This is a genomic window from Methylobacterium sp. 001424705, from assembly GCF_059816145.1.
Genome location: NZ_JCBANU010000011.1, coordinates 1 through 111,759 on the forward strand (window position 1 = coordinate 1; position 111,759 = coordinate 111,759).

A 111,759-nucleotide genomic window follows, 5' to 3' on the forward strand; every position below is an offset into this window, starting at 1 on the left:
AGCGCCCGGGGATCGACGATGGAGGCGATCCACGTCTCGACCGGAATGCCGGCGCGGCGGGCGCGGCGGGCGTACCGTCCAGTTCGCGCTGGCGCTGGCGAATCTCCGTGACCGCGTCGCGGATCTCGGTCACGACCGGGCGGCCGCGGCGGCCGAGGGGACGGGGCGCAGCCAGTTGCGCGCCGATCTCCGTCATCCGGCGCTCGATCTCCGCGAGCCGCTGGGCCATCTCGGAGGGCGGCGGGCTGGCCGGCTCGACCTTCGGGGCGGTGGGCGCCGGCGGCACGGGCGCCTCGGCGCCGATGCGCTGGTCGATGCCGTCCAGGCGACGCATCATCTCGGTGAGGGCCGCGTTCTTGCCGGTCGACCCGGTGGGCGCGGCGCTCGAAGGCCGGACCTCGACCGGCGCCGGTGCGGCGGCGACGGGGGTCGGCTCGGCCGGTGCGACCGGGGCCGGCTGCGGGTGCGCGCTCCGTGATTCGGGTTCAGCCTTGTCCGCGAGCGCCCGGGGATCGACGATGGAGGCGATCCACGTCTCGACCGGAATGCCGGCGCGGCGGGCGACATCCCGTGCCGCTTCGAGAACGTCCGGATCGAAGCCTTCGAGGTCGAGCGTCGCGTTGCGTGTCATCGTCCAACCTGACCCGGCGAAGTCCATGGTTCGATCCGCGAGCGCCCCCCGCCACACGAAAAGCGAGGGAGGGGTTAACGGCAGATCCGTCCGCCCCGACATTTGGTAGTCTTGGTAAACAGGCGGTTAAGACCTGACCGATTGGTGGCGGATGACCGATTCCCGTTGGCACCCCGCGCGCCCCCCTTTCGTCCGCCGCGGATTAGTTTATATGTGAACCATCAGGTGCGCCGGCGGCCGGAAGTCCGACCAGGAACGCAACCGTTTCCGGGAGATGATGCGCGATGCCCAGCTACAAGGCACCGGTCGAGGACGTCCTGTTCCTGCTGAACGACGTGCTCGGGTTCCACCGCTGCGACAACCTGCGCGGCTTCTCGGACGCCTCTCCCGACGTGATGGAGGCGGTGCTCAACGAGGGCGCCAAGCTCGCCGAGACCGTCCTGGCCCCCCTGAACGCCGTCGGCGATCGGGAAGGCTGCACCCGGCATCCGGACGGGAGCGTCACGACCCCGCAGGGCTTCAAGGCCGCCTACGACGCCTATGCGGGCGGCGGCTGGATGGGCCTGTCGATGCCCGAGGCCTATGGCGGGCAGGCCCTGCCGCACACCCTGAACACCGCGATCCAGGAATTCGCCTCCGGGGCCAACCTCGCCCTCGGCATGTATCCCGGCCTGACCCAGGGCGCGATGGCGGCCCTCCTGGTGCACGGGTCGGAAGAGCAGAAGGCGCTCTACCTGCCGAAGATGGTGGAAGGGGCCTGGACCGGCACCATGAACCTGACCGAGCCCCATTGCGGCACGGATCTCGGCCTCCTCAAGACCAAGGCGGTGCCCAACGGCGACGGCTCCTACAGCCTGACCGGCACCAAGATCTTCATCTCGGCCGGCGAGCACGACCTCTCCGAGAACATCATCCACCTCGTCATCGCCCGCATCGAGGGCGCGCCGGCCGGCACCAAGGGCATCTCGCTCTTCGTGGTGCCGAAGGTCCTGGTGAACGCCGACGGCTCGCTGGGCGCACGCAATCCCGTCTCCTGCGGCTCCCTCGAGCACAAGATGGGCATCCACGGCAATTCCACCTGCGTGATGAACTACGACGGGGCGAAGGGCTGGCTCGTCGGGCAGGAGAATCGCGGCCTGAACGCGATGTTCGTGATGATGAACGAGGCCCGCCTCGCGGTGGGCGTCCAGGGTCTCGGACAATCCGAGGTCGCCTACCAGAACGCCGTCGCCTACGCGAAGGACCGGCTCCAGGGCCGCGCCCTCACCGGCGCCAAGGCGCCCGAGAAGGCCGCCGACCCGATCATCGTCCATCCCGACGTGCGCCGGACCCTGATGGGCATCCGCGCCTTCAACGAGGCCGCCCGCGCCCTCGTGCTCTGGACCGCCCTCCAGGCGGATATCGGCCACCGGTCCGACGACGCGACCGAACGGCAGGCGGCCGAGGACCACATGGGCCTGATGACCCCGGTGGTGAAGGGCGTGCTGACCGACCGGGGCTTCGCCAACGCGGTCGAGGCCCAGCAGATGTTCGGCGGCCACGGCTACATCGAGGAATGGGGCATGTCGCAATTCGTGCGCGATGCCCGCATCGCGATGATCTACGAGGGCGCCAATGGCATCCAGGCCATGGACCTCATCGGGCGCAAGCTGCCCAAGGACGGCGGCCGGGCCATGATGAGCTTCCTCGGCGAGGTGCAGACCTTCCTCAAGGACCACGGCGAGGACGAGGGCATGACGCCCTACGTCGTCCCCCTCCAGGCCGGGCTCAACGACCTGCAGGGCGCCACCATGTGGTTCATGCAGAACGCCTTCACGAAACCCGACAATGCGGGGGCCGGCGCCACCGACTACATGCACCTCCTCGGCCTCGTAGCCATGGGCTACATGTGGGCGCGCATCGCCAACGCCGCCCTGGCCCGCCAGGCCGAAGCCGCCTCGGACGCCATGGCCGCCAAGCTGGTGGTGGGCCGCTTCTACATGGAGCGGATGCTGCCCGAGACCGCGACCCGGCTGGTGCGGATCAAGGCCGGCGCCGAGACGACGATGGCGCTCGGCGCCGAGGCGTTTTAGACCGGGACGACCGCGATCCGAAGACGCCGCGTCGGTCCGGGGCGCCCATAGGGCGAACCCGGAATCCGGAACCGCCGGCGCGGGCGACCTCGCCACGACCTGCGGTTCTGGCTTCCGGGCTCCGCGTCGCGGCCCCGGACTGACGGATCCGGACCGGATTTTTGAACGCCGTCGCCCCGAACGGGCGGACAACAGGGAAACGCGCATGCCCGAGGCCTTCATCTACGACCACGTCCGCACCCCGCGGGGCCGCGGCAAGCCCGATGGGTCGCTGCACGAGGTGACGGCCCTGCGCCTCGCCGAGGTGGCGCTCCGCGCCCTCAAGGAGCGCAACGACCTCGACACGCGCCGCGTCGACGACGTAGTGCTCGGCTGCGTCGATCCGGTGGGCGAGGCCGGCGGCGACATCGCCCGGGCCGCCGCCCTGGTGGCCGATTACGGCACGCACGTGCCGGGCGTGCAGATCAACCGCTTCTGCGCCTCGGGCCTCGACGCGGTGAACTTCGCCGCCGCGCAGGTGATGGCCGGGCAGCACGACTTGACGGTGGGCGGCGGCGTCGAATCCATGAGCCGCGTCGGCCTCGGCGCCTCCGGCGGCGCCTGGCCCGTGGATCCCGCCATCGCGATCAAGTCGTACTTCATGCCCCAGGGCGTGTCGGCCGACCTCATCGCCTCGAAATACGGCTTCAGCCGCGACGATTGCGACGCCTACGCGGTCGAATCGCAGAAGCGCTCGGCCGCCGCCTGGGCCGAGGGCCGCTTCGCCGACGCGGTCGTGCCGGTGCGCGACATCAACGGCATCACGCTCCTGGCTAACGACGAGCACATGCGGCCCGCCACCGACATGCAGTCGCTTGGCCAGCTCAAGGCCTCCTTCGTCCAGATGGGCCAGATGGGCGGCTTCGACGCCGTGGCGATCGACGCCCATCCGGACGTCGAGACCGTCAACCACGTCCACCACGCCGGCAACTCGTCGGGCATCGTCGATGGGGCCGCCGCCGTGCTGATCGGATCGCGCGAGGCCGGCAGCGCCGCGGGCCTGAAGCCCCGCGCCCGCATCCGCGCCTTCGCCAATATCGGCTCGGACCCGGCCCTCATGCTCACCGGCCCGGTGGACGTGACGCGGAAGGTCCTGGCGCGGGCCGGCATGAGCCTGTCCGACATCGACCTGTTCGAGGTCAACGAGGCCTTCGCCGCGGTGGTGCTGCGCTTCCAGCAGGCCTTCGACGTGGACCCGGCCCGGATCAACGTCTGCGGCGGCGCCATCGCCATGGGCCATCCGCTGGGCGCCACCGGCGCGATGATCCTCGGCACCGTGCTCGACGAATTGGAGCGCACCGGCAAGGAGCGCGCCCTGGTGACCCTGTGCATCGGCGCCGGTATGGGCACCGCCACCATCATCGAACGGGTGTGAGCCTGCGCCGCCTCCCAAACGCGGGCCAAGTGGGGTAGAGGGCGGCGCCCGCCGCCACCCGGCGCCGGGCTCACGACAAGAATCTCTGAGGACACGCCACGATGACGCGCCTGCTCGCCACCCTCTGCCTGACCACGGCCCTCTGCCTGCCGATGGCCGCCCGCGCCGACGATGCCGCCGAGCGCATCGCCGTCGCCAAGGACCTGGTGCAGAAGACCACGATCAAGAACCTGGAGGTCGGCTTCACGGGCGCCCTCGAGAAGACCGTGGCGCCGATGAAGGAGGACAAGGCCGAGGCCGTGCGCAAGGAGATCCGCGCCGAGTTCGACAAGCAGCGCGAGACGATGCTCGACGGCCTGTCGAAGGCCTATGCCGAGAAGTTCAGCCTCGACGAACTGAAGCACCTCACCGAAATCTACGGCGACAAGACCTACCAGAAGTTCCAGGCGGTCAATGCCGATCCAGCCTCCACCGTGACCACGATCTCGCAGGCCTCGGTGACCAAGCTCCTGAACATGCTGGCGATCGCCTCGGCCGGCGATTCCGCGGCCAACGGTGCGGCGGGTGCCCCCGGTGCGCCGATGCCGATGCCGGCGCGCTGAGGCGGACCGGCGGGGATCCCGATGGCCGGCTCACGCCACATGCGCGCGGGGGAACCCGCCCGCCGGAGAGCCGGCCACCGGGAAGCCGCGGACCGGGGGCAGCGCCTCCAGGTGGGGCTTGGCGAAGTGGTAGCCCTGGAACAGGTTCGCACCGAGGTCGCGCAGGGTGTCCAGCTCGGACGCCGTCTCGACGCCCTCGGCGATCACCGCGATGTCCAGGGAGCGGGCGATGCCGATGATGCCCGCCACGATGATCTGACGACGCTGGTCGGTGTCGATGCCGCGCAGCAGATCCATGTCGATCTTGATGAGGTCGGGCTGGAAGTTCGCCAGCAGGCTGAGGCCGGCGAAGCCCGCGCCGAAATCGTCCAGGGCGGTCAGGAAGCCCTGGCGGCGATACTCGGCGACGATGCGCGAGACGTGGGCGGTGTCGCGGAACTTCTCGTTCTCGGTGAACTCGAACATGATCCGGTCGTGAGCGAACCCCGCCTTGCGGGCCGCCTCCAGGGACGAGCGGATGCAGGCCGCCGGTTCGTAGACGGCGTTCGGCATGAAGTTGATCGACAGACGGGTCGCGTCGTCGGTGGGAAACAGCCGGCCGGCGAGCTCGATCGCCTTGACCCGCGCCGCCTGGTCGAACCGGTAGACGGTCTCGGGCGTCACGCGGCCGAGGATCGAGGCGGCGGATTCACCCCCCGGGCCACGCACGAGGGCCTCGTACCCCCAGACGCGCTGGGCGGCGAGGTCGAGAATCGGCTGGAACGCCATCGTGAACGTGAAGTCGAGTTCGGCTCCCTCGCGGCAGCCCTGGCAGCCGATCCGAGCAGTCATGGTCTTGTCCTGTCGCAGCAACATGCCCCCCGGCAATTCGAGATGCCACTGCAAGTTTTGACAAGAGCTTAAGCACGCCCACCGAAGCCGCTCACCCGCCGCACATTCGAGGATCAGCGATGAATCTCACCAACTTCCGACTGGAAACCGACGCCGACGGGATCGCATTGGCGACCTGGGACATGCCCGGCCGCTCCATGAACGTCTTCACCGACGCGGTGATGGACGAGCTGAGCCAGGTGGTGGACGCCGTCGTGGCGGATCCCGCCATCAAAGGCTGCGTCATCGTCTCGGGTAAGGACAACTTCTCGGGCGGCGCCGACCTGACGATGCTCCAGGGCCTCGGCCGCGCCTACGAGGCCCTGAAGGCCGAGCGCGGCGAGGAAGAGGCGATGCGCCACTTCTTCGCGGAGTCGCGCAAGCTCAGCCTCGTCTTCCGCAAGCTCGAGACCTGCGGCAAGCCCTTCGCGGCGGCGGTGAACGGCATCTGCCTCGGCGGGGCCTTCGAGCTCGCCCTCGCCTGCCACTACCGGGTGCTGTCCGACGATCCGAAGACCCGCGTCGGCCTGCCCGAGATCAAGGTCGGCCTGTTCCCGGGCGGCGGCGGCACCCAGCGCGTCGCGCGCCTGATGCAGACCGGCGACGCCCTGCAGATGCTGTTCAAGGGCGAGCAGATCCGTCCGCTGATGGCCCGCAATATGGGCCTCGCCCAGGAGGTCGCGGCCAAGGACGAGATCGTCGCCAAGGCCAAGGCCTGGATCGCCGCCGGCGGCTCGGCCGTCGCGCCCTGGGACCAGCCGAAGTTCAAGGCGCCCTCCGGCAAGGTCTACTCGCCTGCCGGGATGATGATCTGGCCGCCGGCCAACGCCATCTACCGGCGCGAGACGCACGACAACTACCCTGCCGCCAAGGCGATCCTGGCCTCCGTCTACGAGGGTCTGCAGCTGCCGATGGACCAGGCCCTGCGCGTCGAGAGCCGGTACTTCGCCCACATCCTGCGGACCAAGGAGGCGGCCGCGATGATCCGGACGCTGTTCCTCTCCATGGGCGAGTTGAACAAGGGCGCGCGCCGCCCGAAGGGCGTGCCGGCCACCCAGGTCGGCCGCGTCGGCGTCGTCGGCGCGGGCTTCATGGGCGCGGGCGTCGCCTACGTCACCGCCCAGGCGGGGATGGAGGTCGTCCTCGTCGACCAGTCGGTGGAGGCGGCCGAGAAGGGCAAGGCCTACGCCCACAAGCTCGTCACCGACCAGATCAACAAGGGCCGGGCCAAGACCGCCGACCGCGATGCCCTCCTCGCCCGCATCCGCACCAGCGCCGACTACGCCGACCTCGCCGCCTGCGACCTCGTGATCGAGGCGGTGTTCGAGGACCCGGCGGTGAAGGCCGAGGTCATCGCCAAGGTCGAGGCCGTGATCCGGCCGGAGACGATCTTCGCCTCCAACACCTCCACGCTGCCGATCACCGGGCTCGCCAAGACCTCGGCCCGGCCGGAACAGTTCGTCGGCATCCACTTCTTCTCGCCGGTGGAGAAGATGATGCTGGTCGAGATCATCAGGGGCGACCAGACCGGCGACGCGGCGCTGGCCACCGCCCTGGACTACGTCCGTGCGATCAAGAAGACCCCGATCGTCGTCAACGATGCGCGCGGGTTCTTCGCCAACCGCTGCGTCGGCGCCTACCTGCTCGAGGGCCACAAGATGCTCAACGAGGGCATCCCGGCGGCGATGATCGAGAATGCCGGCCGCCAGGCGGGTATGCCGGTCGGCCCGCTCTCCCTGACCGACGAGGTCGCGGTCGACCTCGCCCTGAAGATCGTCAAGGCGACGGAGGAGCAGCTCGGGGCCGACGGCATCGACCCGGCGCAGAAGGCGCTGCTCACCACCCTCGTCGAGGGCGAGGGTCGGCTCGGCCGCAAGAACCGGAAGGGGTTCTACGATTACCCCGAGGGCGCGCCCAAGCGCCTGTGGCCGGGCCTCGCCGCCCTGCAGGCGACCCGAATCGATCCGGACGCGGTCGACTTCTCGGAACTGAAGCAGCGCCTTCTCGTGGTGCAGGCCCTGGAAGCCGCCCGCACCGTCGGCGAGGGCGTGGTCACCGATCCGCGCGAGGCGGATGTGGGCTCGATCCTGGGCTTCGGGTTCGCCCCCTTCACGGGCGGCGCCCTGTCCTACATCGACTTCATGGGCGCCCAGGCCTTCGTGACGCTGGCGCAGGGGCTGGAAGCCAAGCACGGGCCGCGCTTCGCCGTGCCGCAGAACCTCCTCGACATGGCTGCCCGCGGCGGCACGTTCTACGGCGACGCGGCGGCGAAGAAGGCGGCGTAAGGCGGGGTCGCCGCCCGGCGCGACTCCGGGCGGACCTCACGACGGGTGCGGCGGCGACCGCCTCACCCCACCGACGCAGCCGTCATCCGGACCCGCAGCACCGCGACGTCGTCGTGGTTGCTTGAGAGCAGGTCGGTGATGTCGCCGGCGAGCAGCGCCTTCACGTGGCGGCACCGTGTGCCGTAGCGGCCCGCCATGCAGGTGCAGCGCAGGTGAGGCCCGCCGGTGCGATCCTCCAGGGTCACGGCGTAGCGGTTGCCGCTGCTACCCCGCACCGCGAAGTGCAGGCCCGGCGCCGAGGCCGGACGGGCGCCCGCGGCGAGGCGGGCCCGCTCGGTCAGGGAGCCAGGCCGGCCGCGCGGAGGCAGGGCGAGATCGGGACCCGCCGGGACCGTGGTGATCGGCAGGCGCAGCGCCTGCGACAGCCCGGGCACGTCCGGCGCGCCGGTCTCCCGCACGGCTGCCAGGGCGATCTCCGCGCAGGCATAGGCGTCCTCGCCCGCATCGTGGTGCGCGAAGCGGATGCCGAGGCGCGCCGCCACCTTGCCGAGGCCGCAGCCCTCCTCCGCCGGAAACACCCGCCGGGCGATCTGCAGGGTGCAGAGATAGGCGAAGGCCGGGGGCCGGTGCCCATGCGCGGCCAGGGAGGCCCGCAGCACCCCGAGGTCGAAGCCGGCATTGTGCGCGAGGATCAGCCCGGAGGCGAGGTCGGGCAGGAACTCCGCCATCACGGTGGGGAAGTCCGGCTGGCCGCGCACGTCCGCCGGCAGAATTCCGTGGACCCGGATGTTGCCCGGCGAGAAGCGCAGCTCCGGCGGGCGGATCAGCCGGGATTCGCGTCGGACCACCCGGCCGCCGGCGATCCAGGCGAGCCCGACGGCACAGGCGCTGTCGCGCCGCTCGTTGGCGGTCTCGAAGTCGAGGGCGATGACGGTCATGCGGAAATCGCGGGGCCCTGTCCCGGCCGGACGCGGCCAAGCGCCCGCGGATGCGGGCACCCCCGAGTCTAGGCGCCCGCGAATCCCGGCTCAAGCGCCGGCGACGAGCGCCAGCCATGTCTCCTCGCTGACGACCTCGACGCCGTGCTTCTGGGCGTCCGTCAGCTTGGAACCCGCGCCCGGCCCGGCCACGACGAGGTCGGTCTTGGCCGAGACCGAACCCGAGACCTTGGCGCCCAGGCGCTCGGCGGTGGCCTTGGCCTCGGACCGGGTCATCCGCTCGAGGCTGCCGGTGAACACCACCGTCTTGCCCGCGAAGGCCGTGGCAGTGGCCGGGGCCGCCATCGGCTCGGTCTTCACTTCGGCGAGCAGGGCCCGGACCGCCGCGTCGTTGTGCGGTTCGGCGAAGAAGGCGATGAGCGAATCGGTCGCCACCGGGCCGATCTCGCCGTCGTCGGCGAAGTGGCGATAGGCATCCCCCGGGCGCTGCTCGGCCGCCCGCGCGAGGGCCGCCACGATGGCGTCCGCGTCACCGTAATGGCTCAGGAGGCTGGCGCGCTGGGGGGCCGACAGGCGCACCCGCCCCTGCGGCTGGGTCTCCGCCTCCTCGTCCTCTCCGGCCTCCGGCTCGCCACCCGCGCGGGGATAGCCCAGCTCCAGCAGGCGGTCGCGGGTGGTCGGTCCGATGCGGGACAGGGCGGAGAGTTCGATCCAGTCCGCTCCGGCCTGGTCGCCCGCCGCGGCGGCGACGCCCGCCATCAGGGCGGGCATGTCGGGAAAGCGCTTGGCCAGGGCCTTGGCGGTGGATTCGCCGATCTCCGGAATGCCGAGGGCGAAGAGGAAGCGGTTGAGGGGCAGGCTGCGGCGATCCTCCACCGAGGCGAGGAGGTTCTTGATCGCCTTGTCCTCCTCCTCGCCCTTCTTCTTGGTCGGCTTCTTCGGGGCGGGGGTGCCCTCCGCCCGGCGCTCGGCGGAGAGCGCCTCGCGCCGCGCCACGATGGCGGCCTTGAGCGGCGCGAAGTCGAGGCGGAACAGGTCGGCGGGCTGGCGCACCAGCCCGGCCTCGAACAAGACCTCGATATAGGTCTGGCCGAAGCCCTCGAGGTCGAAACCGTTGCGGGAGACGAAGTGCTTCAGGCGCTCGACTCCCTGCGCCGGGCAGATCAAGCCCCCGGTGCAGCGGCGCACGGCGTCGGGCTTGCCCGTGCGCGGGTTGATCTCGCGCACCGCCCGGCTGCCACAGGCGGGACAGTGGGTCGGGAAGGCGTAGGGCTTCGACCCGGCCGGGCGCTTCTCCAGCACCACGTCCATCACCTTCGGGATCACGTCTCCGGCCCGCTGCACCACGACGGTGTCGCCGACCCGGATGTCGCGCCCGTCGCGGATCGGCTCGCCGTCGGCCCCGACGCCCTGGACGTAACCCTCGTTGTGCAGGGTAGCGTTCGACACCACGACGCCGCCCACCGTGACCGGACGCAGCTTGGCCAGCGGATTCAGGGAGCCGGTGCGCCCGACATTGATCTCGATGTCCTCGACCACCGTGAGCGCCTTCTGCGCGGCGAACTTGTGGGCGAGCGCCCAGCGGGGCGAGCGGGAGACGAAGCCGAGGCGGCGCTGCAGGGCGAGGTCGTCGACCTTGTAGACGACGCCGTCGATGTCGTAGCCGAGGTCGGCGCGCTCGGCCTCGATGCTCCGGTAATGCGCGATCATCGCGTCCGAATCGGCACAGAGCTTCGTCCGGTCGTTGACCGGCAGGCCCCAGTCCGAAAACCGCGCCAGCACCCCGTGCTGCGTGCCGTCGAACGCCGGCACCACCTCGCCCCAGGCATAGGCGAAGAACTTGAGCGGGCGCGAACGGGTGATCTCGGGGTCGAGCTGGCGCAGCGACCCGGCCGCCGCGTTGCGGGGGTTGGCGAACAGGGCCTTCCCGGCGGCTTCCTGGCGCGCGTTGATGGCGGCGAAATCCGCGTGGCTGAGATAGACCTCGCCGCGCACCTCGCAGACCGGCGGCACGTCCGTCCCGGCGAGCCGCTGCGGGATGTCCGACACCGTGCGGGCATTGGCCGTGACGTCCTCGCCGACCTCGCCGTCGCCCCGGGTCGCCGCCGTGACGAGGCGCCCGTCCTCGTAGCGCAGGGCCAGGGAGAGGCCGTCGATCTTCGGCTCGGCGGTGAAGGCCAGGGGATCGCCCTCCGGCCAGTTCAGGAAGCGCCGGACGCGGGCCACGAACTCCGCCACCTCCTCGTCCGCGAAGGCGTTGCCCAGCGAGAGCATCGGCACCGCGTGGCGCACCTTGGCGAATTTCTCGGAGGGCTTGGCGCCCACCGAAGCGCTGGCGGCCCCCGTTCCGGCGAGATCCGGAAACCGTGCCTCGATCTGCTCCAGGCGCCGGCGCAGGGCGTCGTACGCCGCATCCGTGATCTCAGGCGCATCCTCCTGGTGATAGAGCCGATCGGCCTCGGCGATCCGTTCGGAGAGGTCCGCGTGCTCGGTCCGCGCCGTCTCGGCGGTCATGGTCTCGAGGCTGTCGGCGGGGCTGTCTGCGGGCATGGGGGGCTTCGTGAGCGTTGGCGCGGCGTCGGCTTATAGCAATCGTCAACCGTCGCAGCACCGGCCAAGGTTCCGGGCTGCCCGAAGCTCTGCACAGGCCTGTAACCCCCGCGGCCGCCGAGCGAATACATCGCGACACCCCGACGCCCCGGTGGCTCGTCGGGGCCGGCTGCGACCCCGCGCCGCCTCACGGATCCTCCCCGGCCCCTATCTTTCGATTCAACCGCTTCCCCGATCCTGGATCGCCATGCCAGCCCTGCCCGCCTTCTCCGCGCCCTGGCGCGACCGCGCCGGACGCGTCTCCGGCCTGAAGCTCGCCACCTTCCTGTTCGCCCTGGCCCCGGGCCTGTGGCTCGCCGGCGCCTACGCGGCCGATGCCCTCGGGGCGAAGCCCATCACGGCGCTGCTTCATGGTACCGGCGAGTGGGCGGTGCGCTTCCTCATGCTGTCGCTGGCGGTGACGCCCCTGCGCCGCATCGCCCACGCGCCGAAGCTCATCCTGGTCCGGCGCATGCTTGGCCTGACGGTGCTGGCCTACGGGCTGATCCACCTGTTGCTCTACGTCGTCGACCAGAACTTCGTGCTGACCAAGGTCGTCACCGAGATCGCGTCGCGGATCTATCTCACCATCGGCTTCGTGGCGCTTCTCGGCCTCGTGGTGCTCGGCGTCACCTCCACGGACGGGATGATCCGGCGCCTCGGCAAGGCTTGGCCGCGCCTTCACAAGTCCGTCTACCTCATCGCGATCCTGGGCCTGATCCACTACTACCTGCAGGCCAAGATCGACGTGTCCGATCCGGTCTTCTGGACCGGCGCCTTCCTGCTGCTGATGGGTCACCGCGCCATGCAGCGCTTCGGGTGGCCGACCAACCCGCTCACCCTGGCGGGCCTCGCTCTGGGGGCCGCCCTCGTGACCGCACTGCTCGAAGCGGCCTGGTACGGCGTGGCGAGCGGCATCCCGGCGAGCCTCGTCCTCTCGGCCAATCTCGACGTGCCGGACACCATCCGGCCGGCCTGGTGGGTGCTGGCCCTCGGCCTCGCGGTGCCGGTGCTCAATGCCGTCCGGGCGCGGATGGACAAGAGCGGACGCGGCAAGCCGAAGCGCGCACCGGCGCCGCGCCCCGCCCCGGCATCGGCACAGGTAGCGGCACGGGAGGCCGTGGCCGCGCGCTGACGGCCGCCGGCACGGACTTGCTCCGAGGCGACCGCACGCGCATGTAGCGCCTGTCGTCACGGAGGGGAAAACCCGCATGCGGACACGGATCTTGCGGGCTGCGGCCCTCGGCCTCGGCACCCTGCTGTCGATGAACGCGGCCCGCGCCGCCTGCACCCTGCCGGAGCCGCCCCCGGCGACGGCCCGTCCGACCAAGCCCCCGCTGCCGGTCAAGCCCGCCTGCCTCGACGCCAAAGGCGGCTGCCCGGGCTGGGAAGCCTACAGCTACAACGACGCGATCAAGGCCTACAACGAGCAGGCCGCCGCGTTCCGACCCCTGGCGGAAGCCTACGTCAAGGCGCTGAACGCCTACGTGAAGGCGAGCAGCGACTACGCGCAGTGCGAGGTGAAGACGCTGCAGTAGGAACGCGCGGCGCCTTCGGCACGGTCACATCGCAGGGTGCGCGGTCATTCCGGGGCGCCGCAGGCGAGCCCGGAATCCAGAAACGCCGAATGCGGAAGGTTTTGCACCACCTATGGTTCTGGATCCCGGCCTCCGCTGCGCGGCCCCGGGATGACGGGGCGGTGCGAGGGGAGTTCCGCCGTGACGCTTCGAACAGGTGATCGCATTGGCGGCGGCCGTCGCTTGACCCCCGCCAGGGGCGGTGCCACAGCCCGGCGCAGTTTCCGCTCACCGCCAGACTGGACGGCCCGATGCCCGAATCCCTCGACCTCCTCGTTCTCGGCAACGCCATCGTCGACCTCATCGCCCGCACCGAGGAGGATTTCCTCGCGGCGCAGGGCGTGCCGAAGGGCGCGATGCAGCTGATCGACGAGGCGCGGGCCGAGTCGCTCTTCGCCGCCATGGGTCCGGCCACCATCGTGTCGGGTGGCTCGGGCGCCAACACGGCCGTGGGTGCGGCGATGCTCGGGGCGAAGACCGGCTTCGTCGGCAAGGTCCGCGACGACGAGCTCGGCGGCCTCTTCGCCCACGATCTCAAGGCCACCGGCGTCCGCTTCCCCGTCGCCGCCGCCACCGACGGACCGGCCACCGCCCGCTGCTTCATCCTGGTGACGCCCGATGGCGAGCGCACCATGAACACCTATCTCGGCGCCTGCCAGGGCCTGTCGCCGGCCGATGTCGACGCGGCCACCGTGGCCGCCGCCCGCGTGGTCTACCTCGAGGGCTACCTCTGGGACCCGCCGGCCGCCAAGGACGCGTTCCGCAAGGCCGTGACCATCGCCCACGACGCCGGAAACGCCGCCGCCCTCACCCTGTCTGACGCGTTCTGCGTCGGGCGCTACCGGGAGGAGTTCCTGGGCCTGATCCGCGACGGCAGCATCGACATCCTGTTCGCGAATATCGGCGAGCTGCAGAGCCTCTACGAGACCGACGACGCCGAGGCCGCGATCCGCGCCCTGCGCGAGGAGAGCGCGGCCCGCGGCCGGGATCTGCTCGGCCTCGTCACCCGCTCGGCGGACGGTGCGCTCGTGATCCAGGGGGGCGCCGTGCAGGCCGTATCCGCGTCGCCGGTCCACGAGCTCGTCGACACCACGGGCGCGGGCGACCTGTTCGCGGCGGGCTTCCTCGCCGGCCATGCCCGCGGCCTCGATCACCGCGACAGCGCCCGCCTCGGGGCGCTCGCCGCCGCAGAGGTGATCCAGCACATCGGCGCCCGGCCCCAGCACGACCTCGTGGCCCTCGCCAAGGCGCAGGGCCTGCTCTGAGGCGGGCCCTTCGGCGGGACCGTCCCACCGTCCGCCTTCGCGGGCCGAGGGAGGCGGGCCGCCGAACCGCTCGGGCGACCTCCCCTCACAGCCGCAGCAGCACCTTGCCGACGGCCTCGCGCCGCTTGAGGATGCCGAGGGCCTCCTCGTAATCGGCGAGGGGGTATTCGCCGTGGACCTTCGCGGTGAGGCGCCCCTCCGCCACCCAGGCGAGAAGCTGCTCCTGGTTGGCCCGGTGCGCCTCCGGCTCGCGCTCGACGAAGACGCCCCAGTGCACGCCCTGGATGTCGATGCCCTTCAGGAGCGCCAGGTTGAGCGGAATCCGCGGGATGTCGCCGGCCGCGAAGCCGATGACGAGGTAGCGGCCCTTCCAGCCGAGCGACCGCAGGGCCGGCTCGGCGTAGTCGCCGCCGATCGGGTCGTAGATCACGTCCACGCCCGCCCCCGCGGTCAGCGTGCGCAGGGCCTCGCGCAGGTTCTCGGCGGCGTAATCCACCGCCATCGTGGCGCCATGGGCCTGCGCCGTTGCCAGCTTCTCGGGCGAGGACGCGCAGGCGATGACACGCGCGCCCATGATCGCCCCGAGTTCCACCGCCGCGAGCCCGACGCCGCCGGAGGCGCCGAGCACCGCCAGGGTCTCGCCGGGCTGCAGGCGGGCCCGGTCGCGCAGGGCATGCAGCGACGTGCCATAGGTGATGGTGAGCCCGGCGGCCTGCGCGTCCGAGACCCCGGCCGGCACCGGCGTGAGGTGCCGGGTGGCGACGGCGATCCGCTCGCGGCAGGTGCCGTATTTCTGGTGAACGATGACGCGGTCGCCCACCGCGAAGCCCTCGGCGCCCTCGCCCAGGGCCTCGATGACGCCGCAGGCTTCGCCGCCCGGCGAGAACGGCAACTCGGGCTTCACCTGGTAGCGCCCGGCGATGATCAGGGTGTCGAAGAAGTTGAGCGCCGCCAGGGTGATGCGCACCACGGCCTCGCCGGGACCGGCCACCGGGTCCGGCAGGTCGGCGAGGTCCAGATCCTCCGGACCTCCGAGATGGGTACACAGCAGCGCCTTCATGCTCAAACCTCCCCTGGTCGTCGTATCGGCGCTTGCACCGACGGAGCCGCCCGCGCAAGCGGTCGACGCCGTCAGGGGCGTTCGTAGGTTCCGACGAGGCAGCCCTTGGCGAGGACGCGCCCCGCCATGGCCTCCAGCAGCGCGCCGCGGCCGGGATCTTCGGGCAGCGCCAGCGCCCCGTCGAGGGCGTAGGCCTGGAACAGGTAGGCGTGCGGACCGTGGCCGGTGGGCGGGTCGGGCGGCAGCCAGCCCGGCTTGAGGAAGCTGTTCTTGCCGAGGTCGAGGCCGGATTCGGCCTGGCTCGCCGCGCCCTCCGCCAGGGGTGCGCCGGGATCGCAATTCCAGGCGATCAGGTGGACCAACGGGTTCGGCGTGGGGCTGCCGGCATCCTCGCAGAGGAGGACGATTCGCGCCGTGCCGGGGGGCAGGCCGGTCCAGGCCAGGGGCGGTGACGCGCCGGCCCCGTCGGCGGTGAAGCGCGCCGGCATCGCCGTCCCGTCCGCGAAGGCGAGGCTGGTGAGGCCGAGGCCCTCGGGCACGGTGGCGAAGGTGGTCCGGTAGGCGGTCTTGTCGAGCCCGGCCTTCAGGCCGGACAGGGCGGCGCCCACGGCGTGCGGAATCTTTTCGAGCAAGGTCGGTCTCCCACGGGGTACGCCGACCAACCGCGTGCGCGCCCGAAGGTTCAGGCCGAATGCCCACCTGCGGCCGGGGGCCCGGATGCGCCGGGGCGCTGCGCCGTGATCATGTAGTTGACGGCCGTGTCGCGGCTCGCCCGCCACGAGCCGTCCAGGGGATTGAGCACCACCCCGGTCGTGTCGGTGACGATGAGGCCGCCGGCCTCGACGGCGCGGGCGAGCTCGTCGGGCCGCACGAACTTCTCCCAGTCATGGGTGCCCCTGGGCAACCAGCCGAGGACGTACTCGGCCCCGACGATCGCCAGCGCGAAGGAGCGCAAGGTCCGGTTGAGGGTGGCGGCGAACAGGAGGCCGCCGGGCTTCACCGCCCGGGCCGCCTGCGCCACGAAGGCCGGCATGTCCACCACGTGCTCCACCACCTCCATGGCGAGCACGATGTCGAAGCGCTCGCCCCCGGCCACCACATCCTCGATGGTGCGGGCGCGGTAATCCATCGGCACGCCCTCGGCGTCGGCATGGGCCTGCGCCACCTTGACGTTGGTCGGTGCCGGATCGAGTCCGGTGACCCGGGCGCCGAGGCGCGCCAGGGGCTCGGACAGGACGCCGCCGCCGCAGCCGATATCCACCAGGGTCAGCCCCTCCAGGGCGAAGGGCGCGTTGCGGTCCCGTCCGAAATGCCGGCAGGCCGTGTCGCGGATATAGGCGAGGCGGACGGGGTTGAAGCGGTGGAGCACCCGCATCGGTCCGGCCTCGTCCCACCAGGTCGCCGCGATGGCTTCGAAGCGGGCGACCTCGTCGCGGTCGATGGAGGCGCCTGTGGGTCCGGTCATCGTCTCGGCATGTCTCGTGCGAGGTGGGCGCGTCCCATTGTTGACACGCCCGGGCGGCCCTTGTACCCGCCGAAGCCCTGTCCGGTACAGCAGCCAAGCGACGCGGCAGGCCGTGCGGGTTCCGGGAAATCCGTCCCGCGGCCCGCCGAATCCCGAGGTCACGCTCGATCCCCGGCTCAAGCGACGCGTCGCGGGCGCGACAGGCTCCGTCTGGTGAGAACATGCCCCGTCTGGTGATGAAGTTCGGCGGTACGTCCGTCGCCAATGTCGAGCGCATCCGCAACGTGGCGGCCCACGTGGCGCGCGAGGTCGCCGCCGGCTACGACGTGGCCGTCGTGGTCTCGGCCATGTCCGGCAAGACCAACGAACTCGTCGCCTGGGTCAAGGACGCGAACGCGATCTACGACGAGGCCGAGTACGACGCGGTGGTCGCCTCCGGCGAGCTCGTCACCGCCGGGCTGCTCGCCATCGCCCTGCAGAAGAACGGCATCAAGGCCCGTTCCTGGCAGGGCTGGCAGATCCCGATCCTGACCTCGGACGCCCACGGCTCCGCCCGGATCGAGGGCATCGACGGCGCCCGCCTCGATGCCGGCTTCCGGCGCGGGGAGGTCGCGGTCATCGCCGGCTTCCAGGGCATGCACGAGGCCACCGGCCGGGTGACCACCCTGGGCCGCGGCGGCTCCGACACCAGCGCGGTGGCCATCGCCGCCGCCATCGGCGCCGAGCGCTGCGACATCTACACCGACGTCGACGGCGTCTACACCACCGATCCGCGCGTGGTGCAGAAGGCCCAGCGCATGGAGCGCGTGACCTTCGAGGAAATGCTGGAGATGGCGTCGCTGGGCGCCAAGGTCCTGCAGGTCCGCTCGGTCGAGCTCGCCATGGTCCATCGCGTGCCGACCACGGTGCGCTCCAGCTTCGATCCGCCGGACAACGCCCGGCCCGGCACCCTCATCTGCGACGAGGACGACATCGTGGAACAGCAGATCATCACCGGGATCGCCTTCTCCCGGGACGAGGCGCAGATCACGCTTCGTCGCGTGAAGGACAGCCCCGGCATCGCCGCCGCGATCTTCGGACCGCTGGCCGACGCCAACATCAACGTCGACATGATCATCCAGACCGTGTCGGGCGACCAATCGACCACCGACATGACCTTCACGGTCCCGTCGGCCGATTACGACCGGGCGCGCAAGATCCTCGACGCGCAGAGCGGCGCGATCGAATTCGCGCAGATCGAGGGTGCCACCGACGTGGTGAAGGTCTCGGCCATCGGCGTCGGCATGCGCAGCCACGCGGGCGTCGCCGCCAAGGCGTTCCGGGCCCTGGCGCAGAAGGGGATCAACATCCGGGCCATCACCACCTCGGAGATCAAGTTCTCCGTGCTGATCGATGCCGCCTACACGGAGCTTGCCGTTCGCACGCTCCACTCGCTATACGGCCTCGACCAGGCCTGAAGACCCGGGGCGCGCGAACGCCTGCGCGCCAACCGGACACGAGGCCGAAGCCGGATCGAGGAGACCATGCCCGCTGCGCCCGGAGGCCCGCGCCTGCTTCTGCGCCGCCTCCGCGAAGCGATGGCGGAGCCGGTCAGTCCACAGGCTCGTCTCGACCGCATCGTCACGCTGATCGCCGCCAACGTGATCGCGGAGGTGTGCTCGGTCTATGTGCTCAGCGATGACAACATTCTCGAACTGTTTGCAACCGAGGGTCTGAACCGCGAGGCGGTCCACCTGACCCGGCTGCGGGCCGACGAGGGCCTCGTCGGCCTCATCGCCAAGACCGCTGAGCCGCTGTCGCTCTCCGACGCCCAGTCCCACCCGGCCTTCTCCTATCGGCCGGAGACGGGTGAGGAGGCCTATCACGCCTTCCTGGGCGTGCCGCTCCTGCGCGCCGGCAACACCCTCGGCGTCCTCGTCGTCCAGAACAAGACCTACCGGGTCTATTCCGAGGAGGAGATCGAGGCGCTGCAGACCACCGCGATGGTGCTCTCGGAGATGATCGCCTCGGGCGAGCTGCAGGCACTGGCGCCGGGGGCCGGCTCGGCCGCGCGCCGCCCGGTGAGCCAGCGCGGCGTGGCCCTCGCCGACGGCATCGGACTCGGACACGTGGTGCTGCACGAGCCGCGTATCGTCATCAAGCAGCTCATCGCCGAGAACGTCGAGCGCGAGGTCGAGCGCCTGGAACAGGCCATCGGCGAGGTGCGCTCGGCCATCGACGACCTCGTCGAACGCGGCGACAGCATCGGCACCGGCGAATCCCGCGAGGTGCTGGAAACGGTGCGCATGTTCGCGCACGATAAGGGCTGGCTGCGCCGGATGCGCGAGGCCGTGCATTCGGGCCTCACCGCCGAGGCCGCCGTCGAGCGCGTCCAGTCGGACAACCGCGCCCGGATGATGCGCCAGAGCGACCCGTACCTACGCGACCGCCTGCACGACCTCGACGACCTGGCGAACCGCCTGCTGCGCACGCTGATCGGCGCCGAGGGCAACGGCGCGCAGCGCGTCCTGCCCGAGAACGCGATCCTGGTGGCGCGCTCGATGGGTCCGGCCGCCCTCCTCGACTACGACCGCACGGCGCTCCGGGGCGTCGTGCTGGAGGAAGGCGGGCCGACGAGCCACATCGCCATCGTGGCCCGGGCGCTGGGCATCCCGGCGGTGGGCGAGATCGCCAACGCCACCGCCCTCTGCGATGCCGGGGACGCGATCATCGTCGACGGCGCCACCGGCGAGATCCAGGTCCGGCCCGGTCCGGAGATCGAGGCGGCCTATGCCGAGATGGTGCGCCTGCGCGCCCGCCGGCAGGAGCAGTACCGGGCGCTCCGCGACGTGCCGGCCGTCACCCTCGACGGGACGACGATCGGCCTGCAGCTGAACGCCGGCCTCCTCATCGACCTGACCCACCTGCACGAGACGGGCGCGGACGGCATCGGCCTCTTCCGCACCGAGCTGCAGTTCATGGTGGCCCAGCGCATGCCCTCGGCCGCCGAGCAGCAGGCGCTCTACGAGGCCGTCTTCGCGGCCACCGGCGACCTGCCCGTCACGATCCGCACCCTCGACATCGGCGGCGACAAGATCCTGCCCTACATGCCGGCCCTCGAGGAGGAGAACCCAGCCCTGGGCTGGCGGGCGATCCGGATCGGCCTCGACCGGCCGGCCCTGCTGCGGGTGCAGCTCCGCGCCCTTCTCAAGGCCTCCGGCGGCCGGCCCCTGAAGATCATGTTCCCGATGGTGGCGACGGTGGACGAGTTCACCCGCGCCAAGGCCATCGTCGAGCGCGAGAAGGCGCATCTGCGCCGGCACGGCCATGCCCTGCCGAGCGACTGCAAGCTCGGCGTGATGGTGGAGGTCCCCTCCCTCCTGTTCCAGATCGACGAGATCGCCAGGGCCGCCGACTTCCTGTCGGTGGGCTCCAACGACCTGATGCAGTTCCTGTTCGCCGTCGACCGCGAGAACCGCCGGGTCGCGGACCGCTTCGACACCCTGAGCGTCCCGGCCCTGCGCGCCTTCCGCGTCATCGCCGAGCGCGCCGCCGCCGCCGGCTGCCCCGTCACCGTCTGCGGCGAGATCGGCGGGCGTCCCCTCGAGGCCATGGCGCTGATCGGCCTCGGATTCCGGGCCCTCTCGATGTCGCCGGCCGCCATCGGCCCCGTGAAGGCCATGGTGCTGGGCCTCGACGTCAAGGCGGTGGCGGCGCTGCTCGACACCGAACTGACCCGCGCCGGAGACGGCGCCACCCTCCGCCCCGCCCTCGCGGCCTTCGCGAAGGCGCAGGGTGTGCCCATCTAGCGTCGGCGTGCCTATTTCCATGGGTCGTGCCGCGGCCCCGTCGTCGACCCGGCCTCCGGCCCGACGAGCCCTTGTTCAGATGAGAGTTTTCCACGGGCGATGACCCCCATTCCTGCAGAGCGTCTCGACGCGATCCTGACGCGCCACGACATCGTCACCGCCACGCTGAGCGCCGGCTCGGCGGATTCCGACACCTTCGTGCAGCTGTCGCGCGAACTGTCGGAGCTGGAGGGCGTCGTCGCCGCCATCCACGCCTATCGCGCGGCGGCGCAGAACCTCGCCGACATCGAGGCGCTGATCGACGAGCCGGGCAGCGATTTCGAGATGCGGGCGCTCGCGGCCGACGAGAAGCCGGAGGCCGAGGCCGGGCTGGAGGCGGCGCACCGGGCGCTCCAGCTCATCCTGCTGCCGAAGGATTCCGCCGACGAGAAGAGCGCTATCCTGGAAATCCGCGCCGGCACCGGCGGCGACGAAGCGGCCCTGTTCGCGGGCGACCTCTTCCGCATGTACGGCCGGTACGCCGACGCCAAGGGCTGGAAGGTCGAGGTGATCTCCGAGAGCGAGGGCACCGTCGGGGGCTATCGCGAGGTGATCGCCGAGGTGAAGGGCAAGGGCGTGTTCGCGCGCCTCAAGTTCGAGAGCGGCGCCCACCGGGTGCAGCGCGTGCCGGATACCGAGACCCAGGGGCGCATCCACACCTCCGCCGCCACCGTGGCGGTGCTGCCCGAGGCCGAGGAGGTCGACATCGTCATCAACGATGCGGACCTGAAGATCGACACCATGCGCTCGCAGGGCGCCGGCGGACAGCACGTCAACAAGACGGAATCGGCCATCCGCATCACCCACATGCCGAGCGGCATCGTGATCTTCGTCCAGGAGGAGCGCTCGCAGCACAAGAACCGCGCCCGGGCGATGTCGCTGCTGCGCTCCAAGCTCTACGACGCCGAGCGCACCGCCAAGGACGCGGCCCGGGCCGCCGACCGCAAGTCGCAGGTCGGCTCCGGCGACCGCTCGGAGCGCATCCGCACCTACAACTTTCCCCAGGCCCGCGTCACCGACCACCGCATCAACCTGACCCTGTACAAGCTCGAGGAGGTCCTGGCCGGCGTGGCGCTGGACGAGCTCGTGGACGCCCTCGTCACCGAGCACCAGGCGGAGCTGCTGGCCGCCGAGGGCATGGCCTGAGCTCCGTGGACGGGCCGGAGCCGATGCGCCTCGACCCGGGGCTCAGCCGCACCGACGCCCTGCGGCGCATGAGCGAGGCGCTCGCCGCCCACGGCCTGCCGGCGCGCGACGCCCGCTTCCTCCTGCTCGACCTCCTCGGGCTCAGCGCGACCGACTTGATCCTGCGGGGCCACCGGCCCCTCGGCCCGGAGGGGGCCGCGACGCTCGAAGGGGCCGTCGCGCGACGCGTCGCCGGCGAGCCAGTGGCCCGGATCGTCGGCGCCTGGGAATTCTGGGGCCTGCCCTTCGGGCTGGCACCCGAGACCCTCGTCCCGCGGGCGGACACCGAGACCCTGGTGGAGGCCGCCCTCGCCCTGCATCCCGACCGCGGGCGCCCGCTGCGGGTGCTCGACCTCGGCACCGGCTCCGGCTGCATCCTCGTGGCGCTGCTGAGCGAGTTGCCGAACGCCACCGGCATCGGCCTCGACCGCTCCCACGCGGCCCTCGTCCAGGCCCGCGCGAATGCGGTGCGGAACGGCGTCGGAACCCGAGCGGCCTTCGTCTGCGCGGACTGGACCGCGGGTCTCGGCGGGGCCTTCGACCTCATCGTGTCGAACCCGCCCTACATCGCCCGCGACACGATCCGTGGGCTCGACCTCGAAGTCAGGGGTCACGACCCGATGGCGGCCCTCGACGGCGGCCCGGATGGACTCGGGGCCTATCGGAGCATCGTGGAGGCCCTCAGCGTCGGGCCGGTCCGCCTCGCCCCCGGCGGCGCGCTCGCCTTCGAGGTGGGTTACGATCAGGCCGAGGCCGTCGGGATGCTCGGGACGCAGGCCGGGCTCGCCCCCGCCGTGCGTCATCACGATCTCGCCGGGCACGCCCGCGTCGTCCGCTTCGGACCGGTCTGAGCGGACGTCGACCCGAAAATCCTGCGGGAAACGCGAAAAAACTGCGCCCGTTGGATGTATCGAGGCAGAAAACGCTTGTTGCCCCCTCGGCGAGCCGCTAATGTCCAAGGCAGATCGCGAACGATCCATTAAGATGGGTCGTGGTAAGACGGGTGGCGGCTTTGGTCCGCGACGCTCTTAGACGGTCCCCCCACGATCAGGCTGGCGCGCGCGGGCAGAGGCGCAGGAGCTTGGTCAACTTCGTGCCTGAAAACCGAAGGACGCCTGGACGCTCAGAGCGCGCCTTGGTCAACGGACAGAGACGGCAAGCACGGCGAAATCGATCACGGACACACCGGACCCGGATCACGCGGCGCCAGCGACGAGCCTGAGGACAGGCCGCGTCATGGCCGCCTGGAACCCGCCGCATCATCAGACGCTCCGAGACGAACGAGGGTCAATCGAGACCGATGAGACCAAACCAGAATAGACGGATGCGCGGTCGCAACCGCCCCAAAGGTCCCAATCCGCTTACGCGTTCCTACGAGTCCAACGGACCGGACGTCAAGATTCGCGGCACCGCCCAACACATCGCCGACAAGTATGCCCAGCTCGCGCGCGATGCGCAGGCCAGCGGCGACCCGGTGGCGGCAGAGAACTACTTCCAGCACGGCGAGCATTATTTCCGGATCATCTCCGGCGCCCAGGAACAGACCCGTCAGCAGGTCGGCGGTTACGCCCGCGGCTTCGACGACGAGGGCGACGAGGGGGACGACGAGGGCCAGGGCGCCCCGCAGGGCTACGCGGCCTCGAGCTACGGCGCGAATTCCTACAACGAGGATTACGGCGACCCGAGCCAGCAGCCTCAGCCGACGGCGTACGAGCCCCGGCAGGACGCACGCCCGGAGTCCCGCCCCGAGAATGCCCGCTCGGACTACAACCGGCAGGATTCGAACAGGCAGGATTCGGGTTCGGACGGCAACCGTCAGAACCGCCGTGACCGCTTCGCCAATCGCGGCGACCGTCCGCAGCGCTTCGACAATCAGCGCGACGGCAACCGGCCCGACTATAACAACCGTCGCGACGACTTCAGTCGCCCGGACGGCAACCGGCAAGACAACAGCCGGCAAGACAGCAGCCGGCAGGATTACACGCGACAGGATTCGAACCGGCAGGACTCGAACCGGCAAGACGGCAACCGCCAGGATTTCCGGGCGGACCAGAATCGCCAGGAAAGCCCTCGCCAGGACAGTTCTCGTCAGGAGAGCCCTCGCCAGGACTACAATCGTCAGGATCAGCCGCGACAGGATTTCCGTCCCGCCCCGGCCCGCTCCGACGCGCCCCGTTACGAGAACGGGCGCACGGAGAGTCCGGTGAACGAGGCCCCGCGCGGTGAGTTCGGTGGCCAGGATTCCGGACGACAGGAATCCGGGCGCCAGGAATCTGGTCGCCAGGACGCGCCCCGGGCCGCCCGCGCGAACGAGGCGCCGCCCCGGCGCAGCCGACGCCGCGACGAGCGGGATGCCGCCGGTCCGGCCGAGGACGTGGCCGCCCTGCCCGCCTTCCTGATGACGCCGCCGCGTCCGGTTCCCGTCGCCGAGCCGGCGGGACAGCACGACGCTCCCGAGGACTCGACCTCGGCGGCACAGGATGACGGTGCACCGGCCCCCAAGCCCCGCCGCCGCCGCCGCGCCCGGTTCGAGGGTTCGGACAGTGTCGTCGGCGCCGACGATCCGACACCGGTCACCGAGTAAGCGCGGTCCCACTGCGCGAACCGACTGGAAGCCGCCCCCATCGGGCGGCTTCTTCGCGTTTCTAGGGGCCGCGCCAGTCGAGGAAGGCCTCGATCCGATGGATCAGCCGACGGTGGCGCGTCGCCTCGCCGAAGGGCGCGAGGTCCCAGGTCCAGCGCCGGTCGGGCGTCCCCAGGCGCACCCCGTGCAGCAGGTCGAGCCGCTCGGTCACGCGTCCGGTCCGGTCCTCCTCGATCTGTTCCACGTCCGTGACCAGGCAGACCTGGGCCCGCAATCCCGCGAGGCCGTCGAGATGGGCCCGGACGATCCGGTTTCCGAGATCCGGCGGCACGAAGCCGGGCCGGTCCAGGGGCAGGATCGGCAACTGCGACAGGAGATTGGCCGAGACCACGAAGTCGACGTCCGCGCCGCCGCACAGGGCGGCCAAAGGATCGGGCCGATCGGTTCGGAGGGCGAGGTCCGCGGTGACGAGCCGGACGTTGGGATGAGCCCGCGCCCGAAGGCGGGCCGGCCAGAGATGGACGGCATCCACGAGGTCGACGCGCGCGAAGCGCGCCGCGAGGTCCGCGAGCGGGACATCCTGGAGGAGGCCCGAGCCGAGCACCACGGCGACGCGCCGCTGCGGAAGCCCGTCGCAGGCATCCAGGATCGCGGCCCGCGCCGCGGCGAGATGGGGGGCCCAGGCGCTGCGGCAGCGACGCCCCCGGGACATCAGCAGGACGCTCTCGCGCAGGTGGCCCCTCCGGCGATGGGCGAAGGGCACCGGCGTGACGAGGAGGTGGAGGAGCTCGACGAGCACTTGGGCCCCCGGATCAGCGGCCCGGGCCCGACGGATCCCGCGCGTCCGGCGCGCCGCCCGCCTGCGCCGAGAGGCGGACCACGCGCTGCGCCGTGGTCACCGACAGGGCCTGAAACGCGCTCTGGATCCCGGTCCAGGCCTCGGGCGGCCGCACCGGGCCGGTTTTCGTCCGCAGGAACAGCTTCAGGGTTCCGAAGCCGAGGCGGATCGAGCGCAGGAGAAACAGCAGGGGATCGTGGTCCGCCGCATCGTAGGCACGCCGGGCGAAGGCGGGCGACACCGCGGCGAGGCGCGCGACCTCGGCCAAAGCCGTGTCGAGGTCGCCGGCCCGGACCAGGTCGTCGATGCGCCGTTCATCCGCATCCGTCGCGCGCGGAAGGGTCTGGCTCCCCCGCAGGCCGGCCGCCAACGCCGCAGGCTGTCCCCGCGGCGCGGCGCGGGTCACCAGCATGGCCCGCAGGACGGCGTCGCCACGGGCCCGTTCCCCGAGCGTGGTGTAGGCCGCGCCGGAGAATTGCGCGCCGGCATTGCCCGCGACCACGTGCACCGTCTGCCGGTCGCCGCGGGCCACCAAGACGTCGGTGACCCGCTCGCCGAGCGTCGGCCGCTGCGCAACGGCCCGCAGGTGCTCCTGCCCCCGCGATTCGGAGACGGTGACGAGGTCGGCCTCGTCGAGGCGCGGCGAGCGCTGAAGGACGGGCCGGGCCACCGCGATATCCGGATCGAAGGCCAGGTCGCGCACCACGGCACACGGTGCGTTGCGCACATCCGCCAAGCCGTCCGCCAGGAGGACGCGGGCGGCCCCATCGACCGCGCGGGCCAGGGGCAGCATCGCCGCGTCGAACACCTCCACCTGCGCCTCGCGCAGCCCGGCGGCCCGCTCCGTGAAGAGCATCGACAGCCGTTGCAGCACCCGTCCGCGCTGGAGCAGGCCGCCGGAGCGGACCACCTGCTCGATATCGCGCATGAGGGTTTCGATCATACGCGGAATTCCTGCGCGGTCCGTCCTTCGGCAATGTCCAGACCATCCTGGGGACGCAGAGATTAAGAAACTGAAATTCCCGTCGGCCCGGCGGGGGAACCTGGCCGCGACGATCCCGTTGCGGTTGGGCGGTTGCGATCGCATTTCCGCGCGCGCCGCCTACCCGGAGTGACCGTGTCGAACCTCGTCCGCATCATCCTCGCGATCTTCCTGCCGCCGATCGCGGTCCTCATGACCACGGGCATCGGCCTGCAGTTCCTTCTCAACATCCTTCTGACGCTGATGGGCGTGCTGCCGGGCACCATTCACGCCCTGTGGCTGGTGCTGCGCGATCGCTGAGGGAATGCTAGCCTGCGCGCGGGCTGATCGTCGAGCCACGGTCGCCGCGAACGGTCCGACGAGCGCGAGGGGAGCATGAGCACACGAGGTTTCACGGGGCGCAAGCCGCCCGAGGCGACCCGCGAGCGTCTGCCCCCCGGCCAGTACCTCACCGAGGACTTCCCGGTGCTCCAGATCGGCCCCAACCCGCGCATCGACCTCGCGACCTGGTCGTTCACCTTGCGCGAGGGGTCGCGGCCCCTGAAGAGCTGGAGCTGGGACGCCTTCAACGCCCTGCCCCGCAGCCGCTGGGGCGGCGACATCCACTGCGTGACGAAGTGGTCGAAGTTCGACACCGCCTGGGAGGGCGTGCGCTTCGACGACCTCCTGGCCGATGCCGGCATCGCGGCGCCGAGCGCCTTCCTGCTCGCCGAAGGCTACGACGACTACACCACCAACGTGCCCGTCGCCGACCTGACGGGCGGCAAGGGCATGGTGGCGACCCACTACGACGGCGCGCCGATCCCGGTGGACCATGGGGGCCCGGCCCGGCTCCTGGTACCGCACCTGTATTTCTGGAAGAGCGCCAAGTGGGTGAAGGGCCTGCGCTTCACCCAGCGGGACGAGGGCGGTTTCTGGGAGCTGCGCGGCTACCACATGTACGGCGATCCCTGGCGCGAACAGCGCTTCACCGGTGATTGATCCCGCCCCGGGCCCCCTCCCCTGGCAGACCGCGATCCTCACGGCCATCCGGCCGGTGACGCGGCGGGTGAAGAGCTACCGCTTCCGGGTCGCCTTCGATCGGCCGCTGCTGGCCGGGCAGCACGTCGACGTGCGCCTCACCGCCCCGGACGGCTACCAGGCCCAGCGCAGCTACTCGATCGCCTCGCCACCGGACGGCGACGGCACCATCGAACTGCTGATCGAGGGCCTGCCGGACGGCGAGGTCTCGGGCTTCTTCGACGCGGTGGCGGCGGTCGGCGACACGATCGAGCTGCGCGGCCCGATCGGCGGTTCCTTCGTCTGGCGCCCCGAGGATGGCGGGCCCCTTCTCCTGGCGGGCGGCGGGTCGGGCGTGGTTCCCCTCCTGTCGATGCTGCGCCACCGCGCGGCGACGGCGCCGGCGGTACCCGCCCTCCTCCTCTATTCCGTGCGCGACGCCGGCGAGATCATCGCCGCCGAGGAGCTGGCGGTGCGCGCCCGCGACGAACCGCACTTCCAGCTGATGCTCAACCTGACCCGCGCCGGCGGCCGCCGGGTCGACGCGGCGATGATCGCGGAGGCGCTGGACCGGCTCGGACCGCCGCGCCATGCCTATCTCTGCGGCGGCAATCCCTTCGTCGGGGCGGTGGCGGACCTCCTCCTCGACGCCGGGGTGGACCCCGCCCGCGTCCGGACCGAGCGCTTCGGCGGCTGAGTTGCCATCGCGGGGCGCGGGCCGACCCGGTCCCGCCACGGATCACGGACCTGGAAGGTCTCGGCAGACGGAGGAAGACACCATGTCAGCGCAGCTCGATCAGCGCGAGGGGCAGTGTCACTGCGGCGGCGTCCGGTTCCGTGCGACGCTGAGCGAGGGTCTCGACACGGTCCGGCGCTGCACCTGCTCGTATTGCCGGATGCGGGGGGCGGTCGTCGTCTCGGCCGAGACCGGCGGCGTCGAGATCCTGCAGGGCGCGGACCTGCTGACCCGCTATCGCTTCAACACCGGCGTGGCGCAGCACTTCTTCTGTTCGCGCTGCGGGATCTACACGCACCACCAGCGCCGCTCGAATCCCGACCAGTACGGCGTCAACGTCGCCTGCCTCGACGGGCTCAGTCCCTTCGACTTCGCCGAGGTCCCGGTGGTCGATGGCGTCAACCACCCGAACGACACCGGCGGATCGAGCCGGCTGGCCGGCACGCTGCGCTTCGTCCCCGCGCGCTAGTCGCCCCTCCCCGCCGCAACGAATTCGGCCGCGGCCGCGTCCCGACGGTCGCGGCCGGACGCATGCCCCAGGCCCCGAGGCATGGTGCCGGTGGTCAGGGCGCGCGGGCGGGCGCGTGGAAGCGGGCGACGATTGCAGCGGGGCAAGGCCACAGCGTCGAGCGAATCGACTGCCGTCGCGGCGACGGGGCTGGCGCGGGCGGCCCGCTCGGCAGCGTCGCGGGCTCGTGCGCCGTTTCGCTCAGCCCCCGACGAGCCGATCCGCGACCTCCTCGGCCAGGGACAGGCTCGAGGTCAGGCCCGGGCTCTCGATGCCGAAGAGGTGGACCAGGCCGGGGAGCCCGTGCTCGGCCGGGCCGTCGATCCGGAAATCGGCGGCGGGCTCGCCCGGTCCCGTCAGTTTCGGGCGGATGCCGGCATAGTCCGGGGTCAGCACCCCGTCGGGCAGGCCGGGCCAGTAGCGCCGGATCGCCCGGGCGAAAGCATCGGCCCGGGCGGGATCGACCCGATAGTCCAGGCTCTCCACCCACTCGACATCGGGGCCGAAACGCATGCGGCCGGCGAGATCGAGGGTCAGGTGAATCCCGAGACCGCCTTCGACGGGCGCCGGATAGATCAGCCGCGAGAAGGCCGGCCGACCAGTACAGCCGAAATAGCTGCCCTTCGCCAGGACCAAGCGTGGGATGCGCGCGGCGGGATAGGCCTCGACCGCGCCGGCGACCCCCTGGGCCCCGAGGCCGGCGGCGTTGACCACGGCCTCGAACGGCAGGGCCTCGCCGTTGACGGTGACGCTCCAGCCCGTGCGCGTCCGGGCGATCCGCGTCACCCGGCTGTCGAAGGCGATGGCGCCTCCGGCATCCTCCAGGTCGCCCTGGAGCGCCAGCATCAGCCCGTGGCTGTCGACGATCCCGGTGCCGGGCGCGTGCAGCGCCGCCACGCAGGCGAGGTTCGGCTCCAGGGTCCGGGCCTCGGCCCCGTCGAGGAGCGCCAGATCCGGAACCCCGTTGGCGTCGCCGCGCACCTTGAGCGCCGCGACGGCGTCGCGCTCGGAGTCCGCGGTGGCCACGATGAGCTTGCCGCAGCGCCGGGTGGCAACGCCGTGGCTGTCGCAGAAGGCCGCGAGCATGGCCGCGCCGGCGACGCAGTGACGGGCCCGCAGGGAGCCCGCCGGATAGTACATTCCGCCATGGATCACCTCGGAATTGCGTGCCGAGATGCCCGTGCCGATCGCCCCCTCGGCCTCGGCCACGATGACGGCATGGCCCCGGCGCGCGAGGGCACGGGCCACGGCGAGTCCAACGATTCCGGCACCGACGACGAGGATATCCATGACGGGCCGGAGATGAGCACGAGAGGCACGGGGAACACAACACGAGGCGCGTCCGCTGCGGGTCCGGGCGCCCAGGGGTGGAGGGGCATGCATCCGCGGTCATGGCGCTGCGCCGCAGTTCCGGCTACAAGAGACGCCATCCGTAACCGTTCGAGGCCGGAATCACGTCGGTTTGGAGAGGATCGCGTCCGTCGCGACGGCTCCCCGGCGGGTTCTCCGCCTGCTTGCCCGCTAAGGCTTCCGTCACCGTGCCCTTCCCCACCCTGCCGGCCCCGCTCGCCCGAGCGCTGACCGCGCGCGACTACGAAGACCCGACGCCCGTCCAGAGCGCCGTCATCGAGGCGGCCGCGCAAGGCCGTGACCTCCTCGTCTCGGCCCAGACCGGCTCGGGCAAGACCGTCGCGTACGGCCTCGCCTTCGCCGAGACCCTGCTCGGCGACGCCGAGCGCTTCGGCCCCGCCGGCGCGCCCCTCGCCCTCGTCATCGCCCCGACGCGCGAGCTCGCGCTGCAGGTCGAGCGCGAATTGTCCTGGCTCTATGCGGAGACCGGCGCCCGCGTCATCTCCTGCGTCGGCGGCATGGACCCGCGCCGCGAGAGCCGCCAGCTCAACGACGGCGCCCACATCGTCGTCGGCACTCCGGGTCGCCTGCGCGACCACCTGGAGCGCCGCAACCTCGCGACGCAGGATCTGCGCGCCGTCGTCCTCGACGAGGCCGACGAGATGCTCGACCTGGGTTTTCGCGATGACCTGGAATTCATCCTCTCGGTGACCCCGAAGGAGCGGCGTACGCTGCTCTTCTCCGCGACCCTGCCGAAGGCGATCGCGACCCTGGCCGAGCGCTACCAGAACGACGCCCTGCGCATCGCCGTGAAGGGCCAGGAGCGCGGCCACGCGGACATCACCTACAAGGCCATCCGCGTGGTGCCGCGCGAGCTGGAGCACGTGGTGGTCAACACCCTGCGCTTCATGGATGCGCCGACGGCGATCATCTTCTGCAACACCCGCAACGCGGTGCGCCACCTCCAGGCGGTGCTCACCGAGCGCGGCTTCTCGGCCGTGGCCCTCTCGGGCGAACTCGGCCAGGGCGAGCGCAACGCCGCCCTCCAGGCGCTGCGCGACGGCCGGGCCAAGGTCTGCGTCGCCACCGACGTCGCCGCGCGCGGCATCGACCTGCCCACCGTCAGCCTCGTCATCCACGCCGACCTGCCGCACGATGCCGAGGTGCTGCAGCACCGCTCCGGCCGCACCGGCCGCGCCGGGCGCAAGGGCACCAGCCTCCTGCTGATCCCGGCCTCGAAGCGGCGCCGGGCCGAGCAGATGCTCATGATCGCCAAGGTCTCGTTCGAGTGGGCCGGCCCGCCCACCGCCGACGAGATCCGTCGCCTCGACGGCGAGCGCATGTGGCAGGATCCGATCTTCACCGAGGAGCCGGCCGAGGAAGACGTGGCCATGGCCGAGACCCTGATGGCGCAGCGCACGCCCCAGGAACTCGCCGCGGCTCTGGCGCGGATCTACCGCTCCCGCCTGCCCGCCCCCGAGGACGTCACCGATCCGGGCGCCGGCCCCGAGCGCAAGTCGCGCCCGGTCTACGATCCCGCCGACGTGGACCGCATCGACGCCCAGGGCCCGGCCGTGTGGTTCCGGCTCAACCTCGGCCGGCGCGACAACGCCGATCCGCGCCGCCTGCTGCCGATGCTGACCCGGCGCGGCAATATCGGCCGCCAGGAGATCGGCGCGATCCGCATCTTCGATCGCGAGACGAAGTTCGAGGTCCGGGGCGGAGCCGCCTCGCGCTTCGCCCAGACCTTCGCCAAGAACGGCTCGCCCGAGATCCAGGTTGAACCGATCCTCGACGAGGAGCCGGCCCGCGAGGAGAAGGGACCCAAGGGCTTGAAGAGCCCGCGGGGCGCGCGCCACGAGCGCGAGATCGCCAAGAAGCCCCGCGCCAGCCGGGCGCGCTGACCGGACGGGGGCGCCCGAAACCGGGCGCTCCACCTCGACGAAGGGCGCCCGAAACCGGGCGCTCCACCTCGACGAAGGGCGCCCGAAGCCGGGCGCTCCGATCCGACGAAGGGCGCCCGAAGCCGGGCGCTTGCGCTAGAAGTGATCGGGCAGGTTCTTCACCGCATTGCCGAGGGCCTCGACGCTCTCGGCGATCTTGCGGCCGGCCGGGGCGAGCGACGGCACCTTCACGCCCAGGAATTCCGTCTGCTCCGGCTCGGGCTCCGCCTGCGCGACCGGGGGCGCCGACGCAGTCTCCGGCGTGCCGCTCGGTGCCTTGGCAACGAGAGGCTTGGCAACAACGGGCTTGCCGACCGAAGTCTTGACGCTCGAAGACTTGACGACCGAAGGCTTGGTCTCCGTCGCCTTGGCGACCGGGCTGTGCTTCGGCGCTTCCGGCGTCAGGGCCGTGAAGGTGCCGTTCGTCGCCCGCGACCGGGTCGTCTCGTTGGGCAGCGGCGCGATCAGGGTGGCGGTGCGCGTCACCGGGACCAGCGAGGCCGGACGCGCCGGCGGCAGCACCGCGGCGCTCTCGATCGGCGGCAGGCGCGCCGGCTTCGCGGCGACAGGCACCGCCGCCGGCTTCTCGACCGGAATCGCCTCGGGCGCCCGCGCCGCGGGCGGCCGCGCTTCGGCGACCGTCACGCCGATGGGCTTCGCGTCCACGGTCCTGACTTCCAGGGGCCTCACTTCGGCGACCCGCGCCGCGGGCGGGGCGACCGCGGCCGGCGGACGCTCGGCCGTCGGAGCCGCGGACGGCTGATCCGGCGCGGCCGCGACGGACTTCGGCCTCGCCGGCGCGAGGGCCGGGACGCCATCGCGCAGGTCCGGCCATTCGGAGGCGTTGTGTCCGAGACTGGCGGGCGTCGCGGACGCCGTGGCGAGAGTCGGCCGGGTGAATTGCGGCCCCGCGAGGTTGCCGAGGGTCGCGAAGGCGAAGGCGGTGAAGCCGGCAAGGCCCAGGATGCCGGCGCCGGAGAGGAGCACCACCCGGAGTTTCACCCGGGACGGGCGCGGCGCCGGCGCGACGGGGCGCCGGGTCTCGGAGGGATCGATCGTCACGGACATCAGGGTCTCAGACATCTCGCACGCTTCAAGAGGTTCGGATTGACCGTTGCGGGTCGATCACGCGGCGCTGGTCGGGCACGACCGGCGCGACGAGGCCCAAGGGGCGACGCCTGCGTGTAACGAAAGAGGCGCCGCAATGGGGCATGAAGATGTCCTTAACCCAATCCTTGAACAGGCTCGGATCAGACGCGTCACGAATCTGAATAGATCCAACAGGTTTAACGCGAGGTGTCTGGGCAGGACTTGGTCCCGTCCTGATTCGCCGCCGCCGCAGCCTGGACGTGAACGAGGCGCGAGACGGCGCGCGTCGCACGATTCGCCGTCATGGGCGCGAAGGGCTCGCCCGCGACCAGGCGCGCCTTGAGGCGGACCCGCTCCGGGTCGCCCCAGCGGGTCAGCATCGCCTGGAAGGCGGCATGCGTCCGATGATCGAAGGGGCGGGGCCGGCCCTGCCCGTCCCGGCAGGGATGCGGCGGCGTGAACTGGGCGACGGGCACCAGCCCGGTGGGAATCGGGGCGGTGGCGGCGTGGGTGCGGCCCAGGGCCAGGATCCTCGGGTCGAGGAAGGCCCGCGGGCCACCCGACTGCGGGTCCGCGCCGGCATAGACCTCGATCCGGCCGAGGGGCGTGGTGACGACCACGTCCGCGGCGGCCATCAGGCTCGAAACCGCCTCGGGATCGTGTGCGGCAGTCCGTCCGGCCAGGGCGGCGAGGCGCGCGAGCGCGTCCGGGTCGGCGGAACGCAGGAACAGGCGGCCCTGCGGCAGGTCGAGGCCGAGGTCGAACCACTTATCCCCAAGATTCCGCGGGCGCAGGGCCCCGTCGTCGCATCCGGCGGCGCGGATCGGCCCCGCCCCCGTCCGGGGGCAGAGCGCCATCGGCAGACACAGGGCGACGGCGTGGCTCCAGCCGCCGGTGAAGGCGGTCTCGTAGGCCACGGGAATCGCCTCCGCCGGCGCGAGGGCGATCCCGCCGAACGGGGTGATCCAGCCGAGGCGGCCGTCCGCCGGAGCGGCGACGACCTGATCGCCGCGGCGCCCGACGCCGGCGAGCGCGCCGAATCCCCCCATCGTCCAGGTGGTCTCCGGATCGGCCAGGGCTCCGGCCACGAGGCCCGAAACCGAATCGGGACGCTGCCATTCGGCGTCGGGTTCGCTACACACGGGGCGACGACCGCGCACGCTTTCCCCGACGGCCGCCACCCGAGTCGCCATGCCTCACGACGCCGCCTCCGCAGCCCGATCCCGATGGGGCCTGCCCCACCGCAACGGCGCCCCGCCCGCGGCGTCGGCGGAGGCCGGCCGCCGGTCGCTCTGGGCGTCGTGGCCGACGCGGACCCGGATGATCGTGCTGGTCCTCGCCATCGATGTCCTGGCCGCCCTGGTCTCGTGCGCAGTCATCGTCGTCAACGCCCGCTCCGCCGTCGAGGTCGAGATGCAGGCCGCGATGACGAATGTCGAGCTTCTGGTGTCCGATACCATCGACCTCGCCCAGGCGGGGCCGCCCGCCGGCATCCTCCAGACCCTGAACCTGCGCATCCACGATTTGCGCCACGTCCGCGTCACGGTGCTGGACGACGCCGGCAAGGTCGTCACCGGCGGCCTCGGCCGGGTCCGGCACGACCCGCACGCGGCGCCGGCCTGGTTCGCGGCCCTGATCGCCCCGGCGATCCGCGAGCACGACCTGCCGATCGTGGCGCAGGGCCGGCGCATCGGCACCGCCCGCATCACCACTCAGCCGCACGACGAGATCGACGAGGTCTGGGTCTATACCCTGTCGCTCTCGCTTGCCAGCCTCTGCCTCAGCCTGGGGCTGCTCGGCGCCCTCACGGTGGCGTTCGGCCGCGTCCTGGCGCCGCTGACGGACCTCGCCGAGGGGCTGATCCAGCTGGAGCAGCAGGATTACACCGTCCGGCTCGAACCGCCGGCCTCGCGCGAACTCGCCGCCATCGCCACCCGGTTCAACCGGGTGGCCCAGGCCCTGGCGGAGACGCGGGCCGCCAACGGGCGGCTCAACCGCCAGCTCCTGTCGGCACAGGACGACGAGCGGCGCCGCACGGCCCTGGAGCTGCACGACGAGTTCGGCCCCTGCCTCTTCGCCCTGGAAGCGACCGCCGCCTCGGTGGTCCGCATGGCCGAGGCCGAGGCGCCGCCGGACCGGGCGCGCCTGAAGCAGCGCGCCCAGGACATCGCCAGCATCGTCGGCCAGGTCCAGACCCGGAACCGCGACCTCCTCAACCGGCTGCGGCCGCACGCCCTCGGGCAGGTGCCCCTGCCGGAATGCCTCGATCTGCTGCTGCGCGATTTCCGGCGCCGTCACACCGGGACGCGCTTCGCCGGGAGCTTCGAGGGCCTGGCCCGCGGCTACGGCGACGTGACCGACCTGACCGTATTCCGCTGCATGCAGGAGAGCATGACCAACGCGGTGCGGCACGGCGGGGCGCGGAACGTCACCGTCCAGGTGCGGGACGAGGCCACCACCGCCGGGCGGGTCCTGCGCCTCGCCATCCGCGACGACGGCACCGGCATTCCGACCGGTCACAGCCTCGGACTCGGTCTTTCGGGGATGCGGGAGCGTGTGGAAGCCCTCGGGGGCACGTTCATGCTTGACAACGATCAGCCCGGCGCGGTTGTCCGGATCATGATTCCGCTCGATGATGAGCGGGACGTCGACACGAGTCCGATTCCCAGCGCATGAACGCGATCGCCACCACCACCGAGGCGCCGACCCTCGTCATCGACGATCACCCGATCGTACTCCAGGGCTGCCGGCGGGTGCTCGAGGATGCGGGGATCGAGCGGATCGTCGAGGCCACCAGCGTGGTCGCGGCCTATCGCAGCTTCCTGCGCCTGCGTCCCGGGACGGTGATCTGCGACCTGACCTTCCAGGGCAGCGGCCTCGCCGGCCTCGAACTGATCCGGCGGATGCGCGACGCCAACCGGGCGGTGCGCATCCTCGTCTTCAGCATGCACAACGATCCGGTCATCGTCGCGCGGGCCCTGGAGGCCGGAGCCCTCGGCTACGTGCTCAAGGACCACGCCTCCGGCGAGCTTTTCGAGGCCTTCGAGCGGGTCCGGTCCGGCCGCCCCTACCTCGATCCGCGCCTGGCCACCGAGGTCGCGATGCTCCGCACCGACCCGAAGCGCACGCCCGAGACCCAGCTGACGCCGCGCGAACTGCAGATCCTGCAGCGCCTGGCGCAGGGCAAGTCCTACGGCGCCATCGCGAGCGACCTGTCGGTGAGCTACAAGACCATCACCAACGCCTGCTCGATGATGCGCCAGAAGCTCGGCCTGCGCACCCTCGCGGAGCTGATCCACCTGGCGGTGACGCAGGCGCAGCGCCAGGGCTGAGCGGACGGCGGCTCAGCCGAGGCCGCCCATCGCGCGCACCACCGCCCACTCGGCCTCCGTCACGGGCTGGACCGAGAGGCGGGAATTGTTGGCGAGCACCATGGCGGCGAGGCGCGGCTCGGCCTTGATCGCCTCCAGGGTCACGGGGCGGGGCAGCGCTTCGACGGCGCGCAGATCGACCATGCCGAAGCGGCCGGTCGCGTCGGAATCATCCGGGTAGTAGGGCCGGATCACCTCGACGATGCCCACCACCGCCTTGCCCTCGTTGGAGTGGTAGAAGAATCCGCGCTCGCCCACCTCCATCGCCATGAGGTGCTTCTTGGCGACGTGGTTGCGCACGCCGTTCCAGTGCGTGCCGGCGCCGCCCGCGGCGACCTGCTGCTCCCAGGACCAGGTCGAGGGCTCGGACTTGTAGAGCCAGTAGGCCATGCGCTTCTCCAGAGACGCCGGCTCCATAGCACCGGCCAAGCGTGGCCGTCAGGCCCCCCGGAGCGCGGCCTCCCAGTAGCGCAGGCTCGTGGCGTTGATCGGGGCGCCGGCCTTCGCGTTCCGGGCAGTGACGAAGGCGTGGAACTCGGCCGCCGCCTCGGGCCCCAGGAGATCGGACAGGGCCGAGAGGATGCGGGTGATGCGTAGATGATTATGGTCGTGCGGCCGCAGCCAGCCGTCGGTCTCGGCATAGAAGCGGGTCATCCGCCCGAGGGCGGCGCGCAGGCCCGACAGGGCGGCCGGATCGGCGCGGATCGCCTCGGCCTCGGCCCGGCTCAGCACCGGCGCGCCGGGTACGGCGAGGCTCGCCTCGTGCAGGGGGAAGCACCATTGGATGAAGTCGTGCACGCCCTCGATATGGGCGTCGTCGAAGGCGAGGATCTCCCTCAGGCGGCGCCCGGCCCCGTCGTTGCCGGAGCCGGTCAGGAAGGCGCGGATGGGGTGCTGGCTCACTCGGCTTCTCCCCGCAGCGGCCGCGCCAGCAGGGCGGCGATGACGCCGTCGACGCTGGCGCCGCCCGAGACGATGGCGGCCACCGCCTCGGCCACCGGCATCTCGATACCCCGGGCGCGGGCGAGGTCGACCAGGGCGGCGGCCGTGAAGGCGCCCTCCGCCAGCTTGCCGCCGGCGGCCGCCTCGGGCGAGCCCCCCGCGCCGAGGCGCTGGCCGAAGGCGAAATTGCGCGATTGCGGCGAGGAGGCGGTGAGCACCAGGTCGCCGAGGCCCGACAGGCCCATCAGCGTCTCCGGCCGGCCGCCATAGGCCCGGGCGAAGCGCATGAGTTCGGCGAAGGCCCTGGCGATCAGCGCGGCCCGGGCGCTCTCGCCGAGACCGCGTCCGGCAACGATGCCCGATGCGATGGCGAGGACGTTCTTGCCGGCCCCGCCGATCTCGACGCCGCGCACGTCGTCGGTGTGATAGACCCGGAGCGTCGGCCCCGAGAGGGTGCCGGCCAAGCGCGCGGCGAGACCCGCATCCGCCGCCGCGAGCGTCACGGCGGTGGGCAGGTTGCGGGCGACGTCCGCGGCGAAGCTCGGGCCGGACAGGACCGCCACCGGGGCGGCGGCGCCCAGCTGTTCGGCCGCGACCTCGCTCATGAAGGCGTCGGTGCCGCGCTCGATCCCCTTGGCGCAGAGCACGATGGCGGCTTGGCGCGCGAAGGCGGCGCCCAGGTCGGCCAGAACCCCGCGCAGGGTCTGGGCCGGCGTCACCATCAGCACCGTCCCGGCCTCGGCGAGGTCGGAAGCTCCGGCGGTGACGGCGATGCGGGGGTGCAGGGGCACACCGGGCAGGTAGCGGGCGTTCTCGCGGGTGTCCTGCAGGCGCGCCGCCGCCTCCGGGTCGCGCAGCCACAGGGTCACGTCGTGCCCGGCCGCGGCGGCCGCGTTGGCCAGCGCCGTGCCCCAGGCACCGCCGCCGACGACTCCGATCCGCTTCATGCGCTGGTCCCTCGCGATGTGACGTGGTCCGCCCGCAGACGATACAGGAGATGCGGACGCAGCGGATGCCCCGGCGGCAGGGCCGGATGCGGGAAGCCGCCCTCCGGGCGCATGCCGAGGCGCTCCATCACCCGGCGCGAGGGCGTGTTTCCCTCGGCCGTGAAGGCGACGACCTCGGAGAGGCCGCAGCGGCCGAACAGGTCGGCGAGGGCGAGGCGAGCCCCCCGCGTGGCGATCCCGTGGCCCCAGGCCTCGCGCGCCAGGCGCCAGCCGATCTCGACGGTCTCGCCCGGCCGCTCGCCGCCCGGGAACGGCATGGGCCGCAGGAGACGCGCGCCGCCGATCATCCCGACGAACCCGCGTCCCTCCACCGTGACGGCCCAGGGGCCGAAGCCGTCCACCGCGAAGCGCCGGGCACAGGTCCGCGCCTCGGCCCGGCTCGCGGCCGCGTCCTTGGTGGCGGGGAAGTGGCGCATGACCTCCGGGTCGGCGTTGAGGGCGGCAAAGCGCGCTTCGTCGCCCGCCTGCCAGGGCCGCAACAGGAGGTTTCCGTCGCGAAGGCCCTCGGGCGGCGCCACCGCGTCGGCCTCCCGCAGCTTGCCGCGCAGGGCCAACGAGCGCCGGTTCAGCGCGCGCAGGTCGGCCCGGCCGAAGAGGACCGCCTCGCCGAGTTCGGTGGCGGCGGCGAGCTGACCAAGGGGCAGGTTCGCCCAGGCCGGGGCCGGCACGCTCTCGCGCCATGGGCCGCCGCAGGTGTTGTCGAGGAGGATGCGCGCGAAGCAATGGTCGCGGTGCACCGGCCAGTCCGGGCGGGCCGCCTCGGGCAGGCGTCGCTCGACGAGGTCGCGCCAGCGCAGCCGCGCGGCCTCAGGCAACCGCCTTCGGCTCCGCGAAGGGCCAGCGGGCGCGGGCCGGCGCGGTGAGGTCGTCCACGAGGCCGAGGCGCAGGCGCTCGATACCCGCCCAGGCGATCATCGCGCCGTTGTCGCCGCACAGGGCCAGGGGCGGCGCCACGAAGGCGAGGCCCGCCTCGCCGGCCTGGGTGGTGAGCGCCCGGCGGATCGCGCCGTTGGCCGCCACCCCGCCGGCCGCCACCAGGGCGGTGGGATGGCCGGCCACGGAGGCGAAGTCGCGCATCGCCACCCGCAGGCGGTCGACCACCACGTCGACCACCGCCGCCTGGAAGCCGGCGCAGAGGTCGGCGACGTCGACGGAGGAGAGCGGCGCCAGCTTCTCCGCCTCGATCCGCAGGGCGGTCTTCAGGCCGGACAGGGAGAAGTTGGCCTCACGCCGCCCCAGCATCGGCCGCGGCAGGGCGAAGCGCTCCGGATCGCCGGTCTCGGCCAGGCGCTCGACCTCGGGGCCGCCCGGATAGCCGAGGCCGAGGAGCTTGGCGACCTTGTCGAAGGCCTCGCCGATGGCGTCGTCGATGGTGGTGCCGAGGCGGACGTAATCGCCGACCCCCCGCACCGCCACGAGCTGGGTGTGCCCGCCGGAGGCGAGGAGCAGAAGGTAGGGGAACCCGATGCCGTCGGTGAGCCGCGCCGTCAGCGCATGCGCCTCCAGGTGGTTCACGGCGATCAGGGGCTTACGCGCCACCAGCGCCAGGGTCTTGGCCGTGACGAGGCCGATGAGAACGCCGCCGATCAGGCCGGGCCCGGCCGCCACCGCGATGCCGTCGACCTGGGCCAGGGTCAGGCCGGCGCTGCCCAAAGCCCGGTCGATGAGCCGGTCGAGCACCTCCACATGGGCGCGGGCCGCGATCTCGGGAACGACGCCGCCATAGGCCGCGTGCTCGGCGATCTGGCTCAGCACCTCGTTGGAGAGGATGCGCCCGCGCCCGTTCTCGCCGGGGGCGACCACGGAGGCGGCGGTCTCGTCGCAGGTCGTTTCGATGCCGAGGACGTTCATGGACGGCGGATCATCTCGAATGGGGCCTCGTCGGAGGGGTGCGGGGTGGCCCGGGGGATGCGCCGCACCCTATCGTCCGCCTCCTCCGGCGGCAACGACGGGTTGCCAGCGGCGGCGAGACCGGCATGGATGGGCGCGGGGTTCTGGGAGCGCGAAGCGGGATGCGGATCTGGGTGGCGCGGCCGGAACCGGGGGCGGCGCGGACGGGCGCGCGCCTCGCCGCCCTGGGACACCGGCCCCTCCTCGCCCCGGTCCTCACCGTCGCACCGACGGGATTCCGCCTGCCGGAGGAGACCTTCGCCGGGCTGATCCTCACGAGCGCCAACGCGGCGGCGGCGCTGACGCCGGCGGAGCGCGCGCGCCTCCGCGCGGTCCCGACCTTCGCGGTGGGAGCCCGGACCGCCGCCCTCGCGCGGGAGCTGGGCTTCGCGGACGTCCGCGAGGCGGAGGGCGACGCGCGGGCCCTGGCCCGGCTGGTCCGGGCCTCCCTGCCCTTGGGCGCGCACCTCGTCCACGCAGCGGGGGCCGAGCGCAAGGCCGAGCCCGCCGCCTCCCTGATCGCGGCCGGATACCGCCTCGCGGTATGCGAACTCTACGCCGCGCGGGGGGTGGCGCGGCTGCCCGATGCGGTGGCGGACGCCCTCGCAGGCCGGCGCCTCGACGGGGCGCTCCACTACTCCCGGCGCAGCGCGCAGGCGGCACACGATCTCGCCACGGCGGCCGGGCTCGGCGGAGCCTTCGGAGACCTGACGCATTACTGCTTGTCGGCGGATGTCGCCGCGCCCCTGGTCACCGCCGGGGTCGCGGTCCATTTCGTGCCCGACCGCCCCGGGGAGGACGCGCTCCTCGCGGGATTGCCGGCCCCCGGGCCAACAGGATTTCGATAAGGGCCTCGCTCCGGCGGCGGCCCTGGTGCTAGGACGAGCGCAAGAAGCTGCGCCGCCAGCCTCGACCCACCGGGCGCCGGATGCGCCGAACGGGTCGGGCGGCGGGAGACGGGAAGGGAGCCTTGAACCGTGAAACCACCCAACAGCGACCCCAACCGCCCGGGTTCTCCCACCGGCAACCGGCCGGCCGAGCCCGGCAAGCCCGCCACGCCGGGCGGCTCCCTTCCGCCGAAGGTCGAGGCCTCGGCCAAGCCGGGTCAGCCCGGCGGCACGCCGGGTACGTTCGGCAAGAGTGAGCCGGGGAAAGGTGAGCCGGCAAAGGCAGAGCCGGTCACGGAAGGCACGAAGACGGACGCCGTGAAGACGGAAGCCGCCAAGGCCGCGATCCTCACGCCCGACGCTGGCAAAGCCGACACCGTCAAATCCGATGCTCTCAGAGCCGACGCCGTGAAGCCGGATGCCTCCAAGCCGGACCTGACCCGCCCCGATCCGCTCGCTGTCGGCGCCGCGAAGACCGAGACGATCAAGGCCGATGCGCCGAAGCCGGAGGCCCTCAGGCCCGATGCGTCGAAGGCTGACGCTGCCAGAACCGATGCTTCGAAGGCCGAGTCACCGAAGGCCGACGCCGGGAAATCCGAGTCGCCCCGCTCCGGCGGATTCGCGGGACCGCAGCCCGGCGCGCGTCCTGGCCAGTCCGTGACCGATGGCCCGATCATCGACCTGAAGGCCAAGCGCATGCCGGACCCCGTGCCACCGGCGAAGCCTGCCGGTGCTGCCGGTGCTGCCGCGGGAATGGCGAGCAAGCCGGCCGACGGCAAGACCTCTGATAGCAAGACGTCCGATTCCAAAACCGCTTCGGAGCTCCCGAAGGCGGGTGGTCCGACGACGCCCCGCATCACCCCAGCCGCCGCGGCTGCCCCGGCCGCTTCGTCCGGGGCCGGCTTCGGCTCCCTCGTCACCGCCGGCCTCCTCGGCGGCGTGGTGGGGGCCGGCCTCCTGTTCGGCGTCGCGCGCAGCGGCCTGATGGCCCCGGGCGAGGATGCCCGCATCACCGCCCTCGACCAGCGGATCGCCGCCCTCGCCCCGAAGGATGCGGTGGCCGGCCTGGACAAGCGGATCACCGCGAACGAGGCCGCCCTCAAGGCCGTTCCGGAGGCGGTGTCGACGGCGCGCCAGGCCCTCGAGAAGGCGATCGCGGCCCAGGGCGGTGCGCCGGCTCAGGCCGAGGGAGCGCCCGCTGCGGCGGCGGCCCCGGCCGCCGTGCCGGCCGATCTCGTCGCCCGCCTCGACGCCCTGGACCAGCGCGTCTCGGCGCTCCAGGAAGAACCGGGCCGCGACCAGGGCGGCGACGCCCGGATGGCGGTGACCCAATCCGCGGGACCGCAGTTCGCCGCGCTGGAACAGCGCCTGAAGGCCATCGAGAGCAAGGTCGAGTCCGCGCCGAAGCCCGCCGCGCAGCCCGATCTCGCCCCGAAGCTCGCCGCCCTCCAGGGCGACGTCGAGGCCAAGACCAAGGCCAATGCCGAGGCCGCCCAGGCGCTGAGCCAGAAGGTGGCCGCCCTGCAGCAGTCGCTGGAGGCTCGCGTCCAGGCCGCCACCGAGGCGGTCCAGGCCGCGACCCAGGCGAGCGAGAAGGTCGTCGACGCGAACAAGACCCAGGCGGCCGAGGCGGCCAAGGCGGTGGAGCGCCAGCTCCAGGCCCAGGCCGACAAGATCGCCGGCCTCGACAAGGCCGTCTCAGAGCGGGCCGAGACCGCGACCCTGCAGGCCGCCCTGCGCGTCGTGTCGGCCGACCGGATCGTCACCGCCCTCAACACCGGCGCCCCCTACGCGGATGCCCTCTCGGCCCTGCGCGGGCTGGAGCCGGGCGACCCGGCCCGCCTCACGGCGGTGGCGGCCTTCGCCGACAAGGGGGCCCCGACCGCCCGCTCGCTCGCGGCCGAGTTCCGCCCCGTCGCCGAGCGAATCGCGGCGAAGCGCCGGGCGGCCCAGACCAAGGCCGTGGCCGAGACCGGCGACATCGGGACCAAGCTGATGAGCATGGCCGAGTCGATCGTCCAGGTCCGGCGCGTCGAGACCCCGGCCGCCGGCGGCACCCCCGGCGCGGCGGCCCCCGACACCGCCCCGAAGGTGCAGGACGCCCTCGACCGCGGCGCGATCAAGGAGGCCGCCGAGGCCTTCGCGGCGCTGCCCGAGGCGGACCGGGCCGAGGCCGGCGATTTCGGGACCAAGCTGGCCTCGCGCGTCGCCGCCGCCGACGCGGCCCAGGGCCTGCTCGCCGACGCCTTCAAGGGCCTGCCCGCAACCGGCGCCTCCCGTTGAGCGCGCGGCCGCGCGCCCTGTCCTCCGGCGGGATGCGCGGCCACCCGGATTTCGCGCGGGAGCGCCCAACGCTCCCGCCCCCGACTCTCGGTGTCGCCGGACCGGCCGACGCCACTCCCAGGAGTTTCTGATCCCATGTGGCGCGCCCTCGCCTTCCTGGCCCTTCTCGCGGTTGCCGCCTATGGCGCGACCTGGGTCGCCGACCATCCCGGCACCGTCACCATCGTGTGGAACGGCTACGAGGTGGCCACCAGCCTCGCCATCGGGCTGATCGGCGTCCTGATCGCCGCCATCCTGATCGGCTTCATCTGGGCCATCGTGCGGGGCTTCATCACCTTGCCGGAGACGCTGGTGCGCGGCTCGCGCGACCGGCGCCGGGCCAAGGGCTTCTCGGCCCTGTCCCGCGGCATGGTCGCCGTCGGGTCGGGCGATCCCCTCGCCGCCCGCCGCCACGCCAACGACGCCGAGCGCCTGCTCGGCGCCGAGCCGTTGACGCTGCTGCTCAAGGCCCAGGCCGCCCAGATCTCCGGCGACCGCGAGGCCGCCGAGCAGGCCTTCCAGCGCATGGTCAACGACCCCGAGACCCGCGTGCTCGGCCTGCGCGGCCTGTTCGTCGAGGCCCGCCGCCGCGAGGACGACGCCTCCGCCCGCGCCTACGCCGCCGAAGCCGCCCGCCTGGCCCCCAGCGTCACCTGGGCCAACGAGGCCGTCCTGGAGGCGCAATGCGCCGACGGCGACTGGAGCGGGGCCAACGAGACCGTGGAGCGCCGTGCCTCCCTGGGCCTCATCGACAAGTCGACCGCCCGGCGCCAGCGCGCCGTCCTGCTCACCGCCGCCGCGCAGGAGCGCGAGGCCGGCGAACCGGAGGCCGCCACCGAGCGCGTGCTCAAGGCGGTCAAGCTCGCCCCCGACCTCGTCCCGGCCGCGGTGCTCGCCGCGCGCCTGATGGTGCGCCGGGGCGACCTGCGGAAGGGCGCCAAGATCATCGAGGCCGCCTGGCGCGCCGGGCCGCACCCGGACCTCGCCAAGACCTACCTGAACCTGCGCACCGGCGATTCCGTGCGCGACCGCATGGCCCGCGCCGAGACCCTGGCCAAGATCTCGTCCTGGCACCCGGAGGCCCGCCTCGCCATGGCGCAGGCGGCCTACGAGGCCCGCGAGTTCGGCCAGGCCCGCGAAGCCCTGTCGCCCCTCCTCGCCGACCGGCCCACGGTCCGCGCCTGCCTGACCATGGCCCGCATCGAGGAGGCCGAGCACGGCGCCGGTTCGGGCCGGACCCGCGAATGGCTCTCCCGCGCCGCGCACGCCCCGCGCGATCCGCTCTGGATCGCCGACGGCGTCGCGTCCGAGACCTGGGCGCCCGTTTCGCCGGTGAGCGGCCGCCTGGACGCCTTCGTCTGGAAGACGCCGACCGAGCTGATCGCCGGCCCCGAGGCGCCGCACGACGAGGACGCAACGGCCCCCGAGGGCGTCCTCGCGGCCCCGATGCCGGCCGCTCCGGCGGCGTCCTCGCCGAAGCCGATGCCGGTGGCCTCGCCGAAGGCGGATGGTGCGGCCGAACCCAAGCCCGCGACGGTGCTGTTCCCGTCCGCCGCCAAGGAGACGGCGCCGGTGGCCGCCGGGATGGCGGCCGCGGCCGCGCACCCCGCGTCGGGTTCCACCTCGGTCGGCCCGTCCCCGGCCGCGGCCTCGGGTCCGCTCTCCGCCAAGTCGCCGACCCCGGTGGTGTTTCCCCCGCCGAAGGCCGGCGACACCCAGCCCCGCCGCGCCGGCTGACGGCGACCCCGGTCGCGCCGCCGGGCTCGGGGCCAGCATGGCGCATGCAGGGACGGTCCCAAGCGACCGTCCTTAAAGGTCGGTTCACGCAATTCCGCTAATCCTCTCGATCAGCGAGTTCTGCGTAACCGAAGTGCCATGTCCCCATCTTTCGACGATGCGCCGGACCTCTCCGGCCTGATCGAGTTGTCGCGTCTCGACAGCCTCGATCTGAAACCCGTCATCCTTCGGGTGCAGACGGATCACTTTCTCTCGGCCACGGTCCGGGACCGGAAGACCGTGGCGGCCTTCGCCTCCCTGGCCGGAGGACTGATCCCGATCGTCGACGCCGAGACCGCCGAGATCGTCGCCCGCAAGCTCGCGCCCTTTCCCGACACGCCGCCCGCCCTCCTCGCCGCCCTGGTGGAGCGTGGCGGCGGCGCCCGGGACGCCGTCCTCGCCCAGGCTCCCATCCTCACGCAGGCGATGATCCAGGCCGCCCTCGCCGAGGACGCCGATCTCGGCCCCGCCATCGCCAGCCGGCACGATCTCAGCCGCGCCACCATCCTGGACCTGATCGGCCGCGAGAATCCCGGCATCGACCGGGCGCTGGCCGCCAATCCGGCCGCCACCCTTCAGGGCGAGTTGCTGGCCCGCCTCGTCGCCCGCGCGCGCAAGCAGCCGGACCTCGGCCGGACGCTCCTCGCCCGCCACGACCTCGCCCATGCCGACGTGGCGCCGCTGTTCCTGCTGGCGGACGAGACCCGCCGCGAGGCGATCGGCCACGCGATGATGGCGACGGCGGCCCTGCGGCCGAATCCGCCGGCACCGCGCGAGGCCGGCGCCGTGCTCACCGGCTTCTCCGCCCGGGGCGACGTGGCCGGGTTCGTGGCCGCCCTCACCGAGATGCTGGGCCTGCCCAAGGGCTTCCTCGCCACCACCCCCGATCCCTCGCTGCGCTACGAGCTGCTGACGGTCGCCCTGCGCGCCGCCGGCCTGCACGAGGAGGAGGCGGTCTACATCTACCTCACCCTGAACGAGACCGTGGCGCAGTCGGTCGACCGCGTGTTCAGCCTGGTCAAGCTGTTCCGGACCCTCCCGCGGGTCGCCGCGCGCGACCTCCTGGCCGCGATCCTGGCCTGGACCCCGCCGGAGCGGGCCTCGCAGGCGGGTCACCAGCCCTACCATGCCCCGGACGCCCAGCGCCCCCGGGCGCAGGCCACGGCCAGCGAGCGCCCGCCCCTGCGCACGCCCCTGCCCAGCCGGCAGCGCCAGGCGACCTGATCCGGCCCCGCGAAGCCCGCGCGGGACGCCGCCTATTCGGCGAGATCGAGGCGGTGGCGTCCGGCGCGATCGTCGATCTCGACGATCCAGAGATCGTCGTCGAAGCGCAGCTCCTTGCCGAGGCGCACCTCCACGTCGGCGGGCGGGGCCTCGCTGAGCAGGGCCACGAAGCGGCGGTCGCCGTGGGACTCGGTGTCCACGAGGGATTGCGGGGCCGGGCCGTAGAGATCGGCCCGGCCGTCGAGGCGATCCACCTTCACGAAGATCGCCCCCGCCTCGGGGGAACCGCGGCGGCGCTGCACCGCGGCGATGCCCTCGATGTCGAGGCGGCGAAGATGGGCGGAAACCCAGAAATCCGAGCGCAGGCGTGCCATGTGCCGGTCTATAGCACGCCGCCCCGCCGGATCAGCCCCGGGCGGCGCCCGCCCGGGTGGCGAGCTCGCGGAAGGTCCGCGGCGAGGGCTCGCCCTTCACCGGAAGCTTGCGGTCCCGCTCGAATTTCTCGATCGCCGCCCGGGTGCTGGCGCCCATCAGGCCGTCGGCCTTCAGCGGCCCGTAGCCGAGCTTGACCAGGGCGCGCTGGGCCTGGGCGATGGAGAGGCCGCCGAGGGTCGCCACCGAGGCGGTGGTCTCCGCCCCCGCCGGCTCGCCGGCCCGGATGATCTCGCCGATGCCGTCCCGCGGCGCGCGCGCCGCCTCGGCCCGGGACGGCTCCACCTTCGAGGACTCGGGCTTGCTGGACACCTCGGGTTTACCGGACGGGTCGGATTTGCCCGCCTCCGCCTTCGCGACCACGGGGGCCGCGGGCTTCGGGACCTCGGCCGCCCGGGCGAGGGCCGGCTTGGCGGGGAGCTTGGGGAAGATCGGCGCGGGATGGCGGCCCATCTGGTAGCCGAGCGCGTTCAGGCAGATCATCGACACGGCGCCGAGGACGACGGCGACCCCGAGGGCCTCGCCGGGATGGCGCAGGACGGCGCGGCCCGCGCCTCCCGCCAGCGCCCCGAACCCCGCCAAGCCGCCGAGCCCGGCGAAGCGGCCGGGGGCCGGCCGTCGCCGGGCAGCGGGCCGGGCCTCGCGGCCACGGGACGGAACGACGATCTCTCGCTGGTCGCGGCGTGCTTGCGGCTCGCGCATTCGATCTCCTCAGGGCTGATCGCAACGGTGTCCGGGCCCCGCGCGAAGCGGGGCCCGGACGATCCGGTGCCGGCAGGATCGCGGCGCACTCATCCGGCGCGCCGCAGCGGAACGTAGCTCTCGCGCACCGTCTCGGGGCTCGATTCGAACAGGCCCATGGGCCGGCGCATCGGCACGGGACCGTCGTTCACGGCACCGACGAGGCTGCCGCCCGAAACCGACGGGCGCAGGCGGGTGCGGATCGGGGCCGCCGGGACGGCGCCGGTGCCGACCCGGCAGGCGCGCGGCAGGGTGACGATGATCGTGGTGCCCTCGCTCCGGGTGCTCTCGATGGTGATGGCCCCCCCGTGCAAGCCGACGAGGCCCTGCACCACCGAGAGGCCGAGGCCGGTACCCTCGTGGGTGCGCTCGTAGCCGCCGGCGCACTGGTAGAACGGGCTGCCGACGCGGGGCAGGTCGGCCTCGCTGATGCCGATGCCGGTATCGGCGACGATGAGGTCGAGGTGCTTGGCCGAACCGCGCAGGCCGACCTCCACCCGCCCGCCCCGCGGGGTGAACTTCACCGCGTTCGACAGGAGGTTGATGACCATCTGGCGGCAGGCGCGCAGGTCGGCGGTGATCTCCACCGGCGCGACGCTTGCGTCGCGCACCAGGGCGATGCCGGCCTGGTCGAACTTGAGCTGCATCAGGTTGCAGCAGGTCTGGATCAGGGCCGAGAGGTCGAAGGGCTCCGGGGCGTAGTCGAAATGGCCGCTCTGGATCCGCGACATGTCGAGGAGCGTGTTGACGACTTCCAGCAGGTGCTGGCCGGAATTCCGGATGATGCCGGCATATTCCCGGGTGCGCTCCGGATCGGTCGCCATCCCGCCCTCCCCCGAGAGTACCTCGGAGAAGCCGATGATGGCGTTGAGCGGCGTGCGCAGCTCGTGGCTGACATTGGCCAGGAAGCGGCTCTTGACCTCGTCCGCCCGCTCGGCTTCGGCGCGGGCCTGCTCCAGCTCCTCGGCATGGCGGCGGTGCTCGGTGACGTCGCGGGTCACCGCGACGACGCTGGATCGCGGGCGGCCGGGCGAGACCGTCTCCGCCGTCTGGGCGTCGATCCGGTGAATGCGCATCTCGGCGAAGATCACCTGCGGCGCGGTCTCGGCGCGGGCCGCGGCGCTGTCGAGGTGCAGGCGGAACTGGACCCGGGCCGGGCGGCCATGGGCGGCGACGTCGCTCAGCGCCTGCAGCAGCAGGGGGCGGTCGCCCACATGGACGCGCTCCAGCAGGCCGTGGCCGTGCAGGGAGGCCGGTTCGGCCCCGAGGAAGCGGGTGGCCGAGGCGCTGGCCTCGAGGACGCGGCCGTTGGGGTCGTGCCAGGTCACGAGGTCGTCGATGGCCGAGAGCAGCATGCGGTCGCGGCGCTCGTTGTCGCGCAGGCGGGCGAGCCAGCGGCCCTCGTGGCGGAAATGTTCGAGGGCCTGGGCCGCGATGTGCCCGATCGCCGTGATGGCGAAGACCGGCATCGCCAGGGCGCGCGACCACTCGGGCAGCGGGGTGCCCTCGGCGAGGGGCGGCAGCAGGGCCACCGCGAGGGCTCCCAGGGCCGCGATGATGGCGGCCGCCAGGGTGGCGCGCCGCGAGCCCGAGACCACGGCTTCGAGGGGGATCGCCACCAGCCAGATCGCGGCGGCGGAATTGGCGCCCCCCGTCATCATGGCGAGGCAGACCACCACGCCGGTCAGGCCCGCCGAGGAGATGGCGTGGGCGAGCCAGAGGATGCCGGTGCGGGACAGGAGGACGGCGGCGAAGACCGGCAGCATCAGGCTGGCGATGGCCAGGGCCTCGACGCCGGTGGGCACGCCGCGCAGCACGAGGTAGGGCGGCAGGCCCAGCATCATCATCAGGCCGGTGGCAAGGCGGGAGACCAGGAAGCGCTCGTGCCGGAAGCGCACGCCGCCATCCTCTTTCACCGACTCATGGACGAGCCCCGCGAGGCGGACATCGATGAGGGAAGCCAGGGCACCGTAGATACGCAATACCGACACGCACAGCGCGGATAGGGCCCGACGGCCATCCCCGACGCCCCTTGGCTCGACGAAAACTCGACTGAGGGCAACTTCGCAGAGCCGACTTAAGCGAGTCTTGCGCTAGACAGTCCGATTGTCTCCGCATGCTTTCCGGGACGTAACCATGACCGGTCCCTCCGAAAGACCTTTTCGGGCCACGACACGAAAAAGCCTCGAAGGACATCGGGATAAGCTTGTGTTCACCATTCCGGCGCTTTGCGGGCGGCGCGTCAGGGGGTCTTTACCGGTCGCGTCCGACGGTGTTCGCGCGCCGGCCGGGGCGCGTCCGGGACGAGACCCATGTCCTTCCTCATCCGTGCCGGTCTCGTGATCGGCGTCCTGTCCTGGCTGGCGCTTCAGCGCCAGGGCGAGCGCGCGCCCGCGCCACCGGCGGTGGCCGATGCGGCGGCGGCGGCCTGGGACGCGCTGCCCGCGCCCCTGCGCGATGCCGCCCTGCGCGAGGGCGCCGCGGAGATCGGGCGGCGGGCCTTCACCGCCTCGCCCGTCTCCCGCGACACCCTCTCGGACAGCGACAGAAAAGTCCCGTGGCGGGGCGCGCAAACCCACGCGGATCGCGCTACGCTGGCCCAACGCGGGGAACGCGGGCCCCCGTAAGGGGGTAGATGGTTCGCGACGCGGCGAGGGATCCAGCGGATGTTCGGCTACGGGATGGAATACGAGGGCGCCGCCTTCTGGCTGCCCGTGGTCTGGGCGGGCCTGCTGGCGCTCGCGGTGGCGATGTACGTCGTCATCGACGGCTTCGACCTCGGGGTCGGCATCCTGTTCACGGCGGCGCGGAAGGGCAATTGGCGCGACCGGATGATGCTCTCGGTCGCCCCGATCTGGGACGGCAACGAGACCTGGCTGGTGCTCGGCGGCGGGGGCCTGTTCGCGGTGTTCAGCGTCGCCTACGCCATCCTCCTGCCGGCGCTCTACATTCCGATCATCCTGATGCTGATCGCCCTGATCTTCCGCGGCGTCGCCTTCGAATTCCGGTTCAAGGCGGACCGCTCGCAGTTCATCTGGGACAACGCCTTCCACTACGGTTCGCTGCTGGCGACCTTCGCGCAGGGCATGGTGCTCGGTGCCTTCGTCCAGGGCTTCAAGGTCGAGGGCCGCGGCTTCGCCGGCGGCACCCTGGACTGGCTCACCCCCTTCAGCGTGCTCACCGGCATCGGCCTCGTCTGCGGCTACGGCCTCCTCGGCGCGACCTGGTGCGTGATGAAGACCTCGGGCGAGCTCGAGATCTGGGCCCGGCGCAAGAGCCTGCAGTTCCTGGCCGCCACCATCGTGTCGATGGCGGTGGTGAGCGCCTGGGTGCCGTTCCTCGGCCTCGACATCCAGTGGCGCTGGATCTCCTGGCCGAACATCCTCTACGTGGCGCCCGTTCCGGTGGTGACGGCCCTGGTGGCCTGGGGCATCTTCCAGGGCATCCGCGACGGCCGCCACGTGGCGCCGTTCCTCCTCACCATCGCGCTGTTCCTGCTCGGCTTCCTCGGCCTCGCCATCAGCCTGTTCCCCTACATCGTGCCGCCGCACTACACGATCTGGCAGGCGGCCAACGCGGTCAGCGCCCTGCAATTCGCCCTCGTCGGCTACGCCGTGGTGATGCCGCTGACCCTGGCCTATACCGGCTACGCCTACTGGGTCTTCCGCGGGAAGGTGGCGGAGGACATCGCATCCGGGGGCTACGGGCATTGAGCGGACGATCCTCCGGGGCCAAGGGCCGCCGGCTGCTCTGGTTCGTCGCCTTCTACGCCGCCAGCCTCGTGACCTTCACGGCGCTGGTCTATCTCCTGCGCGCCGTCGTGAAGGGGTGATCGGCCCGCCGAGTGCGCGGGCCGTTCGCGGGGAGACGCGCCGCCTTCACCCCCACAGGTCTGGTTCGGGCGGATGGATCAGGCTGCCCTCGAAGCGCAGGCCCGGCTCCCGGTCCCGGGCCAGGAGCAGCGGGCCGTCGAGGTCGACGTAGTCCGCGTGGTGGGCGAGCAGCATGGCGGGCGCCATGGCCAGGGAGGTGCCGACCATGCAGCCGATCATCAGCGAGAAGCCCCGCGCCCGCGCCTCGTGGGCCAGCATCACCGCCTCGGTGAGGCCGCCGGCCTTGTCGAGCTTGATGTTGATGGCATCGTAGCGCTGGCTGAGGGCGTCGAGGCCGGCCCGGTCGTGCAGGCTCTCGTCGGCGCAGATCGGGATCGGCCGGGCGATCTCGGCGAGGAGCGCGTCCTCGCCGGCGGGCAGCGGCTGCTCGATCAGGCCGACGCCCGCCGCGACGCAGGCCGCGAGGTTGGCCTCGATCGTCTCGGGGCGCCACGCCTCGTTGGCATCGACGATGAGGCGCGCATCCGGTGCGCCGCGCCGCACGGCGGCGATGCGCTCCGGGTCGCCGACGCCGCCGAGCTTTACCTTGAGCAGGGGCCGGTGCGCGGCCTGGCGGGCCGCCGCCTCCATGCTCTCCGGGTCCCCGAGGCTCAGGGTGTAGGCGGTGGTGGCGACCTGCGGTGCCGACAGGCCGGCGATCGCGAAGGCGGGGCGCCCGAGCTGCTTGGCCTCCAGGTCGAACAGGGCGCAATCGAGGGCGTTGCGGGCGGCCCCCGGCTTCATGCCGACCTGCAGGTCCGCCCGGGTCGCCCCCATGGCGATCGCCTCGGCGTGGTCCCGGATCAGCGCGACGACGCTCTCCACGGTCTCGCCGTAGCGGGCATAGGGCACGCACTCGCCGCGGCCGGCCCGGCCCTCCCCGTCGGAGACGGTGGCGACCACCACCACCGCCTCGGTGCGGCTGCCCCGCGCGATGGTGAAGGCCCCGGCGATCGGGAACGACTCGACCGCGACGTCGAGGTGCCGGGTCACGCGCTCGCCCCCGTGGCGGCGGGGGGAAACTCGGACACGATCCGGTCGACGATGGCCTCGACGCCGAAGCGGACCGGGTCGGTGGCCGGCAGGTCGTGGTCCCGGGCGAGGTCGGCGAGCAGCGTGCGGGCCGCCCCCTCCGCCAGGTCCTGCGTGTTGACGGCGATGCCCACCGGACGGATGTCCGGGTTGGTCAGACGGCCGAGCTGGACGGTGAGATCGATGACCTGCCGGATCGTCGGAAGCGAGTGCTCGACGCCGCGCATCGTCGTGCGGGTCGGCTCGTGGCAGACCACGAAGGCATCGGCCTGCGCCCCGTGCAGCAGCCCGAGGCTCACGCCGGCGAAGGAGGGGTGGAATAGCGAGCCCTGCCCTTCGAGCAGGTCCCAGTGGTCCGGCGCGGCGGCGGGGGCGATCCACTCGACGGCGCCGGAGATGAAGTCGGCCACCACCGCATCGATGGCGACGCCGCGCCCCGAGATGAAGACGCCGGTCTGGCCGGTGGCGCGGAAATCCGCGTCGAGGCCGCGCTCGCGCATGCCGCGCTCCAGGGCGAGCACGGTGTACTTCTTGCCCACCGAGCAGTCGGTGCCGACGCTGAGCAGGCGTCGGCCGGGCCGCTTGGTGCCCTTCCCGGTGGCGAAGGTCTCGGAGGTGTGGCGCACGTCGTGCAGCTGCCGCCCGTGGCGCTCGGCGGCCTCGGCGATGGCCGGCACCGCCCCGAGACGGGCATGCAGCCCGCTGGCGATGTCGAGCCCGGCCTCCAGGGCCGCCACCACCTCGGCGACCCAGTGCTCGGGGAGGACGCCGCCCGCATTGGCCACGCCGATCACCATCGTGCGGCAGCCCTTCGCCACGGCCTCGACCAGGGTGAGGTCCGGGATCCCGAGGTCGGCGGCGCAGCCGGGCAGGCGCAGCTGGCCGACGCACCATTCGGGACGCCAGTCCTTGATGCCGTAGGCGGTCTTGGCGGCGAGACGATCGGGCACGTCGCCGAGGAACATCAGGTAGGGCGTTTCGATCTGCATCGCGTCACTCATCGGCCGAGGATGGACACCTCGCCTTCTCCTATGCGCGAGGATCACGGCGCTGCCAAATCGTGCCCGCGATGGCCATTCGCCGGCAGAACGGGCTTGCGGGCGGACGCGATGTCGGGTGTGGTCCGGGGCGATAAGAGACGGATAAGATTCCGCCAAGAGGAAACGTTGCGCGCATGAAGATGTACGGCAATTGGCGCTCGGCCGCGGCGTTCCGGGTCCGGGTCGCCCTCAACCTCAAGGGCATCGCCTACGAGGAGGTCTTCCTGGACCTCGATGCCGGCGAGCAGTTCAAGCCGGACTTCCTGGCGATCAATCCGCAGGGGGCGGTGCCGGCGCTCTTCGACGGCGACGGGCCGCCGCTGATCCAGTCGCTCGCCATCCTCGACTATCTCGAAGACATCCATCCGGCCACCCCGCTGCTGCCGGGCGAGCCCCGCGCGCGGGCCCGCGCCCGTTCCCTGGCCCAGGTGGTCGCCTGCGACACCCATCCGCTCTACGTGCCGCGGGTGCGCAACTTCCTGATGGAACGCTACGACCTGCCGCGCGAGCGCATGCTCGACTTCGTGCGCCACTGGATGGCGACCGGCCTGAAGACCCTGGAGACGCGCCTCACCCAGGAGCCTGGGACCGGGCGCTACGCGCAGGGCGACGCGGTGAGCCACGCCGATCTCTGCCTAGTCAGCCTCTGGGTCGGCACCGGCATCTTCGGCGTCGACACGGGCCCCTTCCCGACGGTCCGCCGGATCGCCGAGGATTGCCTCGCCCAGGACGCCTTCGCCCGGGCCCATCCCCTGCGCCAGCCGGGCGCGCCGGCGTGACGGGAATGGCGGTCCACCGGCAATCCTTCTAAGCTGAACCCCTGGATGACGATGCGTCGCTCGCCGTGGGGGCACGCATCCGTACAATCGCGGCACACGAGGACCTGAGCGACATGGTACCGGGCGAAACCGAGGACAATCTGCATCGCATCGTGGTCGTCGGCGGCGGCGCGGCGGGCCTGCAGCTCGCCACGAAGCTGGGCGACAAGCTCGGTCGCACGCACAAGGCGCACGTCACCCTGGTCGACCGGGCGCGGACCCACATCTGGAAGCCGCTGCTGCACGAGGTCGCCGCCGGCAGCCTCGATGTCGGCCACCACGCGGTCGATTACCTCCACCATGCCCACCGGCATCATTTCCGCTACCGGATCGGCGAGATGACCGGCCTCGACCGGTCCAAGCGGGTGATTCACCTCGCGGCCAGCCACGACACCGAGGGCCGCGAGGTCACGCCGATCCGCGAGATCCCCTACGACACGCTGGTGATGGCGGTGGGCTCGACCACCAACGATTTCGGCACGCCCGGCGTGCAGGAGAACGCCATCGCCCTCGACACCCAGAGCCAGGCGGTGCGCTTCCACCAGCGCCTGGTGAACGGGATGCTGCGGGCCCACACCCAGCCGGGGCCGGTGCGGCCGGGCCAGCTCCACGTCACCGTGATCGGGGCCGGCGCCACCGGCACCGAGCTCGCCGCCGAACTCCACCGCACCACCCGCCACGTGGCGGCCACCGGCCTCGACCGCATCGACCCGGCCAAGGACTTGAAGATCACCCTGGTGGAGGCCGCGAGCCGCATCCTGCCGGCGGTGCCGGAGCGGATGTCCCGCGACGTCATGGAGCTCCTCGCCAAGATCGGCGTCGAGGTCCGCACCGGCGCCCGCGTCACCGAGGTCCGGCCCGACGGGGTCCAGCTCGCCGATGGCGGCTTCATCCCCTCCGAACTGGTGGTCTGGGCCGCCGGCGTGAAGGCGCCGCCGTTCCTGCACGAAATCGGCGGCCTCGAGACCACGCGCAACAACCAGCTCGTGGTGACCCCGACCCTGCAGACCACCCGCGACCCGGACATCTTCGCGATGGGCGACTGCGCCTATCTCGTGGAGAAGGGCTCGGATACCCCGATCCCGCCCCGGGCGCAGGCGGCCCACCAGCAGGCCTCGCACCTCATCAAGATCATCCCCGACAAGATGGCCGGCAAGCCGCTGAAAGCCTTCAAGTACCGCGACTTCGGCTCGCTGGTCTCGCTGGGCGAATACTCGACGGTCGGCAGCCTGATGGGGTTCATCAAGGGCAAGAACATGTTCATCGCCGGGCTGTTCGCGCGGATGATGTACCGCTCGCTGTACAAGATGCACGAGCAGGCCCTGCACGGCACCGTGAAGACGACCCTGGACGCGGTCGCCCGGGCGCTGACCCGGCGCACCGAGTCGCGCGTGAAGCTGCACTGAGCACAACCGGAACCCGATCGGCATGTTTCTCGACATCGTGAAAGCGGTCCAGCAGCGCAATCCGGCGCTCGGCTCCTACGTCCTCGTGCTGCGCGGCGACGCGCGGGCGCGCGACCCGGCCGATCCGAGCCGGCTCTCCCCGGAGGCCGAAGCCTGGCTCGCCGAGCACGCGCCGGGCGCCCGGTTCTCCGAGGAGAAGGTGCTGCTGGCGCCCTATCCCGGCGCGATGCCGGCCGACCGGGCGGTCACCGTCCTGGCCTTCGCGGATGCCCGCCACCTCGCGGCCTTCGCAACGGCCTGGACGGCCGATCCGGAACCGGAGGAGCCCGAGGCATCGGAGCCCGCGGGGGGCTGAGCCCCCGCCCGCGCCCAGTCGCGTCAGCCCCGCGACCCGCCCGCGCGCCAGCGCAGGCGGGCGGCTTCCAGGCCCCAAATCATGCCCAGCATCATGTAGACGTGGCGCCACTTCTCGATGTCGATCTGGAGAGCCTGCAGGAAGAACATCAGCAGGGCCGGCCAGACGATCTGGGCGTGGCGGCGATAGGGCGTGTCGTGGCGCATCAGCCGGAAGCCGACCACGCTCGTCGTCAGCACGAGGCCGACGAAGGCGACGCCGGCGAGCCAGCCGCCATTGGCGATGCTGCCGATATAGGTGTTGTGCGGCTCCAGGGCGAAGATCAGGCGCCAGCGCAGGGGACCCATGCCGAGGGGCTCGTCCACCAGCATGTTCAGGCCGCGCAGCTGGTTGCCGAAGCGCCCGGTCTCGCCGGTGTCGTAGTCCTGCGTGACCGCGGCGCGCTGGGAGAACATCTCCGCGGTGTCGCCGATCGAGAGCAGGCCGACGATGGCGACCGTGGTGGCGACGAGGGCCAGCACCGTCAGGGTGACGATGCGGCGGCGCAGGCGCGCCGAGGGGCTGGTGGTGTAGACGCTGCCGACCATCACGGCGACGGCGATGAGCGAGCCCGCCCAGGAACCGCGCGAGAACGACAGGAAGATGCCCGCCACGATCACCATGAGGATCGCCGACGAGAGGACCGGCCGCCGGCTGGTACCGAGGAGGAGGCCGTGCATCAGGTAGAGGGCGCCCAGGGTGAGGAACGAACCGAAGACGTTCGGATCCTGGAAGGTGCCCGAGGCGCGGCCGTACTTGTAGAATAGGTCCTCGGTCGGGATGTATCCGAAGTAGCCGACGATGCCGAAGGCGCTGGACAACAGGCAGCTCGCCACGAAGGTCTTGAGCGCCAGCTCCATCCGCGCCTGCGTGTCGTCGGAGAACAGCATCGCGAAGAACACGCCCGTGATGGCGAGGTAGGCGAGCTGGATCGTCCAGGTGACCGACAGGGGCTGGTCGACATAGGGCATCAGCGCCACCGTGATCGCGCCGACATAGAGGATCAGCAGCCCGAGCAGCGGCACCATGCCCCGGTGTAGGCGCAGGCCGAGGCAGAGCCAGAGCACGATGGTGGGGATCGCCACCACGTCGTAGGGCGAGGTGTCCGAGAAGGCGAAGCAGGCGAAGAAGATGAAGGCGACGAGGAGCAGCATCGCCAGGCGTCGGAGCACCTTCAGGACGGGGATGTGGGCCCAGGCTCCCGCCTGCCAGCGCGACGCGCCGGGTGCCATCGTGGACGCCATGCACTCAACCCATCCCCGCGCCGCCGACAGGGCGGGACCGCGCTACACCCGCAGGATGGGACGCCAGAATGATTGAGAATTTGGATCGCGATTCCGCGCCCGGCCGGCCTCAGGGCAGCGCGCGCACCAGATTCCGGAACTGATCCCCACGATCCTCGAAACTCCGGAACTGGTCGTAGGAGGCGCAGGCCGGCGAGAGCAGCACCACGGGCTCGGCCGCCTCCGACGCGGCGGCGGCCTCGGCCGCCCGGGCGGTGGCGACCGCGAGGGTGCCGCAGGCCGTGTAGGGCACCCGGCCCTCCAGGGTGGCGGCGAAGGCGTCGCTCGCCGCACCGATCAGGTAGGCGTGGGCGACGCGATCGAAGAGGGGCGCCAGGGGGGCGATGCCGCCCTCCTTGGCCTTGCCGCCGAGGATCCAGTGAACGTCGCGGAAGGCGGTGAGCGCCTTCTCGGTGGAATCGGCGTTGGTGGCCTTCGAGTCGTTGACGAAGAGCACGCGTCCGCGCCGGCCGACGGCTTCCATCCGGTGCGGCAGGCCGGGGAAGCTGCGCAGGCCGGCGACGAGTTCGGCGTCATCGATCCCGAGGGCGCGGACGCAGGCCGCGGCCACCGCCGCGTTCTGCCAGTTGTGCGCCCCGCGCAGCGACCCGATCCCGCCGAGATCGGCGAGGGGCGTGCCGTCGGCGTCGAACACCGTCCCGTCGCGGGCGGACAGGCCGTCGAAGCCCGCCTCGGGCGTTCCCACGTGGATGCGCACGAGGGGACCGACGCGGTCCTCGGCGATGGCGCGGCTGAGGTCGTCGTCGACGCCGACGATGGCGCATTCCGCGCCCGCCACCAGCCGCGCCTTGATGGCGGCGTAGGCGTCCAGCGTGCCGTGGCGGTCGAGGTGGTCCGGCGTGATGTTGAGGAGGATGCCGAGGCTCGGGTCGAGGCTCGGCGTCAGGTCGATCTGGAACGACGACAGTTCGATCACGTGGATGCGGTCCGGCGCCGGCGGCGCCAGCGACAGGATCGCGGTGCCGATGTTGCCGCCCATCTGCACGTCGCGCCCGGCGGAGGCGAGGATGTGGGCGATCAGCGCCGTGGTGGTCGACTTGCCGTTGGTGCCCGTGATGGCGACGAAGGGCGCGCCCGGTGCGCGCGCCCGGCGCTCCCGGCAGAACAGCTCGATGTCGCCGATCACCGGGATGCCGGCCGCGCCGGCCTTCTCCACCGTCCAGTGCGGCGCCGGGTGGGTCAGGGGCACGCCGGGGGCGAGGATGAGGGCCGAGAAGCCGCTCCAGTCCGCCTCATTCAGGTCGAAGACGGTGATGCCCTGGTCGCGGGCGCGGCCCGTGCTCTCCGGGGAATCGTCCCAGGCCAGCACGTCGGCGCCCCCGGCGATCAGCGCCCGGACGGTGGCGAGGCCGGAGCCGCCGAGGCCGAACAGGGCGACCTTCTGGCCGGCGAAGGTGGTGACGGGCGTCATGCGGATCAGCGCAGCTTCAGGGTGGCGAGGCCGGCCAAGGCCAGGATCACGGCGATGATCCAGAAGCGGATCACGACCTGCGGCTCCTTCCAGCCCTTCTGCTCGAAATGGTGGTGGATCGGCGCCATGCGGAAGACCCGCTTGCCCGTGAGCTTGAACGACGCGACCTGGATGATGACCGACATCATCTCCAGCACGAACAGGCCGCCCACGATGGCCAGGACGATCTCGTGCTTGGTCGCCACCGCGATGGTGCCGAGGAGACCGCCCAGCGCCAGGGACCCGGTATCGCCCATGAAGACCTGGGCGGGGGGCGCGTTGAACCAGAGGAAGCCCAGCCCCGCCCCGATCACCGCGCCGCAGACCACCGCGAGCTCGCCGGTGTCGCGGACGTAGTTCACCTGGAGGTAGCCCGCCGTGAAGACGTTGCCGACGAGGTAGGCGATGACGCCGAAGGTGCCGCAGGCGATCATCACCGGCACGATGGCGAGGCCGTCGAGGCCGTCGGTCATGTTCACCGAATTGCCGGCCCCGACGATCACGAAGGCGGCGAACAGAACGTAGAACCAGCCGAGGTTCAGGAGCGCGTCCTTGAAGATCGGGAAGGCGAGCTGGTTCTGCAGGGTCGGAGGCGAGTAGACCGCGATCAGCACGCAGGCCGCGATGGCGATGCAGGCTTCCAGCAGCAGGCGGAACTTGCCCGAGAAGCCCTTGTGCGACTGCTTCGTCACCTTGAGGTAGTCGTCGTAGAAGCCGATCGCGCCGAAGCCCAGCGTCACCGCCAGGGTGACCCAGACGTAGTGGTTGCGCGGGTTGGCCCAGAGCAGGATCGCCACCACGCAGCCGGCCAGGATCATCAGGCCGCCCATGGTCGGGGTGCCCCGCTTCGTCAGCAGGTGCGACTGGGGGCCGTCCTCACGGATCGGCTGGCCCTTGCCCTGGCGCAGGCGCAGCGAGGAGATGATCAGCGGCCCGAACCAGAACACGAACAGGCCCGCCGTGAACAGCGCGCCGCCGGTGCGGAAGGTGATGTAGCGGAAGACGTTGAGGGCGGAGACGGTGCCGCTCAAGTCCGACAGGAGATACAGCATCCAGCACCCGGCCGTGGTTCGATTCGGAATCGGCCGGAGACCGGGGGCGCGCCGCGCCCCCTCCCCGGCCGTGATGACGGTCGCCTCAGCGCGCGACGGCGTGCGGCGGTTCGGCTTGGGCGTTCGCGTAACGGGCTTTGAGCGCTTCCACAATCCGGCCCATGCGGATGCTGTTCGAGCCCTTCACCATCACGGCGTCTCCGGGACGGAGCGCGGAGAGCACGGGCTCGAGGAGGTCGGACGAGGTCGCCGCGCAGGCGCCGCGCCGGCTCACCGGCAGGGCCTCGAACAGGTTTCGCATCAGCGGGCCGGCCGTGAAGACGAGGTCGACCTTCGCCGTCTCCACCGGTCCGGCGAGGTCGCGGTGATGGGCCTCGCCCTCGGGCCCGAGTTCGAGCATGTCGCCCAGCACCGCGATGCGGCGCCCGCGCGGGCCGGTCTCGATGCCGGCGAGCGTCGCCAGGGCGGCGCGGATGGAGGCCGGGTTGGCGTTGTAGCTCTCGTCGACCAGGAAGGCCTCGCCCGCCCCGATCGCCAGGGCGGTGCGCTCGCCGCGGCCGACGGGCGGGCGCAGGGCCGCCAGCGACAGGGCCGCGCGGGCGAGGTCCGCCCCGAGCGCATGCACCACCGCCATCACGCCGAGGGAATTCATGGCCGTGTGCCGGCCCGGCGTGCCGAGCTGGTAGGTCACCGGGATGCCCATCACCACCGCATCCACCACCGAGAGGTCGGGGCGCAGGACGATGCGCTGCGCGCGGACATCCGCCTCCGGGTGCTCGCCGAAGCTGACGACCCGGCCTGCCCGCGAGGCCAGGGCATGGGCGAGGAGGCGGGCATAGTGGGGGTTGTCGCGGTTGAGGATCGCGGTGCCGCCGGCCTTCAGGCCCGAGAAGATCTCGCCCTTGGCGTCGGCGATGGCCGACACGGAGGCGAAGTGCTCGATATGGACGGGCTCGACCGTCGTGATCAGGGCGATGTCGGGCTGCACCATCGCGGTGAGCGGCACGATCTCGCCCCCGTGGTTCATGCCGATCTCGAACACGCCGAACTGCGTCTGGGCCGGCATCCGCGCCAGGGTCAGGGGGACGCCCCAGTGGTTGTTGTAGGAGGCGATGGAGGCGTGGGTCGCCCCCTGCGCGGACAGGACGTGGCGCAGGGCCTCCTTGGTGCCGGTCTTGCCGACCGACCCCGTCACCGCGACGATGCCCGCGTCAGTTCGGGCGCGGGCCGCGGCGCCGAGCGCCCGCATGGCGTCGAGGACCGGGTCCTCGCCCGCCCCCGCCACCGCCAGGACCGGCCCGGCTTCGGCGAAGGCCTGCGCCCGGTCGGCGGCGACCACGGCCGCGCCGGCACCCCGCGCCAGGGCGGCCGCGACGAAGTCGTGCCCGTCCCGGGCCTCGCCCCGGATGGCGAAGAACAGGTCGCCCGGCTCCAGCGTGCGGGTGTCGATCGAGGCGCCGGTGATCGGCCTGCGCGCGCCCAGGAGGGTGCCGCCGGTGGCGGCCTCCAGGGCTTCGCCGCTCCAGAGCGGGGCCGTGCCGGGCGGGGTCATTTGGGTCATGCTGAGCGTTCCGCGATCGCAGCCCGGAGGACGTCGTGGTCCGAGAAGGGCAGAACCTGTGACCCCACGATCTGGCCGGTTTCATGGCCCTTGCCGGCCACCACGAGGACGTCGCCGGGCTCCAGGGCCCGCACGGCGGTACGGATCGCCTCGGCCCGGTCGCCGATCTCGACGGCGCCCGGGGCGGCGGCCAGGATCGCGGCGCGGATCGCCGCCGGGTCCTCGCTGCGCGGATTGTCGTCGGTGACGATGACGACGTCCGCCTTGTCCGCCGCGATGGCGCCCATGATCGGGCGCTTGCCGGTGTCGCGGTCGCCGCCGCAGCCGAAGACGAGGCGCAGGCGCCCGGTCGCGAAGGGGCGCAGGGCGGTCAGCACGCCCTCGAGGGCCTCCGGCTTGTGGGCGTAATCCACGAGGCACAGGCCGCCATTGGCCTCGCCGATTCGCTCCATCCGGCCCGGCACGCCGGTGAGGTGGTCGAGGGCGGCGATGACGCCCGCGGGGTTGGCCCGGCCGGCGGGGGTCGCCAGGACGAGGCCGGCGGCGAGCAGCGCGTTCTCCACCTGGAAGCCGCCGACCAGCGGCAGGCGCACGGCGTAGTCCTGCAGCCGGCCCGAGGGACCGGGCGCCTGCAGGGCGAGGTGCTGGTGGAAGCCCTCGGTGCGCGCGGAGACCAGCCGCACCGTGTCGCCCTTCGACCCCGTGGTGTGGACGTCGAGGCCGCGGGCGGCGGCCGCCGCCACCACGACGTCGGCATAGGCGCCGTCGAGGTTGATCACCGCCGGGATGCTAGGCTGCGCCAGGGTCGTGAACAGCCGCAGCTTGGCCGCCAGGTAATCGTCCATGGTGGCGTGGTAGTCGAGGTGGTCGCGCCCGAGATTGGTGTAGCCCACCGCGGCGAGCTCGACCCCGTCGAGGCGGCGCTGCTCGATCCCGTGGGAGGAGGCCTCCATGGCGAGGTAGGCGATGCCGTCTTCGGCCAGCCGCGCCAGGGTGGCGTGCAGGGTCACGGGGTCGGGGGTGGTCAGGGAGCCGTAGGTGGCGCCCCGGTTGGTGACGATGCCCACCGTGCCGAGGCTCGCGGCCTCGGCGCCTAGGCGGGCCAGGATCTGGCGCACGAAATCCGTGACCGAGCTCTTCCCGCTCGTCCCCGTCACCGCCACCACCTGGGCCGGCTGCCGGCCCGAGAAGGCCCGGGCCGCGCAGGCGAGGCTGCGGCGCACGTCCGCCACGGCGACGTAGGGCACGCGCCCGTCGAGCCCCTTCGGCCGCGCGCCCTCGCTCACCACCGCCACGGCGCCGGCGGTCGCGGCGTCCGCGGCGAAGCGGCGGCCATCCGCGACGGTGCCGGGCACGGCGACGAAGACGAAGCCCGGCGCGACCTTGCGGGAGTCCGCCGTGAGCCCCGCGACCGGCAAGCCGGCGAGGCCGGCCTCCGCCTCGGGAAAGAGCCCGCCGAGGGTCGGCCCGCTCATCGCCCGTCCACCTGCGTGGCGTGGTAGGCGCCGAGCTTCACCATGAGGGGGAAGGGCTTCGCCGGCGGATCGAATTGCGGCGGCAGGCCCAGGATGGGCGCGACCCGCTCGATCGTCCGGCCGGTGACGACGCCGGAATTCCAGGCCGCCGTGGCGTAGCCGCCGGATTCCGGCAGGCCCTGCGGCTCGTCCATGATGGTGACGAAGAGGTATTTCGGGTTGTTCATGGGGGCGGCGGCCATGAAGGTCGTGAACAGGCGGTTCTTCACGTAGCGGCCGTGGATCACCTTCTCGGCGGTTCCGGTCTTGCCGCCCACGAAGTAGTACGGGATCGCGGCCTTCTTGGCCGAGCCCTCGACGGCGTTGAGGCGCATGATGAAGCGCATGGCCTCGCTGGTCTCGGGCTTGAGCACCCGGGTGGCCTTGGCCATCGCCGCCTCGGGCGTGGTCTTGAGGAAGGTCGGGGTCATCAGGAAGCCGCCATTGGCGATGGCCGCCACCGCCGCGGTCGCCTGGATCGGCGCCACCGCGAGGCCGTGGCCGAACGCGATGGTGATGGTGTTGATCTCGGTCCAGCGCGGCGGCACCAGGGGTTCGGCGCTCTCGGGCAGCTCCGTCCGCATGCGGTCGGTCAGGCCCATCTTCTTCAGAAAGGCCTTGTGGCCGGGCACGCCGATGCCGAGGGCCATCTTGGCCGAGCCGATGTTGGACGAGTGCGTGAACACCTCCGGCATGGTGATGACCCGGTTGGTGCCGTGATATTCGTGGATCTTCTGGCGGCCCCAGTTCAGCACGCCGCCGCGGGTGTCGAAGGTCGAGTTGACGTTGTACTTGCCGGAATCGAGCGCCATCGCCAGGGTCATCGCCTTGAAGGTCGAGCCCATCTCGTAGACGCCGACGTTCATGCGGTTGATGCGGTCGGGGTTGAGCGCATCGGCCGGGTCGTTCGGGTCGAAGTCCGGCAGGGAGGCGAGCGCGATGACCTCGCCGGTCTGGACGTCGAGGATCATGCCGGCGGCGGCCTTGGCCTTGAAGTGCTCCAGGCCCCAGGCGAGCTCGTCCCGCACGGCGAACTGCGCGCGCAGGTCGATGGAGAGCTGGATCGGCGCGAGGTCGGTCTGCTTGGCCACGAGGCCGAAATCGTTGAGGGCCTTGTTGCCCTGGTTGTCGATGTACTTCTCGATGCCCGCGATGCCGATGTTGTCGAGGTTGGTCACGCCGAGGATGTGGGCCGCGGCCACGCCGTTCGGGTAGACGCGCTTGTGGTCGGGCAGGAAGCCGATGCCCGGGATGCCGAGGCGGTGGACCTCGGCCTGCTGCTTCGGCGTGATCTCGCGCTTGACCCAGACGAAGCCCTTCTTGGTGGAGAGCTTGGCGCGCAGTTCGGTGGCGTTGATCTGCGGCAGCACGGCGGTGAGGAGTTCGACCGCCTCGTCCTTGTCGTAGATGTTGCGCGGCTCGGCGAAGATCGAGACCGTGCGGATGTCGGTGGCGAGGATCTCGCCGTTGCGGTCGACGATGTCGGGCCGGATCGCCGTAGTGGCGGCGGCCGCGATCCGGCGGTCGCCGTTGTCGGCCTCCGGGAAGGCCGCCCCGAGGATCAGGCGGCCGGCGATGGTGCCGAACACCAGTGTGAAGGCGAGGCCCACGAGGCCGACGCGGGTGTAGGAGCGCTCGATGGCGAGGTGGAACATCGCCCGCGCGTTACGGATGACCCAGGCGCGCCGCGACACGGGCGGTGGCGCGAGGCCCTCGGCGGCCGGCTCCAGCCGCGTCCGCTCGACGGGCATCGCGTCCGGCGCCGCGACGGCAGTGGGCTCGGCCGGCGCGGGGGTCGACGCGGCGGCGGAATCGGCGTCTCGGCCGGGCGGCGGGACTTCGGACACGGGCACTACCTCGAAGTCGTGGTCGGGGTTCTGGTCGTGGTGGTGCGCGGCGTGATGCTGCCGGTGGTGCGCGGCTCGTCGCCGCCGCGGCCCGCCACCGGCTTCTCCTTCGGCGTCGCGGTGGCGGCCAGCAGCCGGCCGATCTCGTCGCCGCGGTCGGGCCGCGCCGGCAGGTCGGCGAGGCGGCCGAGATGGGCGGTGCCGATGGGCTCGAGGGCGAGGTAGCGGTCCACCGCCGCCTGGAGCCGGTCGGGCCGGGTCAGGAGCTGCCACTCGGCGCGCAGCACCGCGATGGCCTGGCGCTCCTTCTTGAGCTGGGTCTGGGCCTTCGAGACCTGCCCGGCCTGGTAGAGCGTGTCGTACTTGATCGAGTAGGCGTAGATCGCCGAGCCGATCAGGCCGAGCACCGCGATCAGGTTGAGCAAACGGATCACCGGCGTGCTCCTCCGCTCCGACCGGTCCGCGCGGGCAGCGCGGCCAGGGTCTCGATGGCGGCCAGGGGGGCGGGCACGGGGGCGTCCGTGCGTTCCACCGCGCGCAGCTTGGCCGAGCGGGCACGGGGATTGGCGGCGGTCTCGGCCTCGGTCGGCAGCACCGGACCCTTGGTCACGGCCGCGAAGCTGCGGGGGGCCGGCGCTTCCAGGCTCGGCAGGTGGCGGGAGGCCTGGGCCGCCCGGCCGCTGCGGGCCGAGAAGAACTGCTTCACGATCCGGTCCTCCAGCGAATGGAAGGTCACCACCGCGAGGCGGCCGCCGGGCCGCAGGATGCGCTCGGCGGCGTGGAGCGCCTGCACGAGCTCGCCGAGCTCGTCGTTGACCGCGATGCGCAGGCCCTGGAAGGTCCGGGTCGCCGGGTGGATGCCGCTGGCGGGATCCGCCCAGACCACGCTGGCGACGATGTCGGCCAGGGCCGCGGTGGTCTCGATGCGGCCCCTGCGGCGCGCCTCGATGATCGCCCGGGCGACGGCGCGGGAGCGGCGCTCCTCGCCGTAGTGGAAGATGATGTCGGCGAGGTCGGCTTCCTCGGACTCGTTGACGAGGTCGGCGGCACTCGGCCCGGCGCGCTCCATGCGCATGTCGAGGGGGCCGTCGTTGCGGAAGGAGAAGCCGCGCTCGGGCTGGTCGATCTGCATCGACGAGACGCCGATATCGAGGACGACCGCGTCGGCGGCGGCATGGCCGGCGCCCTGAACGCAGGCGTCGAGCCCGCCGAAGCGGCCCGGCACCAGGGTCAGGCGCCCGCCGGCCTCGGCCACCAGGGGTGCCCCGCCCGCGATGGCGCCGGGGTCGCGATCGATCGCCAGAACGTGAACGGACGGATCGGCCGCGAGCATCGCGCGGGTGTAGCCGCCGGCCCCGAAGGTGCCGTCCACGGCCAGAGCCCGGCCCGGCAGGTCGAGGGAATCGAGGACCTCCGCCAGGAGGACGGGGACGTGCGGCGCCCCGTCGGGCACCCGGTTCACCCGCGCCTCGCGGGGAGCGCGCGTCATCGGGGCGCCCCGGCGCGCGGCGGTCGCGCCCGCCCGGGTACGGACGCCGCATGGGCGGAGGGACGAAGCGAGGACTCGAGCGGACTGATGCGGCGCATGCGTCCCTTCCACGGGGCTGGAGCGCGCAGGCGCGGCTCGGAGAGACGGGGCGTCTCCGGGTCGACGCGTGACGCGACCGCGCATGCGGACACCGGCCTGCCTGGGACAGGGTGCGTCCGTCGATCCGAAAATCGCCGTTGACGGGATGAATCGGGGTACCATGGGCCTCTGAGCGCCGTCAACGAACCTGGCCGAGGGGGAGCGGCTCGGGACGATCAGACCTCAGCAAGGTTAACCGAGCGTAAGTTTTCCCGCGCAAAGCGGTCTGCCGGTGCGCGCCGTCGCAACCACCGGGAATGGGGCACCGACGGCCATTTCTCATCGCGCGCGGGCAGTCCGGCGCCTCAAACGGTCCGCCGGCCGGGCCGGGCAAGACGTCCCGGGCGGACGCCGCCCGCGATGAACCTTCAGGCGGATCAGTCGGCCTATAAGCCGGGTTCTGTAGGGCCCGGGACCCTCGCGGTCCCCGGACGTGGCGGCCATTCCTCTGGGACGATCGTTGCCGATCGCCTCGAGCAACCAACCCGGGCGACGGGCCTGGAGAGAGGGCCTGACGGACCGTAAGGCCCGCCGTGTCGCCCCTATTCGGTCTTGCTCCCGGTGGGGTTTGCCGTGCCGTCCGCGTTGCCGCGTCCGCGGTGCGCTCTTACCGCACCCTTTCACCCTTACCGCGGATCGGCTCGCGCCGGTCCGTGGCGGTCTGCTCTCTGTGGCACTGTCCCTGGGGTCGCCCCCGCCGGACGTTATCCGGCACCGTCTCTCCATGGAGCCCGGACTTTCCTCCCCGGACCTTGCGGGCCGGAGCGGCCGCCCGGCCGACTGATCCGGCGCGGGTGTGCGCCGGGCACGGCCCGGGGGTCAAGGGCTGGGTTTCGCCCGCCCCGCTTGCCGGCAGCCACCTCCGCCCCGCCTGCCCCAGTGTGGCGCGCCGCGCCCTAACCGCGCGGACAGGCCCGAGGATCAGGGGATAGCGCATCGCGACACGATACGACCGCCTCGCCGCAATCGCCCTAATCGCAACAGTGACACAATGGCTTAGGTAAATCCCTACCTCGCTGCCGCGTTAGAGCGGGACCACGAAGGTGGTCTTCGCCGCGCTCTCTTCATCGGGGGCATGGCCGAGGATTTTCTGCGTCTTGTAAAACGAGACATTCCAAAGGCGCTTGAGGTCCCTCTCGCTGAGACCAACCATCTCAAGATCGGCGAGATGGATGACGCCCTCGATCGGCGGCTTGAAGTGCCAATTATAATCAGGCCGCGGCTTCACCCGGATCGTCAGTTCACAATACGGCGCCTGGCGCGTCAGCGGCAGGAAGCCGAACGGACCGAAGCCCGTCACCCACGACAAATCCTCGCCGACCTGCGCGCGTAGTCTAATGAACTTGAGCGTCCCGTTGTCGAAGCCTTCGTCATGGAATAACCCCGTCTCCAGGCAGGCGCCCGTCAGCTCCAGCACATCGTTCGCGCTCTGCACGGAGGGGAAAATCAGCGATAGCGCCTGCGTCTCGGGGCTGTCGATCGCGTCGCGCAGTTGGACGCCGATCGCGTCCGGGCTAACCGGGATGACTAGCGACCGCCACCCATATCTAACCGGGTCCTTCGCCGCGAAAGCCGCAAATGCGCATCCGGCGCGATTGTCTCTGAAGAATCCTCGCTGCTTTTCCTTGACCAACTCATCCATCACAGGCATTCCTCCCCACTAGTCGCGCCAACTAGCGTAAAATACCAGGTTTACTAAGGATTATGGCATGACTTCGACATTCGGATCCAGAGTATTGGAATTCTATGATTCGCTCGAGCGTTTTCGCTGGGCGACCCCCGAAGTCGCATTGTTGTCTCCGACCGCCGATGATCAGCGCCGCAAGGCTATGGTGACGTTCTGCAACGCATATTATGATGACGACCAAAGCCGCGTCTTCTGGCTCGGCATCAACCCGAGCCGGGTTCGCCCGACCTCGACCGGCGTGCCCTATACAGACGGCTTTGCCTTGCTCGAGAAGTGCGGCATTGCGAACGAATTCAGCAAGAGCCGGGAACTGACGGCCGACTTCTTCTACCAATTTATCGACGCCTATGGCGGGCCAAAGACCTTCTATGCTCGACATTATGCTGGCGCAGCATATCCGCTTTCGATCCTGAAAAAAGACAAATACTGCAATTATTACGACAGGGATCTACCTGATGAGGTCATGGCTTCGATCCCGGATCAGGTCCGGCGGCAGGCCGATATCGGCCACCGCGGGGTACTCATCATCATCGGGTCTGGCGAAAACAGCAGGGTTCTGAAAGCGCTGAACGACGAACTTGAGATCTTCGCGCACGTGCTGATCGTCGAGCACCCTCGCTACATTCTCCAATACAAATCGGCGATGCTCCAGGAATTTCTTGCCAAGTTCCTCGAAACGGCGCGCACAGCGGAGCGGCTCGCGGGCCTGAATTGATCGAACCGATGTCGCGTTCGGTCAAGGCGCGCCGCTGAACGCCACGGGTCGTCGTCGTGGATGCTGATCTTGCGGAAAAATGCTGACGGCCGCACTCGGTCGCAACTGCGACGAGGATTTCCTGATCATCTATGATGACTTTGACAAGATAAAGCGTGGGCTGACGTCAGAGAAGTTTCAGGGCGTGCTCACCGAACTGATGCGGCTTGACGAGGGCAACGCTCGGATTTTTGTCCTCGGCGATGGCACCGCTTCCCACAATGAGGACGAGTTCAAAGCAATCATCGACGGCGTCCAGCGCACCGGCACCGGCGGCGCGACCGCAGCCCCTGGCGGAAGCGCATATCAGCATGTTGAGGTCCGCAGCTTCACGGCGGCCGACGCAATCTCGAGCGAATTCGGCTCCGCACCTTGGCGGACGGTCCCGGCCGCGCCACGTCACCGGGGCTGGCGCGCGGGCATCTTGCCGGCGCCACGCACCGCAACGGATCAGGAGGACGCGATGGCGACGAACGACACGGCCTGGACGCTCGAATCCGTCCAGCAACTCACCGAGATGGCCCGCGAGGGCATCCCGGTCTCCGTCATGAGCCTGAAGCTGCGCCGGCCGATCGAGATCGTGGCGGCCAAGCTGAGCCAGCTCGGCATCACGCCCGTGCCCGAGACCGGCGCCTGAGAGCGGGGACCGACACTGGGGATCCGGACCGGGACGAACGGCCCCGCGCGGGGTCGTCCGTCCCGGGTGGACGCTACCAGGAGCCGGTGTTCTCCATGGAGGACCAGGGCTCCTGCGGCGGCTTGGCCGGGCCCTTCTGCAGCAGCTCGATCGAGATGCCGTCGGGGGACTTCACGAAGGCCATGTTGCCGTCGCGGGGCGGGCGGTTGATCGTGACCCCGGCCGCCTGCAGCTTGGCGCAGAACGCGTAGATGTCGTCGACCTCGTAGGCGAGGTGGCCGAAGTTGCGCCCGCCCGAATAGGTCTCCGGGTCCCAGTTGTGGGTCAGCTCGATCACGGGCGCCTGGGTCTCTTTGGCCGTGCCGGCATCGTCGGGGGCGGCGAGGAACACGAGGGTGAAGCGGCCCTTCTCGTTGTCGACGCGCCGCACCTCCTGCAGCCCGAAGGTGTTCACGTAGAAGTCGAGGGCGCGGTCGAGGTCCGCGACGCGGACCATGGTGTGCAGGAATCGCATGGGTTGGAGCTCTCCGAGGGACTGGCGCCTATGTGGTCCGGCGCGCGCACGCGTCAACGCGGGATGCGCGTCAACGCGCCGGAGCCGGCGCGCGTTGCGCCGCCGCGGCGCACCCCGCACAGTGGGGGCTCAGCCCGAGGAGTCCGCATGCGCACCGAAGCCCCGATCCCGATCCGCCTGGAGGATTACCGCCCCAGCGACTACCGGATCGACACGGTGGACCTCGACGTCGCGCTCCATCCCACCGCCACCCGGGTCCGGGCCCGGCTGACCCTGGCCCCCAACCCGGCCGGGCGCCCGGGCGCCCCCCTCGTCCTCGACGGCGAGGACCTGGTGCTGGAGCGCCTCACCCTCGACGGCGCCGACCTCGCGCCCGAGGCCTACAGCGTCTCGCCGGCCGGCCTGACCGTGCACCGGCCGCCGGCGGGCCCCTTCACCCTCGGCATCGAGACCCGGATCGACCCGAGCGCCAACACCAAGCTGATGGGGCTCTACCGCTCGAACGGGGTCTACTGCACCCAGTGCGAGGCCGACGGCTTCCGGCGGATCACCTACTTCCTCGACCGGCCCGACGTGATGGCGGTCTACACCACGCGGATCGAGGCCGATCGCGACGCGGCGCCGGTTCTGCTGGGCAACGGCAACCGCGTGGAGTCTGGCGCGGCCGGCCCCGGGCGCCACTTCGCGACCTGGCACGATCCCCACCCGAAGCCCGCCTACCTCTTCGCCCTGGTGGGAGGCCGCCTCGACGCCGTGCGGCGCCCCTTCACCACCAGCGAGGGCCGCGTGGTGGAGCTCGCCGTCTATGTCGAGCCCGGAAAGGCGGCGCGCGCCGACTACGCCCTCGACGCGGTGGCCCGCTCGATGGCCTGGGACGAGACCGCCTTCGGCCGCGCCTACGACCTCGACGTCTTCAACGTCGTCGCGGTCTCGGACTTCAACATGGGCGCGATGGAGAACAAGGGCCTCAACATCTTCAACGACCGCTACGTCCTGGCCTCCCCCGAGACGGCCACCGACGCGGACTACGCCGCCATCGAGGCGATCATCGCGCACGAGTACTTCCACAACTGGACCGGCAACCGCATCACCTGCCGCGACTGGTTCCAGCTCTGCCTCAAGGAGGGCCTGACGGTCTTCCGGGACCAGGAATTCTCCTCCGACATGCGCTCCCGCGCGGTGCATCGCATCGGCGAGGTCCGCACCTTGAGGGCACGCCAGTTCCCCGAGGATGCCGGACCGCTGGCCCACCCGGTGCGGCCGCGGCACTACACCGAGATCAACAACTTCTACACGGCCACCGTCTACGAGAAGGGCGCCGAGATCGTGCGGATGCTGCGCACGCTCCTCGGCGCGGACGCCTTTCGTGCCGGGATGGACCGCTATTTCACCGACAACGACGGCACCGCCGCCACGGTTGAGGATTTCCTCGCCGCCTTCGCAGCCACCTCCGGCCGCGACCTCACCGCCTTCGCCCGCTGGTACGAGCGCCCCGGCACGCCGCGGGTCGCCGTGCAGGGCCACTACGACGCCGAGGCGCGGACCTACCGCCTCGCCCTCCGCCAGAGCCTGCCCGGCAGCGCCGAGGCCCCGCCCCTGGTGATCCCCATCCGCCTCGGCCTGATCGGACCGGACGGCCCCCTCGCCGGGGCGGCGAGCGACCGGGTCGCCGACGGCGTGTTCGTGCTCGACCAGGCCAGCGACAGCCTGACCTTCACCGACGTCCCCGTGCGCCCCGTGCCCTCGCTGTTTCGCGGCTTCTCCGCCCCGGTGCGGGTCGAGATCGAGATGCCGGATGCCGACGCGCTGACGCTGCTGCGCCACGACACCGACCCCTTCAACCGCTGGCAGGCGGCCCAGAGCGTGGCCATGCGCCTCCTCGTGCAGGGGACGCGGTCGGGCACCCTGCCGGAGGCCGGGGCGGACGGGTTCGGTGCGGCCCTCGCCGGGTTCCTGGCGGACGAGGCCCTCATCGACCCGGCCTTCGCCGCCCTGGTCCTCGCCCTGCCGAGCGAGGCCGACGTCGCCAACGAGATCGCCACGGAGATCGACCCGGACGCGATCCACCGGGCCCGGCACGCCCTGCGCCGGGCGCTGGGGACGCGCCTGAAGCCGCAGCTCCTCGCCTTGCGCGACGCGCTGGCGGACGCGCCCGGCACGCCGTTCAGCCCCGAGGCCGCGGCCGCCGGCCGGCGCGCCCTCCGCAACGCGGCCCTCGACCTCGTGGCGGCGGCCGATCCGGCCGCGGCGAGCCTGCTCGCCGCACACCAGATGGACGCGGCGACGACGATGACGGACCGGCTCGCCGCCCTCTCGGTCCTGTCCCAGGTTCCGGGTCCCGAGCGCGAAGCGGCGCTCGACCGATTCGCAGAGGCCTACCGCGCCGAACCCCTGGTCCTCGACAAGTGGCTGGCGATCCAGGCCGGGATCCCGGAGGCCGAAACCCCTGACCGCATTCGCCGCCTGCAGACTCACCCGGCCTTCTCGATGGGCAATCCGAACCGGGTCCGGTCCCTCATCGGCAGCTTCAGCATGGGCAACCCGACCCAGTTCAACCGGCCCGACGGCGCGGGCTATGCCCTTGTGGCGGAGACGGTTCTGGCCCTCGACAAGACCAACCCGCAGGTGGCCGCGCGCCTCCTGACGGCCTTCGGATCGTGGCGGATGATGGAGCCGGAGCGCCGCGGCCGGGCCGAGACCACATTGCTGAAAATTCGCGCTGTTGCCGGTCTGTCACGGGACGTCGGGGACATCCTGGAGCGGACCCTCGCCGGCTAGCAAGTGCCTGAAGGGAATCGTTTTTTTGCCCCACCCCGGCGTCGATTCCGCACCTCGGATTCGCAACGGGAGTCAAGCGTGGCCGGAAAAAACGCGTGGACAAAACCCCACCGGAAATGTTGAATCGTATACGATTCGGAAAGCGGGGCGGCCCGCCTTCCCGGTGCTACAATCCCAACGGCGGAGTTAGTCCATGCTGGAGGCGGATTCCGCTTCCCTCTCCGCGCGTGCGGATACGATTCTTGGCATCCACCGGCCGCAACACGCCGCCCATGTCCGTTTCGTGCGTGCCGAGACCTGGCTGCGCTTCGCCCTGCCGGCCCTCTTCGCCACGTTCCTGATCTGCCTCGGGGCGGTGGCGGCTATGCTGCTGCAGGCCCAGCGCGAGGAGGTGATCCGGGCGGCGACCACGGACGTGGAGGCGGTGACCCGCCTCGCCGCGGCGGCCTTCGCCGGAATCGACATCGACGGCGAGGCCAAGGGCGAGGCGGCCCACCGCAACCTCGGCGCCCTGTTGCCGCCGGGCCTGCTCCATGCCGGCCGTCAGATCCTGCTGATCTCCCCCAACGACGTCATCGTGGCGGCCAATCCGCCCCTGCCCGGCCCCCGCCGCACCCTGACCCAGCATCTCGGGGAGATGCAGGCGCTCTCCACCCTGGGCGAGAGCGCGGGCGTGATGACCGTGACCCTGGCGGACGGCTCCGTGGTGATCGCGGCCCTGCGCAACCTGCCCGGCGGGCGGGGCCAGGTGGCGGTGCTCCAGCCGCTCACCGCCATCACCGCCGCCTGGACCACCCGGATGCGCAACCAGGCGATCCTCCTCGGGGCCGCCGCCCTGGTCATCATCGGCACCGGCATCGCCTACGCCCTGCAGACCCGCCGGGCCTACGCCGTCGACCGGGTCTGCGAGGAGATCAAGCAGCGCCTGGACACCGCCCTCGGCCGCGGCCGCTGCGGCCTCTGGGACTGGGACATCCCGCGCGGACGGATCTACTGGTCCGATTCAATGTACGCGCTCCTCGGCTATCACCGCGAGCGCGAGTTCCTGTCCTTCGGCGATGTGAACGCCCTGGTGCACCCCGACGACGGCGACCTCTACAGCCTGGCGCGCCACCTCGCGGCCAGCCAGTCCACCGTCGACCACGAGTTCCGAGTGCGCGGCGCCACCGGCAACTGGGTCTGGATGCGGATGCGGGCCGAGATCGTGCCGGACACCATCGACGGCGGCCGCCACCTCGTGGGCATCGCCCTCGACGTCACCGAGCAGCGCAATCTCGCCGAACTGAACGCCACCGCCGACATGCGCCTGCGCGACGCGGTGGAGGCCATCTCCGAGGCCTTCGTCCTCTGGGACACCGGCAACCGCCTCGTCCTCTGCAATTCGAAGTTCCGCCACCTCCACGCCCTCAGCCCCGAGGACGCGATTCCAGGCCGGCGCTACGCCGAGATCATGGGCCGGGGCGTGCTGCCGCCGGTCCGGCGCGAGCTGCGGGACCTGGAGCCGAGCGGCGCCACCGCCCGCACCTTCGAGGCCGAGCTCACCGACGGGCGCTGGCTCCAGATCAGCGAACGCCGCACCAAGGACGGCGGCTACGTCTCGGTGGGCACCGACATCACCAGCCTCAAGCGCCACCAGGAGCAGCTGGTCCAGTCCGAGCGCGAGCTGATCGAGACCGTGCGCGACCTCAAGCGCTCCCGCCGGACCCTGGAGCTCCAGACCCAGCAGCTCGCCGACCTCGCCGAGCGCTACCTCGACCAGAAGGCGCAGGCCGAGGGCGCCAACCAGGCCAAGTCCGAATTCCTCGCCAACATGAGCCACGAGCTGCGCACGCCGCTCAACGCCATCATGGGCTTCGCCGAGCTGATGGAGAGCGAGGTCTACGGCACCCTCGGCTCGCCCCGCTACACCGATTACTGCCGGGACATCCGCACCAGCGGCGACTACCTGCTCTCGGTGATCGACGACATCCTCAACATGTCGCGCATCGAGGCCCAGACGGTGAAGCTCGCCCCGCGGGAGATCGCGGTGGCCGGGGCGATCGAGGGCACCCTGAAGCTCGTAGGCGAGGCGGCCCGGGCCAAATCCCTGACGATCAACGTGGACGTGGTCGAGGACCTGACCGTGCTGGCCGACGAGCGCGCTCTGCACCAGATCCTCACCAACCTCGTGCAGAACGCGGTGAAGTTCACGCCCCCCGGCGACGGCCGCATCATCATCAAGGCGCGGCCGGCCGGTTCCAACGTCCACATCTACGTGGAGGATACCGGCATCGGCATCCCGAAATCGGCCCTGCGCCGCCTCGGCGCGCCGTTCCAGCAGGTCGAGACCAACCTCACCCGCAGCCACAAGGGCTCGGGGCTTGGCCTCGCCATCGCGCGCTCGATGGCCGAACTGCACGGTGGCGCCCTGCGCATCCGCTCCCAGGAGGGCCTCGGCACCATCGTGATGGTGCGGCTGCCGATCCCGACCGCGGAGAACCGCCGCAACCTCGTCGACGCCGCCGCCCAGGAAACCGTCGCGTCCCTTCGCGACGCCGCCGGCGCCACCCCGCGCCCGCCCGAGGCGGTGCCGGAGACGGTCTGAGGTCTTTTCGGGGCGGGGGCCTCTGGCAGGCAGGGGGATTGAAGGGACCGATCCGCTCGTCGGCAACCCACGCGCAGCACCACGTCATCCCGGAGCCGCGCAGCGGAGTCCGGGATCCAGACACACAGGTGGTGCAGGACTTTCCCTCGTCTGCGGCTCTGGATTCCGGGCTCGCCTGTGGCGCCCCGGAATGACGGTGCGCTGCCGTCGGTGATCGCGCTGCCGGGACGGAGGGCATCGGCCCGCCCCCTCGTCCTCACCCCGCCATCAGGCGCTCGAACAGCGCGCGGATCTCCATGCGCGCTTCGTCGAGCCCGGCGACCAGCCGGTTCGAATCCGGTGAACCCATCGCCACCGCGAGGCGCGAGAGGGCCACGGGCGAGGCCTCGGCCGGGTCGCCCTCCACCATCAGGCGCTGCCAGTGCAGCACGTCGTCGAACTGGCGGTAGGCTTCGATCAGGCGCTCCGCCGCGGGGCGGGCGAGGTCGCCGTGGTCGGCGGCCTTCGCGAACACCGCGCAGGCCCCGAGACCGACGAGGTCCGGCCGCCGGTGGGCCAGCCCGAGCACCAGGGCCTGGGCCAGGAAGTCGAGGTCGAGGAGGCCGCCGGGGGCGAGCTTGAGGTCGAGGGGGCCGCGATGGCCCTTCTCCCGCTCCACGAGGGCGCGCATCTCCCGCACCGCGCGCCGCACGTCGGCGGGGTCCCGCGGTCGGGCGACGACGGCGCGGATCTCGCCGTCGAGCTCGGCGCCGAGGCCCGCATCGCCGGCGATCACCCGGGCGCGGGTCAGGGCCATGTGCTCCCAGAGCTCCGCCTCCTCGGCATGGTAGCTGCGGAAGCTGCGCCACTGCACCGCCACCGGGCCCTGGCCGCCGCCGGGCCGCAGGCGCAGGTCGACCTCGTAGAGATGGCCGCGCCGGGTCGGCACCGTGAGGGCGGCGACGATGCGCTGGGCGAGACGGTTATAGGCCACCGCCGCGTCGAGGGGCTTCGGGCCGGCGCTGGTGCGGTCGTCGGGGTCGAAGTCGTAGACCAGCACGAGGTCGAGGTCGGAATCCGCGGTGAGCTGGCGCGCGCCGAGGCGCCCGAGGCCGAGCACCGCGAGGCGTCCCTTCGGCACCGCCCCGTGCTCGGAGAAGAAGGTCGCGGAGACGCGCTCCACCGTCACGGCGATCACCGCGTCGGCGATTCCCGCGAAGGCGCGGCCGGCCTCCTCGGGCGAGAGGATGCCGGAGAGGAGCCGGGCGCCCGTGAGGAAGCGGAGCTGGCGGGCGGCGTCGCGGATCCGGTCGAGGAAGTCCTCGTGGTCGCTCGCCTGACCGAGGCGGGCGCGAACCTGCTGCGCCAGGGCCTCGGCATCCGCGCTGGCATCGGCGAAATCCCGGTCGATCACCGCGTCGAGGACGTGCGGGCTGAAGGCGACGGTCTCGGCGAGGCGCGGCGCCGTACCGAGGAGGTCGGCGAAGAGCAGGCGCAGGCGCTCGTTCGAGCGCAGGATGGTGAGGAGTTCGAGGGCCGCCGGCATCCGGGCGAAGGCCCGGTCGAGGGTGTCGAGGGCGGCGTCCGGATGGGCGGTGCCGCCGAGCGCCTGCATCAGCACCGGCACCAGCTCGGTCAGCACCTCGCGGGCGCGGGGCGTCCGCACCGCCGGCCGCCGGCCGAAATGCCAGCCGCGCACGGTCTCCACCGCCCGCTCGGGCTCGCGGAAGCCGAGCTTCTCCAGGGTCGCGAGGGTCGCCGGGTCGTCGCCGGTGCCGCTGAAGACGAGGTCGCCGACATCGGAGGACAAGTCGGGCTCGGCCTCGAACAGCAGGGCGTAGTGGCCCTGCACCCGGCGGGCCTGGTGGAACAGGGCGGCCTCGAAGGCGTCCCGCGTGGCGAAGCCTGCGAACCGCGCGAAGCGCTCGAGCTCGTCGGCCTCGCTCGGCAGGCGCTGGGTCTGCTCGTCCCGCAGCATCTGCAGGCGGTGCTCGATGGTGCGCAGGAAGCCGTAGGCCGCCGTGAGGTCGTCGCGGGCGGTGGCGTCGATCCAGCCGTCGCGGGTCAGGCCGTCGAGCATGGCGACGGTGCCGCGCCCGCGCAGCTCGGGCCGGCGCCCGCCGAAGACGAGCTGCTGGGTCTGGACGAAGAACTCGATCTCGCGGATGCCGCCGCGCCCCAGCTTGATGTCGTGGCCCGCCACCGCGATCGTGTCGTGGCCGCGCACCGCGTGGATCTGGCGCTTCATCGCGTGCACGTCGGCGATGGAGGCGAAGTCGAAGTATTTGCGCCAGACGAAGGGGCGCAGGTTCGCCAGGAAGGCCTCCCCGGCCGGGATGTCGCCCGCGATCGCCCGCGCCTTGATGTAGGCCGCCCGCTCCCAGTTCTGGCCGAGGTTCTCGTAATAGACGTAGGCGGCGTTGAGCGAGAGGGCCGCCGGGGTCGAGCCCGGGTCCGGGCGCAGGCGGTAATCGACCCGGTGGACGTAGCCGTCGGCGGTGCGCTCCTGCAACAGCTTGGCCATGCCCTGCGCCAGCTTGCTGAAGAAGGGCGTCGGCGGCAGGTCGGCCTTCAGGGGGGCGGTCTCGGGGTCGAAGAAGACCACGAGGTCGATGTCGCTCGAATAGTTCAGCTCGCCCGCCCCGTGCTTGCCGAGCGCCAGGACGATGAGCCCGGAGCCGGCCTGGGGTGCGCTCGGATCGCGGGGCAGGAAGCGCCCGGCCGCCGCGGCCTGGAGCAGCATGGCGTCGGCGGCCGCCCGCACCGAGGCGTCGGCGAAGTCCGAGAGGGCCTGGGTCACCGTGGCCAGGGGCCAGAGCCCGCCGAGATCGGCCAGAGCGACGAGGAGCGCGTGCTCCGCCCGGTTCTGCCGCAGCGCGCCGGCGACGGCGTCGAGGTCGGGCCCGCGGCCCGCATCCCGCTGCCGGGCGACGAGGGCGGCCAGGGCCGCCTCCGGCTCGGCCTCGACGAGGGCTGCGAGGCGCTCGGGCGCCCGGGCGACCAGCTGCCAGAGAAACGGGGAATGGTCGGCGAGGCCGAGGAGCAGGGCACGCAGGGGCGCGTCGAGGAAGCCCGCCGGCCAGGCGGGCGCCACCTCGGCGAGGCGCGCGGCCGCCCCGTCGGGATCGGACAGGACCGGGGCGGCGGACAAGCGCGCCCGAAGGCGGCGGCTCTGCGCGTCGGCGGCCTGGTTCATGCCCTACCCTCCCGTCGGATCTCCGGCCGGCAGGGTTATCACGACGGCGAGCCCGGGGGCATGGTCTTCCAGCGCCAGCGTGCCCTGGTGCAGGCGCACCACCGCGTTGACGAGGCTCAGGCCCAGGCCGAAGCCCGGCCGGGAGCGCGCCTCCTCCAGCCGGACGAAGCGGTCCAGCACCCGGCCGCGGGCCTCGCTGGGGATGCCCGGTCCGGAATCGGCGACGCCGAGGCGCAGGGTGTCGCCGATCCGCGCGGCGCTGAGGCGGATCTCGCCGCTGGCCCCGCCATACTTCACCGCGTTGTCGATGAGGTTGGCCAGCGCCTGCCCGATCAGCTCGCGGCTGCCGCGCAGGGTCAGGGGGGCGCCCTCCGTCTCGACATGCAGCGCCAGGCCCTGCTCGGAGGCCAGGGGCTCGTAGAGCTCGGCCACGGCCTGGACCACGGCGGCGACGTCGAAGGTCTGGAAGTCCTCGCGGGCGTTCACGCCCTCCAGCCGGGCGATCATCAGGAGCGCGTTGAAGATCCGGATCAGCCCGTCGCTCTCCTCGATCACCCCCTCCATCGCGGCCCGGAGGGCGTCCGGCGTCTCGGCCGTGCGCAGGGCCTCCTCGGCCCGGTTGCGCAGGCGGGTCAGGGGCGTCTTGAGGTCGTGGGCGATGTTGTCGGAGACGTCGCGCAGGCCGCGCATCAGCTCGCCGATGCGCTCCAGCATGGCGTTGAGGTTGCGCGCCAGCCGGTCGAGCTCGTCGCCGGTCCCCGCCACCGCGAGGCGACCGTCGAGGTCGCCCGCCATGATCCGGCGGGTGGTCTCGGTCATGGCGTCGACGCGCTTCAGGACCCGGCTGGCGATGAACCAGGCGCCGATCACGCCCAGCACCACCACCAGCCCCACGGACGAGCCGAAGGTCCGCCCGATCACCGCCCGCAGCCGGTCGCGCTCGGCCACGTCGCGGCCGACGAGGAGCCGGAAGCCGCCGGGCAGGACGAAGATCTGCATGATCGCCCGGTGCTCGACGTCGCGCGCGCCCCCGATGCGGGCATAGTTGGCCTCGGTCTGGCCGGGATCGACGATGAGCCCGGTGGGCAGGGCGTCGATGTTGCCGACGAGGCGCTCGCCCGCCGCGTTGGTGACGAGGTAGAGGGAGGCCCCGGGCTCGCCGGCGCGCCGCTCCACGGCGGAGATCAGGCGCCGCAGGCCCCCGACCTTGTACTGCTCGGACAGGCCGTTGATCTCGGCCTCGATGGTGGAGACCATCTGGTCGTCGAGCGCCCGGCTGGCGTTCCAGGCGACGTAGCCGAGCGCCAGCAGCGCGAAGGTGGCGAACACCACCAGATAGGCGAAGGACAGCTTGAAGGCCGTCGTCCGGAACAGGTTGCCGAGGCGCCCGGCCGGGGCGTCGTCGAGATTCGTCACGACGCCGGGCCGGCGCCGCGCGCCTCGTCGACACGCAGCACGTAGCCGGTGCCGCGCACGGTGTGGATGATCGGGTGCTCGAAATCCTTGTCGACCTTGGCGCGCAGGCGCGAGACGTGGACGTCGATGACGTTGGTCTGCGGGTCGAAATGGTAGTCCCAGACATGCTCCAGCAGCATCGTCCGGGTCACGACCTGGCCGGCATGGCGCATCAGGTACTCGAGCAGGCGGAATTCGCGCGGCTGCAGCGCGATCTCGTGGCCCGCCCGGGTGACGCGGTGGGACAGGCGGTCGAGCTCGAGGTCGCCGACCCGGTAGGCGGTGGCCTCCGCGGCCGTGCCCGGCCCGGCCCGGCGGCGGGCCAGCACCTCGGCCCGGGCGAGGAGCTCGGAGAAGGCGTAGGGCTTGGGCAGGTAGTCGTCGCCTCCGGCCCGCAGGCCCTTCACCCGGTCGTCCACCTGGCCGAGAGCCGAGAGGATCAGAACCGGCGTGGTCACGCCCTGCTCGCGGAGCGAGCGGATCAGCGACAGGCCGTCGAGCTTGGGCAGCATGCGGTCGACGATGAGCACGTCGTAGTCGCCCTCCTGGGCCAGGGCGTAGCCGTCGAGGCCGTCGGACGCCTGGTCCGGCACGTGGCCGGCCTCGCGAAACGCCTTGAGCAGGTACGCGACCGCCTCGCGGTCGTCCTCGATGATGAGCAGACGCATGGGACGGAGTGATAGGGGCTCGCCCGTCCGCGCGAAACCGCCTTGTCCGGCAACGCTCATGCCGCATCCCTCCTCGCCGGGTCGATGGCCCGGAGCATGGGAAGCGGCGGGTTGCGCGACGCTGGCGGAAACATGACGTTTTGGTCATGTGGCGGCCCCCGCCGCCACGGGGCGGCGCGCCTATTCGGGCCGCGGCCCCGGACCGCCGGCGCGCCCGGAGAGCCGGGTGCGGGCCCAGTCGCGCAGCAGGGCCTCCTCGTAGCCGAAGCTCCCGAAGGCCGCGGCGGCGCGGGCGCCGAACAGGAAGTTGATGTCGGTCAGGCGCTCCTCGCCCCCGGCGATCCGGCGGCCGCCCCGCCGCAGGTCGTAGCGCAGGCGGATCGCCGGCGGGGTCACGTCACTGACGATCCGCAGGCCCGAGGGGATGTTCAGGTCCGGGCGCACGAAACCGGCCCGGTCGATGTCGAGGACGTCCACCACCAGCGTCTCGTCCGGTCCCATCACCCGCAGGGCCGAGGCCTCGATGATGCGGCGGATCTCCGCGAGGGTGCCGCGCAGGCCGGGCCCCGAGCCGTAGCGGTCGTCGGCGTCGGTGTAGCGCTCCGGCGCCACGAAGCGGACGGTGACCTGTGCCGGCGCCGCCGCGCCGTCCCGCGAAAAACCGGCGCTGGCCAGCCCCGCGCCGATCAGCACGGCCAGCCATCCGCGCCCGCGCCGACTCACCTCAATAGCCCTTCTTCACCTGCGCCAGCGCGCGGGTCAGGCCCTCGGCGATCACCTCGCGCTCCGGCGGCGAGGCGTCGCGGGCGACCACCACGAATTCCCGGCGCGATTCGAGGGTCAGGGTCTGCATGCCGTACTCGTCGTCCTCGACCCGGGTGAGCTTGGTCCAGAGGGGGTTGAAGCGCCATTCCCGGCGCTCGCCCCGATGGGTCACCCGGGCGAGCATCACCTCGATCGGGGTGATCGCCACTTCCTCGAAGGAGCGACCGCGCCGGAAGCTCGCCTTCAGCGCCACGTAGAGGGCGATCATGTCGAGGCCGAAGAAGCCGGCCACGGGCCAGAACCCGGCCCGGACGCAGGCGATCGAGGTCACGAGGGAGACGGCGCAGCACCCGATCATCACGTTGCGGAAGCCGTCGGGGCTCAGGGATTGGTGCGGCCGGATGGTGGCCTGGAAGACAGGCCGATCCATGCTGTCGGGATCGAGGCCGTCCGGATGCCGGCCGATCGGAGGGACGTGGTCATTGCCGCTCGCCATGCGGGGAATATAACGCAGGGATGCCCAGCCGACAGCCGACCCGACCCCGGAAATCGCCGATCTCCGCGCGCCTCGCCGCGCCGATCGTCGCAGAGGCGCCCGCCACGCCCGATCCCGTCGGCCCGGAGGCGGTGTCGGAGATCTTCGCACGGCTCAGCGCGGCCAATCCGGAGCCGCGCGCCGAACTGGAATTCCAGAACCCCTTCACCCTTCTGGTGGCGGTGGTGCTCTCGGCCCAGGCCACCGACCGCAGCGTCAACCTCGCCACAGCGCCGCTCTTCGCCATCGCCGACACGCCGGCCGCGATGCTGGCCCTCGGGGAAGAGCGGGTGCGCGACTTCATCCGCACCATCGGCCTGTTCAACACCAAGGCGAAGAACGTGATCGCCCTGTCGCGCATCCTGGTGGAGGAGCATGGCGGCGAAGTGCCCCGCACCCGCGAGGCCCTGGAGGTGCTGCCGGGCGTCGGCACCAAGACCGCGAGCGTGGTGCGCAACGTCGCCTTCGGCGAGGAGGCCATCGCGGTCGACACCCACATCTTCCGGGTCTCCAACCGGATCCCGCTGGTGGTCGCCCCCACCACCGACAAGGTCCAGGCCGGGCTCGAAGCCCTTGTGCCCGCCCCCTACCGGCTGAACGCCCATCACTGGCTGATCCTGTTCGGCCGCTACATCTGCAAGGCACGCAAGCCCGAATGCTATCGCTGTCCCATCGCCGACCTCTGCCGTTTTCCGGCCAAGACGCCGGCGCCCTGACCCGGAGGCGCGCCCCTCCCGGCGGCGCTTCCTCCGGCCGGCCTCGGCCGCCGCGCCCTTGCCTCCGGCACGGACTCCCCGTTATCACCCGGCCTCTCCCTGAACGGCATGGGTCCCATCCGGCCAGCGCGTTGTGCTGCCAGCCGCCTTCGGGTAGTTTGCGCCACGGTCGCGGAGGCTTTCGACGTACGACGTGTCTCTCGGCCCGGCCCCATTCACAGGCCGCCACGCCGCGGATTCCGCATCGTTCGCTCGCAAGGAGTCACGGCCCATGGACTTCCTCAAACCACGGTACACGCCTATGAACCGCCGCCGTCGCATCTACGAGGGCAAGGCGAAGGTCCTCTACGAGGGTCCGGAGCCGGGAACGCTCATCCAGCACTTCAAGGATGATGCCACCGCCTTCAACGCGCAGAAGCATGATGTCATCGACGGTAAGGGCGTACTGAACAACCGGATCTCCGAGTTCGTCTTCCAGCACCTCAACGACATCGGCGTGCCCACGCACTTCATCCGCCGCCTGAACATGCGCGAGCAGCTGATCCGCGAAGTCGAGATCATCCCGCTCGAAGTGGTGGTGCGCAACGTCGCCGCCGGCTCGCTCGCCACCCGCCTCGGCCTCGAGGAAGGCACGCAGCTGCCGCGCTCGATCATCGAGTTCTACTACAAGAACGACGCGCTCAACGACCCGATGGTGTCGGAAGAGCACATCACGGCCTTCGGCTGGGCGACCCCCCAGGAGATCGACGACATCATGGCGCTGGCCATCCGGGTCAACGACTTCCTGTCCGGCCTCTTCCTCGGCGTCGGCATCCGCCTCGTCGACTTCAAGATCGAGACCGGCCGCCTCTGGGAAGGCGACATGATGCGCATCGTCGTCGCCGACGAGATCTCCCCGGATTCCTGCCGCCTGTGGGACATCAAGTCGTCGGACAAGCTCGACAAGGACCGCTTCCGCAAGGACCTCGGCGGCCTGATCGAGGCCTATACCGAAGTGGCCAAGCGCCTCGGCATCATGTCCGAGAACGAGAAGGTCCAGACGGGCGGCCCCCGCCTCGTCCAGTAAGACACGCCGACCGGCCCCGCGGGTTTCGATCGCGCGGGCCGGCTGGGTTTTTCGAACGGCGACTCCTGAACCAGCGGTCGTTGGCGGATGGCACCGCGCCGTCATTCCGCGCCGTCGCAGGCGAGCCCGGCCCCGAAGGGGCGCGCCAGCGGCGTGCAATCCAGAACCGCCGACGCGGCGTCGTATCCGGCACTTCCTGCGTGTCCGGATCCTGAACTCCGCTGCGCGGCCCCAGGATGACGGGGTGCTGCGTGAGGGTTCCCGGACCTGAAGCCGGCTTGACGCTCACCGCAGATCCACCGCGCCCGCCTCCGGCCAGTCCGGGCGCAACCGCGCGTAGGTGCCGAGATCGGGGTCGAACCCCGGGTGATAATGGGGGTCCTGCGCCAGCAGCGGCCCCCATCGTTCGTGGAAGGCCGCGACTTCGCGCCCGTGGCGCGCCCGGGCCGCGACCGTCCAGCGCCGGCTCGCGGCCTCGTCGTGGCGCAGCACCGCCCCCGGGACGAACAGGGTGCGGTAGCCCGCCGCCCCGAGGCGCAGGCACAGGTCGACGTCGTTGAAGTCGACCGCGAAGGCGCCCGCATCGAAGCCCCCGACCGCCGCGAACTTGCGCGCCTCCACCACGAGGCAGGCGGCCGTGACCGCCGCCACCGCGCGGGTCGCCCGCAGCCCGCCGAGGTAGCCCGGCGCGTCGCCGGGGAAGAACCGGTGCGCGTGGGTGACGAGCCCGCCCGGCCCGAGCAGCACCCCGCCGTGCTGGATGCGACCCTGCCCATCGAGGAGCTTGGCGCCGACCGCTCCCACATCCGGCCGCAGGGCCTCGCGCACCAGCCGCTCCAGCCAGTCCGGATGCAGGGCGGCGACGTCGTTGTTGACGAAGGCCAGGACCGTCCCCCGCGCCTGCGCAGCGGCCCGGTTGTTCATGCCGGCGAAATCGAAGGGGCCGGGACAGGGCACGATTCGGGCGAGGCCGGCTGCCTCCAGCTCCCTGAAATACGCCAGGGTCTCGGGCGCGCGACTGTCGTTGTCGCAGATCAGGATCTCCCGCTCCGGCCAGTCGGTGCAGGCGACGAGGCTGGCGATGCAGGTCCGCAGGAGATCGACCCGGTCCCGGGTCGGCACGATGAGGCTGACGCGCGGAGGCACCTCCGGCAGGGGGTGCGCCAGGGTGAGCACGCCATCCGCCTCCACCCGGATCGCGACGGCGTGGTCGCCGCGGCGGTCCAGGGCCCGGCGCAGGGTGGCGGCGCGCGCCGCCGGGTCCTGCGCCCCGTCCGCCGCCGCCTCGCTGCGCGAGAGGAGGCGCGGCAGGTGCCCGATCGCCCCGCGCCCGAACCGCTCCGCCACCCGCTCGGTGAGGTCGAGGGCATCGGTGAGCGGCCCCTCCGTCTCGGTGATGGCGGCGAGGGCCGAGGCCCGGACCGCCAGCACGGGGCCGAGATACGGCACCGCCCGGGCGTAGTCGGGGTCGAAGGCGGGACGCAGCAGCGGCATCGCCGGCCCGGTCTCGGGCCCCAGCAGCGCATCGCCGTAGGCGAGCTGGTGCGCCGGGGACCGCGCGAACGCCGCGGCGAGAAGGGCGGTGGCGCCCGGCAGCAGGGCATGACCCGGCGCCGCGAGGACGAGGAGGTCGGCGCCGGAGGGCGGGTCGCTCCCCAGATCCGCGACGGACAGGACCGCGACGGTCTCGCGCGGACGCGCCGCGCCCGCGGTCGAGGTCGTGGTTGCCCGCAGGAGCCGGCCTTGCGCCGCCGGGCTGCAGAGGAGTCCCGCATGGTCGAGGCCGAACAGAGCGGCCGCGGCCTGGCCGGCGCGGACGCGCTTGCCCGCCAGCCGCGCCCGCAGGATCGCCATCCCCTCCCCCCGGTGGCGGAGCAGATGCCCAGCGGCCAGCGCCCAGCGCCGCCAGACCGGGCTCCGGGCCACGCCCGCGAAGGCGAGCGCCGGGTCGGGCCTCCTATTCACGGTCCTGCCTCGTCAAGGTCTTCCCTATTCTAGATCTTCCCCGAACGTCGTCAGCGACAGGTCCGGATGGTAATAGGGATCGTGCCGGATGGTGTCGCGCCAGCGCGCCACGAAGCGGTCGGCCTCCGCCTCGAAGCGCGCCCGCGCCGCTCCGACCGCCGGTCCGCGGCTGGTCGATTCGAGGTGGGCCATCACGGCCCGCGGCGTCCAGAGCGTCCGGTAGCCGGCCGCCGCGAGACGCAGGCAGAAATCGACGTCGTTGAAGTCGACGGCGAAATTGTCCGCGTCGAGGCCGCCGACCGCGTCGAACTTGGCCCGCCCGACCGCGAGGCAGGCCGCGGTGACGGCCGAGACCTCGTGGGCGACCCGCATCCGGCCGAGCATGCCGGGGGTGTCGGCCGGCCGCCGGCGCAGGATGTGCCCGGCCCGGCCCCCGAGCCCCACTACCACGCCGGCATGCTGCAGGGTCCCGTCCGCATAGAGGAGCTTCGCCCCCACCGCGCCGATCTCCGGCCGGCAAGCTTGGCGCACCAGGGCGCTGAGCCAGTCCTCGCGCAGCACCGCGACGTCGTTGTTGAGGAGGACCACCACGTCGCCCCGCGACGCGGCCACGCCGGCATTGATCATCGCGGAGAAATTGAACGGCCCCGGATAGGACAGGAGGCGAACCCGCGGATCCCGCCGCAACGTCTCGTAATGGGCGAGCACCGCCGGATCGGTGGAGCCGTTGTCGACGATGACGAGCTCGATCGCCGGGTAGTCCGTCCCGTTGAGCACCCCGTCGGCGGCGACCCGGATCAGGTCCAGGCGATCCCGGGACGGGATGACGACGCTGGCGAGCGGCGGCGGCTCCGGCAACGCCCAGAGCAGGTCGAACCCCGTCGGATGTGCCTCGACCCGCGCCGGACGGTGGGTCTCGGTGAGGTGCGTTTGAAGAATCGCCGCGTGACGCTCGGCTGAATCCGGCGGCGGAGGCGCCACGCGCGCGAGAACGCGCGGGACATGCGCGACCTCGTCGCGACCCGCGTGGTATACCGCGGCGAGCCCGAAGCGAACCGCGAACGCGTCCGGCGCGCCGAGCGGGATGGCCTTGAGGCGTTCGAGCAGGCCCCCGGCATAGAGGGTCGGGGTGCCGGGATAGGCCGTGGTCAGCGCCAGGTCCGGGCTCCAGTCCGGCTTGAGTGCCGGCGTCGGGTCCGGGCCCTCGCCCTGGGCATCCGCATAGACCATCTGCGGACGGTCCGGCTCCGCCAGGGCGCGAAGCAGGATCGCCAGGGCGTCCGGATCGAGGGTGTCGCCCGGGGCAAGCAGCGCCAAAGCGCTGTCACCATTCAGCAAATCACCGAGGCAGGCCGAGGCCGGCCAGACGCGTTGCGCGATCCGCGCATCGTCCGTGGGGATGGCGACCCCCGCCTCCGACCAGCCCACGACGAGGCGCCAGACCGCGTAACGCTGGGCCTTCAGGCTCGCGATCGTGGCGGCGACCCGCTCCGCGTCCGCCGGCCCGGCCGGCATCACCAGCCGAACCGCCCGCCCTTCCGGCACCGGAGCCGCATCGGCGCGGGTCCGCCGGCGCGCCCAATCCGCGAAATCCGCGACCGGCCTCACCCCGCAGCTCCCCCGGAGGATGTCGCGGGTGCGGCGCTCGTTGCGCCTAAGCCTCTGATAACAAGCGGAAATCGCCCGGAGCGGACGTACGCGCAGGCATTCGGCGAACACGCTCGCCTCCGAACGCAGGCCGACCCGTTCCAGCACGAAGCCGCTGCGTTCGTCGATGGCGAGGTCGATCGCGGCGGCATCCGCCGGCAGGAAGCCGAGCCAGCAGGCCGCCCCCTGCCCCGCCCCGGGCAGGACGAAAAGTTCGCGCCGTCCGTCGTCGCGGGTCAGGCGCAGGAGCGGCCGCAGCGGACGCACGACCGGATTTGCTCGATACATCAACATGATCCAGCGACCGCGCCCATTCTCGGCGAGGCGAAGCCGGTGACCGAAGAGGGGATCATCCGTGGCGTCGAGCGAGAAGGCGACGGGGCGTCCGGATGCGGTCAGGACATCACCTGCGCAGGCTCACCGCTCACTCGGCCGCATCCGTGGCGGGCGCCGCCACGCGATCCTCCGACGTGGCGGAGACCGCGGGCTTCTTCTTTTTCCGCGGCGCCGTCTTCTGCGGCGCAGCCCCGAGACGAACCTCGATGTCGTAGTCGCGGGCCATCGCCGCCGGGACGACGAGATTGTCCTCGACGAAGGAGAACAGTCCCTGCGCCGCCCCCGCGGGCACCGTCACCGGCACCCTGTGGACGCGGGACAGCACGACCTTGTCGCCGGCCTTGATGCTGATCGAGACCGGAGCTTCGAAGCGACCCGGCTTACCGACGGGTCCCAGCAGAACCTGCCCCTCGACGCCGACCTTCACCGACACGGAGCCGTCCTGAAGCTTGGCGCATTCTCGGGCCAGGCGACCGATCGTGACTTGGTGCCGGAGGCTGGTGCCGTCTCCGGCCCGGCCCGCATAGCTCTGGATCGCTGCGCCGCCTTCCGGCACCGCCACCGTCGGGCAATAGGGCGGATCGGCGTCGTCCGGCTGGGACGGCGGCACCGTGGTCCCGCCGAATTTCAGCATGTTCATGAAGACGTTGCCCTCCTCCGCGGAGGTGGGGCCGACCCCGACGCCACTCGCCGCGAGGGTCGCTGCCAGGAGGAGCCCCAAACGCTGCCGGCCCTTCACCCTGCTGAGATTCATGCCGAGATCCCGCATTCTTCGCACCAACCGTCTCACCCGCACGCCGCGAAGCCCATCACTTGAGGCTATCGAAGCCCTGGGCGAATCCCTTCATCGACAGAGGAATGCCGACGCCCTCCTCCGGTGTCTGGAACACGATGAAGGTGGCCTGCGCCCCCCCGCTGAACTGCTTGATCAAGCCGTCATCCATCACGACCTCGGCGACACAGCCCGTCGTCAGACACCGCACGAAGCCGGCGCGGCCCACATCGGTCTTGTCGATCTTCAGGCCGAGGCCGGACGGCAGCAGGACACCGAGCGGCGCGACCACCCGCAGGAGATAGCCGCGGTTGTCGGCCGTCTTCAGGACGATGACGACCAGCGTGAGGTTCGGCCGGTCCTCGGCGGCCAGGTATTGCACCAGGGCGCATTGCTCGGCCTTGGCGCCCGCCGGGGTCTCGCACCGCAGTTGCCAATCGCCGAACGTGTTGCGAACCATCCCCTGGGCGGCTGCGCCCTCGGGCCCGAAGCCGGCGAGCAGGATCCCTGCACCGAGCAGGCCCACCGCGACGCCCCGGGCGACCAGGCCGCGTGCAAGCTGCACCATTCCTCGAAACCCCACGCGTCGACCCTTTCGCATGGCCCGCCGCCCCGCGAACCGTTAACGGAAAACACGGGTGTTCCGACCATGCTGGGCCATCGAATGTCAAGCGAAGGCCGGCCTGCGGGAACCGACTATCGCGCCGCGCGTACAGCCTCTAGTGCTGACAGCCACGCTTGCCCGACAACGGACAGATCCATGCGACTGCGCGCCCCCCTCCTCCTCGCCACCCTCGCCCTCGCCGGTCCAGCCCTCGCGGAGCCGCTCCCCGTGGGCGAGACGACCTATGTCGAGCGCTCCCTCAACCGGGATGGTCCCCTCGTGATCGAGCATCGCCCGGTGGCACGCACGCCCGGCGGCCGGCGCGGCGGAAGCTCGGCCGAGATCGCGGGCTTCTGCCGCGACGGCGGCATCATCCGCCGTCGGGACGAGTTCGGCCGGCCGGTGATCCTGCGCCAGCGGGAAGTCTGCGACAGCGTCGCGCCGCGCACCCTGAACCCGGGCGATGTCGATCCCCGCCCGACCTGGCCGGCCGAGCAAGTCGTACGCGGCCGAGCACTCCGCGTCCGCGGTTGAGCCGACCTCAGCCGTAGCGGTGCAGGGTGGCGCCGTTGCGCTTCAGCCAGCGCTCGGCTTCGTCCACATGCGGGCAGAGCAACCCAACCAGGGTCCAGAATCGTGCCGAGTGGTTCATCTCGCGGAGATGCCCCATCTCGTGCGCCACCAGATAATCGAGCACCATCGGTGGCGCGAAGATCAGCCGCCAGGAGAAATTCAGCTCGCCACGCACCGTGCAGGAGCCCCAGCGGCTTCGCGTGTCGCGTAAGGTGATGCGCGTCGGCCCCTGCCCCAGCTTCTCGGTGTAGCGCGCCACCGCCTCGGTCAGATCACGCCGGGCTTCCCGCTGCAGGAAATCGGTGACCCTTCGCGCGATGTGCGGCGCGTCGCAGGCAACCGAGAGGACGGGCTCCTCGGCAAGCGTCTCGAGCCGGGTGAGCCCGCTTCGACGGTCGCGATGCAGGACCCTGTGCGGCACGCCTCGGATCGGCAGAACGGCGTCCGCCGCAAACAGCACCCGCTCGGGCATGCGCGCCAGCCGAGCCGCGATCCATCCCCCGTGGCTGATGGCAAAGGTTCGGGCGACACCGACCGAGGTGCGCGTCGGAAGCGTCATGACCACTTCGCCGGTAGCACTCGAGACGCGCAGGGTCAGACGACGTGCTGTCGGCCGGCGACGCAGCAGGACGCGGAGGGTCTCGCCCTCGTGCAGGATGTCGAGGTGATCCGGGTCCGCCCCGCGCAGCAACGCCAATCGCATCTCGCCAGCTTAGCCGCTGTCGCGCCCCTTCGCCATCGACCCGAGCGCCCCCATCCTCAGGCAGGCGCCCCCGACAGGTCGGGTTCCGGCCGATGGCTGATTGCCTCTCCTCCCCCCTCGGAATCCCCCATCTGGCGAATGAAGGCGGCGATACGGGGCGCGATGATGGTGCGGTAGCGCGACCCGTTGAACACCCCGTAATGTCCGACAGCTTGCTGAAGGTGATAGGCTTTTCGCTGCGGAGGAAGGTTCGGCGTGAGGTCCAGGGCAGCTTGGGTCTGGCCGACGCCGGAGATGTCGTCGTTCTCGCCCTCAATGGCGAGAATGGCACAGCTACGGATCGCGCCGAGGTCGACGCGGGCGCCGCGATGGATCATCGATCCCCTCGGAAGGGCGTGATCGACGAAGACCGTCTTCACCGTCTGCAGGTAGAACTCGGCCGTCAGATCCATCACGGCGAGATACTCGTCGTAGAACTCGCGGTGCTTCTCAGCCGAATCGCCATCCCCCGTCACGAGGTGGTCGAACATCTCGGCGTGGGCGTTAACGTGACGGTCGAGATTCATCGCCATGAATCCGGAGAGCTGGAAGAAGCCCGGATAGACGCTGCGCCAGACGCCGGGATAGCCGGCGGGCACGGTGGTGATGCAGTTGCGCTCGAACCAGGCCGTCCCGCGCTCCTGAGCCACACAGTTCACGGCGGTCGGTGAACGCCGCGTGTCGATGGGACCACCCATCAGCGTGATCGAGCGCGGCACCGGTGCGTAGCCCTGCGCCTCCATCACGGCGACCGCCGCCAGGACCGGCACGGCCGGCTGACACACGGCCATGACGTGAAGCTCCGGTCCGAGGTCGCGAAACATGTCGATGAGGTAGTCGATGTAGGAATCCAGATCGAACCGCCCGGCTCCGATCGGCACCATGCGCGCATCGGCCCAATCGGTGACGAAGACCTGATGGTCGGGTAGCATGGCCTCCACGGTGCCGCGCAGGAGCGTGGCGTAGTGGCCAGACATCGGCGCGACGATCAGAAGCTTCGGCTGTGGCGCCGTGGGGCCGCGTAAGAAGCTTCGATCGAAGGTGATCACCCGGCAGAAGGGACGCTCCCACACCACTCGCTCGCTGACCGGGACGCTCGTTCCGTCGACGGTGACGCTGGTGAAGCCGAAGGACGGCTTGCCGTAGCGCCGCGTGACCCGCTCGAACATCTCGCAGGCGGCCGCCAACGAGCGGGCATAGGGCGAGTAGGCGAGCGGATTGGCGGGGTTCTGCAGGCCGTGCCTGGCGACGTCGACGATAAGTCGCGCCGGCGTCGTCATCAGTCGGGCGGCCTCGTACCAGAGGTAGGACAAGTTCACGGACCATTCCCCATTTCACGGGCGTCGCTTCCCCGAGCTGCCTGAGAAATGCGCCGTCGGCTCGGCGCTCCACATCGACCTCTGCGGATTCGCTCCCCTCGGTTTAGCGCAAAAGCGATGTCGACAAGAGCGGATGTCCGAACCCGGAGGGATAGACGCGAGACAGCCGGGCCCTATCGTTCCCCTGACATGATCGACATGAGCACCAACGGCTTCGTCCGCGACGCACGGCATCTGCGTCTCGACACCTTCGTGCGCCTCCGATGGCTCGCGATCACCGGGCAAAGTGCGGCGGTGGTCGGGGCGCAATTCGGATTGGGCCTGCCGTTGCCCTTCGGCTGGTGCTTCCTCGTCATCGCCACATCGTCCTGGCTGAACCTCGCGCTGCGCATCCGCTTTCCCGCGAGCTACCGCTTAAGCGACGATTCCGCGGCTCTGCTGCTCGCCTTCGACATCATCCAGCTCGCCGCCCTGCTGTTCCTGACCGGCGGACTGCAGAACCCGTTCTCGCTGCTGTTCCTCGCGCCTGTGCTGATCTCGGCAACCGCCCTGCCGCCGGAACGGACCCTGGCGCTCGGTCTCTTGGCGATCGGCCTCGCGACCCTGCTCGCCCTCGTGCACCGCCCCCTGCCCTGGTTTGCCGACGGGCGGTTGGAACTGCCTTTCCTGTACATCTCGGGCATTTGGACCGCGATCCTGCTCGGAACCGCCTTCACGGGCGTCTATGCCTGGAAGGTCGCGGAGGAGACGCGCCAACTGGCGCAGGCCTTGGCCGCCACGGAACTGGTGCTGGCCCGCGAACAGCACCTGTCACAGCTCGACGGGCTCGCGGCCGCAGCCGCTCACGAACTCGGTACGCCGCTCGGCACCATCATGGTGGTCACCAAGGAGTTGACCCGTCAATTGGCGACGACCGCCAGCCCTTCGGTGCGGGAGGACCTTGCGCTCCTGCGCGACCAAGTCGATCGCTGCCGTGGTATCCTCTCAAAGCTGACGTCGCTCGACAGCGACGAGGCCGGCTTCCTGCAGACGGTCAGTCTAAGCCACCTCGTGGAGGAGCTCGTCGAGCCGCAGCGTGCCATGGGCATCATCCTCGACGTCTCCAACCAGGGAGAGGGTCCGGAGCCGGTTTGCCGGCGCAATCCGGGCGTGATGTTCGGCCTGGCCAACATCGTGGATAACGCAGTCGACTTTGCCACCGAGCGGGTCATCATCGAGGCGCGCTGGACCCTCGAGCGGGTTTGGCTGGAGATCCGGGACGACGGACCGGGTTTCTCGAGCGAAGTCCTGCTCCGGGCCGGCGAGCCCTACGTGACGACCCGGAGCCCGGATCGGTCCCGCAGCCCTGACAGCACCGGCGCCGGTCTGGGCCTCGGACTTTTCATCGCCAAGACCCTGATCGAACGTTCCGGCGCGCAGCTGACGTTGTCGAACGTCTCGCAACATGAGGCGACGGGCGCCGTGGTTCGTGTCAGCTGGGCGCGTCACATCTTTGAGCGAGGCGCCTCGACGGTCGATCATGCGCAATTGAGTAGTGGGCAACCCCTGACGGAAACGGGTGCGACACCTATATGAAGATCACAGCAGAACCCTATTGAAGATGGTTCGTGAACTACGGAGGAGCGTCGGATGCTGACGCAGACTGGAACCACGGCGCCGAGTGCTGAGATCGCTCAGCTCGCCGACAATGACCCCCTGGCCGCTTTCCAGGATCGCACTCTGCTGATCGTCGATGACGATAAGCCATTCTCGACCCGGCTGGCCCGTGCCATGGAGATGCGCGGCTACGAGGTGCAAGTTGCCGAAAGCGTCGCCGAAGGCGTCTCGATGGTCGACGTCCGTCCGCCGGCCTTCGCGGTCATCGACATGCGACTCGGCGACGGCAATGGGCTCGACGTGATCGCTCGCCTGAAGGAGCGCCGCCCGGACGCACGGGGGGTTATTCTCACCGGCTACGGCAATATCGCGACGGCGGTCACGGCCGTGAAACTCGGTGCGTTCGACTATCTAGCCAAACCAGCCGACGCCGACGAGATCCATGGGACGCTGATGGCGCAGCCGGGCGAGCGGGCTGACCCGCCGGAGAACCCGATGTCAGCGGACCGGGTGCGCTGGGAGCACATCCAGCGTGTCTACGAACTGTGCGGACGAAACGTTTCCGAGACGGCGCGTCGCCTGAACATGCACCGCCGGACGCTTCAGCGTATCCTGGCCAAGCGCGCCCCACGCTGAAGGTCGGGGTCGAAACGAGGGCGACATTGCGCGACCCGTCCGGTTCGCGCTACGTCGCCCTCGATCATGTTTGCGCCGGGTCTCCCGCGCGTGAAGCCGGTAACGGGGCGACGCTTCAGTGAACACGCGCAATCTCATCACCATCCTGAGCATGATGGTTCTCGTCGGCACAGAGGTGTTCGCCGTCGCCATCGCGGCGGGCTGGGCTCTCGCCGGCCTCTTCGACCTCGGCGACACGGTGGGGCATGTACTGATGGCGCTGTTCAGCCTCTTCGCAGCTTGGGTGATGCTGCAACTCTGGCGGCGCGCGACGAGCATTGAGCCTCTGCGGGGGCCAGATCCCACCACACGCTGATCGGAACACACAGCTTCGACGTTTATGCGCGGCCGCTCTTGGGCCGTTTCGCGTTGCTTGCCTGGCATTTCCCGATTATCGGCAGGGTGCCCCGACACCAGACGAGTTCGAACCCATGAAAGCACGCATCATCGTCACCCTGAAGACCGGCGTGCTGGACCCGCAGGGCAAGGCGATTGAGGCAGCCCTGACGTCGTTCGGCTTGTCCGGTATCGACAGCGTCCGCCAGGGGAAGGTTTTCGACGTCGAGATCGTGGGAGAGGACCGCGCGGCTGCAGAGGCGACGCTGAAGAGCGCCTGCGAGAAGCTGCTCGCGAACACGGTCGTCGAGAACTACGCCATCGAGATCGCCTGATGCGCGCTGCCATCATCGTTTTTCCAGGCTCCAACCGCGATGCGGATGTGGCCCGAGCCTTGACCCAATCGGGTGCGGAGGTCGTGAAGGTTTGGCACGCGGATACCGCGCTACCGGCCGGCACCGATCTGGCCGTGCTGCCGGGGGGATTTTCGTACGGCGATTACCTCCGCTGCGGCGCCATCGCCGGCCGCGCAGCCGCGATGGATGCCGTCCGTGCGCACGCCGCGCGGGGCGGCTTGGTGCTCGGCATCTGCAACGGCTTCCAGATCCTGTGCGAGTCCGGCCTTCTGCCGGGCGTCCTGATGCGGAACGTGGACCGGCGCTTTATCTGCCATCGCCAGCTGCTCCGGGTGGAGCGTGCCGACACCCGTTTCACCTCGGCCTATGCCGAGAATCAGGTCATCGACGTCTGCGTGGCTCACGGCGAGGGCAATTACTTCGCAGACCCGGATACCATTGCGCGTCTCGAAGGTGATGGCCGGGTGGCGTTCCGCTACGCGGACGCGGCTGGCAACCTCACCGTGGACGCCAATCGCAACGGCTCGCTGAATTCCATCGCGGGCATCTACTCCGAGAAACTCAACGTGCTCGGCCTGATGCCGCACCCGGAGAATTTCGTAGAGGATCTCGTCGGCGGGACCGACGGGCGCGGCCTGTTCACGAGCTTGGCAGCGGCGTAGCCTCCGCGCGCCTTTTTCTTCTCCGGAGAGAGAGGCTGCCTGCCGACGGCTGACGCTGGGTCAAGGTGGGTGAGGGGTCAGGATAGGTCCCGTACCCTCACCCACCTGCCCCGCGCGTGTCTCCGAAGGGGCGAAGGTCAGTGGCCGTCGAATTCCATCAAGGTCCGGACCGGTACATCGAGGTCGCGCAGCTTCTGCGCGCCGCCGATTTCCGGCAGATCGATGACGAAGCAAGCTGCCACCACTTCGGCGCCGATCCGACGCAGCAGGTTCACCGCGGCACAGGCCGTCCCCCCGGTGGCGATCAGGTCATCCACCAGAAGCACCCGGTCGCCCGGCTTGATGGCATCAACGTGGATTTCCATCTCGTCCGTGCCGTACTCTAGGGCGTAGGCGATCGATACCGTCGTGTGCGGAAGCTTGCCCTTCTTGCGGATTGGAACGAAGCCGGACGAGAGCTGGTGTGCCACCGCGCCGCCTAGGATGAATCCACGCGCCTCAATGCCTGCCACCTGATCGATGCGTCCCCCCGCGTACGGATGTACCAGCGCGTCAACCGCCCGGCGGAACGCGCGCGGGTCGCTGAGAAGCGTGGTGATGTCGCGAAACACGATGCCGGGCTTCGGGTAATCCGGGATGGACCGGATCGAGTCCTTCAACGCGATGTGGCGGCGGGTTTCCATGGGGGAGCCCTTGTCGAGGAGAGTGGAGGCGAGGAAGCACGCGAGGGCGCCCCTCAGGCATTGGCGCGGCGCAGGAGCTTCACGAGCTCACCGTGCAGAATCTCATTGCCGCAAGCGACCGAGCGGGCTGCCAGGGGCTCGGCACCCCCATCGGCGCTGGTGACGAAGCCACCGGCTTCGCGCACCAGAATGATCCCCGCGGCGATATCCCAGGTTTGCAGATCGCGCTCCCAGTACAGGTCCGAGCGGCCGCAGGCGACGTAGGCGAGATCCAGGGCGGCGGAGCCAAAGCGGCGGGCGCCCCCGGTCACGGCCATCACGGCGGCGACTTCCCGCAGGAGCTTCGGATGATCGCCGCGGCCGAGATAGGGTGATCCGTAGGCGACCAGGGCATCGGCCATGTCGGTGCGCCCGGAGACGCGCAGGCGACGGTTGTTGAGATAGGCACCCTTGCCGCGCTCGGCCACGAACAGTTCATCCTTGGCCGGATCGTAGATCACGCCGGCGACGATCTGCCCCTCACGCTCCAGCCCGACGGAAATCGCGAAGTGCGGGATGCCATGAAGAAAGTTCGTAGTCCCGTCGAGGGGGTCGACGTGCCAGGTGTGGCTCTTGTCTGCGCCCTCAACGTTGCCGGATTCTTCCAAGATGAGCCCGTAGCCCGGACGTGCCTTCATCAGGGCATCCTTCAAGACTTCCTCGGCCTTGCGGTCGGCGGCTGAGACGAAGTTTCCGGGGCCTTTGCGAGAGACCTGTAAATTTTCGATCTCGCCGTAGTCGCGCTTGAGACCGCGGGCCGCCTTGCGCACGGCGTCGACCATGACGGTCATGAGAGGTGAGCTGATCATCGATCTTCAGGTCCAGGCCGATTCAAATAACGTCGATTCACTTAACATTCGGCGCGGCCATAGCACGTTTGCGCGCCGGCTCACCCCTATCGAAAGCGGGTCTGCCCCACGGGACGCAGCTAATTGACCTTCGCGCGATCCGCGGCCAGCGCTTCAGCGCGCTGTCGCTCGGCTGGCTCCAGGCCCTTTAGGTTCTCGTCGAGCCAGCCGTCGGACAAACCCTGTGCGGATGCCGCGAGATTCCAGGCTGCCGCCTCGACCAGATTCTTCTGAACGCCGCGCCCGACCACGAACAGCCGCGCGATCCGGTTCTGCGCGATGGCATTGCCGCGGGCAGCGGCATGCTGGAAGTAGCGCGCCGCACGGGTCTCGTCCTTCGGGAGGCCCGTCCCGTTGAAGAGAAGGATGGCGAATTCGACCTCGCCGGCCAGATCACCGTTATCCGCCGCACGCCGAAACCATTCGGCGGCCTGGGTCGGATCCTTCTGCACACCGCGCCCCTGCAGGTAGAGGACGCCGAGATCGTGCTGGGCCGCGCCGATCTCCCCGTCCGCCGCCTTGCGGAACAGGGTGGCGGCCCGGGCCTGATCCGGCTCGGAGCCCGTCCCGAGGAGAATCAAGGCGAGATTGTAGGCTGCCGTCGTGTCACCGTTCCCGGCGGCCTTCTCGAGCCATTGTCGGCCGGCCTTCATGTCCTTGGCGCCGCCCCGCCCGTCGATCGACATCAGGCCCAGCGACGCCATTGCGTGCACGTCGCCCTGGGCCGCCGCGAGTCGGTACCACTCCGCCGCCTTGACCGGATCCTGCTTGATGCCGAGGCCCTGATTGTAAAGCTCACCCAGCAGCGTCATCGCCGCCGCATCCTTCGGGTCAGCCGCGATCCGCTTCGTCGCCTCACGAAACGCGGTGGTGTATTGCCCGCGCTGGTAGGCGCCAAAGGCTATATCGGCTGCCTTGTCGCTGGGCTTCGCCGTGAAGGGGACCGCCCGCATGGCATTGGGCGAATAGGGAGTCGGCAATTCCTTTAGCGGGGCGGAAAAGACCTCGCGTGTCGCAGGCTTGGCCGCTTCCGGCGACAGAGACGACGCGGCCCGGACCTCGGACAGGCCGAGCATCAGAGCCAACAGGCTGAACGCCACCCTCACGCGGCCGTCTCCCCGGCGGCGGCAACCCGTGCTTGGATTCCGGCTACGTCGGCGTGCTCGCCGATCCAGAGGCCACTCTCCAGGCCAAGGAACTCCACGCCGGTCGCCAGAAGTGGACCGATCTGGTCGACAGCGTCTGCAACGGCGATGCAGGGCGTCTCGAAGATCTCGGTCCACCAACCGGCGCGATCTAGGACCGTCTCGGAGTCGGGAGACATCCCATCCGGGTAGAGGCCACCGAACATGACGTAGTCGACGCCGGCCTCGCCGGCCTCCATCGCGGCGTGCTTCTGCTCGTGACCGCCTGCCCCCAGGATTCGTCCGTCGGCCAAGCGCTCGCGCAGGTCGCGCAGGTCGCCATCCCGAGCCTTGTCGAGGTGAACACCATCGGCACCGCCGCGGGCGGAGACGCTGACGAGGTCGCCGTCGAAATGCGCGCAGGCGACGACCACGGCCGCGCCGGCCTCGTGCGCGGCCGGGGCCAGGCGCTTGACCAGATTGACCAGGCTGCGCTCGTCGACCGGGGCCAGTCTCAGGATGACGGCCGCGACGTCGCCGGCCGCACAGGCGGCCGTGATCGCCGCGCCGAGCGCGTCGGCATCACCGGCCTCGACCCGGTGGGGGCTGAGCAGGGCGAGGCGGGTGCGGGGTTCCGACATACAGGGTCCTTCCGGCGCCTCAGCTCAATGCGCCGATCTTCGGATCGAGGGAGCCGTTGGCATAACGCTTGGCCATGGTGGCCACGGAAACCGGGCGAATCTTGGAACCCTGGCCGGCGGTACCGAACTCCTCGAAGCGCTGCCTGCACAGCTTGGTCATCGCCTCCATGGCAGGCTTCAAGTACTTACGCGGATCGAACTCGGCCTTGTTCTCGGCCAGAATCTTCCGAATCTGGCCCGTCATCGCCATGCGGTTGTCCGTGTCGATGTTGATCTTGCGAACGCCATGCTTGATGCCGCGCTGGATCTCCTCGACCGGCACGCCCCAGGTCGGCTTCATCTCGCCGCCATACTGGTTGATGATGTCCTGAAGGTCCTGCGGCACCGATGAGGATCCATGCATCACGAGGTGGGTCGTGGGCAGGCGGCGGTGGATCTCCTCGATGACGTTCATCGCCAGGACGTCGCCGTCGGGCTTGCGGGTAAACTTGTAGGCGCCGTGCGAGGTGCCCATGGCGACCGCGAGCGCGTCGACTTTGGTGGCCTCCACGAACTTCACGGCCTCGTCGGGATCGGTGAGGAGTTGGTCGTGGCTGAGCACGCCCTCGGCGCCGTGGCCGTCCTCGGCCTCGCCCTGGCCGCTTTCCAGGGAGCCGAGCACGCCGAGCTCGCCCTCGACCGAGACGCCGGCCCAGTGGGCCATCTTGGTGACGTTGCGGGTGATCTCGACATTGTAGTTGTAGTCGGCCGGGGTCTTGCCGTCGGCCTTCAGCGACCCGTCCATCATGACCGAGGTGAAGCCGTACTGGATCGCCGTGGCGCAGGTGGCCTCGTCACTGCCGTGGTCTAGGTGCATGCAGACGGGAATATGGGGATAGATCTCCACGAGGCCGTCGATAAGCTTGGCCAACACGATGTCGTTTGCATAGGCGCGCGCGCCCTTGCTCGCCTGCAGGATTACCGGGGAGTCGGTCGCATCCGCCGCCGCCATGATGGCGAGGCCCTGCTCCATGTTGTTGAGATTAAACGCCGGCACGCCGTATTCATGCTCGGCGGCATGGTCCAGGAGTTGCCTCAGGGTGATGCGGGCCATGGGTTTCTCCTCAGATACGATCGCCGCCGAGGCGATCCGCCAATCGTCGCGCCAGAAAACGCGAGCCTTCCGAATTCGTTCGTCATTTCGGACCTTTGCGGATCCGTTGCAACTCTCGCAGGACAGCATTCCGGGGACGCCGCGTTGCGTGACGGAGACTGTCATCCCGCAAAAGACCGCGTCGCGGATGCGATCAGCCCTTGGCCCGCAGGGCCTCGACACCGGGCAGTTCCTTGCCCTCGAGCCACTCGAGGAAGGCGCCGCCCGCGGTAGACACGTAGGAGAAGGTCTCGCCCACGCCCGCATGGTTGAGCGCCGCGACCGTGTCGCCGCCGCCGGCCACCGAGACGAGTTTGCCGGCTTGGGTCCGCTCGGCCGCGTGCCGGGCGGTCGCTACGGTGGCGGCATCGAACGGGGTCAGCTCGAAGGCCCCCAGCGGGCCATTCCAGACCAGGGTGGCAGCCTCGTCGATGGCCGCGTTGATCTCAGCCACTGAGGCGGGACCGGCATCGAGGATCATGCCGGTCTCCGGCACGACGTCGACCGGGATCGTCTCGTGCGCAGCGTTGGCCTTGAACTCGGAGGCCGAGACCGCGTCGACCGGCAGGATGATCCGGCACTTGGCCGCCTTGGCCGCCTCGACGATGCGCAGGGCGGTGTCGGCGAGATCCTTCTCGCAAAGCGACTTGCCGACTGCCTTACCCTGCGCGTGCAAGAAGGTGTTGGCCATACCGCCGCCGATAACGAGCATGTCGACTTTCGCCACGAGGTTCTGGAGAAGGTCGATCTTGGAGGAGACCTTGGCACCGCCGACGAGGGCGATGACCGGGCGGGTCGGGGCTTCGAGCCCCTTGGTCAGAGCGTCGAGCTCCGCCTGCATCAGGCGACCCGCATAGGCCGGCAGCAGATGGGCCAAGCCCTCGGTGGAGGCGTGTGCGCGATGCGCAGCCGAGAAGGCCTCGTTGACGTAGAGGTCGCCATTGGTAGCGAGCTGCTCGGCGAAGGCCCGGTCGTTCTGTTCCTCTCCGGCATGGAAGCGGGTGTTTTCGAGGAGGGCGACGTCCCCGTCCTGCAGGCGCGCGACAGCGTCCGCCGCCGCCGAGCCCACGCAATCCTCCGCGAAGGCGACGGGACGGCCGAGCTTTCGGCTCAAGGTTTCGACTACGGGCTTCAGCGATTCTGCGGCGACGGGCTTGCCCTTCGGGCGTCCGAAATGGGCCAGCAGCACGACGCGACCGCCCTTGCCGGCGATCTCGTTGATGGTCGGCACGATCCGCTCGATGCGGGTGGCGTCGGTGACACGCCCACCCTCCATCGGCACGTTCAGGTCCACGCGCAGGAGCACGCGCTTGCCCTGGAGCGGGCCGGCATCGTCGAGGGTGCGAAAAGCGGTCATCGGGGCCTTGACATTAGACGGGCGGGACGAGGCGATCAGCGCGGGGGCAGCATCGCATCCAGGTGGAAGCGCTGAGCCGCGATGGTCAGCGCGACCGTGAGAACGGCGGTGATGATGGCGGTGAGCACGAGTGCGCCGGAGCCGGGCAGGCCGCGTGTGCGGTCCGCGATGGCGCGGACCTCGCTTCGCAGGGCGGAGAGATCGCTCTGGCGGGCCGCCTCGTTCATGCGGCCGGCGGCGCCCTCGACCTTCTCTTCCACGCGCGACAGCAACGCCTCGGAGCGGGCGTACTTGTCCTCGATCCGTGAGCACTTGTCCTCGATCCGGGCGAGCTGATCGCTCCCCGGAGTACTGCCGAACGACGGCAGGGGCTCCGCCTTCCCGACCACCACGGAGGGTGCGGTGGTCGGAGCGGCCGGGGTTGCCGCCGGCGCGGACGCCGGGGGCGGGAGCGCTGAGGAGCCTGGAATGAAGCCGCGTTCGGAGGGGGAAGTCTCTGTCATGTCAAGCACACCATTCTGGTCTCGCGTCGTCCTCGGGAACGTTCGATCCGTCAGGATACGGCGATGCGGCTCAGAGAAGCTTGCCCATGGCCACGGCCGTGTCGGCCATCCGGTTCGAGAAGCCCCATTCGTTGTCGTACCAGGACAGGATGCGCACGAAGGTGCCGTCCATGACCTTGGTCTGATCGAGGTGGAAGGTCGACGAGTGAGGATCGTGATTGAAGTCGATCGAGACGTTCGGCTGGTCGGTGTAGGCCAGCACGCCCTTCAGCGGGCCGTCCGCAGCGGCTCGGATCGCGGTGTTGATCTCTTCGATCGTGGTCTGGCGCTTTGCGGTGAACACGAGGTCGACGGCCGAGACGTTCGGGGTCGGCACGCGGATCGAGGTGCCGTCGAGCTTGCCCTTAAGTTCCGGCAGCACGAGGCCGATAGCCTTCGCGGCGCCGGTCGAGGTCGGGATCATCGAGAGCGCCGCGGCACGGGCCCGATAGAGGTCCTTGTGCATCTGATCCAGCGACGGCTGGTCGTTCGTATACGAGTGGATCGTCGTCATGAAGCCGCGCTCGATCCCGACGAGATCATTGAGCACCTTGGCCACCGGGACGAGACAGTTGGTGGTGCAGGACGCATTCGAGATGACGAGATGGTCGGCGGTCAGTTTGTCGTGGTTGACGCCGTAGACCACGGTCAGGTCGGCGCCGTCGGCGGGCGCCGAGACGATAACGCGCTTGGCTCCGGCATCGAGGTGCGCCTTTGCCTTGTCCTTCGAGGTGAAGATGCCCGTGCACTCGAGGGCAATATCGACGCCGAGCTCGCGGTGTGGCAGCTCGGCCGGGTTACGCACGGCCGTGACCTTGATGCGCTTGCCGTCGACGACGATGAAGTCGCCGTCGACCTCGACCTTGGCGGTGAACCGGCCGTGAATCGAATCGAAGCGAAGCAGGTGGGCATTGGTCTCGACGGGGCCGAGATCGTTGATCGCCACCACCTCGATGTCCTGGCGGCCGGCCTCATGGATGGCGCGCAGAACGTTGCGGCCGATGCGTCCGAACCCGTTGATGGCAACCTTCACCGACACGGCGTGAGTCCTTCCCATAATCGGGCGCCGGCCACGCAGCACCCTCCAGCCATTTGATCGTCGCGGCTCGCCCGAACGGCAGGCCTCGATCCGTCGCCCGCTCTGTGCGAGTCCCGATTGAACGACAGATGAACTGCCGCGCAGGCTCGGGCGCGCGATCGCAGCCGAAGACCGAGGTAGCGCGCGGCAAGACGAACCCAGGGTGGCTGACAGGTCCCCGCCCTCTCCCCTGAGTGAGTCGCGTGCTGCCGTATAGCCGGTCTGCGAGCGGCCGGTCTCTAACATGGTGACAAATCGAGGCAAAGGTTACATGGCGCGGCGCAGGGGGTGGAAAACCGTTTCCCGGTGGATACCGTACAGGTGTCCGGGCATGGCGCGAACGACTTCGTCCGATAGCAGCAGGTAGAAGAGAAGGGCATTCCTCCGTGAGCCAGACCATCGATCTGGCGCTGCAGCGTCTTGAAGCCGTGCTCTCACGGCTGGAGGGCGCGGTCGCGCAACGTTTCGAGGCCGAGCGCGACCCCAGCGACCTGGAAACCGAGCTCGCGATCATGGGCGAGGACCGGGCGAGGCTCGCCGCCGAACTCGATGCGGCCAGCGCGCGCCTCGCGGAGGTCGAGGCGACTTCGGCCGATGTCGACCATCGCCTCGGACGAGCGATCGACGCCGTCGAGGGCGTGCTGACACAGGCCCGCGCCCTCCGCTAAGTTTGAAATCGCAACGCTCCAGTGACCCGACGCCCGATGCCCCAGATCAACGTCACCATCGACAGCAAGAATTACCGGATGGCGTGTGCCGACGGCGAGGAGGCGCACCTGACCGCCCTCGCGGAAGGGCTCGATGGACGGATCAGCGAAATGCGCCGGACCTTCGGCGAGATCGGCGACATGCGCCTCCACGTGATGGCAGCCTTGATGCAGGCAGATGAATTGCAGGAGGTACAGGGACGTCTCGCCGCGCTGGAGCAGGAAGCCGCCGCTCTCAGGGAGACAGTGGAATCGGCCGAAGCGGTCCGGGCGGCCGAGGAAGAGCGGCTTGCCGAGGAGCTCGTGCGCTGTGCCGAGCGGGTCGAGCGCCTGGCGCACGTCATTTCGGCCGGCTAACGATCTCGAGCGCCGGAATGTTGGGCGGCGACTCGTCTCAGCGCCGATCTCGCCCATGAATTCTGCGAGTCGAACCAGCGCCCCCCTGGCGCGGGCCGCAGGCCGACGCTACATGGGAATGGCGGGGCTGCCGGGTCCGTCAGGAGAACTTTTCCCCGGGGCCTTATCGACTCCCCAGGGAGCTGTCCCTGGCCTTGTCCCTGGACTTGGCCAACACGGCGCCCACCTACATTGTAGGTTTCCCGGGATCGACACTCCAACGGCTCACGTGGCTCCGCACTCAGATCTTTCTCCCTCCGAAACATCCGTTCCCGCCCGCAAGGCGGCCCTGCGCAACGAGGCTCTGGCCCGCCGCGACGCTCTCCGAAAGGAGGATCGCCGCATCGGTTCGCTGCAGATTGCCGAGACGGTCATGACCATCGAGGCGCTCGCCAAGGTCGAGATCGTCGGGGCCTTCTGGCCCATCCGCAGTGAGGTCGATCCACGCCCCCTCGCCCGCCTCCTGTTCGCGCGTGGCCAGCGCATCGCCCTGCCGAAGGTCACGCCCAACGGATTGGTGTTCCGGGAATGGCGCGAGGGTGAGGCTCTCGTCGCCGGTCGCTTCGGGCTCAGCGAACCGCACGACGATCTGCCGCCCCTCGATCCCACCGCGCTCCTCGTGCCGCTGGCGGCCTATGACCGGCGTGGTCATCGCATCGGCTATGGACGCGGCTACTACGACCAAGCCATTGAGCGCCTTTCGCGAAACGGTCCCGTGCTCACCATCGGGATCGCCTTCTCGGTCCAGGCCGTGGACACGGTTCCTTCCGAGCCGCACGACCAGCCCCTCGATCATCTCGTTACCGAAGCGGGGCCGGTCCCGCTGATACGGACCTGACGTCCCGCGATGCGCATTCTCTTCCTCGGCGACGTGGTGGGCCGCCCCGGCCGGACCGTCATCTCGGACCGCCTGCCGTCCCTTCGTGAGCGCTGGCGCCTCGACTGCGTGGTTATCAACGGCGAGAACGCCGCCGGCGGATTCGGCCTGACGGAAGCGATCTGCGACGAGCTCCTCCAGGCGGGGGCCGACGCGGTGACGCTCGGCAACCATTCCTTCGATCAGCGCGAGGCCCTCGTCTTCATCCAGCGGCAGACCCGTTTGGTCCGTCCGGCCAACTATCCACCGGGCACGCCGGGCCGCGGGGCCACCGTGGTCGAGACCCGCAAGGGCGCCCGCGTGCTCATCCTGAACGTTATGGGCCGGCTCTACATGGATGCCCTTGACGATCCCTTCGCCTCGGCCGAGCGGGAGCTCTCCGTCTGTCCCTTGGGCGCCGTGGCGGATGCCGTCATCGTCGACGTGCATGCCGAGGCCACGAGCGAGAAACAGGCCTTCGGTCATTTCCTCGACGGCCGGGCCAGCCTGGTCGTGGGCACCCACACCCACACCCCGACCTCGGATCACAGGATCCTGCCCGGCGGCACCGCCTATCTCTCGGATGCCGGCATGTGCGGCGACTACGATTCGATCCTCGGCATGCAGAAGGACGAGCCTCTGCGCCGGTTCCTGCAGAAGACGCCCGGTACCCGCCTGGAGGCGGCCCAGGGCGAAGGGACGCTTTGCGGCATCGCGGTAGAGACCGACGATGCGACGGGCCTCGCCAAGAGCGTGGCCGCGGTGCGCCTCGGCCCCCATCTGGAGGAGACTTGGCCCCGGGCGTGGGATTAGCCGGCGCAACGGAGCGCCCATCCACGGAACCAGATCACGCGCGACTTGATCGGCGCCGAACCACCCTGCAATGTGCCGGCGCGTTCGCCCCGCTCGCTCCCCGCGGGCCGACAGTTCCGCGTTGAGAGTGTGCCCGAGCCGATGGCGACCCCCCCCGCACCCGCGACGATCGCCAAGCCGGGCATCTACCTCGTCCGGATGCTGGTCTTCCTGATCCTGGTCGGCTTCCTCGCCTTCGTCCTGTTCCGCCAGATCACGCCGGCCTTCCTTGCCAATCCCGGCCTCAACGGGCTCATCCTCGGGGTCCTGCTCATCGCGGTTCTGCTGGCCTTCGGTCAGGTGGTGCGGCTCTATCGGGAGGTGAGCTACGTGAACGCCGTGGCGGCGGGGGAGAGCCCGAGCCGGCCGCCGCCCCTGATGGCGCCCCTGGCCCCCGCCATCGCCGCCCGGCCCGACGGGATCACCCTGTCGACCAGCCGCGCCTTCCTCGACACGGCGGCTGCGCGGCTCGACGAGGGCCGGGAAATCCTGCGCTACGTCTCGGGCCTTCTGATCCTGCTCGGCCTTCTCGGAACGTTCTGGGGCCTGATCGACACGCTGAGCGCGGTCGGGTCGGTGATCAAGACCATGCGGGGCGGCGGCGAGGCCGCGGCGATGTTCGACGAGCTGAAGAACGGCCTCGCGGTTCCACTCTCCGGCATCGGCCTCGCCTTCTCGGCCTCCCTGTTCGGCCTCGCGAGCTCGCTGATCATCGGCTTCCTCGACCTGCAGGCCGGGCAGGCGCATGCGCGCTTCCACAACGAATTGGAGGACTGGCTCCTCTCCGGCGAAATACCGCAGGGTCGTGTCGAGGTCGCGGCCCCGACAAAGGCGCAACCCGCGCCACTCCCGGTACAGGATCCCGCCAGCGCCCGCGAACTGAAGGAGGCGGTGGACCGCCTGACCGCCGTGGTGGCGGAGGGCGCCAACGGGCGCGTCGCCACCCAGGCCATGACGAATCTCGCGGAAGGCATCCAGGGGCTCGTGCAGCACATGCGGGCCGAGCAGCAGATGATTCGCGACTGGGTCGAGGCCCAGGCGACCCGCGAGCGCGAGCTGAAGCAGGTGCTGGAGCGCCTGGGCCGCGAGCGGAGCTGACATGGCCTCCACGCGCGGTCGCCGCGACCGGAGCCTCAACGTCTGGCCGGGCTACGTCGACGCCCTGGCGACGCTGCTGCTGGCGGTCGTGTTCCTGCTCACGATCTTCGTGGTCGGCCAGTTCTTCCTCTCCCAGGAGATCAGCGGCCGGGACTCGGTGCTGACCCGGCTCAATCGCCAGATCGCCGACCTGACGGACCTGCTGGCCCTGGAGCGCTCGACCCGGAAGACGCAGGAGGAGCAGGCCTCGTCCCTGCGCAACACCCTCCTCGGAGCGCAGGCCGACCGCGATCGCCTCAGGGCGCAGGCCGAAGCGTCGCAGGGCTCGGCCGGTCGCCAGGGCGAGGTCGACAAGCAACTGGCGGCCGAGCGCGCCAACACCGCCCGCGCCGCCGCGCAGATCGATCTCCTGAACGAGCAGATCGCGGCGATGCGGCGCCAGCTCGCCGCCCTCGAGGATGCGCTCGCGGCCTCCGAGAACCGCGACCGCGAGAGCCAGGCCCGCATCGCCGACCTCGGCAGCCGCCTCAACGTGGCCCTGGCCCAGAAGGTGCAGGAACTCGCGCGCTATCGCTCGGACTTCTTCGGCCGCCTGCGCCAGATCCTCGGCAACCGCCCGGACATCCGCATCGTCGGCGACCGCTTCGTCCTGCAATCCGAGGTGCTGTTCCCGGCGGGCTCCGCCAGCCTCAAGGCGGAGGCCGGCCCCGAACTCGACCGCATCGCCGGCGCGATCCTCGACCTCGCCAAGCAGATCCCGGCCGACATTCCCTGGGTGCTGCGCATCGACGGCCACACCGATGCGCGGCCGATCGCCAGCGCCCAGTTTCCCTCGAACTGGGCCCTGTCGGCGGCCCGCGCCATCGCGGTCGTGCAGGCCATGGTCGCGAAGGGCATCCCGCCCCAGCACCTCCTGGCCGCCGCCTTCGGCGAGTTCCAGCCCCTCGAGGCCGGGACCACCGAGGAGGCCTATGCCCGCAACCGGCGCATCGAGATGAAGCTCACGGAGCGCTGAGCCGGTCGCTCACTTGACGATGCGGTCGAGCCGGTTGTTGACGAAGAAGTACAGCTCCTTCGCGCCGGGCTCGTTGTAGAGCACCTGCACCTCGCGGCCGGCGCGCCCCTCCCCCACTAGCACGTCGGTGGGGGGCTTGCCCTTCAGGCGGACGAGGTCGCACTCACCGATGCCGATCTCGATCGCGGCGGCGCCCGCCGGCGCGGGCGCCGTGCAGGTGCCGTCCCCCGTCAGGACGGGTCCCTGGAAGGTCGGGGCCGGTGCGGGCTTCGGCACGGCGACGGGGAGCGGCTCGGGTGCCGGAGTCTCCGTGCGCCGGGTCTCGGTGCTGGTGCAGGCGGACAGGCCGCAGGCTGCGAGCACGGCCAGGATCAGCAGGCGCGGGTGGGTGGAAGCGGGCACGACGGGGTCCTCAGCGCTGCGCGGGGCCCCGCGCGCTGAGCGCGGCCGCGTAGAGAGCCGCCGCGTCCCGATGGAACGCGGCGCGCGAATCCGGTCGGGAATAGAACATGTGCCCGCCCGGGTACACGGCGAGATCGAGACGCCCGCCGCCATAGGCCGGCATCTGGTCGATCAGGAGCTTCGATGCGAAATACGGCGTGACCAGGTCGGTATACCCGTGGGCGACCAGCACCCGCATGTTGCCGTCGAGGGACAGCACGCCGCGCAGGGCGCCGAGGGATTCGGGCGCCGAGCGACCGCCGCCCCAGGTCCAGCCCCGGTTCACCGCCCCGTTGAGGAGTTCGTAGCGCAGATCCGGCACCCGGTAGTTCAGCGTGTCGGTGTAGAGCGCGATCATCGCGCTGGTCAGCGGCGCCTGGAGCGCGGTGAGCAGGGGGTCCTCGAAGCCCGAATGGACGGCATTCGGGTCCGGGTCCCATCCGGTCACGCCCGTATCGTAGGCGCTGGCAACCCGGCCGGTGTCGCGGCCGATCTCGCGCTGGACGCTCTGGCCGGAGAGACGCCCGGCCTGGCGCCGCACGAAGCTCGGGTCGAGCCCGGTCAGGGCGCCGACCCGGTCGCCGAGTCGTGCCACGGCGGCGCTGTCGGACGGCCCCTTCAGGAGATCGGCAAGGTAGGGTCCGGTGGCGTAGGCCTCTGCGTCGGCCATGGTCTCGCGCGACGGGATGCCGCCCGCCCGCTCGATGGCGGCGGCGGCGAAGGACGGCAGCTTGATCACGTGGCCCCAGGGGGTCGTGCGCGGTGCCTGCAGCCAGGCGAAATCGAGCACCGGCGAGAGCAGAACCATGCCCGACAGGCCGATGCCGATCTCCTCCTGGAGCTTCGCCGCGATCAACGGCCCGCGGAAGCCGCCATAGCTCTCGCCGACGTAGAACTTCGGCGCCGCCATGCGGTCGTTGGTGCGGAGCCAGCGGGCGATGGCCGAGGCCAGCACGGACGCATCGGCGTCGATGCTCCAGTAGCGCTTGGCATCTCCGTCGGCCGCGCGGCTGTAGCCGGTGCCGACGGGGTCGAGGAACACGAGGTCGGTGAAGTCGAGCCAGGTTCCGTCGTTCGGCACGAGTCCGATCGGCGACGACGGGCTGATGCTGGCGCCCTCCACCGGCAGGCGCCAGGGTCCGATCGCACCGATGTTGAGGTAGGCGGAGGCGGCGCCCGGCCCGCCATTCACCGCGAAGGTCACGGGGCGCGCCGGATCGCGCGTCTTCCCAGCGCCCTGGCCGGCCAGCGTGTAGGCGATGAACGCGATCTCCGCCTGGAGCTTGCCGGCCTCGTCCACCAGCGGCAGGCTGCCGGCGCGGGCGGTGAAGGCGAGCGTGCGCCCATCCGGCAGGGTGACGCTGTGCTCGGTGACGGCGTCCGCGGGGAGCTTGCCGCCCTGGGTGGCGCGCGGCTCGGACGCTTTTCGCGCCTCGGCCGGACGCTCCGCCTGCGGGGCGGGCTGCGCCTGCAGCGGCGGGGTCGCGATCAGCAGGGCCGCGAGGCCGAAGGCGAGACGTCTCATGGCGAATCCTCTCGGCGATGGTCGGAATGCGGCAGCGACGTCAGGCCTTCTTCTGCCAACGGCCGTCGTCGTCCTGCTGCCAATAGGCGATCGTGTGTCCGGCGGCCTTCGCCTCCTTCCACTGCGCGCGGGCGCGCAGGAGGGACTCCTGGTCGGTGCCGTCGAACAGCACGCAGATGCGTGCATAGTCGGCGGCATCGGGCGGCAGGTCGGCGCCCTCCACCAGGAAGCGGATCGACGCGGCGTTCGGGTTCGCATCCTTCAGGGTCAGCACGACGGGCTGGCTGGCCGCGTCGACGTCGCGATCGGTCCCATGCGGCAGGAAGCTGTCGTCGCTGTAGGTCCAGAGCTGGTCGTCCAGGGCCTGGAGCCGCTCCTCGCTGGCCGCCTGAATGGCCGCCCGCCACTGGCGCTCCAGAGAGCGCTCCAGCAGGTTCGGGAGCACCTTTTCGAGGGGCTGGTTCTGGAGGTGATAGAACAGGATCTCGGTCACAGGCTGCAAGGTAGTCCGACGCTGCGCCAAAGCCAGCCGCATGGCCGCGCGCCGCGCCTCTTCCGGCGCGCGAATCCGCGCGTGAAAACCGCGCAGGTGCGGTCTCGGAACAGAACCGGCGGCCCTTCCGCGCGTCACCGTTCGAGGACGCGGCGAGCGATCTGCCGGAACCGTCGGGGGAAGGACCACCATGCCACACGGACATGCGCCGAACGATCGGCGCGGGGTGATGACGGGCGCCTCGCGCGGAGGGGGGCTCGCCGCGTCCGCATCCCCCGCCGGGCGGAACCGGCGTTCGTCCTGATGGAGATCGCACCCATCGCCGGCCCGGTCGGGAGGATCTCGCCCGCGGTGTCCGAGCGCCTCGTGCCACGATCGACCATCGACCTGCACGAGGGGCGTACGCTCGCCTACGCCGAAGCCGGGACCGGATCGCCCGTCGTGCTCATCCACGGGACGCTGATGTCCCTGGAAGACATGTGGCTCGGCCTGGTGCCTCACCTCGCCGAGCGGTTCCGGGTCATCGCCGTCGACCGTCCGGGCCATGGTTTCAGCCGGCGCCGGGGCGCGGCCGACGCCGAACTCTGGCGGCAGGCCGCCCTGATCCGGGAGGGCGTTCGGGCGCTCGGCCTGGAGCGGCCGATCATCGTCGGGCATTCCTTCGGTGGCGCGCTGGCGCTGGCGTACGGCCTTCGGTTTCCCGACGAGATCGCCGGTGTCGTCGCCCTGGCGCCGATCTGCTTTCCCGAGCCGCGCCTGGAACACCTGCTGTTCGGCCCTCGGGCGGTGCCGGGTGGGCGTTTCGCGTCGGACCTCCTCGGGCGCACGATGGACCCTGCGCTGCTGCCGTTCCTGTGGAACGCGATGTTTTTGCCGGCCACGATGCCGCCGGGCTACGCCGCCGCCAATCCGTTCGGGCTGGCCGGCACCGCAGACCAGTTGGTGGCCGAAGGCGAAGACGCGGCCGGCCTGATGGTCGGCCTGATTCGAAACGCGCTGGCGTATCCGGCCTGCCGGGTACCCGTCCGGATTCTCGGCGGCGATTCGGATCTCGTCGTCAGCACGCCGCGACACGGCTCTTGGGCCTCGCGGCTCATCCCGGGGGCCGCGTTCACCCTCCTGGCGGGGACCGGTCACATGCTGCACCACCAGCATCCCGAGGCCGTCCTGAACGCCGTCCGTGCCGTCGCCGGTCACGATCCCGCGCAGGGTTGATCGAATTCGCGCGCCGCACGTTTTCGCTCAGCGTTTGTCAACCGGAAGCCATTATTGCGGTGCACACGCAACCCGTCGGCGCAGCCACCGGCGCCGCACGGCTCCCATCTCCCAATCTCGCCGGATGCCCGAAGCCGGGTGCCGAGCGACCAGCCAAGGATCTCATCCCGTGAGCTTCACCGTCAGCGCGCGCGTCCTGGAGCGGTGCTTCAGTTTCCGCCACAGCTCCGTCCTGGGCGCCGTGGAGCAGGGCTGGTCGCTGATGATCGCGGGGATGACCGAGGTGCGGATCACCGACGCCTCGGGACGCGTCCACTGCCCGAACGCCCTGCATCAGCACCTGTTCGGACCGCGCGAGACGGCGCGGCCCGACTCGGATGTCATCGCGCTGGCGGCGTGAGCCGCGCGCGTCAGCGCTGAACGGTCCGCCCACCGAAGGTCGAGAACGACTCGTCGATGACGCCTTTCTGCGCGGCCTCGGC

The 111,759-nt window shown here is 71.0% G+C and carries 103 protein-coding genes, 2 other RNA genes and 1 pseudogene (1 of these 106 only partly in view); 50 read left to right on the plus strand and 56 right to left on the minus strand.

Features of this window, described 5'->3' with window-relative positions; translation table 11 throughout:
- Positions 1-631, minus strand: a pseudogene (locus AC6EUL_RS10190) (hypothetical protein); the annotation flags it as partial.
- A gap of 284 nt (positions 632-915) precedes the next feature.
- Between AC6EUL_RS10190 and AC6EUL_RS10195 the strand changes: the two are divergent.
- The 3 genes from AC6EUL_RS10195 (at position 916) to AC6EUL_RS10205 (ending at position 4,719) form a co-directional block, all read left to right on the plus strand.
- Positions 916-2,703, plus strand: a complete 1,788-nt coding sequence (locus AC6EUL_RS10195; RefSeq protein WP_499870006.1) for an acyl-CoA dehydrogenase C-terminal domain-containing protein — start codon at positions 916-918, stop codon at positions 2,701-2,703.
- A 205-nt stretch (positions 2,704-2,908) separates the two neighbouring features.
- The gene (locus AC6EUL_RS10200; RefSeq protein WP_499870007.1) at positions 2,909-4,117 is read left to right on the plus strand and encodes an acetyl-CoA C-acetyltransferase; all 1,209 of its coding nucleotides are present in this window, start codon (positions 2,909-2,911) and stop codon (positions 4,115-4,117) included.
- Positions 4,118-4,218: 101 nt separating this feature from the next.
- Positions 4,219-4,719, plus strand: a complete 501-nt coding sequence (locus AC6EUL_RS10205; RefSeq protein ID WP_056217132.1) for a DUF2059 domain-containing protein — start codon at positions 4,219-4,221, stop codon at positions 4,717-4,719.
- A gap of 30 nt (positions 4,720-4,749) precedes the next feature.
- Here the strand turns inward: AC6EUL_RS10205 and AC6EUL_RS10210 are convergent, their stop codons facing one another.
- Complete coding sequence (locus AC6EUL_RS10210) at positions 4,750-5,550, minus strand: EAL domain-containing protein (RefSeq protein WP_056217457.1); 801 nt, start codon at positions 5,548-5,550, stop codon at positions 4,750-4,752.
- 119 nt (positions 5,551-5,669) lie between these two features.
- Here AC6EUL_RS10210 and AC6EUL_RS10215 point away from each other — a divergent pair, with 119 nt between their 5' ends.
- Entirely contained in the window at positions 5,670-7,874 is a 2,205-nt protein-coding gene (locus tag AC6EUL_RS10215; protein WP_499870008.1) for a 3-hydroxyacyl-CoA dehydrogenase NAD-binding domain-containing protein, read from the plus strand.
- 62 nt (positions 7,875-7,936) lie between these two features.
- Here AC6EUL_RS10215 and AC6EUL_RS10220 read toward each other — a convergent pair whose 3' ends face one another.
- Together AC6EUL_RS10220 and ligA are read right to left on the minus strand one after the other, a co-directional pair.
- Positions 7,937-8,812, minus strand: coding sequence for a 3'-5' exonuclease (locus AC6EUL_RS10220; RefSeq protein WP_056350406.1), 876 nt, complete (start codon positions 8,810-8,812; stop codon positions 7,937-7,939).
- Between the two features lie 90 nt (positions 8,813-8,902).
- Positions 8,903-11,362 (minus strand): NAD-dependent DNA ligase LigA, encoded by a 2,460-nt coding sequence (gene ligA / locus AC6EUL_RS10225; RefSeq protein ID WP_499870009.1) that lies wholly within the window; start codon positions 11,360-11,362, stop codon positions 8,903-8,905.
- A 247-nt stretch (positions 11,363-11,609) separates the two neighbouring features.
- Between ligA and msrQ the strand changes: the two genes are divergently transcribed.
- The 3 genes from msrQ to AC6EUL_RS10240 all read left to right on the plus strand — a co-directional run bounded on the left by msrQ (position 11,610) and on the right by AC6EUL_RS10240 (position 14,243).
- Positions 11,610-12,536: a protein-methionine-sulfoxide reductase heme-binding subunit MsrQ gene (gene msrQ, locus AC6EUL_RS10230; protein ID WP_499870010.1), complete on the plus strand. Its 927-nt coding sequence runs from the start codon at positions 11,610-11,612 to the stop codon at positions 12,534-12,536.
- A gap of 76 nt (positions 12,537-12,612) precedes the next feature.
- On the plus strand, positions 12,613-12,939 hold the full coding sequence (locus AC6EUL_RS10235) for a hypothetical protein (RefSeq protein ID WP_056217117.1): 327 nt from the start codon (positions 12,613-12,615) through the stop codon (positions 12,937-12,939).
- 290 nt (positions 12,940-13,229) lie between these two features.
- Positions 13,230-14,243, plus strand: a complete 1,014-nt coding sequence (locus tag AC6EUL_RS10240) for an adenosine kinase (protein ID WP_056217114.1) — start codon at positions 13,230-13,232, stop codon at positions 14,241-14,243.
- A gap of 85 nt (positions 14,244-14,328) precedes the next feature.
- Here the strand turns inward: AC6EUL_RS10240 and AC6EUL_RS10245 are convergent, their stop codons facing one another.
- The 3 genes from AC6EUL_RS10245 to ubiG all read right to left on the minus strand — a co-directional run bounded on the left by AC6EUL_RS10245 (position 14,329) and on the right by ubiG (position 16,768).
- Positions 14,329-15,303 carry an NADPH:quinone oxidoreductase family protein gene (locus AC6EUL_RS10245; protein WP_499870011.1) on the minus strand — a complete coding sequence of 325 codons (975 nt, stop codon included), beginning with the start codon at positions 15,301-15,303 and terminating at the stop codon, positions 14,329-14,331.
- 71 nt (positions 15,304-15,374) lie between these two features.
- Positions 15,375-15,935 (minus strand): YbhB/YbcL family Raf kinase inhibitor-like protein, encoded by a 561-nt coding sequence (locus AC6EUL_RS10250; RefSeq protein ID WP_499870012.1) that lies wholly within the window; start codon positions 15,933-15,935, stop codon positions 15,375-15,377.
- A gap of 50 nt (positions 15,936-15,985) precedes the next feature.
- On the minus strand, positions 15,986-16,768 hold the full coding sequence (ubiG, locus tag AC6EUL_RS10255) for a bifunctional 2-polyprenyl-6-hydroxyphenol methylase/3-demethylubiquinol 3-O-methyltransferase UbiG (RefSeq protein WP_499870013.1): 783 nt from the start codon (positions 16,766-16,768) through the stop codon (positions 15,986-15,988).
- A gap of 221 nt (positions 16,769-16,989) precedes the next feature.
- On the opposite strand from ubiG, the gene AC6EUL_RS10260 reads away from it, so the two are divergent.
- The 5 genes from AC6EUL_RS10260 (at position 16,990) to AC6EUL_RS10280 (ending at position 24,364) form a co-directional block, all read left to right on the plus strand.
- Entirely contained in the window at positions 16,990-18,225 is a 1,236-nt protein-coding gene (locus tag AC6EUL_RS10260; protein WP_499870014.1) for an aspartate kinase, read from the plus strand.
- 66 nt (positions 18,226-18,291) lie between these two features.
- The gene (gene ptsP, locus AC6EUL_RS10265; RefSeq protein WP_056350418.1) at positions 18,292-20,556 is read left to right on the plus strand and encodes a phosphoenolpyruvate--protein phosphotransferase; all 2,265 of its coding nucleotides are present in this window, start codon (positions 18,292-18,294) and stop codon (positions 20,554-20,556) included.
- A 99-nt stretch (positions 20,557-20,655) separates the two neighbouring features.
- On the plus strand, positions 20,656-21,741 hold the full coding sequence (gene prfA, locus AC6EUL_RS10270; RefSeq protein ID WP_499870015.1) for a peptide chain release factor 1: 1,086 nt from the start codon (positions 20,656-20,658) through the stop codon (positions 21,739-21,741).
- Between the two features lie 23 nt (positions 21,742-21,764).
- Entirely contained in the window at positions 21,765-22,631 is an 867-nt protein-coding gene (gene prmC, locus AC6EUL_RS10275; RefSeq protein ID WP_499870016.1) for a peptide chain release factor N(5)-glutamine methyltransferase, read from the plus strand.
- 473 nt (positions 22,632-23,104) lie between these two features.
- A complete protein-coding gene (locus AC6EUL_RS10280; protein ID WP_499870017.1) occupies positions 23,105-24,364 on the plus strand; it encodes a DUF4167 domain-containing protein in 1,260 nt (419 codons plus the stop codon).
- A gap of 61 nt (positions 24,365-24,425) precedes the next feature.
- On the opposite strand, the gene AC6EUL_RS10285 is transcribed toward AC6EUL_RS10280, so the two are convergent.
- A complete protein-coding gene (locus AC6EUL_RS10285) occupies positions 24,426-25,163 on the minus strand; it encodes a hypothetical protein (protein ID WP_499870018.1) in 738 nt (245 codons plus the stop codon).
- Positions 25,164-25,176: 13 nt separating this feature from the next.
- Positions 25,177-26,145 carry a DUF2336 domain-containing protein gene (locus AC6EUL_RS10290; protein ID WP_499870019.1) on the minus strand — a complete coding sequence of 323 codons (969 nt, stop codon included), beginning with the start codon at positions 26,143-26,145 and terminating at the stop codon, positions 25,177-25,179.
- 174 nt (positions 26,146-26,319) lie between these two features.
- Between AC6EUL_RS10290 and AC6EUL_RS10295 the strand changes: the two genes are divergently transcribed.
- The 4 genes from AC6EUL_RS10295 to AC6EUL_RS10310 all read left to right on the plus strand — a co-directional run bounded on the left by AC6EUL_RS10295 (position 26,320) and on the right by AC6EUL_RS10310 (position 28,388).
- Complete coding sequence (locus tag AC6EUL_RS10295; RefSeq protein WP_082487210.1) at positions 26,320-26,484, plus strand: YqaE/Pmp3 family membrane protein; 165 nt, start codon at positions 26,320-26,322, stop codon at positions 26,482-26,484.
- Between the two features lie 75 nt (positions 26,485-26,559).
- Positions 26,560-27,165: a sulfite oxidase-like oxidoreductase gene (locus AC6EUL_RS10300; protein WP_056269752.1), complete on the plus strand. Its 606-nt coding sequence runs from the start codon at positions 26,560-26,562 to the stop codon at positions 27,163-27,165.
- The gene (locus AC6EUL_RS10305; RefSeq protein ID WP_499870020.1) at positions 27,158-27,880 is read left to right on the plus strand and encodes an FAD-binding oxidoreductase; all 723 of its coding nucleotides are present in this window, start codon (positions 27,158-27,160) and stop codon (positions 27,878-27,880) included. The genes AC6EUL_RS10300 and AC6EUL_RS10305 overlap by 8 nt, the downstream gene beginning before the upstream one ends.
- 82 nt (positions 27,881-27,962) lie before the next feature.
- The gene (locus AC6EUL_RS10310) at positions 27,963-28,388 is read left to right on the plus strand and encodes a GFA family protein (RefSeq protein WP_056269757.1); all 426 of its coding nucleotides are present in this window, start codon (positions 27,963-27,965) and stop codon (positions 28,386-28,388) included.
- A gap of 240 nt (positions 28,389-28,628) precedes the next feature.
- On the opposite strand, the gene AC6EUL_RS10315 is transcribed toward AC6EUL_RS10310, so the two are convergent.
- Positions 28,629-29,717, minus strand: a complete 1,089-nt coding sequence (locus tag AC6EUL_RS10315; protein ID WP_499870021.1) for an NAD(P)/FAD-dependent oxidoreductase — start codon at positions 29,715-29,717, stop codon at positions 28,629-28,631.
- Between the two features lie 248 nt (positions 29,718-29,965).
- On the opposite strand from AC6EUL_RS10315, the gene AC6EUL_RS10320 reads away from it, so the two are divergent.
- Positions 29,966-31,681 (plus strand): DEAD/DEAH box helicase, encoded by a 1,716-nt coding sequence (locus tag AC6EUL_RS10320; RefSeq protein ID WP_056269986.1) that lies wholly within the window; start codon positions 29,966-29,968, stop codon positions 31,679-31,681.
- Positions 31,682-31,816: 135 nt separating this feature from the next.
- Here AC6EUL_RS10320 and AC6EUL_RS10325 read toward each other — a convergent pair whose 3' ends face one another.
- Positions 31,817-32,803, minus strand: coding sequence for a hypothetical protein (locus AC6EUL_RS10325; RefSeq protein ID WP_499870022.1), 987 nt, complete (start codon positions 32,801-32,803; stop codon positions 31,817-31,819).
- A 203-nt stretch (positions 32,804-33,006) separates the two neighbouring features.
- Positions 33,007-33,951 (minus strand): DUF6925 family protein, encoded by a 945-nt coding sequence (locus tag AC6EUL_RS10330; RefSeq protein WP_499870023.1) that lies wholly within the window; start codon positions 33,949-33,951, stop codon positions 33,007-33,009.
- Between the two features lie 49 nt (positions 33,952-34,000).
- Here AC6EUL_RS10330 and AC6EUL_RS10335 point away from each other — a divergent pair, with 49 nt between their 5' ends.
- Entirely contained in the window at positions 34,001-35,485 is a 1,485-nt protein-coding gene (locus AC6EUL_RS10335; protein WP_499870024.1) for an ATP-binding protein, read from the plus strand.
- Positions 35,482-36,141, plus strand: a complete 660-nt coding sequence (locus tag AC6EUL_RS10340; RefSeq protein WP_056350441.1) for a response regulator — start codon at positions 35,482-35,484, stop codon at positions 36,139-36,141. The genes AC6EUL_RS10335 and AC6EUL_RS10340 overlap by 4 nt, the downstream gene beginning before the upstream one ends.
- Positions 36,142-36,153: 12 nt before the next feature.
- On the opposite strand, the gene AC6EUL_RS10345 is transcribed toward AC6EUL_RS10340, so the two are convergent.
- From AC6EUL_RS10345 to tsaD, 5 genes are read right to left on the minus strand one after another with little or no spacing between them, the layout of a single operon-like run.
- Complete coding sequence (locus AC6EUL_RS10345; RefSeq protein ID WP_056217054.1) at positions 36,154-36,570, minus strand: EVE domain-containing protein; 417 nt, start codon at positions 36,568-36,570, stop codon at positions 36,154-36,156.
- A 48-nt stretch (positions 36,571-36,618) separates the two neighbouring features.
- A complete protein-coding gene (locus AC6EUL_RS10350; RefSeq protein WP_056382465.1) occupies positions 36,619-37,083 on the minus strand; it encodes an opioid growth factor receptor-related protein in 465 nt (154 codons plus the stop codon).
- Complete coding sequence (locus AC6EUL_RS10355) at positions 37,080-38,069, minus strand: NAD(P)H-dependent glycerol-3-phosphate dehydrogenase (RefSeq protein ID WP_499870025.1); 990 nt, start codon at positions 38,067-38,069, stop codon at positions 37,080-37,082. Before AC6EUL_RS10355 ends, AC6EUL_RS10350 begins: the two co-directional genes overlap by 4 nt.
- Entirely contained in the window at positions 38,066-38,944 is an 879-nt protein-coding gene (locus AC6EUL_RS10360; RefSeq protein WP_056350446.1) for a GNAT family N-acetyltransferase, read from the minus strand. Before AC6EUL_RS10360 ends, AC6EUL_RS10355 begins: the two co-directional genes overlap by 4 nt.
- The gene (gene tsaD / locus AC6EUL_RS10365) at positions 38,937-39,980 is read right to left on the minus strand and encodes a tRNA (adenosine(37)-N6)-threonylcarbamoyltransferase complex transferase subunit TsaD (protein ID WP_056269787.1); all 1,044 of its coding nucleotides are present in this window, start codon (positions 39,978-39,980) and stop codon (positions 38,937-38,939) included. The genes AC6EUL_RS10360 and tsaD overlap by 8 nt, the downstream gene beginning before the upstream one ends.
- A gap of 161 nt (positions 39,981-40,141) precedes the next feature.
- Here tsaD and AC6EUL_RS10370 point away from each other — a divergent pair, with 161 nt between their 5' ends.
- From AC6EUL_RS10370 to AC6EUL_RS10385, 4 genes are all read left to right on the plus strand, one after another.
- Positions 40,142-40,867: a uroporphyrinogen-III synthase gene (locus AC6EUL_RS10370; RefSeq protein ID WP_499870026.1), complete on the plus strand. Its 726-nt coding sequence runs from the start codon at positions 40,142-40,144 to the stop codon at positions 40,865-40,867.
- A gap of 129 nt (positions 40,868-40,996) precedes the next feature.
- Positions 40,997-43,189: a translation initiation factor 2 gene (locus AC6EUL_RS10375; RefSeq protein WP_499870027.1), complete on the plus strand. Its 2,193-nt coding sequence runs from the start codon at positions 40,997-40,999 to the stop codon at positions 43,187-43,189.
- 135 nt (positions 43,190-43,324) lie between these two features.
- Complete coding sequence (locus AC6EUL_RS10380; protein WP_499870028.1) at positions 43,325-44,965, plus strand: heme biosynthesis protein HemY; 1,641 nt, start codon at positions 43,325-43,327, stop codon at positions 44,963-44,965.
- Between the two features lie 138 nt (positions 44,966-45,103).
- Positions 45,104-46,228, plus strand: a complete 1,125-nt coding sequence (locus tag AC6EUL_RS10385; protein WP_056350453.1) for a DUF2336 domain-containing protein — start codon at positions 45,104-45,106, stop codon at positions 46,226-46,228.
- A 32-nt stretch (positions 46,229-46,260) separates the two neighbouring features.
- On the opposite strand, the gene AC6EUL_RS10390 is transcribed toward AC6EUL_RS10385, so the two are convergent.
- The 3 genes from AC6EUL_RS10390 to AC6EUL_RS10400 form a co-directional block, all read right to left on the minus strand.
- Complete coding sequence (locus tag AC6EUL_RS10390; protein WP_056350455.1) at positions 46,261-46,602, minus strand: DUF1491 family protein; 342 nt, start codon at positions 46,600-46,602, stop codon at positions 46,261-46,263.
- Between the two features lie 31 nt (positions 46,603-46,633).
- A complete protein-coding gene (locus tag AC6EUL_RS10395) occupies positions 46,634-47,362 on the minus strand; it encodes a peptidoglycan-binding domain-containing protein (RefSeq protein WP_499870029.1) in 729 nt (242 codons plus the stop codon).
- An 89-nt stretch (positions 47,363-47,451) separates the two neighbouring features.
- The gene (locus AC6EUL_RS10400; RefSeq protein ID WP_056382480.1) at positions 47,452-49,392 is read right to left on the minus strand and encodes a sensor histidine kinase; all 1,941 of its coding nucleotides are present in this window, start codon (positions 49,390-49,392) and stop codon (positions 47,452-47,454) included.
- Positions 49,393-49,713: 321 nt separating this feature from the next.
- On the opposite strand from AC6EUL_RS10400, the gene AC6EUL_RS10405 reads away from it, so the two are divergent.
- The 3 genes from AC6EUL_RS10405 to AC6EUL_RS10415 are packed head-to-tail and all read left to right on the plus strand — an operon-like array spanning position 49,714 to position 51,233.
- Entirely contained in the window at positions 49,714-50,028 is a 315-nt protein-coding gene (locus tag AC6EUL_RS10405; protein WP_056217016.1) for a hypothetical protein, read from the plus strand.
- Between the two features lie 39 nt (positions 50,029-50,067).
- On the plus strand, positions 50,068-51,114 hold the full coding sequence (gene cydB, locus AC6EUL_RS10410; RefSeq protein ID WP_056217013.1) for a cytochrome d ubiquinol oxidase subunit II: 1,047 nt from the start codon (positions 50,068-50,070) through the stop codon (positions 51,112-51,114).
- Positions 51,111-51,233: a hypothetical protein gene (locus AC6EUL_RS10415; RefSeq protein ID WP_274534737.1), complete on the plus strand. Its 123-nt coding sequence runs from the start codon at positions 51,111-51,113 to the stop codon at positions 51,231-51,233. Before cydB ends, AC6EUL_RS10415 begins: the two co-directional genes overlap by 4 nt.
- Positions 51,234-51,279: 46 nt before the next feature.
- Here AC6EUL_RS10415 and dgcA read toward each other — a convergent pair whose 3' ends face one another.
- The gene (gene dgcA, locus AC6EUL_RS10420; protein ID WP_056350463.1) at positions 51,280-52,266 is read right to left on the minus strand and encodes an N-acetyl-D-Glu racemase DgcA; all 987 of its coding nucleotides are present in this window, start codon (positions 52,264-52,266) and stop codon (positions 51,280-51,282) included.
- Entirely contained in the window at positions 52,263-53,294 is a 1,032-nt protein-coding gene (gene dgcN, locus AC6EUL_RS10425) for an N-acetyltransferase DgcN (protein ID WP_056269808.1), read from the minus strand. The genes dgcA and dgcN overlap by 4 nt, the downstream gene beginning before the upstream one ends.
- Before the next feature lie 185 nt (positions 53,295-53,479).
- On the opposite strand from dgcN, the gene maiA reads away from it, so the two are divergent.
- From maiA to AC6EUL_RS10440, 3 genes are all read left to right on the plus strand, one after another.
- Positions 53,480-54,124, plus strand: a complete 645-nt coding sequence (gene maiA, locus AC6EUL_RS10430) for a maleylacetoacetate isomerase (protein ID WP_056217001.1) — start codon at positions 53,480-53,482, stop codon at positions 54,122-54,124.
- Between the two features lie 113 nt (positions 54,125-54,237).
- Complete coding sequence (locus tag AC6EUL_RS10435) at positions 54,238-55,569, plus strand: NAD(P)/FAD-dependent oxidoreductase (protein ID WP_056216997.1); 1,332 nt, start codon at positions 54,238-54,240, stop codon at positions 55,567-55,569.
- Positions 55,570-55,591: 22 nt separating this feature from the next.
- Positions 55,592-55,924, plus strand: coding sequence for a hypothetical protein (locus tag AC6EUL_RS10440; RefSeq protein ID WP_056216991.1), 333 nt, complete (start codon positions 55,592-55,594; stop codon positions 55,922-55,924).
- Positions 55,925-55,947: 23 nt separating this feature from the next.
- On the opposite strand, the gene AC6EUL_RS10445 is transcribed toward AC6EUL_RS10440, so the two are convergent.
- The 10 genes from AC6EUL_RS10445 to AC6EUL_RS10490 form a co-directional block, all read right to left on the minus strand.
- Positions 55,948-57,207, minus strand: coding sequence for an O-antigen ligase family protein (locus AC6EUL_RS10445; protein ID WP_499870030.1), 1,260 nt, complete (start codon positions 57,205-57,207; stop codon positions 55,948-55,950).
- Positions 57,208-57,316: 109 nt separating this feature from the next.
- Positions 57,317-58,678: a UDP-N-acetylmuramoyl-L-alanine--D-glutamate ligase gene (murD, locus tag AC6EUL_RS10450; protein ID WP_499870031.1), complete on the minus strand. Its 1,362-nt coding sequence runs from the start codon at positions 58,676-58,678 to the stop codon at positions 57,317-57,319.
- Positions 58,679-58,683: 5 nt separating this feature from the next.
- On the minus strand, positions 58,684-59,769 hold the full coding sequence (mraY, locus tag AC6EUL_RS10455; protein WP_056216982.1) for a phospho-N-acetylmuramoyl-pentapeptide-transferase: 1,086 nt from the start codon (positions 59,767-59,769) through the stop codon (positions 58,684-58,686).
- 85 nt (positions 59,770-59,854) lie between these two features.
- The gene (locus AC6EUL_RS10460) at positions 59,855-61,330 is read right to left on the minus strand and encodes a UDP-N-acetylmuramoylalanyl-D-glutamyl-2,6-diaminopimelate--D-alanyl-D-alanine ligase (RefSeq protein WP_499870032.1); all 1,476 of its coding nucleotides are present in this window, start codon (positions 61,328-61,330) and stop codon (positions 59,855-59,857) included.
- Positions 61,327-62,805 (minus strand): UDP-N-acetylmuramoyl-L-alanyl-D-glutamate--2,6-diaminopimelate ligase, encoded by a 1,479-nt coding sequence (locus AC6EUL_RS10465; RefSeq protein WP_499870033.1) that lies wholly within the window; start codon positions 62,803-62,805, stop codon positions 61,327-61,329. The genes AC6EUL_RS10460 and AC6EUL_RS10465 overlap by 4 nt, the downstream gene beginning before the upstream one ends.
- Positions 62,802-64,595, minus strand: coding sequence for a peptidoglycan D,D-transpeptidase FtsI family protein (locus tag AC6EUL_RS10470; RefSeq protein WP_056269988.1), 1,794 nt, complete (start codon positions 64,593-64,595; stop codon positions 62,802-62,804). Before AC6EUL_RS10470 ends, AC6EUL_RS10465 begins: the two co-directional genes overlap by 4 nt.
- A gap of 101 nt (positions 64,596-64,696) precedes the next feature.
- Positions 64,697-65,125: a cell division protein FtsL gene (gene ftsL / locus AC6EUL_RS10475; protein WP_056216973.1), complete on the minus strand. Its 429-nt coding sequence runs from the start codon at positions 65,123-65,125 to the stop codon at positions 64,697-64,699.
- Complete coding sequence (rsmH, locus tag AC6EUL_RS10480) at positions 65,122-66,180, minus strand: 16S rRNA (cytosine(1402)-N(4))-methyltransferase RsmH (RefSeq protein ID WP_056269824.1); 1,059 nt, start codon at positions 66,178-66,180, stop codon at positions 65,122-65,124. Before rsmH ends, ftsL begins: the two co-directional genes overlap by 4 nt.
- 511 nt (positions 66,181-66,691) lie before the next feature.
- Positions 66,692-67,102, minus strand: an RNA gene (rnpB, locus tag AC6EUL_RS10485) — RNase P RNA component class A.
- A 240-nt stretch (positions 67,103-67,342) separates the two neighbouring features.
- Entirely contained in the window at positions 67,343-67,960 is a 618-nt protein-coding gene (locus tag AC6EUL_RS10490; RefSeq protein ID WP_499870034.1) for a hypothetical protein, read from the minus strand.
- Positions 67,961-68,027: 67 nt separating this feature from the next.
- On the opposite strand from AC6EUL_RS10490, the gene AC6EUL_RS10495 reads away from it, so the two are divergent.
- The gene (locus AC6EUL_RS10495) at positions 68,028-68,720 is read left to right on the plus strand and encodes a uracil-DNA glycosylase family protein (protein ID WP_499870035.1); all 693 of its coding nucleotides are present in this window, start codon (positions 68,028-68,030) and stop codon (positions 68,718-68,720) included.
- Positions 68,721-68,799: 79 nt separating this feature from the next.
- Complete coding sequence (locus tag AC6EUL_RS10500; protein ID WP_499870036.1) at positions 68,800-69,396, plus strand: hypothetical protein; 597 nt, start codon at positions 68,800-68,802, stop codon at positions 69,394-69,396.
- A gap of 73 nt (positions 69,397-69,469) precedes the next feature.
- On the opposite strand, the gene gloA is transcribed toward AC6EUL_RS10500, so the two are convergent.
- Positions 69,470-69,910, minus strand: a complete 441-nt coding sequence (gene gloA, locus AC6EUL_RS10505) for a lactoylglutathione lyase (RefSeq protein WP_056216966.1) — start codon at positions 69,908-69,910, stop codon at positions 69,470-69,472.
- A 147-nt stretch (positions 69,911-70,057) separates the two neighbouring features.
- Between gloA and pepN the strand changes: the two genes are divergently transcribed.
- Together pepN and AC6EUL_RS10515 are read left to right on the plus strand one after the other, a co-directional pair.
- A complete protein-coding gene (gene pepN / locus AC6EUL_RS10510) occupies positions 70,058-72,688 on the plus strand; it encodes an aminopeptidase N (protein WP_056382496.1) in 2,631 nt (876 codons plus the stop codon).
- A 193-nt stretch (positions 72,689-72,881) separates the two neighbouring features.
- Positions 72,882-75,272, plus strand: a complete 2,391-nt coding sequence (locus AC6EUL_RS10515) for a PAS domain-containing sensor histidine kinase (protein WP_056269829.1) — start codon at positions 72,882-72,884, stop codon at positions 75,270-75,272.
- 256 nt (positions 75,273-75,528) lie between these two features.
- On the opposite strand, the gene AC6EUL_RS10520 is transcribed toward AC6EUL_RS10515, so the two are convergent.
- From AC6EUL_RS10520 to AC6EUL_RS10540, 5 genes are all read right to left on the minus strand, one after another.
- Complete coding sequence (locus AC6EUL_RS10520; protein ID WP_499870037.1) at positions 75,529-78,447, minus strand: bifunctional [glutamine synthetase] adenylyltransferase/[glutamine synthetase]-adenylyl-L-tyrosine phosphorylase; 2,919 nt, start codon at positions 78,445-78,447, stop codon at positions 75,529-75,531.
- A gap of 3 nt (positions 78,448-78,450) precedes the next feature.
- The gene (locus tag AC6EUL_RS10525; RefSeq protein WP_056350483.1) at positions 78,451-79,863 is read right to left on the minus strand and encodes a sensor histidine kinase; all 1,413 of its coding nucleotides are present in this window, start codon (positions 79,861-79,863) and stop codon (positions 78,451-78,453) included.
- Entirely contained in the window at positions 79,860-80,570 is a 711-nt protein-coding gene (locus AC6EUL_RS10530; RefSeq protein WP_499870038.1) for a winged helix-turn-helix domain-containing protein, read from the minus strand. Before AC6EUL_RS10530 ends, AC6EUL_RS10525 begins: the two co-directional genes overlap by 4 nt.
- Positions 80,571-80,750: 180 nt before the next feature.
- Positions 80,751-81,263, minus strand: coding sequence for a DUF3016 domain-containing protein (locus AC6EUL_RS10535; protein ID WP_056217447.1), 513 nt, complete (start codon positions 81,261-81,263; stop codon positions 80,751-80,753).
- Between the two features lie 31 nt (positions 81,264-81,294).
- Entirely contained in the window at positions 81,295-81,831 is a 537-nt protein-coding gene (locus AC6EUL_RS10540; protein ID WP_056216945.1) for a DUF2244 domain-containing protein, read from the minus strand.
- A 20-nt stretch (positions 81,832-81,851) separates the two neighbouring features.
- On the opposite strand from AC6EUL_RS10540, the gene nth reads away from it, so the two are divergent.
- Together nth and purC are read left to right on the plus strand one after the other, a co-directional pair.
- Positions 81,852-82,586: an endonuclease III gene (nth, locus tag AC6EUL_RS10545; RefSeq protein WP_082501105.1), complete on the plus strand. Its 735-nt coding sequence runs from the start codon at positions 81,852-81,854 to the stop codon at positions 82,584-82,586.
- Between the two features lie 271 nt (positions 82,587-82,857).
- Positions 82,858-83,652, plus strand: coding sequence for a phosphoribosylaminoimidazolesuccinocarboxamide synthase (gene purC / locus AC6EUL_RS10550; RefSeq protein WP_055955211.1), 795 nt, complete (start codon positions 82,858-82,860; stop codon positions 83,650-83,652).
- A gap of 285 nt (positions 83,653-83,937) precedes the next feature.
- On the opposite strand, the gene AC6EUL_RS10555 is transcribed toward purC, so the two are convergent.
- From AC6EUL_RS10555 to AC6EUL_RS10570, 4 genes are all read right to left on the minus strand, one after another.
- Entirely contained in the window at positions 83,938-85,617 is a 1,680-nt protein-coding gene (locus AC6EUL_RS10555; RefSeq protein ID WP_499870039.1) for a glycosyltransferase family 2 protein, read from the minus strand.
- A gap of 24 nt (positions 85,618-85,641) precedes the next feature.
- The gene (locus AC6EUL_RS10560) at positions 85,642-87,558 is read right to left on the minus strand and encodes a glycosyltransferase family 2 protein (protein WP_499870040.1); all 1,917 of its coding nucleotides are present in this window, start codon (positions 87,556-87,558) and stop codon (positions 85,642-85,644) included.
- A gap of 130 nt (positions 87,559-87,688) precedes the next feature.
- Positions 87,689-88,354, minus strand: a complete 666-nt coding sequence (locus AC6EUL_RS10565) for a hypothetical protein (RefSeq protein WP_499870041.1) — start codon at positions 88,352-88,354, stop codon at positions 87,689-87,691.
- 55 nt (positions 88,355-88,409) lie between these two features.
- Positions 88,410-88,940 carry an invasion associated locus B family protein gene (locus tag AC6EUL_RS10570; RefSeq protein WP_108039224.1) on the minus strand — a complete coding sequence of 177 codons (531 nt, stop codon included), beginning with the start codon at positions 88,938-88,940 and terminating at the stop codon, positions 88,410-88,412.
- Between the two features lie 192 nt (positions 88,941-89,132).
- Here AC6EUL_RS10570 and AC6EUL_RS10575 point away from each other — a divergent pair, with 192 nt between their 5' ends.
- Complete coding sequence (locus AC6EUL_RS10575; protein WP_056269842.1) at positions 89,133-89,510, plus strand: hypothetical protein; 378 nt, start codon at positions 89,133-89,135, stop codon at positions 89,508-89,510.
- A gap of 7 nt (positions 89,511-89,517) precedes the next feature.
- Here the strand turns inward: AC6EUL_RS10575 and AC6EUL_RS10580 are convergent, their stop codons facing one another.
- Together AC6EUL_RS10580 and AC6EUL_RS10585 are read right to left on the minus strand one after the other, a co-directional pair.
- The gene (locus AC6EUL_RS10580; RefSeq protein ID WP_499870042.1) at positions 89,518-90,252 is read right to left on the minus strand and encodes a M48 family metallopeptidase; all 735 of its coding nucleotides are present in this window, start codon (positions 90,250-90,252) and stop codon (positions 89,518-89,520) included.
- Positions 90,253-90,308: 56 nt separating this feature from the next.
- Positions 90,309-91,610, minus strand: a complete 1,302-nt coding sequence (locus AC6EUL_RS10585) for a polyhydroxyalkanoate depolymerase (protein WP_499870043.1) — start codon at positions 91,608-91,610, stop codon at positions 90,309-90,311.
- Between the two features lie 189 nt (positions 91,611-91,799).
- On the opposite strand from AC6EUL_RS10585, the gene AC6EUL_RS10590 reads away from it, so the two are divergent.
- From AC6EUL_RS10590 to purQ, 5 genes are all read left to right on the plus strand, one after another.
- Complete coding sequence (locus AC6EUL_RS10590; RefSeq protein ID WP_056269847.1) at positions 91,800-93,185, plus strand: ActS/PrrB/RegB family redox-sensitive histidine kinase; 1,386 nt, start codon at positions 91,800-91,802, stop codon at positions 93,183-93,185.
- Between the two features lie 54 nt (positions 93,186-93,239).
- A complete protein-coding gene (locus AC6EUL_RS10595; RefSeq protein ID WP_056216919.1) occupies positions 93,240-93,842 on the plus strand; it encodes an ActR/PrrA/RegA family redox response regulator transcription factor in 603 nt (200 codons plus the stop codon).
- Positions 93,843-93,960: 118 nt separating this feature from the next.
- Entirely contained in the window at positions 93,961-94,197 is a 237-nt protein-coding gene (locus tag AC6EUL_RS10600; RefSeq protein WP_056216916.1) for a hypothetical protein, read from the plus strand.
- Positions 94,198-94,312: 115 nt separating this feature from the next.
- The gene (purS, locus tag AC6EUL_RS10605) at positions 94,313-94,552 is read left to right on the plus strand and encodes a phosphoribosylformylglycinamidine synthase subunit PurS (RefSeq protein ID WP_056269849.1); all 240 of its coding nucleotides are present in this window, start codon (positions 94,313-94,315) and stop codon (positions 94,550-94,552) included.
- Positions 94,552-95,235, plus strand: a complete 684-nt coding sequence (purQ, locus tag AC6EUL_RS10610; protein WP_499870044.1) for a phosphoribosylformylglycinamidine synthase subunit PurQ — start codon at positions 94,552-94,554, stop codon at positions 95,233-95,235. Before purS ends, purQ begins: the two co-directional genes overlap by 1 nt.
- Positions 95,236-95,372: 137 nt before the next feature.
- On the opposite strand, the gene AC6EUL_RS10615 is transcribed toward purQ, so the two are convergent.
- The 8 genes from AC6EUL_RS10615 to gap form a co-directional block, all read right to left on the minus strand.
- The gene (locus tag AC6EUL_RS10615) at positions 95,373-95,918 is read right to left on the minus strand and encodes an adenine phosphoribosyltransferase (RefSeq protein WP_056216903.1); all 546 of its coding nucleotides are present in this window, start codon (positions 95,916-95,918) and stop codon (positions 95,373-95,375) included.
- Between the two features lie 53 nt (positions 95,919-95,971).
- The gene (locus tag AC6EUL_RS10620) at positions 95,972-96,766 is read right to left on the minus strand and encodes an inositol monophosphatase family protein (RefSeq protein WP_055955245.1); all 795 of its coding nucleotides are present in this window, start codon (positions 96,764-96,766) and stop codon (positions 95,972-95,974) included.
- 119 nt (positions 96,767-96,885) lie between these two features.
- Positions 96,886-97,881 carry a tetratricopeptide repeat protein gene (locus AC6EUL_RS10625; RefSeq protein WP_499870058.1) on the minus strand — a complete coding sequence of 332 codons (996 nt, stop codon included), beginning with the start codon at positions 97,879-97,881 and terminating at the stop codon, positions 96,886-96,888.
- Positions 97,882-97,907: 26 nt separating this feature from the next.
- Positions 97,908-98,570 carry a thiamine phosphate synthase gene (locus tag AC6EUL_RS10630; RefSeq protein ID WP_056350495.1) on the minus strand — a complete coding sequence of 221 codons (663 nt, stop codon included), beginning with the start codon at positions 98,568-98,570 and terminating at the stop codon, positions 97,908-97,910.
- Between the two features lie 19 nt (positions 98,571-98,589).
- Positions 98,590-99,663: a class II fructose-bisphosphate aldolase gene (fba, locus tag AC6EUL_RS10635; RefSeq protein WP_056216895.1), complete on the minus strand. Its 1,074-nt coding sequence runs from the start codon at positions 99,661-99,663 to the stop codon at positions 98,590-98,592.
- Between the two features lie 193 nt (positions 99,664-99,856).
- Positions 99,857-101,059: a phosphoglycerate kinase gene (locus AC6EUL_RS10640; protein WP_499870045.1), complete on the minus strand. Its 1,203-nt coding sequence runs from the start codon at positions 101,057-101,059 to the stop codon at positions 99,857-99,859.
- A 35-nt stretch (positions 101,060-101,094) separates the two neighbouring features.
- Entirely contained in the window at positions 101,095-101,562 is a 468-nt protein-coding gene (locus AC6EUL_RS10645; RefSeq protein ID WP_499870046.1) for a hypothetical protein, read from the minus strand.
- Between the two features lie 70 nt (positions 101,563-101,632).
- Positions 101,633-102,640 carry a type I glyceraldehyde-3-phosphate dehydrogenase gene (gene gap, locus AC6EUL_RS10650; protein ID WP_499870047.1) on the minus strand — a complete coding sequence of 336 codons (1,008 nt, stop codon included), beginning with the start codon at positions 102,638-102,640 and terminating at the stop codon, positions 101,633-101,635.
- A 425-nt stretch (positions 102,641-103,065) separates the two neighbouring features.
- Between gap and AC6EUL_RS10655 the strand changes: the two genes are divergently transcribed.
- The 7 genes from AC6EUL_RS10655 to AC6EUL_RS10685 all read left to right on the plus strand — a co-directional run bounded on the left by AC6EUL_RS10655 (position 103,066) and on the right by AC6EUL_RS10685 (position 107,603).
- Positions 103,066-103,347 carry a DUF4164 domain-containing protein gene (locus AC6EUL_RS10655; RefSeq protein ID WP_082559297.1) on the plus strand — a complete coding sequence of 94 codons (282 nt, stop codon included), beginning with the start codon at positions 103,066-103,068 and terminating at the stop codon, positions 103,345-103,347.
- Positions 103,348-103,383: 36 nt separating this feature from the next.
- Positions 103,384-103,743 (plus strand): cell division protein ZapA, encoded by a 360-nt coding sequence (locus tag AC6EUL_RS10660; RefSeq protein ID WP_056216876.1) that lies wholly within the window; start codon positions 103,384-103,386, stop codon positions 103,741-103,743.
- Between the two features lie 121 nt (positions 103,744-103,864).
- Positions 103,865-104,022: non-coding RNA, 6S RNA (ssrS, locus tag AC6EUL_RS10665), on the plus strand.
- Positions 104,012-104,620 (plus strand): 5-formyltetrahydrofolate cyclo-ligase, encoded by a 609-nt coding sequence (locus tag AC6EUL_RS10670; protein WP_056269878.1) that lies wholly within the window; start codon positions 104,012-104,014, stop codon positions 104,618-104,620. Before ssrS ends, AC6EUL_RS10670 begins: the two co-directional genes overlap by 11 nt.
- 9 nt (positions 104,621-104,629) lie before the next feature.
- Complete coding sequence (locus tag AC6EUL_RS10675; RefSeq protein ID WP_056216868.1) at positions 104,630-105,451, plus strand: TIGR00282 family metallophosphoesterase; 822 nt, start codon at positions 104,630-104,632, stop codon at positions 105,449-105,451.
- Positions 105,452-105,592: 141 nt separating this feature from the next.
- Positions 105,593-106,588 (plus strand): MotA/TolQ/ExbB proton channel family protein, encoded by a 996-nt coding sequence (locus tag AC6EUL_RS10680; protein WP_056350511.1) that lies wholly within the window; start codon positions 105,593-105,595, stop codon positions 106,586-106,588.
- Between the two features lies 1 nt (position 106,589).
- The gene (locus AC6EUL_RS10685) at positions 106,590-107,603 is read left to right on the plus strand and encodes a peptidoglycan -binding protein (protein ID WP_056216859.1); all 1,014 of its coding nucleotides are present in this window, start codon (positions 106,590-106,592) and stop codon (positions 107,601-107,603) included.
- A gap of 9 nt (positions 107,604-107,612) precedes the next feature.
- Here the strand turns inward: AC6EUL_RS10685 and AC6EUL_RS10690 are convergent, their stop codons facing one another.
- Genes AC6EUL_RS10690 through AC6EUL_RS10700 form a run of 3 tightly spaced genes read right to left on the minus strand, consistent with a single transcriptional unit; the run spans position 107,613 to position 110,062 of the window.
- Positions 107,613-108,005, minus strand: a complete 393-nt coding sequence (locus AC6EUL_RS10690; RefSeq protein WP_200917526.1) for a hypothetical protein — start codon at positions 108,003-108,005, stop codon at positions 107,613-107,615.
- A gap of 10 nt (positions 108,006-108,015) precedes the next feature.
- Complete coding sequence (locus tag AC6EUL_RS10695; protein WP_499870048.1) at positions 108,016-109,569, minus strand: S10 family peptidase; 1,554 nt, start codon at positions 109,567-109,569, stop codon at positions 108,016-108,018.
- A gap of 40 nt (positions 109,570-109,609) precedes the next feature.
- Positions 109,610-110,062, minus strand: a complete 453-nt coding sequence (locus AC6EUL_RS10700) for a DNA polymerase III subunit chi (RefSeq protein ID WP_056269888.1) — start codon at positions 110,060-110,062, stop codon at positions 109,610-109,612.
- 351 nt (positions 110,063-110,413) lie between these two features.
- Between AC6EUL_RS10700 and AC6EUL_RS10705 the strand changes: the two genes are divergently transcribed.
- On the plus strand, positions 110,414-111,277 hold the full coding sequence (locus AC6EUL_RS10705) for an alpha/beta fold hydrolase (protein WP_499870049.1): 864 nt from the start codon (positions 110,414-110,416) through the stop codon (positions 111,275-111,277).
- A 169-nt stretch (positions 111,278-111,446) separates the two neighbouring features.
- Positions 111,447-111,677: a hypothetical protein gene (locus AC6EUL_RS10710; protein ID WP_056216844.1), complete on the plus strand. Its 231-nt coding sequence runs from the start codon at positions 111,447-111,449 to the stop codon at positions 111,675-111,677.
- 10 nt (positions 111,678-111,687) lie between these two features.
- On the opposite strand, the gene AC6EUL_RS10715 is transcribed toward AC6EUL_RS10710, so the two are convergent.
- Positions 111,688-111,759: the final stretch of a hypothetical protein gene (locus AC6EUL_RS10715; RefSeq protein ID WP_056216841.1), read on the minus strand. 231 nt of this gene lie beyond the right edge of the window; 72 of the gene's 303 nt are visible here — the last part of the coding sequence; its start codon lies off the right edge, out of view; it ends in the stop codon at positions 111,688-111,690.

What these genes read in the sequence shown, in the direction of transcription:
- AC6EUL_RS10620 (WP_055955245.1), bottom strand. Translation starts at nt 96,766, where the DNA reads ATGATCAGCTCACCTCTCATGACCGTCATGGTCGACGCCGTGCGCAAG.
- AC6EUL_RS10500 (WP_499870036.1), top strand. Translation starts at nt 68,800, where the DNA reads ATGCTGACGGCCGCACTCGGTCGCAACTGCGACGAGGATTTCCTGATC.
- AC6EUL_RS10660 (WP_056216876.1), top strand. Translation starts at nt 103,384, where the DNA reads ATGCCCCAGATCAACGTCACCATCGACAGCAAGAATTACCGGATGGCG.
- AC6EUL_RS10570 (WP_108039224.1), bottom strand. Translation starts at nt 88,940, where the DNA reads ATGGTGCAGCTTGCACGCGGCCTGGTCGCCCGGGGCGTCGCGGTGGGC.
- AC6EUL_RS10395 (WP_499870029.1), bottom strand. Translation starts at nt 47,362, where the DNA reads ATGCGCGAGCCGCAAGCACGCCGCGACCAGCGAGAGATCGTCGTTCCG.
- AC6EUL_RS10340 (WP_056350441.1), top strand. Translation starts at nt 35,482, where the DNA reads ATGAACGCGATCGCCACCACCACCGAGGCGCCGACCCTCGTCATCGAC.
- AC6EUL_RS10515 (WP_056269829.1), top strand. Translation starts at nt 72,882, where the DNA reads ATGCTGGAGGCGGATTCCGCTTCCCTCTCCGCGCGTGCGGATACGATT.
- AC6EUL_RS10595 (WP_056216919.1), top strand. Translation starts at nt 93,240, where the DNA reads ATGCTGACGCAGACTGGAACCACGGCGCCGAGTGCTGAGATCGCTCAG.
- AC6EUL_RS10215 (WP_499870008.1), top strand. Translation starts at nt 5,670, where the DNA reads ATGAATCTCACCAACTTCCGACTGGAAACCGACGCCGACGGGATCGCA.
- AC6EUL_RS10625 (WP_499870058.1), bottom strand. Translation starts at nt 97,881, where the DNA reads ATGCTCGGCCTGTCCGAGGTCCGGGCCGCGTCGTCTCTGTCGCCGGAA.
- AC6EUL_RS10385 (WP_056350453.1), top strand. Translation starts at nt 45,104, where the DNA reads ATGTCCCCATCTTTCGACGATGCGCCGGACCTCTCCGGCCTGATCGAG.
- prfA (WP_499870015.1), top strand. Translation starts at nt 20,656, where the DNA reads ATGACCCCCATTCCTGCAGAGCGTCTCGACGCGATCCTGACGCGCCAC.
- AC6EUL_RS10435 (WP_056216997.1), top strand. Translation starts at nt 54,238, where the DNA reads ATGGTACCGGGCGAAACCGAGGACAATCTGCATCGCATCGTGGTCGTC.
- AC6EUL_RS10220 (WP_056350406.1), bottom strand. Translation starts at nt 8,812, where the DNA reads ATGACCGTCATCGCCCTCGACTTCGAGACCGCCAACGAGCGGCGCGAC.
- AC6EUL_RS10195 (WP_499870006.1), top strand. Translation starts at nt 916, where the DNA reads ATGCCCAGCTACAAGGCACCGGTCGAGGACGTCCTGTTCCTGCTGAAC.
- pepN (WP_056382496.1), top strand. Translation starts at nt 70,058, where the DNA reads ATGCGCACCGAAGCCCCGATCCCGATCCGCCTGGAGGATTACCGCCCC.
- AC6EUL_RS10520 (WP_499870037.1), bottom strand. Translation starts at nt 78,447, where the DNA reads ATGAACCAGGCCGCCGACGCGCAGAGCCGCCGCCTTCGGGCGCGCTTG.
- AC6EUL_RS10335 (WP_499870024.1), top strand. Translation starts at nt 34,001, where the DNA reads ATGCCTCACGACGCCGCCTCCGCAGCCCGATCCCGATGGGGCCTGCCC.
- AC6EUL_RS10315 (WP_499870021.1), bottom strand. Translation starts at nt 29,717, where the DNA reads ATGGATATCCTCGTCGTCGGTGCCGGAATCGTTGGACTCGCCGTGGCC.
- AC6EUL_RS10580 (WP_499870042.1), bottom strand. Translation starts at nt 90,252, where the DNA reads ATGCGATTGGCGTTGCTGCGCGGGGCGGACCCGGATCACCTCGACATC.
- gloA (WP_056216966.1), bottom strand. Translation starts at nt 69,910, where the DNA reads ATGCGATTCCTGCACACCATGGTCCGCGTCGCGGACCTCGACCGCGCC.
- AC6EUL_RS10490 (WP_499870034.1), bottom strand. Translation starts at nt 67,960, where the DNA reads ATGGATGAGTTGGTCAAGGAAAAGCAGCGAGGATTCTTCAGAGACAAT.
- AC6EUL_RS10290 (WP_499870019.1), bottom strand. Translation starts at nt 26,145, where the DNA reads ATGATCGAAACCCTCATGCGCGATATCGAGCAGGTGGTCCGCTCCGGC.
- AC6EUL_RS10590 (WP_056269847.1), top strand. Translation starts at nt 91,800, where the DNA reads ATGATCGACATGAGCACCAACGGCTTCGTCCGCGACGCACGGCATCTG.
- AC6EUL_RS10565 (WP_499870041.1), bottom strand. Translation starts at nt 88,354, where the DNA reads ATGAATCTCAGCAGGGTGAAGGGCCGGCAGCGTTTGGGGCTCCTCCTG.
- AC6EUL_RS10345 (WP_056217054.1), bottom strand. Translation starts at nt 36,570, where the DNA reads ATGGCCTACTGGCTCTACAAGTCCGAGCCCTCGACCTGGTCCTGGGAG.
- AC6EUL_RS10300 (WP_056269752.1), top strand. Translation starts at nt 26,560, where the DNA reads ATGAGCACACGAGGTTTCACGGGGCGCAAGCCGCCCGAGGCGACCCGC.
- AC6EUL_RS10390 (WP_056350455.1), bottom strand. Translation starts at nt 46,602, where the DNA reads ATGGCACGCCTGCGCTCGGATTTCTGGGTTTCCGCCCATCTTCGCCGC.
- nth (WP_082501105.1), top strand. Translation starts at nt 81,852, where the DNA reads ATGCCCAGCCGACAGCCGACCCGACCCCGGAAATCGCCGATCTCCGCG.
- AC6EUL_RS10470 (WP_056269988.1), bottom strand. Translation starts at nt 64,595, where the DNA reads ATGCCCGTCGAGCGGACGCGGCTGGAGCCGGCCGCCGAGGGCCTCGCG.
- AC6EUL_RS10640 (WP_499870045.1), bottom strand. Translation starts at nt 101,059, where the DNA reads ATGACCGCTTTTCGCACCCTCGACGATGCCGGCCCGCTCCAGGGCAAG.
- AC6EUL_RS10260 (WP_499870014.1), top strand. Translation starts at nt 16,990, where the DNA reads ATGCCCCGTCTGGTGATGAAGTTCGGCGGTACGTCCGTCGCCAATGTC.
- AC6EUL_RS10675 (WP_056216868.1), top strand. Translation starts at nt 104,630, where the DNA reads ATGCGCATTCTCTTCCTCGGCGACGTGGTGGGCCGCCCCGGCCGGACC.
- AC6EUL_RS10280 (WP_499870017.1), top strand. Translation starts at nt 23,105, where the DNA reads ATGCGCGGTCGCAACCGCCCCAAAGGTCCCAATCCGCTTACGCGTTCC.
- prmC (WP_499870016.1), top strand. Translation starts at nt 21,765, where the DNA reads ATGCGCCTCGACCCGGGGCTCAGCCGCACCGACGCCCTGCGGCGCATG.
- AC6EUL_RS10235 (WP_056217117.1), top strand. Translation starts at nt 12,613, where the DNA reads ATGCGGACACGGATCTTGCGGGCTGCGGCCCTCGGCCTCGGCACCCTG.
- AC6EUL_RS10615 (WP_056216903.1), bottom strand. Translation starts at nt 95,918, where the DNA reads ATGGAAACCCGCCGCCACATCGCGTTGAAGGACTCGATCCGGTCCATC.
- AC6EUL_RS10200 (WP_499870007.1), top strand. Translation starts at nt 2,909, where the DNA reads ATGCCCGAGGCCTTCATCTACGACCACGTCCGCACCCCGCGGGGCCGC.
- AC6EUL_RS10310 (WP_056269757.1), top strand. Translation starts at nt 27,963, where the DNA reads ATGTCAGCGCAGCTCGATCAGCGCGAGGGGCAGTGTCACTGCGGCGGC.
- AC6EUL_RS10575 (WP_056269842.1), top strand. Translation starts at nt 89,133, where the DNA reads ATGCGACTGCGCGCCCCCCTCCTCCTCGCCACCCTCGCCCTCGCCGGT.
- AC6EUL_RS10630 (WP_056350495.1), bottom strand. Translation starts at nt 98,570, where the DNA reads ATGTCGGAACCCCGCACCCGCCTCGCCCTGCTCAGCCCCCACCGGGTC.
- AC6EUL_RS10355 (WP_499870025.1), bottom strand. Translation starts at nt 38,069, where the DNA reads ATGAAGCGGATCGGAGTCGTCGGCGGCGGTGCCTGGGGCACGGCGCTG.
- AC6EUL_RS10240 (WP_056217114.1), top strand. Translation starts at nt 13,230, where the DNA reads ATGCCCGAATCCCTCGACCTCCTCGTTCTCGGCAACGCCATCGTCGAC.
- AC6EUL_RS10680 (WP_056350511.1), top strand. Translation starts at nt 105,593, where the DNA reads ATGGCGACCCCCCCCGCACCCGCGACGATCGCCAAGCCGGGCATCTAC.
- tsaD (WP_056269787.1), bottom strand. Translation starts at nt 39,980, where the DNA reads ATGAACGTCCTCGGCATCGAAACGACCTGCGACGAGACCGCCGCCTCC.
- AC6EUL_RS10440 (WP_056216991.1), top strand. Translation starts at nt 55,592, where the DNA reads ATGTTTCTCGACATCGTGAAAGCGGTCCAGCAGCGCAATCCGGCGCTC.
- AC6EUL_RS10370 (WP_499870026.1), top strand. Translation starts at nt 40,142, where the DNA reads ATGCGGATCTGGGTGGCGCGGCCGGAACCGGGGGCGGCGCGGACGGGC.
- rsmH (WP_056269824.1), bottom strand. Translation starts at nt 66,180, where the DNA reads ATGACGCGCGCTCCCCGCGAGGCGCGGGTGAACCGGGTGCCCGACGGG.
- AC6EUL_RS10205 (WP_056217132.1), top strand. Translation starts at nt 4,219, where the DNA reads ATGACGCGCCTGCTCGCCACCCTCTGCCTGACCACGGCCCTCTGCCTG.
- murD (WP_499870031.1), bottom strand. Translation starts at nt 58,678, where the DNA reads ATGACGCCCGTCACCACCTTCGCCGGCCAGAAGGTCGCCCTGTTCGGC.
- ubiG (WP_499870013.1), bottom strand. Translation starts at nt 16,768, where the DNA reads ATGACCGGACCCACAGGCGCCTCCATCGACCGCGACGAGGTCGCCCGC.
- AC6EUL_RS10560 (WP_499870040.1), bottom strand. Translation starts at nt 87,558, where the DNA reads ATGTTGATGTATCGAGCAAATCCGGTCGTGCGTCCGCTGCGGCCGCTC.
- AC6EUL_RS10685 (WP_056216859.1), top strand. Translation starts at nt 106,590, where the DNA reads ATGGCCTCCACGCGCGGTCGCCGCGACCGGAGCCTCAACGTCTGGCCG.
- msrQ (WP_499870010.1), top strand. Translation starts at nt 11,610, where the DNA reads ATGCCAGCCCTGCCCGCCTTCTCCGCGCCCTGGCGCGACCGCGCCGGA.
- AC6EUL_RS10210 (WP_056217457.1), bottom strand. Translation starts at nt 5,550, where the DNA reads ATGACTGCTCGGATCGGCTGCCAGGGCTGCCGCGAGGGAGCCGAACTC.
- maiA (WP_056217001.1), top strand. Translation starts at nt 53,480, where the DNA reads ATGAAGATGTACGGCAATTGGCGCTCGGCCGCGGCGTTCCGGGTCCGG.
- ligA (WP_499870009.1), bottom strand. Translation starts at nt 11,362, where the DNA reads ATGCCCGCAGACAGCCCCGCCGACAGCCTCGAGACCATGACCGCCGAG.
- AC6EUL_RS10325 (WP_499870022.1), bottom strand. Translation starts at nt 32,803, where the DNA reads ATGTCTGAGACCCTGATGTCCGTGACGATCGATCCCTCCGAGACCCGG.
- AC6EUL_RS10405 (WP_056217016.1), top strand. Translation starts at nt 49,714, where the DNA reads ATGTCCTTCCTCATCCGTGCCGGTCTCGTGATCGGCGTCCTGTCCTGG.
- dgcN (WP_056269808.1), bottom strand. Translation starts at nt 53,294, where the DNA reads ATGCAGATCGAAACGCCCTACCTGATGTTCCTCGGCGACGTGCCCGAT.
- purC (WP_055955211.1), top strand. Translation starts at nt 82,858, where the DNA reads ATGGACTTCCTCAAACCACGGTACACGCCTATGAACCGCCGCCGTCGC.
- AC6EUL_RS10245 (WP_499870011.1), bottom strand. Translation starts at nt 15,303, where the DNA reads ATGAAGGCGCTGCTGTGTACCCATCTCGGAGGTCCGGAGGATCTGGAC.
- AC6EUL_RS10540 (WP_056216945.1), bottom strand. Translation starts at nt 81,831, where the DNA reads ATGGCGAGCGGCAATGACCACGTCCCTCCGATCGGCCGGCATCCGGAC.
- AC6EUL_RS10695 (WP_499870048.1), bottom strand. Translation starts at nt 109,569, where the DNA reads ATGAGACGTCTCGCCTTCGGCCTCGCGGCCCTGCTGATCGCGACCCCG.
- AC6EUL_RS10380 (WP_499870028.1), top strand. Translation starts at nt 43,325, where the DNA reads ATGTGGCGCGCCCTCGCCTTCCTGGCCCTTCTCGCGGTTGCCGCCTAT.
- AC6EUL_RS10460 (WP_499870032.1), bottom strand. Translation starts at nt 61,330, where the DNA reads ATGACCCAAATGACCCCGCCCGGCACGGCCCCGCTCTGGAGCGGCGAA.
- ptsP (WP_056350418.1), top strand. Translation starts at nt 18,292, where the DNA reads ATGCCCGCTGCGCCCGGAGGCCCGCGCCTGCTTCTGCGCCGCCTCCGC.
- purQ (WP_499870044.1), top strand. Translation starts at nt 94,552, where the DNA reads ATGCGCGCTGCCATCATCGTTTTTCCAGGCTCCAACCGCGATGCGGAT.
- AC6EUL_RS10495 (WP_499870035.1), top strand. Translation starts at nt 68,028, where the DNA reads ATGACTTCGACATTCGGATCCAGAGTATTGGAATTCTATGATTCGCTC.
- AC6EUL_RS10645 (WP_499870046.1), bottom strand. Translation starts at nt 101,562, where the DNA reads ATGACAGAGACTTCCCCCTCCGAACGCGGCTTCATTCCAGGCTCCTCA.
- AC6EUL_RS10445 (WP_499870030.1), bottom strand. Translation starts at nt 57,207, where the DNA reads ATGGCGTCCACGATGGCACCCGGCGCGTCGCGCTGGCAGGCGGGAGCC.
- AC6EUL_RS10530 (WP_499870038.1), bottom strand. Translation starts at nt 80,570, where the DNA reads ATGCGTCTGCTCATCATCGAGGACGACCGCGAGGCGGTCGCGTACCTG.
- fba (WP_056216895.1), bottom strand. Translation starts at nt 99,663, where the DNA reads ATGGCCCGCATCACCCTGAGGCAACTCCTGGACCATGCCGCCGAGCAT.
- purS (WP_056269849.1), top strand. Translation starts at nt 94,313, where the DNA reads ATGAAAGCACGCATCATCGTCACCCTGAAGACCGGCGTGCTGGACCCG.
- AC6EUL_RS10465 (WP_499870033.1), bottom strand. Translation starts at nt 62,805, where the DNA reads ATGAGCGGGCCGACCCTCGGCGGGCTCTTTCCCGAGGCGGAGGCCGGC.
- mraY (WP_056216982.1), bottom strand. Translation starts at nt 59,769, where the DNA reads ATGCTGTATCTCCTGTCGGACTTGAGCGGCACCGTCTCCGCCCTCAAC.
- cydB (WP_056217013.1), top strand. Translation starts at nt 50,068, where the DNA reads ATGTTCGGCTACGGGATGGAATACGAGGGCGCCGCCTTCTGGCTGCCC.